This is a genomic window from Mesorhizobium sp. B1-1-7 (genome assembly GCF_006442705.1).
Taxonomy (GTDB): domain Bacteria; phylum Pseudomonadota; class Alphaproteobacteria; order Rhizobiales; family Rhizobiaceae; genus Mesorhizobium; species Mesorhizobium opportunistum.
Window position 1 is genome coordinate 74,531 of the sequence record NZ_VFWQ01000010.1, and the last position, 113,168, is coordinate 187,698.

At 63.7% G+C, this 113,168-nt stretch carries 108 protein-coding genes, 1 tRNA gene and 1 riboswitch (2 of these 110 running past the window's edge); of the genes, 43 read left to right on the forward strand and 66 right to left on the reverse strand.

All coding sequences use genetic code 11. The annotated features are described in order from the left end of the window. The 5 genes from FJ978_RS18355 to FJ978_RS18375 form a co-directional block, all read right to left on the reverse strand. Positions 1-576: the 5' portion of a phosphodiesterase gene (locus tag FJ978_RS18355; protein WP_013892827.1), read on the reverse strand. It extends 255 nt beyond the left edge of the window; only the first 576 of its 831 coding nucleotides appear in the window; the start codon lies at positions 574-576; its stop codon lies beyond the left edge, outside the window. A 62-nt stretch (positions 577-638) separates the two neighbouring features. Continuing rightward, positions 639-1,739, reverse strand: a complete 1,101-nt coding sequence (gene ugpC / locus FJ978_RS18360) for a sn-glycerol-3-phosphate ABC transporter ATP-binding protein UgpC (RefSeq protein ID WP_013892826.1) — start codon at positions 1,737-1,739, stop codon at positions 639-641. A 32-nt stretch (positions 1,740-1,771) separates the two neighbouring features. Beyond that, positions 1,772-2,686: an ABC transporter permease subunit gene (locus FJ978_RS18365; protein WP_140573191.1), complete on the reverse strand. Its 915-nt coding sequence runs from the start codon at positions 2,684-2,686 to the stop codon at positions 1,772-1,774. A 7-nt stretch (positions 2,687-2,693) separates the two neighbouring features. Then, the gene (locus FJ978_RS18370) at positions 2,694-3,578 is read right to left on the reverse strand and encodes a sugar ABC transporter permease (protein ID WP_013892824.1); all 885 of its coding nucleotides are present in this window, start codon (positions 3,576-3,578) and stop codon (positions 2,694-2,696) included. A gap of 141 nt (positions 3,579-3,719) precedes the next feature. Next, complete coding sequence (locus FJ978_RS18375) at positions 3,720-5,072, reverse strand: extracellular solute-binding protein (protein ID WP_013892823.1); 1,353 nt, start codon at positions 5,070-5,072, stop codon at positions 3,720-3,722. A 245-nt stretch (positions 5,073-5,317) separates the two neighbouring features. On the opposite strand from FJ978_RS18375, the gene FJ978_RS18380 reads away from it, so the two are divergent. Further along, positions 5,318-6,352 (forward strand): endonuclease/exonuclease/phosphatase family protein, encoded by a 1,035-nt coding sequence (locus FJ978_RS18380; RefSeq protein WP_140573192.1) that lies wholly within the window; start codon positions 5,318-5,320, stop codon positions 6,350-6,352. A 148-nt stretch (positions 6,353-6,500) separates the two neighbouring features. Next, positions 6,501-8,951, forward strand: coding sequence for an EAL domain-containing protein (locus FJ978_RS18385; RefSeq protein ID WP_140573193.1), 2,451 nt, complete (start codon positions 6,501-6,503; stop codon positions 8,949-8,951). Between the two features lie 30 nt (positions 8,952-8,981). Here the strand turns inward: FJ978_RS18385 and FJ978_RS18390 are convergent, their stop codons facing one another. Then, the gene (locus tag FJ978_RS18390) at positions 8,982-9,662 is read right to left on the reverse strand and encodes a TlpA disulfide reductase family protein (RefSeq protein WP_140573194.1); all 681 of its coding nucleotides are present in this window, start codon (positions 9,660-9,662) and stop codon (positions 8,982-8,984) included. A 37-nt stretch (positions 9,663-9,699) separates the two neighbouring features. Here FJ978_RS18390 and argH point away from each other — a divergent pair, with 37 nt between their 5' ends. From argH to lysA, 3 genes are all read left to right on the forward strand, one after another. After that, a complete protein-coding gene (gene argH, locus FJ978_RS18395; protein WP_140573195.1) occupies positions 9,700-11,100 on the forward strand; it encodes an argininosuccinate lyase in 1,401 nt (466 codons plus the stop codon). 140 nt (positions 11,101-11,240) lie between these two features. Beyond that, on the forward strand, positions 11,241-11,447 hold the full coding sequence (locus FJ978_RS18400) for a hypothetical protein (protein WP_013892818.1): 207 nt from the start codon (positions 11,241-11,243) through the stop codon (positions 11,445-11,447). 67 nt (positions 11,448-11,514) lie between these two features. Next, positions 11,515-12,783, forward strand: coding sequence for a diaminopimelate decarboxylase (lysA, locus tag FJ978_RS18405; RefSeq protein WP_140573196.1), 1,269 nt, complete (start codon positions 11,515-11,517; stop codon positions 12,781-12,783). Positions 12,784-12,803: 20 nt separating this feature from the next. Here the strand turns inward: lysA and FJ978_RS18410 are convergent, their stop codons facing one another. Then, a complete protein-coding gene (locus FJ978_RS18410) occupies positions 12,804-13,106 on the reverse strand; it encodes a metalloregulator ArsR/SmtB family transcription factor (protein ID WP_023763885.1) in 303 nt (100 codons plus the stop codon). A 50-nt stretch (positions 13,107-13,156) separates the two neighbouring features. Between FJ978_RS18410 and FJ978_RS18415 the strand changes: the two genes are divergently transcribed. Further along, positions 13,157-14,098 (forward strand): threonine/serine dehydratase, encoded by a 942-nt coding sequence (locus FJ978_RS18415; protein WP_140573197.1) that lies wholly within the window; start codon positions 13,157-13,159, stop codon positions 14,096-14,098. Positions 14,099-14,214: 116 nt separating this feature from the next. Continuing rightward, positions 14,215-16,818 (forward strand): TIGR02302 family protein, encoded by a 2,604-nt coding sequence (locus FJ978_RS18420; protein ID WP_140573198.1) that lies wholly within the window; start codon positions 14,215-14,217, stop codon positions 16,816-16,818. 24 nt (positions 16,819-16,842) lie between these two features. Here the strand turns inward: FJ978_RS18420 and FJ978_RS18425 are convergent, their stop codons facing one another. Then, complete coding sequence (locus FJ978_RS18425; RefSeq protein ID WP_140573199.1) at positions 16,843-17,721, reverse strand: LysR family transcriptional regulator; 879 nt, start codon at positions 17,719-17,721, stop codon at positions 16,843-16,845. A 222-nt stretch (positions 17,722-17,943) separates the two neighbouring features. On the opposite strand from FJ978_RS18425, the gene FJ978_RS18430 reads away from it, so the two are divergent. Beyond that, positions 17,944-18,891: a DMT family transporter gene (locus tag FJ978_RS18430; protein WP_140573200.1), complete on the forward strand. Its 948-nt coding sequence runs from the start codon at positions 17,944-17,946 to the stop codon at positions 18,889-18,891. Here FJ978_RS18430 and FJ978_RS18435 read toward each other — a convergent pair whose 3' ends face one another. The 3 genes from FJ978_RS18435 to FJ978_RS18445 all read right to left on the reverse strand — a co-directional run bounded on the left by FJ978_RS18435 (position 18,892) and on the right by FJ978_RS18445 (position 20,587). Then, positions 18,892-19,263, reverse strand: coding sequence for a response regulator (locus tag FJ978_RS18435; RefSeq protein WP_023763880.1), 372 nt, complete (start codon positions 19,261-19,263; stop codon positions 18,892-18,894). A 119-nt stretch (positions 19,264-19,382) separates the two neighbouring features. Beyond that, positions 19,383-19,925, reverse strand: a complete 543-nt coding sequence (gene hpt, locus FJ978_RS18440) for a hypoxanthine phosphoribosyltransferase (RefSeq protein ID WP_013892810.1) — start codon at positions 19,923-19,925, stop codon at positions 19,383-19,385. Positions 19,926-19,948: 23 nt separating this feature from the next. Continuing rightward, positions 19,949-20,587 (reverse strand): hypothetical protein, encoded by a 639-nt coding sequence (locus FJ978_RS18445; RefSeq protein WP_140573201.1) that lies wholly within the window; start codon positions 20,585-20,587, stop codon positions 19,949-19,951. 192 nt (positions 20,588-20,779) lie between these two features. Between FJ978_RS18445 and ftsE the strand changes: the two genes are divergently transcribed. The 3 genes from ftsE to FJ978_RS18460 all read left to right on the forward strand — a co-directional run bounded on the left by ftsE (position 20,780) and on the right by FJ978_RS18460 (position 23,271). Continuing rightward, positions 20,780-21,439, forward strand: a complete 660-nt coding sequence (ftsE, locus tag FJ978_RS18450) for a cell division ATP-binding protein FtsE (RefSeq protein WP_010911739.1) — start codon at positions 20,780-20,782, stop codon at positions 21,437-21,439. After that, the gene (locus tag FJ978_RS18455) at positions 21,432-22,424 is read left to right on the forward strand and encodes an ABC transporter permease (protein ID WP_140573202.1); all 993 of its coding nucleotides are present in this window, start codon (positions 21,432-21,434) and stop codon (positions 22,422-22,424) included. Before ftsE ends, FJ978_RS18455 begins: the two co-directional genes overlap by 8 nt. Before the next feature lie 121 nt (positions 22,425-22,545). Beyond that, entirely contained in the window at positions 22,546-23,271 is a 726-nt protein-coding gene (locus FJ978_RS18460) for a YdcF family protein (protein WP_140573203.1), read from the forward strand. 7 nt (positions 23,272-23,278) lie between these two features. Here FJ978_RS18460 and FJ978_RS18465 read toward each other — a convergent pair whose 3' ends face one another. The 3 genes from FJ978_RS18465 to FJ978_RS18475 are packed head-to-tail and all read right to left on the reverse strand — an operon-like array spanning position 23,279 to position 25,039. After that, entirely contained in the window at positions 23,279-23,911 is a 633-nt protein-coding gene (locus tag FJ978_RS18465; protein WP_140573204.1) for a pyridoxamine 5'-phosphate oxidase family protein, read from the reverse strand. 45 nt (positions 23,912-23,956) lie between these two features. Next, positions 23,957-24,427 (reverse strand): DUF1348 family protein, encoded by a 471-nt coding sequence (locus FJ978_RS18470; RefSeq protein ID WP_140573205.1) that lies wholly within the window; start codon positions 24,425-24,427, stop codon positions 23,957-23,959. Between the two features lie 60 nt (positions 24,428-24,487). Then, complete coding sequence (locus tag FJ978_RS18475; protein ID WP_013892804.1) at positions 24,488-25,039, reverse strand: peroxidase-related enzyme; 552 nt, start codon at positions 25,037-25,039, stop codon at positions 24,488-24,490. A gap of 98 nt (positions 25,040-25,137) precedes the next feature. On the opposite strand from FJ978_RS18475, the gene FJ978_RS18480 reads away from it, so the two are divergent. Further along, on the forward strand, positions 25,138-26,043 hold the full coding sequence (locus FJ978_RS18480) for a LysR family transcriptional regulator (protein WP_140573206.1): 906 nt from the start codon (positions 25,138-25,140) through the stop codon (positions 26,041-26,043). Positions 26,044-26,120: 77 nt separating this feature from the next. Continuing rightward, entirely contained in the window at positions 26,121-26,909 is a 789-nt protein-coding gene (locus FJ978_RS18485; protein ID WP_013892802.1) for a 1-acyl-sn-glycerol-3-phosphate acyltransferase, read from the forward strand. 17 nt (positions 26,910-26,926) lie between these two features. Here FJ978_RS18485 and FJ978_RS18490 read toward each other — a convergent pair whose 3' ends face one another. The 3 genes from FJ978_RS18490 to FJ978_RS18500 all read right to left on the reverse strand — a co-directional run bounded on the left by FJ978_RS18490 (position 26,927) and on the right by FJ978_RS18500 (position 29,230). After that, the gene (locus tag FJ978_RS18490) at positions 26,927-27,553 is read right to left on the reverse strand and encodes a LysE family translocator (protein ID WP_140573207.1); all 627 of its coding nucleotides are present in this window, start codon (positions 27,551-27,553) and stop codon (positions 26,927-26,929) included. Between the two features lie 90 nt (positions 27,554-27,643). Next, entirely contained in the window at positions 27,644-28,591 is a 948-nt protein-coding gene (locus tag FJ978_RS18495; protein ID WP_140573208.1) for an aldo/keto reductase, read from the reverse strand. 117 nt (positions 28,592-28,708) lie between these two features. After that, a complete protein-coding gene (locus FJ978_RS18500) occupies positions 28,709-29,230 on the reverse strand; it encodes a gamma-glutamylcyclotransferase (protein WP_140573209.1) in 522 nt (173 codons plus the stop codon). A 155-nt stretch (positions 29,231-29,385) separates the two neighbouring features. On the opposite strand from FJ978_RS18500, the gene FJ978_RS18505 reads away from it, so the two are divergent. Then, on the forward strand, positions 29,386-30,384 hold the full coding sequence (locus tag FJ978_RS18505; protein ID WP_140573210.1) for a DUF2125 domain-containing protein: 999 nt from the start codon (positions 29,386-29,388) through the stop codon (positions 30,382-30,384). Positions 30,385-30,394: 10 nt separating this feature from the next. Next, positions 30,395-31,324 carry a sugar kinase gene (locus FJ978_RS18510; protein WP_140573211.1) on the forward strand — a complete coding sequence of 310 codons (930 nt, stop codon included), beginning with the start codon at positions 30,395-30,397 and terminating at the stop codon, positions 31,322-31,324. On the opposite strand, the gene FJ978_RS18515 is transcribed toward FJ978_RS18510, so the two are convergent. Together FJ978_RS18515 and hisC are read right to left on the reverse strand one after the other, a co-directional pair. After that, positions 31,321-32,256: a prephenate/arogenate dehydrogenase family protein gene (locus FJ978_RS18515; protein WP_181176899.1), complete on the reverse strand. Its 936-nt coding sequence runs from the start codon at positions 32,254-32,256 to the stop codon at positions 31,321-31,323. The genes FJ978_RS18510 and FJ978_RS18515 overlap by 4 nt on opposite strands. 39 nt (positions 32,257-32,295) lie before the next feature. Then, entirely contained in the window at positions 32,296-33,405 is a 1,110-nt protein-coding gene (hisC, locus tag FJ978_RS18520; protein WP_140573212.1) for a histidinol-phosphate transaminase, read from the reverse strand. A gap of 195 nt (positions 33,406-33,600) precedes the next feature. Then, a riboswitch (SAM riboswitch) is annotated at positions 33,601-33,678 on the forward strand. 120 nt (positions 33,679-33,798) lie between these two features. On the opposite strand from hisC, the gene FJ978_RS18525 reads away from it, so the two are divergent. Both FJ978_RS18525 and metW read left to right on the forward strand, forming a co-directional pair. Beyond that, positions 33,799-34,968 carry a homoserine O-acetyltransferase gene (locus FJ978_RS18525; RefSeq protein ID WP_140573213.1) on the forward strand — a complete coding sequence of 390 codons (1,170 nt, stop codon included), beginning with the start codon at positions 33,799-33,801 and terminating at the stop codon, positions 34,966-34,968. Between the two features lie 172 nt (positions 34,969-35,140). Beyond that, positions 35,141-35,755, forward strand: coding sequence for a methionine biosynthesis protein MetW (gene metW / locus FJ978_RS18530; RefSeq protein WP_041164566.1), 615 nt, complete (start codon positions 35,141-35,143; stop codon positions 35,753-35,755). Positions 35,756-35,767: 12 nt separating this feature from the next. Here metW and FJ978_RS18535 read toward each other — a convergent pair whose 3' ends face one another. Beyond that, positions 35,768-36,088, reverse strand: coding sequence for a DUF1330 domain-containing protein (locus tag FJ978_RS18535; RefSeq protein WP_140573214.1), 321 nt, complete (start codon positions 36,086-36,088; stop codon positions 35,768-35,770). A 460-nt stretch (positions 36,089-36,548) separates the two neighbouring features. Between FJ978_RS18535 and FJ978_RS18540 the strand changes: the two genes are divergently transcribed. Next, the gene (locus FJ978_RS18540; protein ID WP_140573215.1) at positions 36,549-37,463 is read left to right on the forward strand and encodes a glycosyltransferase family 2 protein; all 915 of its coding nucleotides are present in this window, start codon (positions 36,549-36,551) and stop codon (positions 37,461-37,463) included. A 29-nt stretch (positions 37,464-37,492) separates the two neighbouring features. On the opposite strand, the gene FJ978_RS18545 is transcribed toward FJ978_RS18540, so the two are convergent. The 3 genes from FJ978_RS18545 to FJ978_RS18555 form a co-directional block, all read right to left on the reverse strand. Continuing rightward, positions 37,493-38,296 (reverse strand): DUF1194 domain-containing protein, encoded by an 804-nt coding sequence (locus tag FJ978_RS18545; protein ID WP_140573216.1) that lies wholly within the window; start codon positions 38,294-38,296, stop codon positions 37,493-37,495. Positions 38,297-38,381: 85 nt separating this feature from the next. Beyond that, entirely contained in the window at positions 38,382-40,202 is a 1,821-nt protein-coding gene (locus FJ978_RS18550; protein ID WP_140573217.1) for an ABC transporter ATP-binding protein/permease, read from the reverse strand. 137 nt (positions 40,203-40,339) lie between these two features. Further along, the gene (locus FJ978_RS18555) at positions 40,340-41,119 is read right to left on the reverse strand and encodes a methyltransferase domain-containing protein (protein ID WP_140573218.1); all 780 of its coding nucleotides are present in this window, start codon (positions 41,117-41,119) and stop codon (positions 40,340-40,342) included. A gap of 229 nt (positions 41,120-41,348) precedes the next feature. Here FJ978_RS18555 and gloB point away from each other — a divergent pair, with 229 nt between their 5' ends. Together gloB and FJ978_RS18565 are read left to right on the forward strand one after the other, a co-directional pair. Further along, positions 41,349-42,116: a hydroxyacylglutathione hydrolase gene (gene gloB, locus FJ978_RS18560; RefSeq protein ID WP_140573219.1), complete on the forward strand. Its 768-nt coding sequence runs from the start codon at positions 41,349-41,351 to the stop codon at positions 42,114-42,116. A 13-nt stretch (positions 42,117-42,129) separates the two neighbouring features. Next, entirely contained in the window at positions 42,130-42,570 is a 441-nt protein-coding gene (locus FJ978_RS18565; protein WP_140573220.1) for a cupin domain-containing protein, read from the forward strand. Here the strand turns inward: FJ978_RS18565 and FJ978_RS18570 are convergent. Genes FJ978_RS18570 through FJ978_RS18580 form a run of 3 tightly spaced genes read right to left on the reverse strand, consistent with a single transcriptional unit; the run spans position 42,545 to position 45,030 of the window. Continuing rightward, the gene (locus FJ978_RS18570; protein WP_140573221.1) at positions 42,545-43,219 is read right to left on the reverse strand and encodes a lysoplasmalogenase; all 675 of its coding nucleotides are present in this window, start codon (positions 43,217-43,219) and stop codon (positions 42,545-42,547) included. The genes FJ978_RS18565 and FJ978_RS18570 overlap by 26 nt on opposite strands. After that, on the reverse strand, positions 43,216-44,193 hold the full coding sequence (locus FJ978_RS18575) for an EamA family transporter (RefSeq protein WP_140573222.1): 978 nt from the start codon (positions 44,191-44,193) through the stop codon (positions 43,216-43,218). Before FJ978_RS18575 ends, FJ978_RS18570 begins: the two co-directional genes overlap by 4 nt. A gap of 48 nt (positions 44,194-44,241) precedes the next feature. Beyond that, positions 44,242-45,030: a DUF3108 domain-containing protein gene (locus FJ978_RS18580; protein WP_140573223.1), complete on the reverse strand. Its 789-nt coding sequence runs from the start codon at positions 45,028-45,030 to the stop codon at positions 44,242-44,244. A gap of 259 nt (positions 45,031-45,289) precedes the next feature. Here FJ978_RS18580 and rpmB point away from each other — a divergent pair, with 259 nt between their 5' ends. From rpmB to FJ978_RS18595, 3 genes are all read left to right on the forward strand, one after another. After that, the gene (gene rpmB / locus FJ978_RS18585) at positions 45,290-45,586 is read left to right on the forward strand and encodes a 50S ribosomal protein L28 (RefSeq protein WP_010911765.1); all 297 of its coding nucleotides are present in this window, start codon (positions 45,290-45,292) and stop codon (positions 45,584-45,586) included. Between the two features lie 205 nt (positions 45,587-45,791). Continuing rightward, positions 45,792-46,472, forward strand: coding sequence for a queuosine precursor transporter (locus FJ978_RS18590; protein WP_140573224.1), 681 nt, complete (start codon positions 45,792-45,794; stop codon positions 46,470-46,472). 59 nt (positions 46,473-46,531) lie between these two features. Continuing rightward, positions 46,532-47,209 (forward strand): hypothetical protein, encoded by a 678-nt coding sequence (locus FJ978_RS18595; protein ID WP_140573225.1) that lies wholly within the window; start codon positions 46,532-46,534, stop codon positions 47,207-47,209. A gap of 232 nt (positions 47,210-47,441) precedes the next feature. On the opposite strand, the gene FJ978_RS18600 is transcribed toward FJ978_RS18595, so the two are convergent. The 4 genes from FJ978_RS18600 to FJ978_RS18615 form a co-directional block, all read right to left on the reverse strand. Next, positions 47,442-48,470, reverse strand: a complete 1,029-nt coding sequence (locus tag FJ978_RS18600) for an esterase-like activity of phytase family protein (protein WP_140573226.1) — start codon at positions 48,468-48,470, stop codon at positions 47,442-47,444. Then, on the reverse strand, positions 48,467-50,365 hold the full coding sequence (gene cobT / locus FJ978_RS18605; protein WP_140573227.1) for a cobaltochelatase subunit CobT: 1,899 nt from the start codon (positions 50,363-50,365) through the stop codon (positions 48,467-48,469). The genes FJ978_RS18600 and cobT overlap by 4 nt, the downstream gene beginning before the upstream one ends. An 11-nt stretch (positions 50,366-50,376) precedes the next feature. Beyond that, positions 50,377-51,363 carry a cobaltochelatase subunit CobS gene (cobS, locus tag FJ978_RS18610; protein WP_023763848.1) on the reverse strand — a complete coding sequence of 329 codons (987 nt, stop codon included), beginning with the start codon at positions 51,361-51,363 and terminating at the stop codon, positions 50,377-50,379. 123 nt (positions 51,364-51,486) lie between these two features. Then, positions 51,487-52,116: a J domain-containing protein gene (locus FJ978_RS18615; protein ID WP_013892777.1), complete on the reverse strand. Its 630-nt coding sequence runs from the start codon at positions 52,114-52,116 to the stop codon at positions 51,487-51,489. Positions 52,117-52,297: 181 nt separating this feature from the next. Between FJ978_RS18615 and FJ978_RS18620 the strand changes: the two genes are divergently transcribed. Beyond that, positions 52,298-52,600, forward strand: coding sequence for a BolA family transcriptional regulator (locus FJ978_RS18620; RefSeq protein WP_013892776.1), 303 nt, complete (start codon positions 52,298-52,300; stop codon positions 52,598-52,600). A gap of 24 nt (positions 52,601-52,624) precedes the next feature. Here FJ978_RS18620 and FJ978_RS18625 read toward each other — a convergent pair whose 3' ends face one another. Next, on the reverse strand, positions 52,625-54,178 hold the full coding sequence (locus FJ978_RS18625) for an acetolactate synthase large subunit (RefSeq protein ID WP_140573228.1): 1,554 nt from the start codon (positions 54,176-54,178) through the stop codon (positions 52,625-52,627). Between the two features lie 108 nt (positions 54,179-54,286). Next, positions 54,287-55,093 carry an alpha/beta hydrolase gene (locus FJ978_RS18630; protein WP_140573229.1) on the reverse strand — a complete coding sequence of 269 codons (807 nt, stop codon included), beginning with the start codon at positions 55,091-55,093 and terminating at the stop codon, positions 54,287-54,289. Positions 55,094-55,549: 456 nt separating this feature from the next. Here FJ978_RS18630 and FJ978_RS18635 point away from each other — a divergent pair, with 456 nt between their 5' ends. Genes FJ978_RS18635 through FJ978_RS18645 form a run of 3 tightly spaced genes read left to right on the forward strand, consistent with a single transcriptional unit; the run spans position 55,550 to position 60,384 of the window. Beyond that, the gene (locus FJ978_RS18635) at positions 55,550-57,499 is read left to right on the forward strand and encodes a PrkA family serine protein kinase (protein ID WP_013892773.1); all 1,950 of its coding nucleotides are present in this window, start codon (positions 55,550-55,552) and stop codon (positions 57,497-57,499) included. Positions 57,500-57,518: 19 nt separating this feature from the next. Then, positions 57,519-58,829 carry a YeaH/YhbH family protein gene (locus FJ978_RS18640; protein WP_140573230.1) on the forward strand — a complete coding sequence of 437 codons (1,311 nt, stop codon included), beginning with the start codon at positions 57,519-57,521 and terminating at the stop codon, positions 58,827-58,829. 10 nt (positions 58,830-58,839) lie between these two features. Then, the gene (locus tag FJ978_RS18645; protein WP_140573345.1) at positions 58,840-60,384 is read left to right on the forward strand and encodes a SpoVR family protein; all 1,545 of its coding nucleotides are present in this window, start codon (positions 58,840-58,842) and stop codon (positions 60,382-60,384) included. A 32-nt stretch (positions 60,385-60,416) separates the two neighbouring features. On the opposite strand, the gene FJ978_RS18650 is transcribed toward FJ978_RS18645, so the two are convergent. Genes FJ978_RS18650 through FJ978_RS18660 form a run of 3 tightly spaced genes read right to left on the reverse strand, consistent with a single transcriptional unit; the run spans position 60,417 to position 63,059 of the window. Next, positions 60,417-61,313 (reverse strand): HlyC/CorC family transporter, encoded by an 897-nt coding sequence (locus tag FJ978_RS18650; RefSeq protein ID WP_140573231.1) that lies wholly within the window; start codon positions 61,311-61,313, stop codon positions 60,417-60,419. 1 nt (position 61,314) lies between these two features. Then, entirely contained in the window at positions 61,315-62,451 is a 1,137-nt protein-coding gene (gene aroB, locus FJ978_RS18655; protein WP_140573232.1) for a 3-dehydroquinate synthase, read from the reverse strand. Continuing rightward, positions 62,448-63,059 carry a shikimate kinase gene (locus FJ978_RS18660; protein ID WP_140573233.1) on the reverse strand — a complete coding sequence of 204 codons (612 nt, stop codon included), beginning with the start codon at positions 63,057-63,059 and terminating at the stop codon, positions 62,448-62,450. The genes aroB and FJ978_RS18660 overlap by 4 nt, the downstream gene beginning before the upstream one ends. 217 nt (positions 63,060-63,276) lie before the next feature. Between FJ978_RS18660 and FJ978_RS18665 the strand changes: the two genes are divergently transcribed. The 5 genes from FJ978_RS18665 to FJ978_RS18685 all read left to right on the forward strand — a co-directional run bounded on the left by FJ978_RS18665 (position 63,277) and on the right by FJ978_RS18685 (position 67,256). Further along, positions 63,277-63,429 (forward strand): histidine kinase, encoded by a 153-nt coding sequence (locus FJ978_RS18665; RefSeq protein ID WP_140573346.1) that lies wholly within the window; start codon positions 63,277-63,279, stop codon positions 63,427-63,429. 26 nt (positions 63,430-63,455) lie between these two features. Further along, on the forward strand, positions 63,456-64,373 hold the full coding sequence (locus FJ978_RS18670; RefSeq protein WP_140573234.1) for a site-specific tyrosine recombinase XerD: 918 nt from the start codon (positions 63,456-63,458) through the stop codon (positions 64,371-64,373). Between the two features lie 98 nt (positions 64,374-64,471). Continuing rightward, entirely contained in the window at positions 64,472-65,422 is a 951-nt protein-coding gene (locus FJ978_RS18675; protein ID WP_013892765.1) for an acetyl-CoA carboxylase carboxyltransferase subunit alpha, read from the forward strand. Positions 65,423-65,704: 282 nt separating this feature from the next. Next, positions 65,705-67,003, forward strand: coding sequence for a murein L,D-transpeptidase family protein (locus tag FJ978_RS18680; protein ID WP_013892764.1), 1,299 nt, complete (start codon positions 65,705-65,707; stop codon positions 67,001-67,003). A 10-nt stretch (positions 67,004-67,013) separates the two neighbouring features. Beyond that, positions 67,014-67,256, forward strand: a complete 243-nt coding sequence (locus FJ978_RS18685; protein WP_140573235.1) for a sulfurtransferase TusA family protein — start codon at positions 67,014-67,016, stop codon at positions 67,254-67,256. Positions 67,257-67,259: 3 nt separating this feature from the next. Here the strand turns inward: FJ978_RS18685 and FJ978_RS18690 are convergent, their stop codons facing one another. Together FJ978_RS18690 and FJ978_RS18695 are read right to left on the reverse strand one after the other, a co-directional pair. Next, positions 67,260-68,378, reverse strand: a complete 1,119-nt coding sequence (locus FJ978_RS18690; protein ID WP_140573236.1) for a GTP-binding protein — start codon at positions 68,376-68,378, stop codon at positions 67,260-67,262. 5 nt (positions 68,379-68,383) lie between these two features. Further along, a complete protein-coding gene (locus FJ978_RS18695) occupies positions 68,384-69,547 on the reverse strand; it encodes a D-alanyl-D-alanine carboxypeptidase family protein (RefSeq protein WP_140573237.1) in 1,164 nt (387 codons plus the stop codon). Positions 69,548-69,762: 215 nt separating this feature from the next. Between FJ978_RS18695 and FJ978_RS18700 the strand changes: the two genes are divergently transcribed. The 3 genes from FJ978_RS18700 (at position 69,763) to FJ978_RS18710 (ending at position 72,493) form a co-directional block, all read left to right on the forward strand. Next, positions 69,763-70,926, forward strand: coding sequence for a M20 aminoacylase family protein (locus tag FJ978_RS18700; RefSeq protein ID WP_140573238.1), 1,164 nt, complete (start codon positions 69,763-69,765; stop codon positions 70,924-70,926). A gap of 118 nt (positions 70,927-71,044) precedes the next feature. Next, a tRNA-Arg gene (locus FJ978_RS18705) sits at positions 71,045-71,121 on the forward strand. A gap of 298 nt (positions 71,122-71,419) precedes the next feature. Beyond that, complete coding sequence (locus tag FJ978_RS18710) at positions 71,420-72,493, forward strand: ABC transporter ATP-binding protein (RefSeq protein WP_140573239.1); 1,074 nt, start codon at positions 71,420-71,422, stop codon at positions 72,491-72,493. A 64-nt stretch (positions 72,494-72,557) separates the two neighbouring features. Here the strand turns inward: FJ978_RS18710 and FJ978_RS18715 are convergent, their stop codons facing one another. The 5 genes from FJ978_RS18715 to FJ978_RS18735 all read right to left on the reverse strand — a co-directional run bounded on the left by FJ978_RS18715 (position 72,558) and on the right by FJ978_RS18735 (position 78,264). Beyond that, the gene (locus FJ978_RS18715; protein WP_140573240.1) at positions 72,558-73,400 is read right to left on the reverse strand and encodes a carbohydrate ABC transporter permease; all 843 of its coding nucleotides are present in this window, start codon (positions 73,398-73,400) and stop codon (positions 72,558-72,560) included. Further along, positions 73,397-74,281, reverse strand: a complete 885-nt coding sequence (locus FJ978_RS18720) for a sugar ABC transporter permease (protein ID WP_013892756.1) — start codon at positions 74,279-74,281, stop codon at positions 73,397-73,399. Before FJ978_RS18720 ends, FJ978_RS18715 begins: the two co-directional genes overlap by 4 nt. A 60-nt stretch (positions 74,282-74,341) precedes the next feature. Beyond that, positions 74,342-75,616, reverse strand: coding sequence for an extracellular solute-binding protein (locus FJ978_RS18725; RefSeq protein WP_140573241.1), 1,275 nt, complete (start codon positions 75,614-75,616; stop codon positions 74,342-74,344). Between the two features lie 114 nt (positions 75,617-75,730). After that, positions 75,731-77,236, reverse strand: coding sequence for an alpha-N-arabinofuranosidase (locus FJ978_RS18730; protein ID WP_140573242.1), 1,506 nt, complete (start codon positions 77,234-77,236; stop codon positions 75,731-75,733). Between the two features lie 101 nt (positions 77,237-77,337). Continuing rightward, the gene (locus FJ978_RS18735; protein ID WP_140573243.1) at positions 77,338-78,264 is read right to left on the reverse strand and encodes a transcriptional regulator; all 927 of its coding nucleotides are present in this window, start codon (positions 78,262-78,264) and stop codon (positions 77,338-77,340) included. 488 nt (positions 78,265-78,752) lie between these two features. On the opposite strand from FJ978_RS18735, the gene FJ978_RS33245 reads away from it, so the two are divergent. Further along, the gene (locus tag FJ978_RS33245; RefSeq protein WP_246678164.1) at positions 78,753-80,768 is read left to right on the forward strand and encodes a hypothetical protein; all 2,016 of its coding nucleotides are present in this window, start codon (positions 78,753-78,755) and stop codon (positions 80,766-80,768) included. 1,071 nt (positions 80,769-81,839) lie between these two features. Here the strand turns inward: FJ978_RS33245 and FJ978_RS18750 are convergent. From FJ978_RS18750 to FJ978_RS18785, 8 genes are all read right to left on the reverse strand, one after another. Further along, a complete protein-coding gene (locus FJ978_RS18750) occupies positions 81,840-82,304 on the reverse strand; it encodes a DUF2231 domain-containing protein (RefSeq protein ID WP_140573244.1) in 465 nt (154 codons plus the stop codon). Positions 82,305-82,513: 209 nt separating this feature from the next. Further along, positions 82,514-82,867, reverse strand: coding sequence for a cupin domain-containing protein (locus tag FJ978_RS18755; protein WP_023763827.1), 354 nt, complete (start codon positions 82,865-82,867; stop codon positions 82,514-82,516). A gap of 127 nt (positions 82,868-82,994) precedes the next feature. Further along, the gene (locus FJ978_RS18760; protein ID WP_140573245.1) at positions 82,995-83,888 is read right to left on the reverse strand and encodes a sugar phosphate isomerase/epimerase; all 894 of its coding nucleotides are present in this window, start codon (positions 83,886-83,888) and stop codon (positions 82,995-82,997) included. Between the two features lie 69 nt (positions 83,889-83,957). Further along, positions 83,958-84,896 carry an ABC transporter substrate-binding protein gene (locus FJ978_RS18765; protein ID WP_013892746.1) on the reverse strand — a complete coding sequence of 313 codons (939 nt, stop codon included), beginning with the start codon at positions 84,894-84,896 and terminating at the stop codon, positions 83,958-83,960. A 78-nt stretch (positions 84,897-84,974) separates the two neighbouring features. Further along, positions 84,975-85,985, reverse strand: a complete 1,011-nt coding sequence (locus tag FJ978_RS18770) for a ribose ABC transporter permease (RefSeq protein WP_140573246.1) — start codon at positions 85,983-85,985, stop codon at positions 84,975-84,977. Next, positions 85,982-87,526, reverse strand: coding sequence for a sugar ABC transporter ATP-binding protein (locus FJ978_RS18775; RefSeq protein WP_140573247.1), 1,545 nt, complete (start codon positions 87,524-87,526; stop codon positions 85,982-85,984). The genes FJ978_RS18770 and FJ978_RS18775 overlap by 4 nt, the downstream gene beginning before the upstream one ends. Continuing rightward, complete coding sequence (locus tag FJ978_RS18780) at positions 87,523-88,902, reverse strand: FGGY-family carbohydrate kinase (RefSeq protein ID WP_140573248.1); 1,380 nt, start codon at positions 88,900-88,902, stop codon at positions 87,523-87,525. The genes FJ978_RS18775 and FJ978_RS18780 overlap by 4 nt, the downstream gene beginning before the upstream one ends. Beyond that, complete coding sequence (locus FJ978_RS18785) at positions 88,899-89,681, reverse strand: DeoR/GlpR family DNA-binding transcription regulator (protein ID WP_013892742.1); 783 nt, start codon at positions 89,679-89,681, stop codon at positions 88,899-88,901. The genes FJ978_RS18780 and FJ978_RS18785 overlap by 4 nt, the downstream gene beginning before the upstream one ends. A 180-nt stretch (positions 89,682-89,861) precedes the next feature. On the opposite strand from FJ978_RS18785, the gene FJ978_RS18790 reads away from it, so the two are divergent. Genes FJ978_RS18790 through FJ978_RS18800 form a run of 3 tightly spaced genes read left to right on the forward strand, consistent with a single transcriptional unit; the run spans position 89,862 to position 93,040 of the window. Then, positions 89,862-90,905 (forward strand): class II aldolase/adducin family protein, encoded by a 1,044-nt coding sequence (locus FJ978_RS18790; RefSeq protein ID WP_140573249.1) that lies wholly within the window; start codon positions 89,862-89,864, stop codon positions 90,903-90,905. 12 nt (positions 90,906-90,917) lie between these two features. After that, positions 90,918-92,192 carry an FGGY-family carbohydrate kinase gene (locus FJ978_RS18795; RefSeq protein ID WP_140573250.1) on the forward strand — a complete coding sequence of 425 codons (1,275 nt, stop codon included), beginning with the start codon at positions 90,918-90,920 and terminating at the stop codon, positions 92,190-92,192. Then, positions 92,189-93,040: a TIGR01459 family HAD-type hydrolase gene (locus tag FJ978_RS18800; protein WP_013892739.1), complete on the forward strand. Its 852-nt coding sequence runs from the start codon at positions 92,189-92,191 to the stop codon at positions 93,038-93,040. Before FJ978_RS18795 ends, FJ978_RS18800 begins: the two co-directional genes overlap by 4 nt. Here FJ978_RS18800 and FJ978_RS18805 read toward each other — a convergent pair. After that, positions 93,027-94,052, reverse strand: a complete 1,026-nt coding sequence (locus FJ978_RS18805) for a sugar-binding transcriptional regulator (RefSeq protein WP_140573251.1) — start codon at positions 94,050-94,052, stop codon at positions 93,027-93,029. The genes FJ978_RS18800 and FJ978_RS18805 overlap by 14 nt on opposite strands. A gap of 156 nt (positions 94,053-94,208) precedes the next feature. Between FJ978_RS18805 and FJ978_RS18810 the strand changes: the two genes are divergently transcribed. Then, positions 94,209-95,009 (forward strand): hypothetical protein, encoded by an 801-nt coding sequence (locus tag FJ978_RS18810; protein ID WP_023763816.1) that lies wholly within the window; start codon positions 94,209-94,211, stop codon positions 95,007-95,009. 9 nt (positions 95,010-95,018) lie between these two features. On the opposite strand, the gene ptsP is transcribed toward FJ978_RS18810, so the two are convergent. The 5 genes from ptsP to FJ978_RS18835 form a co-directional block, all read right to left on the reverse strand. Beyond that, positions 95,019-96,986, reverse strand: coding sequence for a phosphoenolpyruvate--protein phosphotransferase (ptsP, locus tag FJ978_RS18815; RefSeq protein ID WP_140573252.1), 1,968 nt, complete (start codon positions 96,984-96,986; stop codon positions 95,019-95,021). A gap of 57 nt (positions 96,987-97,043) precedes the next feature. Next, complete coding sequence (locus tag FJ978_RS18820; protein ID WP_140573253.1) at positions 97,044-97,424, reverse strand: PTS glucitol/sorbitol transporter subunit IIA; 381 nt, start codon at positions 97,422-97,424, stop codon at positions 97,044-97,046. A 132-nt stretch (positions 97,425-97,556) separates the two neighbouring features. After that, on the reverse strand, positions 97,557-98,561 hold the full coding sequence (locus FJ978_RS18825; RefSeq protein WP_140573254.1) for a PTS glucitol/sorbitol transporter subunit IIB: 1,005 nt from the start codon (positions 98,559-98,561) through the stop codon (positions 97,557-97,559). 15 nt (positions 98,562-98,576) lie between these two features. Beyond that, on the reverse strand, positions 98,577-99,338 hold the full coding sequence (locus tag FJ978_RS18830; protein ID WP_140573255.1) for a PTS glucitol/sorbitol transporter subunit IIC: 762 nt from the start codon (positions 99,336-99,338) through the stop codon (positions 98,577-98,579). A 52-nt stretch (positions 99,339-99,390) separates the two neighbouring features. Beyond that, entirely contained in the window at positions 99,391-99,828 is a 438-nt protein-coding gene (locus FJ978_RS18835; protein WP_013892732.1) for a transcriptional regulator GutM, read from the reverse strand. Positions 99,829-100,020: 192 nt separating this feature from the next. Between FJ978_RS18835 and FJ978_RS18840 the strand changes: the two genes are divergently transcribed. Further along, positions 100,021-100,662 (forward strand): hypothetical protein, encoded by a 642-nt coding sequence (locus FJ978_RS18840; RefSeq protein ID WP_023763811.1) that lies wholly within the window; start codon positions 100,021-100,023, stop codon positions 100,660-100,662. A gap of 80 nt (positions 100,663-100,742) precedes the next feature. Next, positions 100,743-101,417: an HAD family phosphatase gene (locus tag FJ978_RS18845; protein WP_140573256.1), complete on the forward strand. Its 675-nt coding sequence runs from the start codon at positions 100,743-100,745 to the stop codon at positions 101,415-101,417. Between the two features lie 19 nt (positions 101,418-101,436). Here the strand turns inward: FJ978_RS18845 and FJ978_RS18850 are convergent, their stop codons facing one another. The 6 genes from FJ978_RS18850 to FJ978_RS18875 form a co-directional block, all read right to left on the reverse strand. Then, positions 101,437-102,570, reverse strand: a complete 1,134-nt coding sequence (locus FJ978_RS18850) for a DUF930 domain-containing protein (RefSeq protein ID WP_140573257.1) — start codon at positions 102,568-102,570, stop codon at positions 101,437-101,439. 152 nt (positions 102,571-102,722) lie between these two features. Then, positions 102,723-103,481: a 5'/3'-nucleotidase SurE gene (locus FJ978_RS18855; RefSeq protein ID WP_140573258.1), complete on the reverse strand. Its 759-nt coding sequence runs from the start codon at positions 103,479-103,481 to the stop codon at positions 102,723-102,725. A 55-nt stretch (positions 103,482-103,536) separates the two neighbouring features. Next, entirely contained in the window at positions 103,537-104,712 is a 1,176-nt protein-coding gene (locus tag FJ978_RS18860; protein WP_140573259.1) for an MBL fold metallo-hydrolase, read from the reverse strand. Beyond that, complete coding sequence (locus FJ978_RS18865; RefSeq protein WP_140573260.1) at positions 104,712-105,785, reverse strand: ABC transporter ATP-binding protein; 1,074 nt, start codon at positions 105,783-105,785, stop codon at positions 104,712-104,714. The genes FJ978_RS18860 and FJ978_RS18865 overlap by 1 nt, the downstream gene beginning before the upstream one ends. After that, the gene (locus FJ978_RS18870; protein ID WP_140573261.1) at positions 105,773-107,476 is read right to left on the reverse strand and encodes an iron ABC transporter permease; all 1,704 of its coding nucleotides are present in this window, start codon (positions 107,474-107,476) and stop codon (positions 105,773-105,775) included. The genes FJ978_RS18865 and FJ978_RS18870 overlap by 13 nt, the downstream gene beginning before the upstream one ends. Positions 107,477-107,564: 88 nt before the next feature. Then, a complete protein-coding gene (locus FJ978_RS18875) occupies positions 107,565-108,551 on the reverse strand; it encodes an ABC transporter substrate-binding protein (protein ID WP_140573262.1) in 987 nt (328 codons plus the stop codon). A gap of 263 nt (positions 108,552-108,814) precedes the next feature. Between FJ978_RS18875 and FJ978_RS18880 the strand changes: the two genes are divergently transcribed. Next, positions 108,815-109,786: a sugar-binding transcriptional regulator gene (locus FJ978_RS18880; protein WP_140573263.1), complete on the forward strand. Its 972-nt coding sequence runs from the start codon at positions 108,815-108,817 to the stop codon at positions 109,784-109,786. A 17-nt stretch (positions 109,787-109,803) separates the two neighbouring features. Here FJ978_RS18880 and FJ978_RS18885 read toward each other — a convergent pair whose 3' ends face one another. The 4 genes from FJ978_RS18885 to FJ978_RS18900 form a co-directional block, all read right to left on the reverse strand. After that, positions 109,804-110,172 carry a hypothetical protein gene (locus FJ978_RS18885; RefSeq protein ID WP_013892722.1) on the reverse strand — a complete coding sequence of 123 codons (369 nt, stop codon included), beginning with the start codon at positions 110,170-110,172 and terminating at the stop codon, positions 109,804-109,806. Between the two features lie 110 nt (positions 110,173-110,282). Continuing rightward, positions 110,283-111,686 carry a pyruvate dehydrogenase complex dihydrolipoamide acetyltransferase gene (locus FJ978_RS18890; RefSeq protein ID WP_140573264.1) on the reverse strand — a complete coding sequence of 468 codons (1,404 nt, stop codon included), beginning with the start codon at positions 111,684-111,686 and terminating at the stop codon, positions 110,283-110,285. A gap of 3 nt (positions 111,687-111,689) precedes the next feature. Beyond that, positions 111,690-112,688 carry an alpha-ketoacid dehydrogenase subunit beta gene (locus FJ978_RS18895; protein WP_140573265.1) on the reverse strand — a complete coding sequence of 333 codons (999 nt, stop codon included), beginning with the start codon at positions 112,686-112,688 and terminating at the stop codon, positions 111,690-111,692. Next, positions 112,688-113,168, reverse strand: the final stretch of a protein-coding gene (locus tag FJ978_RS18900) for a thiamine pyrophosphate-dependent dehydrogenase E1 component subunit alpha (protein ID WP_140573266.1). Its footprint extends 548 nt past the window's final position; only the last 481 of its 1,029 coding nucleotides appear in the window; the start codon falls outside the window, past its right edge; its stop codon occupies positions 112,688-112,690. The genes FJ978_RS18895 and FJ978_RS18900 overlap by 1 nt, the downstream gene beginning before the upstream one ends.

The window sequence follows — 113,168 nt, forward strand, 5'->3', positions numbered from 1 at the left end:
GACATGGCCGAAGAAGATGTGGCGGACATTGCCATGGTCCCGCAGCAGTCCCAGCAGCCGCCCGGGTTGTTCGAGCGCCAGCGGGTCGAGCTGCGGCAGGCCGAGCGCGACCGGCGGATGGTGCAGGAAAATGTAAGCGGGCCTGCCTGCCGATTGTTCGAGCCGGGCTTCCAGCCAGGCAAGCCGCGTTCCGCATAGTTCGCCTTCGACGCGCCCTTCCGCCAGGCAGTCGAGGAACAGCAAGACTTCCTCCCCGCTGTCATGGACCGACTGCACGAAGCCGTTCTCGTCGACCGGAATTTCCGGAAACGCCGCGACGAGATTGACCCTTCTGTCATGGTTGCCCGGCAGCAGCCGCCAGGGCACCGACAGCGTGCTCAGGGCGGTCCTGAGATCGGCATAGCTTTCCGGCGCGCCGGTCTCGGTCAGGTCGCCGGTAAAGACGCAAAGTGCCGCATCGGCGTGATGCGCATTGATGTGCGCGATGCATGAGGCCAGCCGCTGATGCAGGTCCGCGCCGAAGCGGCGCTCGCCTTGCCGGCCAAGATGCACATCCGTGACCTGAATGATTTTCATGATGCTTTCCTGGAGGTGCCGAAGGCCGAGGTCTGTCTCCGGCGATGATAGAGGCTTCGGGATCAGAGCGCCGGTTCGGGAACGGAAGCCTTGAAGACATCGAGGCGGGTTCCCGTCCCCGACGAGAAGAAATGCATGTCATTGGGCGAAAGCATCAGGCCGACGGCACTGCCGGGCTCGGGGTGCACGGCCTCCGACGTCATCACCGAAAACGGCGCGCCGTCGAGATCGACATAGATGACACGCCCGGCGCCCAGCTCCTCGACTAGGTCGACTGTGGCCTTGAGGGAACTCGCCGTGCCCGGCGCCACCAGCCGGACGGCTTCCGGCCGGATGCCCATCGCCACCTTGGTGCCGACCGGCAGGCCGGCGCGGGCCATGGTCAGGCGCCGGCTGCCGTCGAGCAGCGACAACCCGTCGAGTTCGACCGTGCCTTCGAGCATATTCATTGCCGGCGCGCCGACGAAGGTGGCGACGAAGCGGCTGGCTGGACGGGTGTAGATCTCGCCTGGGGTGCCGACCTGCTCGACCCGTCCGCCATTCATCACCACCAGCCGGTCGGCGAGCGTCATCGCCTCGACCTGGTCATGGGTGACGAAAACGGAGGTCGCGTTCAGCCGGCGGTGCAGCTTGCGGATTTCCGAGCGCATCTGCACGCGCAGCTTGGCATCGAGATTGGACAATGGTTCGTCGAACAGGAACACTTTCGGTTCGCGGATCATGGCGCGGCCCATGGCGACGCGCTGCCGCTGGCCGCCGGAAAGCGCCATCGGCTTGCGGTCGAGCAGCTGTTCGAGTTCCAGCGTGCGCGCGACCGCCTGGATGCGCTGGGTACGCTCGGCGGCGGGAACGCCGGCGACCTTGAGCGAATAGCCGATGTTCTGCGCCACGCTCATATGCGGATAGAGCGCGTAGTTCTGAAACACCATGGCGCAGCCGCGCTCGCGCGGCTCCAGTCTGTTGACCACCGTGCCGTCGATCGCGATCTCGCCAGCGGAGATATCCTCCAGCCCGGCGATCATGCGCAGCAGTGTGGACTTGCCGCAGCCCGACGGCCCGAGGATGACGACGAATTCGCCCGACCTGATGTCGAGGTCGACGCCATGCACGACCTGCATCTTGGCGTAGCTCTTTTTCACGTCGCGAATGGTGATGGAGGCCATTGGCTGTCCTTTCCAGGTCACTTTCGTCCAGGTCACTTTTCGGTGGCGATCAGGCCGCGCACGAACCAGCGCTGCATGAGCACCACGACGACCAGCGGCGGCAGCATGATGATCAGCGTTCCAGCCATGGCGATATGCCATTCCGGGGCGCCGCCGACATTGGGGATGAGCTGCTTGAGCTCGGTCACCGCCATTGCATGCGACTGGTCGGTGGTGATGAGCAACGGCCACAGATACTGGTTCCACGCCCACAGGAACATGATGGTGCCAAGTGCGGCCATGTTGTTGCGCGACAGCGGCAGCAGGATATCGATGAAGAAACGCAGCGCCCCGGCGCCGTCCATGCGCGCGGCCTCGGTCAATTCATCCGGCACGGTGAGGAAGAACTGCCGGTAGAGGAATGTGCCGGTGGCGGTGGCGACCAGCGGCAGGATCAGGCCGGGATACGTATTGAGCAGCCCGAAGTTGAGCGAGACCTGCACGCCCGACACCTTCTCGATCAGCCAGCTAATACCGGTTACGTCAAGAATGGCCTGATAGGGCGACAGCACATTGGCGACGACCGCGTATGTCGGCACGATGCGCACCTCCAGCGGCAGCATCAGTGTCACGAAGATCAGCCAGAAGATGAAGGTGCGCCCTGGATAGCGGAAATAGACGATCGAGAAGGCGGTGAGTGCCGAGATGATCACTTTGCCTGATGCCACGCCGGCTGCGACGATGAAGCTGTTCAGAAGTTTAGGGCCGAGATCCGCCGTCGTCCACGCCGTCTTGATGTTAACCCAGAAGTCGCTGCCCGGCAGCAGCGACATCGGGACGTCGTTGACGTCCTTGAGGTTGTGCGACGCAGCGATGGCCACGATCACGAACGGCGCGACACAAAAGACGAAGCCGACGAACAGGATCAAGTGCGTGAAGAAATTGAGGATCGGGGTGCGCTCGACCATCGCTATATCACCTGTAATGCACGCGCCGCTCGATGAAGCGGAACTGGAAGATGGTGAGCACGATGATGAGCAGCATCAGGATGATGCTCTGCGCGGCGGCGCCTGAAAAATCGAGGCCTTTGAAGCCGTCGGAATAGATCTTGTAGACCATCAGATTGGTGGCGTTCGCCGGTCCGCCCGACGTCATGATGTCGACAATGCCGAAGGAATCCTGGAAGCTTTCGGTGATGTTGATGACCAGCAGGAAGAAGATCGTCGGCGTGATCAGCGGGAACTGGATATCCCAGAACCGCCTGATGACACCGGAGCCGTCCATCGCCGCCGCCTCGATCAGCGAACGCGGGATGGCCTGGAACGCGGCCAGGAAGAAAATGAAGTTGTAGCCGACATATTTCCAGGAGAAGGCGACGATGATCGACGCCATGGCATCGGCACCATCGAGACCGGGGTCCCAGAAGCCGGGCCAGACCCGGTTGACGACGGCCATGAAGCCGGCTTCCGGCGCCAGGATGAAGCGGAACGCCAGCGCCAGCGCCGGTGCGGCGATGCCATAGGGCCAGATCAGCACCACGCGGTAAAGACGCGAGCCGGCGAGCTGCCGGTCGGTCAAGGCAGCGAGCACCAGCGCGATGAACATCGCAAGACCGGTGCTGATCCCGGCAAAGACCAGGCTGGCGGTGATCGAGTTCCAATAGTCGGCGTTGGACAGGATCGAGCGGAAATTGTCGAGCCCGACCCAGATATTGCCGCCGCCCCAGGGCTGCTGCAGCGTCAGCGACCAGTATACGGCCTGGCCGGCCGGCCAGTAGAAGAACGTGAAGATCAGCAGAAGTTGCGGCACCGCGAAAAGGATGCCGATTGTCCACCTGCTGAAGGTAACGCGTTTTTCCATCGGTCCGCCGGCGCCGCTTGACAGCTAGCTCTAAGCAAAGGTGAGATTAATAACGAAATGGCCGCCCGTCGACCCAGGCATGATCCCGAAACGGGAGGTCATGCCTGGAAGCGTCCGCGGGCGGCCATGAGTCTGTCGTGATCAGGGCAAGGTCTTGCCCGGATAGGTCTGCTGGAAGCGGTCGAGGATGGCGTCGCCATTCTTGACCAGCGTGTCGAGACCTTCCTGGACACTGACCTTGTTGGCGAAGATCGCTTGCATCTGCGTGCCGAACTCGGCGCGGATCTGGGTGAAGTTGCCCAATCGCACACCGCGGGTGATCTCGGTCGGCTCGGAGGCGGTCAGGCTGGCGATCGCGACTTCACGGCCTTTGTAGGGCGCCTTGTCGTAGAACCCCTGGCCCTTCATGTAATCGAAGCCCGACTTGGTCACCGGGATGTAGCCGGTGTTGGTCGACCAGAACAGCGCCGTCTTCGGATCGTGGATGAAGTTGAGGAACGCCGCCGCGCCCTTGTATTCCGCATCCGACTTGCCCGAGAGAACCCACAGCGAAGCGCCGCCGACGAGTGAATTCTTGCGCTCGGTGCCGGCATAGACCGGCAGTTCGGCGACATCCCAGTTCATACCTTCCTTCTGGGTCCTGCCGACGGTGCCGTGGTCGCCGACCGAGGTCAGGATGACCTGGCAGGTGCCGGAAGCGAAGGCCTGGACCATGTCCTGCCCAAGATCCTTGGACTTGATCTTGATCAGGCCGGCATCATACCACTTCTTGAGATCGGTGACGTATTGGACGAACTTGGTCTTGTTGACTTCGAGACGGGCGTCGAGGCCGTCATAGCCGTTGTTCTTGGTGGCGATCGGCTGGTTATGGATCGCCGAGAACTGCTCCATTAACTGCCAGCTTTCGTTGGCCGAGATATTGATCGCCATCGGGCATTCATAGCCGGCGTCCTTCATGGCCTGAAGGTCGGCGCCGACGTCTTCCCAAGTCTTCGGCGCTTCGGTCTTGCCGATCTTGGCGAAGGCGTCCTTGTTCCAGTACATCAGCGCGGTCGAGGAATTGAACGGGAAGGACAGCATCTCGCCCTTCGACGTTGCGTAGTAGCGCGCGATGCCGGGAAAATAGTCCGCGTAGTCGATCTTGTAGCCATTCTCTTCCATCAGCTTGTCGGCGGGCTTGTAGGCGCCCGACAGCATCATGGTGGCGGTGCCGACATCATAGACCTGGACGACGGTGGGCTGTTTGCCGGCGCGGAAGGCGGCGATGGTGTTCTGCAGCGTGGCGTCGTAATTGCCCTGGCTGGTGCAGACGACTTCATAGTCCTTCTGCGATTCGTTGAAGTTCTTGCACATCGTATCGACGACGCGGGCGAGGTCGCCCGAAAGGCCGAACCAGAAGTCGAACTTCACCGGCTCCGCGAAGGCAGGAACCGCCAGCGCGCTGCCGAGCGCGCCAGCGGCAAGGGCAGCGAGGCCCCGCTTGATGATGGTCATGATTTCTTCCCTCTTGAATGGCTGTTGACAAGGGTCTTGCGCAAATCCTTGCCCGCTCTCTTAGAGAAGGTATGTGACAGTTCTGTTGTGGCCTCTCGGGCCTGTGGACAGCCAGTCTTTCCTCCCCCTCGGCGTTGCCCCGGCATGAAAACGTCACACCGGCGCCCTAGGTAGCTAGGGCGGCTGTCGAGGACGTAAAGACCATCAAAGGCCGTCATGATTAACCGGCTAAAGGGATGATGAAAATGCTGGTGCGGAAGCTGACGCATGTACCCGTCGCCGATAGGCAGGCGATGCGCGACGGCCCCCGCGACAGCGCCACGCATTTGCGGCATGCCGCCGCCATTCCCGCCCTCGGCCAGATCGAGATCGGCGGCACTGCGTCGCGCGGGGACTCCGGCGATGCCTTGAAGGTGGTGGCCTGGAACGTCGAGCGGCTCCGTCATGTCGATGCCATCGCCGCAACGCTCGCCGGACAGGCTCCGGACGTCGTGCTGCTGTCCGAGGTCGACAACGGCATGGCGCGCTCCGGCAATGGCCATCCTCTTGGCGTCCTTGCGGAGCGGCTCGGGCATGCCTTCGCCTTCGGCGTCGAGTTCGTCGAGCTTGGCGGCGGCAACGAGGGCGAGCGTGCGGCAACCGGCGAGGTCGCCAATGCCGAAGGCTTTCATGGCAATGCCCTAACCAGCGCGTTTCCGCTGCTGCGCCCCTTCCTGGTGCGCCTCGACGCCGCCGGCGGCTGGTTCCGGCCCGAGCACGACCAGCCGCGCATCGGCGGGCGCATGGCGATCGGTGGCCAGGTGCGGATCGGCAACCGCAAGGTGACGGTCGTCTCGGTGCATCTGGAAAACCGCACCGATCCCGCCGGCAGGGCCATCCAGACGCGCCATCTCCTCGACGCTATCGACAAATATGATCCGGAAGCGCCGGTGCTGCTCGGCGGCGACTTCAACACACTGACCGCTAGCCATGAGGAACGCCATGACGACCCGCGAGCGTGGATGGCGCGGCTCGCGGCCGAACCCGGGCGCCTTATCCATGTCGAGCGTCACGAACCGCTGTTCGCGGTCCTTGCCGGGCGCGGCTATGATTGGCAGGCCGCCAACAATCTCGACCTGCCGACCCAGCGACGGGAGGCCGGGACGCCGGTCGGCCGCATCGACTGGTTCTTCACGCGCGGCCTCGAGGCCAGCGCCCCTGCCGTTCTCCCCGCGGTGCTGCCGGGCGGCGGCCCGAGCTCGGATCATGAAGCCCTGGCGGTGACCGTTCGCCTGAAATAGCTGGCTTCGGCCAGAATATCCCGTTGCCGCGGCGCGGCTACGCCAAAGAGGCACGCTGTGGTTGCAGGCGTCTTCATAGATCCTTCAACGGCCAAGCATTAATCACTCATATCTCCGGTTTTATTTCCAAGGGGTTGGGGGAAATAAGATGTTGACGGTCTATAATTGTATCGTGAACCAGCACGATCTGAGACTGGTCGCACTCGCCGCGCTGATCTGCGGCATTTCCTGCTTCTCCGCCGTCAACCTACTCCACCACATCAGCCGCTCGACCGACCGGAATCGTCTGGTCTGGCTGATGATCGCGGCGACCTCGACCGGCTTCGGTATCTGGGCAACGCATTTCATCGCCATGCTTGCCTTCACGCCGGGCATACCGAGCGCCTACGATCCGGAGCTCTCTGTGCTCTCGCTCGCTGCCTCGGTCGCACTGACGGCGGCCGGCATGTGGATCGCCACCTTGCGGGACGAGTTCGACCATCATCTCGTCGGCGGCGCTATCCTGGGCGGCGGCATTGCAGCCATGCATTACATCGGCATGGCGGCATTCGAGGTCCAGGGCCGGATAGAATGGAACCTGTTGCTTGTCGCCGCTTCCCTGCTCTCCGGCGTGGCGCTCGCGGCGCTGGCGCTGCGTACCGTTCTGCGCCGCCCCTCTCTGTCGGCAACATCCGTCGGCGCGCTGCTGCTGACGCTGGCGATCTGCATCTTGCATTTCATCGGCATGGGCGCGGTCTCGATCTTTCCCGATTCCTCGATCGTCATATCCGAATACACGATCGAGCCGACCTCGCAGGCTTTCGCGGCCGCTGCCGCCACGCTGGTGATCCTGGTGTTGTCGGCATCGGCGCTGTGGATCGATCTGCGCTTTCGCCGCCAGAAGCTCGAGGTCGACCGCATGCACGGCCTGGCCAACGCCGCCGTGGAAGGCCTGATCGTCTGCGACGGCAACCGCATCGTCAGCGCCAATGACAGCATGGGCAAGCTGACCGGCACGCTGGCCGCAATGCTGAACGGCACGGAGCTGGACGGCCTCTTCGACGAACACACCGTATCCGGCGCGGCCAGCCTGGAGGGCCAGCCGCGGGAGGCGGAGTTGAAAAGCCGCGACGGAACGCGAATTCCCGTCGAGCTGATCGCCCGCAGCATCGATTATTGCGGCAAGCCCCACAATGTCATTGCCGTCCGCGACATCCGCGAACGCAAAAAGGCGGAGCAGGAGATCCTTCGCCTCGCCCATTTCGACCCCTTGACGGGACTTGCCAATCGCCGCTCCTTTTCCGGCCGTCTCGACGCGGAAATCGCGTCCATGAACTGCATCGGGAACACCGGCGCAGGCGTCAAGGGCAGGCATCTTGCGCTCCTGCTGCTCGACCTCGACCGCTTCAAGGAGGTGAACGACCTTTATGGACACGGCGCCGGCGATGCGATGCTGCAGAGGGTGGCAAGCTGCGCTGCCGGCGTTCTGCGTCACGGGCAAATGCTGGCGCGCCTCGGCGGCGACGAATTCGCCATCATCGCCCCCAACCTGCCCGACCCGCAGGCGGCGGGCCGCATCGCGGGCGCAGTGCTCGCCGCCATGCGCGAGGAAAACCGGGCAGCCGTCGGCGGCGGTCTGGTCTCGGCCAGCATCGGCATAGCGATCTATCCACTCGATGCCGATGACCAGACCAGCCTGATCAGCCATGCCGACACGGCACTCTATCGCGCCAAGACCGAAGGCAGGGACACCTATCGCTATTTCGAGGCGTCGATGGGTGCCGAGGCCCGCGACAAGCGTGTGATGGAGCACGAATTGCGCCAGGCCGTGGCGCGTGGCGAATTCTATCTCGTCTATCAGCCGCAGAAGGAGATCAGCAGCGGCAGGATGGTTGGCTTCGAAGCCCTGATCCGCTGGCGCCATCCCGAGCGTGGCGAGGTCTCACCCGCCATATTCATCCCGGTGGCCGAGGACAGCGGCGCCATCGGGCAGATCGGCGACTGGGTGCTCGAGGCTGCCTGCGAGGAGGCCGTCCGCTGGGAAAACCCGCTCATGGTCGCCGTCAACGTCTCCGCCGTACAGCTCCACAATCCCAATTTCAGCCGCAAGGTCCATGAGACCTTGCTGAAGACAGGTCTTGCAGCGACAAGGCTGGAACTCGAGATCACCGAAACCGCACTGGTGAAGGACATGCCGCGCGCCCTGGCAACCCTGCGGCAGGTCAAGGCGCTTGGCGTGCGCGTGGCCATGGACGATTTCGGAACCGGCTATTCCTCCCTCTCCAACCTGCGCGCCTTCCCCTTCGATAAGATCAAGATCGATTCTTCCTTCATCAAGGCGGTGGACACCAACGGCCAGGTCGCGGCGATCGTGCGCGCCGTGCTGGGACTGGGGCGCGGCCTTGGCCTGCCGGTCCTGGCGGAGGGCGTCGAGACGCTTGGCGAGTTGAAGTTCCTGGACGCCGAGGCCTGTGAGATCGGCCAGGGCTATTATCTCGGCAAACCGGCGCCGATCGAGGCATTCGACGACCTGACCGGCCTCGGCAAGCGCGCGTCGCTGCGCGCCGACCGCCAGGGTGGCAGCCTCGTATTGCCTAGGCCAAACGTGCGGACAGCCTAAAGCGACCGCCCGAAGCCGCTCGGTTTGGCGTCACGATCCGAGTGCCGTCTCGACCAGCCGTTTGGCATCAGGACCGGACCACTCGGCCGGCCCGTTCATATGGGCGATCAGGCAGCCTTCGCGGTCGATCAGCATGGTGACGGGAAGGCCGAGCGCCAGGCCGCGCGTCTTGAGGTCGTTGAACAGCGCCATCGTCGAATCGCGATAGTAGCCGAGCGTCTCGACACCTGTGTCCTTGAGGAATTTCTTCGGCTTCACATCGTCGCCTGTATCGACATTGACGGCGACCACCTGAAAGGCATCGCTGCCTTTTTCCTTCTGCAGGGCATCGAGCGCCGGCATTTCGGCACGGCAAGGCGCGCACCATGTCGCCCACAGATTGAGCAGCACCGTCTTGCCGGCATGGTCGGCGATCGTCATCGGCTTGCCGTCCGGCCCGTTGAAGGCGAGGCGCTTCATGGATTGCGGCGGATCGGCCGGCAACAGTGCCGCAACCTCGCCGGTGGCAGCGGCGGCGATCTTCTTGGCGCGGTCGCTCTTGGCGGCGCAGGCGACGTCGTCCTTGCCGTCGTCGGCGGCCACTTGCGGTCCGGCGTTGTTGCCAGACCGGCTCTCGCTGACATATACCGCGACCGCGCCGGCCAGCACTCCCGCCACCAGGGCGGCGAGGATCAGGCGCGGGGCCGGGAAAAATCTGTTTCCGTCTGCCATTTTCTCAAAACTGCTCCGAAGCACGGGTTTTATAGCGATGAGCGACAAGAAGACCAGCAACCAGATGTGGGGCGGACGATTTGCCTCGGGTCCGGCCGCGATCATGGAAGCGATCAACGCGTCGATCTCGTTCGACCGCAAACTCTATGCGCAGGACATCAGAGGCTCGATCGCCCATAGCGAGATGCTGGCGCAAACGGGCATTATTTCGGCGGCCGATCAAGAAAAAATCGCTCACGGCCTGAACACGATCCTGAAAGAGATCGAGGCCGGCAGCTTCGAGTTTTCGACCCGGTTGGAAGACATCCACATGAACATCGAGGCTCGCCTCGCCGACCTCATCGGTCCGGCGGCTGGCCGGCTGCACACCGCCCGCTCGCGCAACGACCAGGTGGCAGTCGACCTGCGGCTCTGGGTCAAGGACGAGTGCTTTCGCGTCGCCGAAGCATTGAAGGGCCTGATTGGGGCGCTGCTGGAACGAGCCGAGGAACACGCGGCGACAGTGATGCCGGGCTTTACCCATATGCAGGCGGCGCAGCCGGTGACCTTCGGCCACCACTGCATGGCCTATGTCGAGATGTTCGGGCGCGATCTGTCGCGCGTGCGCGACGCCATCGAACGGATGGACGAGAGCCCGCTGGGTGCTGCCGCCCTGGCCGGCACCAGCTTCCCGATCGACCGCCACCAGACCGCCAGGGCGCTCGGCTTTCGCGAGCCGATGCGCAATTCGCTGGACAGCGTTTCGGACCGCGATTTCGCCCTGGAGTTCCTGGCGATGGCGGCGATCTGCGCCACGCATCTGTCGCGGCTCGCCGAGGAGATCATCATCTGGTCGACGCCGCAGTTCGGCTTCGTCAGGCTGTCGGACTCGTTTTCCACCGGCTCCTCGATCATGCCGCAGAAGAAGAACCCCGACGCCGCCGAACTGGTGCGCGGCAAGACGGGCCGCGTCAACGGCCATCTGGTCGGCCTGCTGACGGTAATGAAAGGCATGCCTTTGACCTATGGCAAGGACATGCAGGAAGACAAGGAATCGGTCTTCGATGCCGCTGAGACGCTCGACCTGATGCTGGCCGCGATGACCGGCATGGTCTCCGACATGACAGTCAACGCCGTGGCGATGAAGAAAGCCGCCGGTTCCGGGCACGCCACCGCCACCGACCTTGCCGACTGGCTGGTGCGCACGCTCGGCCTGCCGTTCCGCGAGGCGCATCACGTCACCGGCCGCGCGGTGGCACTGGCAGAGGAGAAGAAGGTCGGGCTGGAGAAGCTTTCGCTGGAGGATCTGCAGTCGATCAACCCCGGCATCACCTCGGATATTTTCTCCGTGCTGGCGGTGCAGAACTCGGTCAAGAGCCGCACCAGTTTGGGCGGCACGGCGCCGTCGGAGGTGAGGAAGCAGATCCGCGCCTGGAAAAAGCGCATCGCAAAGGCGTAATACCCGGATATTGCGACCAGCAATATGCCGACATTGCGGCCAGCAATATCCGGATATTGCGAACAACAATATCCGGGGTGCAATGCGCCGAGAACTCGGCTAAAAGCGGCGGCTGGCAAACGTTTCGGACGGATGGATCGATGACCGGAAGCAGGATTTTGGTAACGCTGACGCTTCTGGTGGCGGTCGCCGCGGTGACGGCCTGCGGCCGCAGGGCTGGTCTCGATACGCCCTACGAGGCGGCCGTGCAGGCTCGCAAGGATGCCGAGAAGGCCAAGCAGCCTGTGCCGCCGGAGCCGGAAAAACCGGTCAAGGACAAGAAGTTCTTCCTCGACCCGCTGATCTAGAGCCGATGAGAGCGGGTTTGGTTCCAAACCTGATCTCACTGTGCCCCAACTTTCCGGAAACACTCTCGTGAACCATTTCGACTACCGCGACGGCGTGCTGCATGCCGAGGACGTGGCGATACTAGATATCGCCGCACAGGTCGGCACGCCGTTCTATTGCTATTCGACGGCCACGCTGACCAGGCACTACCGCGTGTTCGCCCAGGCCTTTGCCGGGCTCGACGCGCTGGTCTGCTATGCCATGAAGGCGAATTCCAACCAGGCGGTGCTGCGGACGCTGGCCAGGCTCGGCGCCGGCGCCGACGTGGTGTCGGAAGGCGAGTTGCGACGGGCACTGGCCGCCGGCATCCCGGCCGGCAAGATCCTGTTCTCCGGCGTCGGCAAGACGGCGCGCGAAATTGATTTTGCGCTCACCGCCGGCATCCTTTGCTTCAACGTCGAATCCGAGCCGGAACTCGAACTCCTGTCCTCCCGCGCCGTGGCTCTCGGCAAGGTGGCGCCGATCTCGTTGCGCATCAATCCCGATGTCGACGCCAGGACCCACAAGAAGATCTCCACCGGCAAGGCGGAGAACAAGTTCGGCATTCCGTGGCAACGGGCGCGTCAGGTCTATGCCCGCGCTGCCGAATTGCCGGGCATCAAGGTTACCGGCATCGACACCCACATCGGCAGCCAGATCACCGAATTGCAGCCCTTCGACGACGCTTTCGCGCTGCTTGTCGATCTGGTCGGGGCACTTCGCGCCGACGGCCACGCCATCGAGCATATCGATGTCGGTGGCGGCCTCGGCATTCCCTACCGTGTCGACAACAACCCGCCTCCGCTGCCCGATGCCTATGCCCAGATCGTCAGGAAGCATGTCACCAAGCTTGGGCTGAAGGTGATGTTCGAACCGGGCCGGCTGATCGTCGGGAATGCCGGCATCCTCGTCTCGGAGGTGATCTTCGTGAAGGAAGGCGACGCCAAGAATTTTCTGGTCGTCGATGCCGCCATGAACGACCTGATCCGGCCGACGCTCTACGATGCCTTCCACGACATCAGGCCGGTCGTCCAGCCGCCGGCCGACACGCCACGCATGATGGTCGATGTGGTCGGGCCGGTCTGCGAGACCGGCGATTATATCGGCCTCGACCGCGACCTGCCCAGGCTGAAGGCCGGCGATCTGGTGGCGGTTTCCACGGCCGGCGCCTATGGCGCGGTGCAGGCCGGCACCTACAACACGCGTCTTCTGGTGCCTGAGGTGCTGGTCGACGGCGACCGTTTCCACGTCGTGCGTCCGCGCCTGACCTATGACGACCTGATCGGGCTGGATTCGGTGCCCGATTGGCTGGCATAGAAGCCGCACAACCGGTTGAGCTATAGCCGGTTCTGGATGAGCGCCCTTGTGTCGGCGATCCTGTCCTCGTCACGCCGATAAAACGTCCATTGCTTGATGCGCTTGGTGCGCAGCAGGCCGGCATGGGTAAGCACGCGCATATGCTCGGAGAGCGTCGCTTGCGTAATGCCGAGCTTCTCCGCGATCAGCAACGCGCAAACGCCGTCCTCGACAAGGTCGCCGTCTGCCTGGGCCGGGAAATGCGCGCGCGGATCCTTCAACCAGTCGAGGATTTGCAGCCTGCGCTCGTTGGCAATCGCCTTGAAGATATCAACCTCTTGCATTTAGCTATTTTGCCAAGTTACTAATTACAGTCAATCCCGAGGAGATCGCCATGCCGCAAGGTAATACCGTCACACGCGAACGCATTGCCGCGATGGAGCCGCGCATTCGCCCTTATATCAGGCGCACGCCGGTGCTGTGCGTCGACATGGCCGACTTCGACCGGCCGCCGCTGGCGGTCGACCTCAAGCTCGAATGCCTGCAGCATTCCGGCTCGTTCAAGGCGCGCGGCGCCTTCACCAATCTCTTGGAGCGGCGGGTTACCGAGGCCGGCGTCGTCGCCGCGTCGGGCGGCAATCATGGCGCCGCCGTCGCCTACGCAGCCATGCGGCTTGGGCACAAGGCGACCATCTTCGTTCCCGAAGTCAGCCCACAGGCCAAGCTGGAGCGTATCCGCAGCTATGGCGCCGAACTGGTCGTCGGCGGCGCCCGTTATGCCGAAGCGCTGGCCGCCAGCGAACGTTTCGCCGAGGAAACCGGCGCTCTGCAGATCCACGCCTTCAATCAGGAGGAGACGCTGGTCGGCCAGGGCACGCTCGGGCTGGAGATCGAGAGCGACCTGCCCGAGATCGACACGCTGCTGGTCGCGGTCGGCGGCGGCGGCCTGATTGGCGGCATCGCCGCCTGGTATGCAGGCCGCATCCGCATCGTCGCCGTCGAACCGGAAGGCGCGCCGACGCTTCACCGCGCCTTCGAGGCGGGTCACCCCGTCGACGCGCCGGCGGAAGGCATCGCCGCCGATTCGCTGGCGCCAAAGCGCGTCGGCGAAATGATGTTCCCGATCGCCGAAGCCTTCGTCGAACGCTCCATCCTGGTCAGCGACGACGACATCATCGCCGCGCAGAAAGCGCTGTGGAACCGCGTTCGCATCATCTCCGAGCCGGGAGGTGCCGCCGCTTTCGCCGCGATGCTGTCAGGCCGCTACGTGCCGGCGTCGGGAGAACGCGTCGCCGTGCTGGTCTGTGGTGCCAACGCGAACCCCGCCAATTTTTGATTGCAACCATTTCGGCCGGCTTCACGTTTTTTCAAACTGCCTCGCCTTTGCCGTGTTTGCTGGTATTCTTGGAGTCGTGAGGCTTGGGCTATTTTGCCCGTCCCATGGAAGGGCCGATGACGCGACGACCCACCTTCAGCAACGACCGCGGCCTGGCCGGGCGCCTCGCCTTGAGCCGGCTGGCGACACGGGTCTCGATGATGGTCGAGCGTGGCTGGCCGCTGCTGCTCCCGCTCGTCATCGTCGCCACCCTGTTCCTCAGCGCCTCCTGGTTCGGCATTTTCTCCCGGCTGCCGGATATGATGCGCATCGGCCTTGTCGCCGCATTCGGAGTCGCCGGGCTCGCCGCCCTCTATCCGCTGCGCTTCTTCCGCGTGCCAGGTGCTGCCGAGGTCGATCGCCGTATCGAGGCAGCCAACAGCCTGCTGCACAGCCCCGTACTGACGCAGGCCGACCGGCCAAGCGGGCGGGAAAGCAGCTTCTCCGAGGCGCTCTGGCGCGAGCATCAGAAGCGCATGGCCGCAAAGCTCGACAGCCTCGGCGCCGATTTGCCGCGCACGCGCGTGCCGGAGCGCGATCCCTGGGGGCTGCGCGCCGTGGCGGCACTTCTGCTCGTCACCGCCTTTGCCTTCTCCTTCGGGCCGACGGGCGGCCGGCTAAGCGATGGGTTCATGGCCCATGGCACATACGACATCGTGCCGCCGCGCATCGACGCATGGGTGACGCCGCCGGCCTATACCGGCAAGCCGCCGATTTTCCTGACCGCCGACGCCAACCAGGCGATGCCGACGTTTCATGTCCCCGAAGGTAGCGAGGTCTCCTTGCGCGTCACCGGAGGCTCGGGCGAGGAAACGCTCGACTATGCCGACAAGGACGGCAACGCCCGCGCCATCGACCCGGCCAGCCAGCAGGCTGCCTCGGCCAAGCCGGCAGCGGATCCAGCGCCATCCTCCTCGCCTTCGAAGATACGCCAGTTCATCGGCAAGCTGACCGGCGACGGCACGCTGACACTGAAGTCGGGTGAGGATCAGCTCGGCCGCTGGGCCTTCGCCGTCGTGCCCGACAAGCCGCCGCAGATCCGCTTCGTCGGCGAGCCCAAACGCGCCGCCAACGGCGCCTTCGAGCTCAACTACCAGATCGACGACGACTACGGTGCCGCCAACGCCAAGGCGGTGTTCACGCTGGCCGACCCGCAGGCGCCGGGTGCACGCCCGCTCTACGGCCCACCCGAGATGCCGCTGACGCTGCCGCGCCGCGGCGGCAAGTCGAATGCGGCCAAGACCTCGAAGGACCTGACAGAGCACGTCTGGGCCGGCAGCGGCATCAAGCTGACGCTCGTCGCCACCGACGACGCCGGGCACACCGCGTCGAGCGAGACCAAGACGCTGGTGATGCCCGAACGGCCATTCGCCAACCCGCTGGCCCGGGCGGTGATCGAACAGCGCCGCCTGCTGGCGCTCGACGCCAATGCCAAGCCGCGCGTGCTCGACCTGATGGACGCCATCACGCTGCGGCCGGAAGACACGTTCGACAACATGTCCCACTACCTCGCCATCATGAGCGCGCGCAGCCGGCTGAAGCTGGCCGAAAGCGACGATCAGCTGCGCAGCGAGGTCGCCTATCTCTGGGAAATCGCGCTCGGCATCGAGGAGGGCAACCTCTCTGCCGCCGAAAAGCGGCTGCGCCAGGCGCAGCAGGCGTTGCAGGATGCCATCAAGAACGGCGCCAGCGACCAGGAAATCGAAAAGGCGATGAAGGAACTGCGCGAGGCGATGAACCAGTTCCTGCAGGAATTCGCCGAACGCGCCAAGCAGAACCCGAACGCGCCGCAGATGCAGCAGAATGGCCAGGAACTGCGCCAGAGCGACATCGACCGCATGATGGACCAGATCGAGAACCTGGCGAAGTCGGGCGATCGCGACAAGGCGCAGCAATTGCTGTCGCAGCTGCAGGACATGATGAACAACCTCCAGGCCGGCCGTCAGCAGCAGGGCGGCCAGCAGGACAGCGAGATGCGCCAGCAGATGGACAAGCTCGGCGAAATCCTGCGGCGTCAGCAGGAGATGATGAACGACACCTTCCGCATGGATCAGATGCAGCGCGGCGAGCGCCAGCGCGGACAGAACCGCGACGAGCAGCTTGGCCAGGGCGGCGGCGAGGACCAGGACAAGCCGGGCGTCGGCCAGGATCGCGATCCGCTCGCCAGGCAGAAGCCGATGACGCCACAGGAATTCGCCGATGCGCTGAAGCAGTTGCAGGAAGGCCAGGGCCAGCTGAAAAGCGATCTCGACAAGCTGAAGAAGGGCCTCGAAGGCATGGGCATGGAGCCCAATGAAGGATTTGGCGAGGCCGGCAAGTCCATGGGTAGCGCCGAGCAGGCGCTCGGCGAAGGCCAGGGCGACGAAGCCGTCGGCCACCAGGGCCGGGCGCTGGAGGCGCTGCGCAAGGGCGCCAAGGACATGATGAAACAGATGCAGGCCATGCAGGGCGACCAGGGCGGCAGCGAGCAAGGCGGACGCCAGCAGAATGCCGACCGCGACCCGCTCGGCCGGCCACGCGCCAGCAAGGGGCCGGATTTCGGCGATTCGGTGAAAGTGCCCGACGAGATCGATGTCCAGCGCGCGCGCCAGATCCTCGAAGCGATCCGCAAGCGGCTCGGCAATGCACTCAGTCCCGATGTCGAGCGCAGCTATCTCGAACGGCTGCTGGAGCTGAAATAGGACGGCCGGAGCAACCGGCTGCTTTTATGCAACGGCAGGCTGGGCTTGCCTGTTGACGAACGCTTCGCGGATCGCCTCTTGCATGCCGTCGATCGCCTCGCCCGACGCGTTCGGGTTGCGATGCATCACCACATTGGAGGAATCGATGTCGCCGAACCCGTCGGCCGACGTCAGCTCACGGCAGCCGTCCGGAATGTTGCTGCGCGAAATCGGCGCGATCGCCAGCCCCGAGGTGACGGCAAGCTTCAGGCCGCCATTGGTGTCACTGGTATAGGCGACGCGATAGGCAAGGCCACGCTGCTCCAGCGATTTGATGGCGAAATCCTTGCACCAGCCGGCCCGGTTGTAGAGCGCGATCGGCACCGGACGCTCCTCATGCATGTGATGCAGGGTCGATGTCACCCACACGGTCGGATCGTGCATCAGCACTTCGCCGCCGGAAGCATCCTGCCATTCGAACACCACGCATAGATCGAGTTCGCCGGCGGCGAGCGACGCCATCTGCGCCCAGGAATGGGCATAGCGCACGGTGACCTCGACCTGTGCGTGGCGCTTCGAAAACGCGCCGAGCGCCCGCGACAGGATAGCGTGGCCATACTCCTCCGGAATGCCGATGCGCACCGGCCCGCCGAGCGGCGCGGCCGCCATCGACGCTGCCGTTTCGTCGAGCAGCGAGACGATGCGGCGGGCATTCACGATGAGTTCGCCGCCGCGCCGCGTCAGTGCGACGCCGCGTGAACCGCGCTCGAACAGGCTGTCGCCGACCAGTCTTTCGAGCTTCTTCATCTGCATCGACACGGCCGACTGGGTGCGGCCGGCCAGTTCCGCCGCCTTGGTGAAATTGCCGGCATCGGCAATGGCCACGAAGGTGCGCAGGAGATCGCTGTCGAGGGTCGGCCGCATGGAATCCGCCATAAGAAAATTTGATTGCTGGTATCATTCCAATTCGTTTGCAACATGTCAAACGTCGGACGATAGTCGCCTCACCCATTGGATATGCGGCTGCCGAATCGGCCGCGGACCAATCGAGAGTCCTCACTCGTGCCCGCTGCCCGAAACGGTGGCGGGTTCTTTTTGATCTGCAGGCGGGGGCCTCCGGTCATACGCGCGGGAGCCTGAACGCGGATGCAAAATAGGATGGTGCGCGGCATCCTGAGCCTGTGCCTCGGTGTGCTGGTCTTCTCGCTGCAGGATCCGCTGGTCAAGGCCGTGTCGAGCGGCTACCCGGTGACCGAGGTGATGGCGATCCGTTCGATCGTCGCCTTGCCGATCCTGATCCTTCTTGTCCACGCCGATGTCGGCCTGCCGGCAATCCTGTCGCGACGGTTCGGCCTGCTGACGATACGCGCCTTCATCCAGTTCACCTCCTACACGATGTACTATCTGGCCATCGCCGCCCTGCCGCTGGCCGATGCCGTGGCGCTCTACTTCATGGCGCCGCTGTTCATCATGGCGCTGGCCGGGCCGTATCTTGGCGAGCGCGTCTCCTGGCGCACGCTGGCGACCGTGCTGATCGGGCTGCTTGGCGTCGTCGTGATGGTGCGTCCGGGCGCCGGCCTGTTCGACTGGGCGGCACTGCTGTCGCTGGGCTCGGCGGCGCTGTACGGCTTCTCGCAGTTGATGGCCCGCAAGATCGGCGATACCGAATCGTCCACCGTCATGGCTTTCTATCAGAACGGCGCCTACCTCATCGGTGCTGCCATGGTCGCCGGCAGTTTTCATCTTGCCGGCATCACCCACGCCGTCCATCCGAGCCTGGAGTTCCTGGTGCGGCCGTGGATATGGCCGACGCTGCCGGATTTCCTCAAGATGGCAGCCTGCGGTTTCGTCGCTTCGGCCGGCATGATCCTGTTGTCGCAGGGCTACCGGCTGGCGCCGGCCAACCGCGTCGCCACCTTCGAATACACCGGCATCCTGTGGTCGCCGCTGTGGGGTTTTCTGTTCTTCGCCGAAGTGCCGCGGTCGACGACCGTCATCGGTGCGGCCCTGATCATTGGCGCGGGCCTGCTGGCGCTCAACAGCGGATTGCGCAAGGGCCCGGCAACGGTGTTGGCTGCCACCGATCCAGCCTGATCAGGCGAAGCAGATCAGCGCCCGTTCGACCCGCGAGCGGATTTCAGCCAGCGTGAAGGGCTTTTGCACGACATCGAGGATGATGCCGTTCAACTCCTCGGCGCGCTCGCGCTGGTCGGCATAACCGGTCATCAGCAGGATCTTCATCGCCGGGAAAAGCGCGGCCGCCGCGATCGCCATCTCGATGCCGTCCATCTCCGGCATGCGGATGTCGGAGACCACGAGGTCGTAGCCGCCATTCGCGGCGCGGATCAGCGAAAGCCCTTGCGCGCCATCGGCGGCGATATCGATTGTGTGGCCGGCGCGTTCGAGCGCGCGGGCGGCGAGGGTGCGGACGGATTCATCGTCCTCGACGATCAGAAGCTTTGCCATGGCCGGCATATTTGGCGGCCAAACGTTGACTTTTCCTGAAAGCCCCGGCTGGCCGGCGGGCTAATTTTCTTGGACGCCGTTAAGGCCTTTTTCAGAATCGCCAGGACGAGGCAAAGGCTTTACGCGTCGCCTTTCACAACACCCACGAACGGCAATTCGCGGAAAGCATGTGCAACGTCCATGCCATAGCCGACGACGAAATAATCCGGGCAGTCGAAGCCGACATAGTCGGCGTTGAGCGCGGTCTGGCGGCGCATGCGCTTGTCGAGCAGCACGGCGATGGAACAGCTTTTCGCGCCACGCGACAGCATCAGGTCACGGGTGAAGCTCAGCGTCTTGCCCGATTCGAGGATGTCGTCGATCAACAGCACGTCGCGGCCGGTGACCTCATTGTCGATGTCGCGCAGCACCCTTACCTCGCCGCTGCTGGTGCCGGCGCCATAGCTGGAGATAAAGATGAACTCGACCTCGGGCGACAGGCCGACGTCGTGCATGGCGCGGATCAGATCGGCGGCGAAGATGAACGAGCCCTTCAGCACCGAGATCACCAGGAGATCGTGATAGTCGTGCTCGGCGATCTCCTTGGCCAGCTCAAGATTGCGCCGCGCAATCGCCGACGCCGAAAATAGGACCTCGATGTCCTTGTCGCGTACGATGGGCATTGCTCGTCTTCCTCGGTGATCGCCTACTGCGCAAAAGTGACCAAAACGGTCCTTACGCCGTTCTTAGGCACGTCGAGCCGGCTGGCAAAGCCAAATCTTTCTCCCGACGCCAGCGAATGGCCGGATGTCCCCAACGTATAGCGGGTTGTGCGCCCGTCATTGCCGGTCACCCGGATCTCGAGCGGCGGCAGCTGTGCCGGCTTCGCGCCGTCATTGGCGGCCTCCCCATCGACGAACAGTACGGGATTGGGTCCGGAGGCGTCGACGCGAGAGGTGACGCCCGAAATCGTCAGCGCCGATGTTTGCCCACCGGAGAGAAACGGCGCATGGCGCACCAACGCGTGCCCGCCGGAGACCCAGAAGGCGGCAAGGGCAGCGGCGATGCCGGCGATCCAGAAGATCGGCCCGCCGCGCGAGGCCGGCGGCCGCTCCGCCGGCGCCTCGGGCTTGCGCAGCATGTCCATGCCCTCGATGGGCGGCGTGACGATCGCACGCGGCGGCGGTGAAACGTTTTCGACCGGGGGCTGCGACATCACCACATAGTCGGCATCGACGATGTCGGCCGCAGGACCGCGCATGAACCGGTCCGCCGCGGCAATTGCCGGAGCATCGGTCATGATTTCGCCGGAAACCGGGCGCGCGGTTCGTTCGTCAGCCATCATGGCCCCAGCATTGCAGCACGTGTTCGCTTTTCGTTTCTTTTACGTAAACAAAAATGGTTAACGCTTCCCCACCGGAGCCCTTGTGACGAGCCGAAAGAACCCAGGAATTAACCGCCGGTTAACCATGCCGGCCGATGGTCTTTTCGCAGAACAGGCAGGTTCTGCGCTGCCCGGAAATTCAGGTCGTCGAAATTGATTCGCTTCGAAAATGTCGGCCTCCGCTATGGCATGGGTCCGGAAATCCTCCGCGACATTTCCCTGCATATACCGGAGCGCTCGTTCCAGTTCCTGAGCGGGCCGTCGGGCGCCGGGAAGACGACCTTGCTGCGCCTTCTGTTCATGTCGCTGAAGCCGACGCGCGGGTTGATCACCATCTTCGGCAAGGACCGCTCGCGCATCTCGCGCACCGAACTGCCGCATTTGCGGCGCCGTATCGGCGTGGTTTTCCAGGATTTTCGCCTGCTCGACCACATGACCACCTACGAGAACGTCGCGCTGCCGCTGCGCGTGCGCGGGCGCGAGGAAGCAAGCTACCGTACTGATGTCACCGAGCTGTTGAAATGGGTGGGGCTGGGCGAGCGCATGCATGTGCTGCCGCCGGTCCTGTCGGGCGGCGAGAAGCAGCGCGCCGCGATTGCGCGCGCTCTGATCGAACAGCCGGAGATCCTGCTCGCCGACGAGCCGACCGGCAATGTCGATCCGCCGCTGGCGCGGCGGCTGCTGCGGCTGTTCATCGAACTCAATCGTCTCGGCACCGCCGTGGTGATCGCGACCCACGATCTCGGCCTGATGGAACAGGTCGACGCACGCCGCATGATCCTGGCCGGTGGAAGGCTGGACATCTATGACTGATTTGTCCGTCGAACATCTCCACGAGCACGAGCAGGAAGCCGACACGGCCGAGGCAAGACCACGCGCCCAGCGCAAGATGGCGCCGATCGTGCCGGCGCAGAACATCGCCGGCCGCGCCCTGGTGCTGGTCATCGCCATCATGACCTTCCTGTCCTGCCTGACCTTCGGCGCGGTGACGCTGGTGCGTGATACGGCCTCGGTCTGGGAGAACCAGATCTCGCGTGAGGCGACGATCCAGGTCAAGCCGGCCGACGGCCTCGACATGGAGGCAGCGCTCACCCAGGCCTCGCAGATCGCCGGCGAGTTCCCCGGCGTGAAGTCGACGCGGATCATCGACCGCGAGGCGACCGCCAGGCTGCTGGAACCGTGGCTTGGTTCGGGCCTCAACATCGACGACCTTCCGGTACCGCGCCTGATCATCGTCACCATCGACGAGAACAGTCCGCCCGATTTCGCCGCCATGCGCGCCGCGATCACGCCGAAGCTGCCGAGCGCCTCGCTCGACGATCACCGCACCTGGGTCGACCGGCTGGTGGCCATGGCCCGCACCACGGTGACGATCGGCATCGCCGTCTTGGCGCTGATGCTGTCGGCGACGGTGCTGACGGTCGTGTTCGCGACCCGCGGCGCCATGGCCGGCAACGGTCACATCATCGAGGTGCTGCATTTCGTCGGCGCCGAGGCGGCCTTCATCGCGCGCGAGTTCCGTCGGCATTTCCTGGTCACCGGCATGAAGGGCGCGGCCGCCGGCGGGGCGGCCGCGGTGCTCGTCTTCATCGTCTTTTCCTGGTGGTCGTCGCGCAACATGGCGACGCCGCAGGCCGACCAGGCCACTGCCCTGTTCGGCAATTTCGCCATTGGCTCGGCCGGCTATTTCGGCGTCGTGCTGATGGTGCTGGTGATCGGCGCACTGACAGCGGCAACCTCCCATGCCACCGTTGTCGCCTATCTCAGCGACATCGACGTCCGCCAACCCGACGCATGAAAAGGGAGCGTGTCTTTGGTTCGAGGGCGCGGGTGGAAACGAGGCGGATCACGGATGGAGAAACCGCGTAACGCAAAGTGCGTCTTTTACCTACCAAAGGCCGCATTTCGGGATTAACGATATGGCCATGGACGTGCGGGATTCGACCGGGACGGCTGGGCAGATGCCAGTGGTGGTTGCTCGTTCGCGCGACCACGGCAAGGTTAGCCGTTTAAAGACGGCAATTCGGATCTCCGCGCTCTCCCTCCTCGTCCTCGCAACCTTGTTTGCCGGCGGCTTCGGCTGGTTCGCCAACAAGGTCAGCCATCTGACCACGCCTGCCAATCCGACCAAGGCCGATGCCATCATCGTTCTGACCGGTGGCCAGTCGCGCCTCGACGCGGCGATGGAATTGCTGGCATCCGGCAAGGGCGAGCGGCTTCTGATCAGCGGTGTGCACCCTTCCGCCAGCCGCCGCCAGCTCCAGGCCGCGACCGGCGGCGACAAGAAGCTGTTTTCCTGCTGCGTCGACATCGACCGCGCCGCGCTCGATACGATCGGCAACGCCGAGCAAAGCGCCAAATGGGTGACGAACCATGCCTATGGCACGGTGATCCTGGTCACCAACAACTATCACATGCCGCGCAGCCTGCTGGAAATGGGCCGGCTGCTGCATGGCGCAAGGCTCGAGCCCTATCCGGTGGTCAATTCCAATCTCGACAATGGCGGCTGGCTGACCAAGCCGCGGGCGTTGCGGGTGCTGTTTACCGAATACACCAAATATCTGCTGGCGCTGGCGCGCGGCATCGTGCCGGTGAAGCCGACCCCAGACGGCATAGCGCTGGCCGAAACCGCGGCTGGCGGCTGAACCGGTATCAGCCCTCGGCGGCAGCCCCTGAAATTTCCTTGAGACGCGCGATCTCCTGTTCGAGCTGTTGAATGCGCCGGTCCCGCTCTCCAAGTGCTGCCGCGACATCGGCCGCCTCGAAGCGCTGCGGAATGTGCTGCGGGCAATTGGCGTCCCAGGCCGAAACGGTGAACAGGATGACTTGCTCGGGCCGCGCCTTGTAATCGTGCGGCATCAGCCTCGCCATCAGCTCGGCATCGTTTTCCACGACGCGCGCCGTGCCCCAGATCTTGATGCGCTGGCGCAACATATAGTCGATCAGGAACAGGAAGGCCCTCGGATTGTCGGCAAGATTGCCCTGGGTGATGAATTGCCTGTTGCCGGAGAAATCCGCGAAGCCGATCGTCTTTTCGTCCAGCACCTTGAGAAAGCCGGCAGGCCCACCCCGGTGCTGGATATAGGGCTGGCCCTCGCCATTGGCCGTCGACAGGAAGACGCTGGTCTGCATCGATAGGAAAGCGGCAAGGTCGGGCGTGATGACGCCCTGCCAGCCGCCACGCTCCTCGACCCGCGCATAGGACTGGCGCGAGCCCTTGCGGGCCTGGATCGCCTTGACGGTCGGCGTGAAGGCGACATCGCTGGTGAAAGCATGTGCGTTCATCGAAACCTCCTTGATGTCTCCGGTCCAAACACTTGAGAGATGGTGCTAAAGCCCGAGCTCCGACAATGTCGGGTGGTCGTCCGGACGGCGGCCGAGCGGCCAATGGTATTTGCGGTCGGCCTCGCCGATCGGCAGGTCGTTGATGCTGGCGATGCGCAGGCGCATCAGCCCATGTTCGTCGAACTCCCAATTCTCGTTGCCGTAGCTGCGGAACCACGAACCTGAGTCATCGTGCCATTCATAGGCGAAGCGCACGGCGATGCGGTTGCCGTGGAAGGCCCAAACCTCCTTGATCAGCCGGTAGTCGAGTTCGCGGCTCCATTTGCGGGTCAGGAAAGCCTGGATGGCATCGCGGCCCTGCAGGAATTCGGCGCGGTTGCGCCAGCGGCTGTCGGTCGTATAGGCGAGCGCGACCCGTGCCGGATCGCGGGAGTTCCACGCATCCTCGGCCAAGCGCGCCTTCTGCGCTGCGGTCTCGGCGTTGAAGGGCGGAAGCGGCGGGCGGCTTTCAGACATGGGATTCCTCTGCGTCATGAAGAATGGGGACCCGGCTGACACCGCCGGCCCTGCCCTCATTCAGGCAGCATCGCGGGCGGAAACAACCGGAAAATCGATCGCGGTGCGGGCAACTTCGTTGATATAGTTGGTCCAGACGTTCAGGGCGACATGCTGAACAATCTCGATGATCTGCCCATCATCGTAGCCCGCCAGCCTTACAGCGGCGAGGTCTTCATCGCCGACATGTCCGCGGCTTTGCGCAACCTTGGCGGCAAAACGCACCGCCGCGGCCGCCTTGGGATCCGTGGAACCGCCATGGCGGTTGGCGATCATCTCGGCGTCGTCGAGCTTGGCGAGATTCTTGCCGAGATAGCTGTGCGCGGACAGACAATAACTGCAGCCATTGATCTCGGCGACCGCCAGCGCGATGCGCTCACGCGTCGGCGCCGGCAGCCGGCCCTTGGCCAGCGCACCCGACATGCCGAGATAACCTTCAAGCGCGGCTGGACTGTTGGCGACCATCCGAAACAGGTTCGGCACGACACCGAGCTGTTTTTCCACCGCCTGCAGCATGGGCTGCGCGGCTGCGGGAGCGGTGGCGATGGACGAAGGCGTGGCGATGCGGGGCATGGGAATTCCTCTGGATTTGCCCCTCCTATATGCATCCTTCCATCTTGCGGATGTAGATGCCATAACTGCAATTCATCCTTCCAATTTCTGGAAAAACTATGGATCGCCTCGAAGCCATGTCCCTTTTCGTCGCGGCGGCGGAGTCCGGCAGCCTTTCCGCTGCCGCGCGTCGTCTGGGCACTCCTCTAGCGACTGTCAGCCGCAAGGTCTCCGAGCTGGAACGGCATCTCAAGACACGCTTGTTGAACCGGTCGACACGGCGGCTGACGCTGACCGACGCGGGCCATGCCTATCTTGCCGCCTGCCGTCGTATCCTGGAGGACGTCGGAGACGCCGAGCGTACCGCCGGCGGCGAGTACAGCGCACCGACAGGTGGGCTGATCATCACCGCGCCGATCGTTTTCGGCCGCCTCCATGTCCTGCCGGTCGTCACCGCGTTCCTCGCCGCTTACCCGCAGGTGGATATCCGCCTGACGCTCGGCGACAGAATAGCCCAATTGGCCGAGGACCATATCGACCTCGCCATCCGCATCGGCCGGCTGCCGGACTCGCGCATGGTCGCGACCAGGGTCGGTTCGATCCGGCATGTCGTCTGCGCAAGTCCGGCGTATCTGGCCGAGCACGGGGCGCCGAAAACCCCGAAAGACCTTGAAACGCATAGCTGCATCACCTTCGAGGGCCTAGGCTCACTCGCCACATGGACCTTTGCGGTGGACAAGTCTGATGTTCCTGTCCCTGTCCGTTCCAGGCTCCGCGTCAACACCGCCGAGGCGGCGATCGATGCGGCGACCGCGGGGGTCGGGATGACGCGTGTGCTCTCCTACCAGATCGTCGCCGCTGTACGCTCAGGGGCACTGCAGCCCGTACTCGAGGATTTCGAACCTGAGCCGTGGCCGGTAAACCTGGTGCACGCCGGCCAGGGCCGGCTGCCGGTGAAACTGCGCGCCTTCCTGGACTTTGCCGGCCCGCGCCTCAGGGAACGTCTGGCGCAGGCGACCTGGTAGGATGAGCCGTATCGTACCGTTTCCTTTTTGCGCCTGCTTGGTGTAACCAACGCACACTTCCTCACCGGACCTCCCCCATGCTCTATGTCAGATCGCTGGCGTTCAACTTCGTCTTCTACGTCAATCTGATCGTCCAGATGATCCTCTGGACCCCCTACTATTTCCTGTCGCCGCGTCACCGCGCCTGGTTCGTGCCGAAATTCTGGTCGCGCACCTGCATGTGGCTCTACGACAAGATCGCCGGAACGAAGAACGACATCACCGGGCTGGAAAACCTGCCCGAGGGTTCCTTTATCCTGGCACCCAAGCACCAGTCGTTCTGGGACGCGATCGCCTTCTTCCCATTCCTCCAGGATCCACTCTACATTCTCAAGCGCGAGCTGACCTGGATCCCTTTCTTCGGCTGGTACATCCTGAAGATGCGCATGATCCCGGTCGATCGCGGCAGCCGCTCCAAGGCCCTGAAGGCGGTGGTCGCGGCGACCAGGGAGGAACTGGCGCGCAACCCGCGCCAGCTGATCATCTATCCCGAAGGCACGCGCCGCGCGCCGGGCGACGAGCCGGCCTACAAATACGGCATCGTCGAAATCTATGCGCAGCTTGGCGTTCCGGTGGTACCGGTTGCCCATGTCGCTGGCCTCTATTGGCCGCGCCGCAAGTTCCTGCGCTATCCCGGCACCATCAAGGCGCGCTTCCTGCCGCCGATCCCGCCTGGCCTGGGCAAGGACGAATTCATGGCGCGGCTGATCGGCGACACGGAAGCCGCCTGCGACCAGCTCCTCATCGAAGCGTCCCAAGCGCCGAATCCGCCGGCCTTGCCGCCGACAGCGGTGAAGCGGCTGCGGGAGCTCGGCGCGAAATCCTGAGCTTTGCTGCCAGGCAATCAGCCGAACACAGCCAGCACCGTGGTCAGCACCAGCGTCGCGGCGAAGACCAGATTGATGACCCGGGATGCCACCGGCCGGCGCAGAAAGCGCGCGAATGCCGCGCCCGCGAGCAGCCACACGGCATGGATGACAATGATCATCGCCGCCAGGACCGTCAGCTTCAACGATAGGCCAAGCTCAGCGGCGCCTTGCTTTGGAGCGGCGCCGGCAAACACGGCGGCGATCGCCACATAGGCTTTTGGATTGGCTATCGCCAGGAGAAACCCGGCCAGCCATGTCGGGCGCGACGTCTCGGCGGCATGGGCCGCCAGCGGCGGGGCGGTGGCGATCCTGAACGCGAGATAGAGGATATAGGCGGCGGACGCGACCGCCAGCACCGGCGCCAACCTTGGCATCGAGGTCAGCGCCGCCATCACCCCGGTCGCCACGACCAGCAGCACGGCGACGGTGCCAAGCACGATCCCGCAGGTGTAGCGCAGCGAGTGGCGCAGGCCGAAGGCGGCACCGACGGCGGTGACGCTTATCGTCGCCGGCCCCGGACTGCCCATGACGACAGTGGCGGCAAGCACCAGCGCGAGCAGCTGAGGCCAAAGCTCCGGCTGCGAAACAAGTGGTCCGGCCATCCGATCCTCTATCCTGCCCCGTGCGAAGGACGGTATGGCAGGCGATGCGGATCGTCTTGGACGTTCGTGCGCCGGTGGTTGCCGGAAGCTTCAGCCGCTCGCTTTGTCGAGTTCGGCCATGTCGTCCGCCGTCAGTTTCAGCGATACTGCCCTGATCAGGCTATCCATCTGGTCAGGCTTGGTCGCACTGGCGATCGGTGCGGTGATACCGGGCCGCGCGATCACCCAGGCAAGCGCCACTTCCGCCTGCTTGGCGGAATGCCTTGATGACACCGCGTCGAGTGCCGCAAGGATGCGCATGCCTCGCGCATTCAAATAGCTGCCGACATCCTCGCCGCGCTCGCTTTGGCCAAGATCTGCCTCACTGCGGTATTTGCCGCTCAGGAAACCCTTGGCCAGGCTGAAATAGGTGATGACGCCGATATCCTCGGCCACGCAGAGATCGTGCAGCGGGCCGTCGAAGGACGAGCGGTCGTAGAGATTGTATTCCGGCTGCAGCACTTCGTAGCGCGGCAGGCTGCGCAGGCTCGCCACGTCGAGAGCGGCGCGCAACTGGCCGGCGTCGAGGTTCGAGCAGCCGACATGCCGGACCTTGCCCTTGGCGAGCAGCTTTTCGTAGGCGCCTAGCGTTTCCTCATAGGGCGTGGCCGGATCTGGCCAGTGCGACAGATAGAGGTCGATGACTTCGGTCTGCAGTCGCTTCAGCGACGCATCGACGGCCTTCTCGATATAGGCGGCGGAAAGGTCCTTGTGGCCCTGCCCCATGTCAGAGCCGACCTTGGTTACCACGACGACCTTGTCGCGATTGCCGCGGTCTTTCATCCATTTGCCGATGATGGTTTCCGATTCGCCGCCCTTGTGACCGGGCACCCAGCGCGAATAGGCGTCCGCCGTATCGACCGCGTTCAGGCCAGCGCCGACGAAGCGGTCGAGCAGGTCGAACGAAGTCTTCTCGTCCGCGGTCCAGCCGAAGACATTGCCACCCAGAACCAGCGGCGCGATGGAAAGGTCAGTGCGACCGAGACGGCGTTTCTGCAAGACGGATCTCCGTGATTGGCAGGGCGGATGCCGCCCGTTGGCTGGGTTCGCAGCCTAACCTAGGTCTCGCGGCTTTGAGGTCAAAGGTCTGGCCGCCTTTTCCGCAGAGCCAGCGCTTCACAAAGGCGCTATCTCCCGCGCCACCTCTTCTAGCCAGTGATCGCGAATGCTGAGTGCTTCCAGGTGCTTCAGCGTGCTGAGGACATAATCCTCGTTGTCGCCGGACTGGCCGGCCGCGCCCCGCACCACCGCTGCCGCATCCGCCGCGCCGAGCGCGCCGGCATATTGCTCATGCTTGCGGTCGACGACATAGGCCACCGCTTCGACTGTCCCGCCACCATCGAGGCGGACCTTCAGCGTCCGCTCGAGATAGACGCTGGTGACGAGCTCACGCTCACGCAGATAGGCAATGACCTCGTCGCGCAGCTCGCCAGGGACGCGGAACGCCAGGCCGACGCAGGAACCGCCATGGTCGAGGCCGAGTACCAGTCCGGGCCGCTGGCGCGTGCCGCGATGCACGAAGGAATAGACACAAAGCGAGCGCCGGTAGCCGTGCAGGTGGGCGCGTCGTGTCTCGACATGCGCGAAACCGGGCCGCCAGATCAGCGAACCATAGCCAAACACCCAAAAATCGCCCATATCGCCGCGCCTGATTGCAAAAAGAATGACAATGCCGCACCGGAAACCGGTGTTTTTTCCGTCCGTCCCCGTCTACCTATTCGTCAATATCTACCTGGTGTTGTCGGAATCGAAGGTCCGTCCACGATACCCATTGCGTTAATGAGAGCCAAAGCATGACGTCAAGTGACGAACGCCAACCAAAATCCCGCCGCGGCCTGTTCTGGCTTGTGGCGTTTATCGTTGTGCTGTTCGCCATCTACAGCGCCGGCTGGTTCTATCTGGCCAACAGGGTCAGGACCGAGGCCGACAAGGCGGTTGCCACGCTCAACAAGAGCGGCATCGAGGCCGGTTGCGCCAATCTCCAGGTCAGCGGCTATCCCCTGAACTTCACGGTCTCCTGCGACAATCTCGCCTACGAGGACGATGCCAAGAACATTGCCGCCTCCGCCGGCTCCTTCAATGCCGTCGCCCAGATCGTCCAGCCCTTGTCGCCGGTCGCCAGTCTGCGCGGTCCGCTCAGGACTTCCGTCCCGGGCATGATGCCGCTGTGGATCGACTGGGACAACCTGCAGGCCAATGTCAAATTGTGGTATCCGCTGCCGCACCGCATATCGCTGCAGGCCGAAGGCCTGTCGGGCCAGACCGATCCGGCCGACGACACCGACCCTGTCGAACTGTTCAGCGCCGGCAAGGCATCAGGCCAATTGCAGCCGAATGGCGGGGATCTCGACTATGCCGGCAGCTTTGGCGATCTGGAGATCGACGCCGACGCGATCGGTGGCCGCGTGCTGCCGGCGCTCGATGCAAGCGGCGACGTCACGCTGAACAACGGCGTTGCGCTGGTCGGCACGCAGGTGAAAAGCCTGCGCGGCCAGAGCATCGAGATCCGCAACCTCGATTTGTCGTCGGGGACAGCGCGCGTCACCCTTTCCGGGCCGCTGTCGGTCGATGCCGAAGGCCTGGTCAATGCCGATCTGATGATCAGGATCAAGGATCCCAAGGCCGTGGCAACCATTCTGGCCGGCGCCATACCCGAGCAGAAGAACGCGATCGAACAGGGTTTCGCCGCACTCGCCATGCTCGGCAGCGAACCGTCGATGCCGCTGAAGGTCGTCAAGGGCAAGGCCTCCCTCGGCTTCATTCCGCTGGGCAAGCTCAAGCCTCTCAATTAAGCATTTCGGCATGGACAGACCGGCAAAGCTTCTGAGCGTCGGCGCGCTGACGCTCGATACCATTCTTCGGGTCGACACCCTCCCCGCGCATCAAGGAAAATTCATCGCATCCGACGGCGTCCAGATCGCCTCCGGCATGGCCACGAGCGCTGCCTGCGCCGCGCATCGCCTCGGCGCGGAAGTGTCGCTGTGGGCGAGCGCCGGCGACGATCACGTCGGCGATCAGCTGATTGCCGGGATCGAGGCGGAGGGCGTCGATTGCACCCATGTCCGCCGCGTCAGCGGCGCCCGTTCGGCGCTGGCTTCGATCCTGGTCGACGCGCATGGCGAGCGCATCATCGTGCCGTTCTACGACAGCAAGGCCCAGGCCGATCCCGAAGCGTTGCCGGTCGCCGACCTCTCCGCCTTCGATGCCGTGCTGGCCGACGTGCGCTGGCCGGGCGCGGCGGCACTTGCCCTGAAGGCCGCCCGCGCCGCCGGCCGTCCGGCCATCCTCGATGCCGATACAGCGCCGCTGGCGGTACTGGAGCAGTTGTTGCCGCTGGCCTCGCACATCGTCGCCTCCGAGCCGGCGGTCCGCATCATTTGCGGCCAGGCGCTGGATCTGGAGACCGCTTGCGCCGACCTTGCCTCCCGCACCGATGCCTTTGTCGCGGTGACCGCCGGTGCGTCCGGAACATGGTGGTCCGATCGTGCGAGCAGAGGCATCCGCCATGTCGAGACGCCGAGAATAAAGGCGGTCGACACGCTGGCCGCCGGCGATGTCTTTCACGGCGCCTTTGCCGTCGGGCTGGCGGAAGCCATGCCAGCCGAGCAGGCCTTGCGCTTTGCCAGTGCCGCCGCCGCGCTCAAATGCCTGCGCTTCGGCGGCAGGCTCGGCGCGCCAAACCGGGCCGAGACACTGGCGATGGTCGCCGCGACCTGGCCTGAACAGGCTTAGCTTTTTGCGGGATGCTCGACCGCCTGGCGGCCGAAATCGGGCGCGTCGATATCCTGGCCGGCCTCGATGATCGAGCGGCGCACGGCGCGCGTGCGGGTGAACAGGTCGAAGAGCTTGTCGCCGTCGCCCCAGCGGATCGCCCGCTGCAGGAACGCCAAATCTTCCGAGAACCGCGCCAGCATTTCGAGAATGGCGTCCTTGTTGTGCAGGCAGACGTCCCGCCACATGGTCGGGTCGGAGGCGGCGAGGCGCGTGAAGTCGCGAAAACCGGAGGCGGAATATTTGATTACTTCCGTCTTGGTCACCGATTCCAGATCGTCGGCGGTACCGACGATGTTGTAGGCGATGATGTGCGGCAAATGCGAGACGATGGCCAGCGTCATGTCGTGATGCTGGGGGTCCATCGTGTCGATGTTGGCGCCGCAGCGGCGCCAGAATTCCGATAGCTTCTCCATTGCGTCCGGATCGGTATCCGGCAGCGGCGTGAAGATGCACCAGCGATTGTCGAACAGGTCGGCAAACCCGGCGTCCGGCCCCGATTTTTCGGTACCGGCCAGCGGGTGTCCGGGAATGAAGTGGACGCCATCAGGCACATGCGGCTGCATCTGCGCGATGACAGAGGCCTTGGTCGAGCCGACATCGGTGAGGATCGCCCCCTTCTTCAGCGCCGGCGCGATTTCCTGCGCCACCGTGCCGGACGAGCCGACTGGCACCGAAACGATGACCAGGTCGGCATCACGCACCGCTTCCTTCGCATCCGTGGTGTAGGAGGAGCCGAGCCCAAGCTCTTCAGCTCGCGCCAGCGTCGCGGCGCTGCGGGTCGAGATGGCGACATGGCTGGCAAGACCCTCGCGGCGAATGACACGGGCCAGCGACGAGCCGATCAGGCCGATGCCGACCAGCGCGATCTTTTCAAACATCGGTGATGTCATGGTGTTTCCAGCTCTGGGCGTTCCAGCTTTTCAGGCGTTCTAGCTTTTCAGGAATGTCGTAAGCGCGGCGACAACGCCGCGATTGGCCTCTTCGGTGCCGACGGTCATGCGCAGCGCGTTGGGAAAGCCGTAGCCGGAAACGCGCCGCAAAATATAGCCGCGCGCCGTCAGGTAGTCGTCGGCCGCCGCCGCGGAATGCTTCTGGTCGTCGGGAAAATGGATGAGGATGAAATTGCCGACGCTGGGCGTCACCCGCAGCCCAAGTCCGGTCATCTCCTGGCTCAGCCAGGCGAGCCAGGTCTCGTTATGCGCCACGCTGCGCTCGACATGGGCACGGTCTCGGATCGCCGCGATGCCGGCCTCGATCGCAGTCGCATTGACGTTGAAAGGGCCGCGCACGCGGTTGATCGCATCGACGATGTGCATCGGCCCGTACATCCAGCCGAGCCGCGCCCCGCCGAGGCCGATCTTGGAGAAGGTGCGCGTCATCACCACGTTCTCGGTGCTGCCGACCAGCTCGATGCCCGCCTCGTAGTCGTTGCGCCGGACATATTCGGCATAGGCCGCGTCGAGCACCAGAAGCACATTGCGCGGCAGGCCGGCATGCAGCCGGCGCACCTCCTGGAACGGCACATAGGTGCCGGTCGGATTGTTCGGATTGGCGAGGAACACGATCTTCGTGCGCGGCGTAATTGCGGCCAGTATCGCATCGATGTCGGCGCGCTCGTCGGTCTCCTTGACCGCGATCGGCACGGCACCTGCCGACTGGATGTAGATTTTGTAGACCATGAAGGCGTGTTCGGTGAACAGGGCCTCATCGCCCGGCGCGAGGTAGGTCTGCGCCAGCAGGCCAAGGATCTCGTCGGAACCGTTGGAGCAGATGATGTTCTGCGGGTTGAGGCCATGCACCTCGGCGATCGCCTCGCGCAGCCGCCTCGCCGTGCCATCGGGGTAGACGTCGAGCTTTCCCGCAACCTCCCGCGCGGCCTCGATCGCCTTCGGCGACGGACCGAGCGGGTTCTCGTTCGACGACAGCTTGTAGACCTTGGCGACCCCGGCCGGCGCCGTGCTCTTGCCGGGCACGTAGGCGTCTATGTCCATAATGCCCGCGCGCGGCGTTGGACGTGCCCGATCCGGTGTCTGGTTCATTTTTTGCAAAATCCGTCGAAACCGCCTCCACCCGGAAGCCGCTGCGGAAATACAAGCCATGGCCCGCAATGTCGAGAGGCGCCATTGGTGCCGGCGGCCGGTCCAGCAACCGGCTCAACTGCCGGCCCAGTGACCGGCCCAGGACCGGCCCGGGATCGGCATTGACGGCGAGCCAGGCGAGTTCTAGAAGGACAGCGACAGTTCCGTGGTGATTTGGCCGGTCGGCTTGCAGCCACGTTAAACAATTCGCTAAAGGGCCGTTTGCGTGACGTAACCGGCTTTGCGAAGGCAATGCCGGTTTTTTGTTGTCCGCGGCCGGCCGGACGAACGCATCGGCGGCGCGGAGATCGGCAGCGATTTCCGCGAAAAGCACGGTGCAACAAGAGAGAATTGATGGCCGCTCTGCGCGCAGGAAAGACCAACAACGAGTTCGACAATCCGTCGAGCCCGCTGTTGCGTTTCGGGTCCGACAAGCCGCTCAAGCTCGACGCCGGCACGCTGCTGTCGCCGTTCCAGATCGCTTACCAGACCTATGGCACGCTGAATGATGCCCGCTCCAACGCCATCCTCGTCTGCCATGCGCTGACCGGCGACCAGCATGTCGCCAGCACCAATCCGGTGACCGGCAAGCCGGGCTGGTGGGAAGTCCTGATCGGCCCGGGCCGGATCATCGACACCAACCGTTTCTTCGTCATCTGCTCCAACGTCATCGGCGGCTGCCTAGGTTCGACCGGCCCGGCATCGACCAACCCAGCCACCGGCAAGCCCTACGGGCTCGATCTGCCCATCATCACCATCCGCGACATGGTGCGCGCGCAGCAGATGCTGATCGACCATTTCGGCATCGAGAAGCTATTCTGCGTGCTCGGCGGCTCGATGGGCGGCATGCAGGTGCTGGAATGGGCATCGAGCTATCCCGAGCGCGTCTTCTCGGCGCTGCCGATCGCCACTGGCGCGCGCCATTCCTCGCAGAACATCGCCTTCCACGAGGTCGGCCGGCAAGCCGTCATGGCCGACCCGGACTGGCATGGCGGCAAATATTTCGAGCACGGCAAGCGTCCGGAAAAGGGCCTGGCGGTGGCGCGCATGGCCGCCCACATCACCTATCTGTCGGAAGCCGCCCTGCACCGGAAATTCGGCCGCAACCTACAGGATCGCGAAGCACTGACCTTTGGCTTCGACGCAGACTTCCAGATCGAGAGCTATCTGCGACACCAGGGCATGACCTTCGTCGACCGCTTCGACGCCAATTCCTATCTCTACATGACGCGGTCGATGGACTATTTCGACCTCGCCGCCGACCATGGCGGCCGGTTGGCGGACGCCTTTGCCGGCACCAAGACCCGGTTCTGCCTGGTGTCCTTCACCAGCGACTGGCTGTTTCCGACCGAAGAAAGCCGCTCGATCGTGCATGCGCTCAACGCCGCCGGCGCCTCGGTATCCTTCGTCGAGATCGAGACCGATCGCGGCCACGACGCCTTCCTGCTCGACGAACCGGAACTGTTCGCCGCCATCAACGGCTTCATCGGCTCGGCGGCAAGGGCGAGAGGGCTCAGCGCATGACCCCGAAAAGTTGCAGACTTTCCGGATCGAGATCATGTGCCAGGCGTCAGCGCATGACCCCGAAAAGTTGCAGACTTTTCGGATCGGGATCATGTGCCAGGCGTCAGCGCATGACCCCGAACAGTTGTAGACTGTTCGGATCGGGGTCATGCGCCAGGCAAGGGGCGACATCATGAGCGTCAACGGCAACCAGCGCGTCGACCTCGAGGTCGTCGCCAACCTGATCCCGCCGCAGTCGCGGGTGCTCGACGTCGGTTCGGGCGACGGTTCGCTGCTCGAACTGCTGCAGGACACCAAGCAGGTCGACGGCCGCGGTCTTGAACTGTCGCAGCGTGGCGTCAACGAATGCGTGGCGCGCGGCCTCTCGGTCATCCAGGGCGATGCCGACAAGGATCTCGAATTCTATCCCGACAAGGGTTTTGACTTCGTCGTCCTGTCGCAGACCTTGCAGGCCACCCGCAACCCGAAGCTGGTGCTCGACGAATTGCTCCGGATCGGCAACCGGGCGATCGTGTCCTTCCCCAATTTCGGCCACTGGCGTGTGCGGCTATCGCTGTTCGTCAAGGGCCGCATGCCGGTGACCTCGGACCTGCCCTATTCCTGGTACGACACGCCCAACATCCACTTCTGCACCATCCGCGACTTCGTCAATCTGTGCGAAGAGCTCGGCGCGACGGTGGAAAAGGCAACCGCGCTCGATGCCAACGGTCAGAAGATCGGCCTGTCGATGCCGTGGTGGTTCTGGAACTTCTTCGGCCAGCAGGCGGTGTTCCTGCTGAAACGATAAGGCACCACGCATCTAGTCCAGGACGTCGGTGGCCTTGTGCGGATGTTCGACACCGTCGACGAAGACGACGTCGGATTGCGAATTGTCGGTCCGCAGGGCGAGGATCGCCTGATAGGCCGGCGAATTGTACCAGCCGCGCACATGCTCCCTGTCGGGGAATTCGATGACGATGAGGTGACCCTGCCAGTCGTTCTCTATCACCTCGACATCGCCGCCATGGACCAGGAATCGGCCACCGAAGGGCTCCAGCGTGGCATCGATCTTGTGCAGATATTCGACAATCTGCGGACCCATTGTGGCTTGGCGCATATGAGCAACGGCGTAGGCGGTCATGATCTTACTCCCTTCGGATCGAAGCCGATCAGCAGGCCTCGCTAGAGCATGATGCCGAAAAGTGTGAAGCGGCCTTCGGATCATGCTCCGTCTCTAGGACAATCTGCCCAAGCTCCCGCGGCGATGCGATTACGTCTGACGTAAAGGAATGCATGCAATTCCGCTCCGGGTTTGGCCATCTTCGCAAGATTGATTCCCGGGAAGACTGATTCGCGGAAGACTGATTCACGGGAAGACTGGGGGCGACGGTGTTGCATTTGAACCGCGCGCCGCACCAATTCGTCGTCTCGCGCGCGATTGTACCGTTGCACGACGCGTGACAGGGGCCGCTGTTTTTTATAGCTTCACGCCGAACACGACCGAGGAGTCACGGAGGGGGAAGCCCGATCCATTCGACCATCCTGAAGATCGAAAGACCGGACAGGAAGCGCACATTTGCGCTGGAAGCGGCTGACGCGCCATGACCGCGAAAACGGAGCGCTCTCCCCTCATCACGGTCATCACGCCGACCCACAATCGACGCGACAAAGTGTTGCGCGCCGTCGAAAGCGTGCTTTCCCAGAGCATGCCTAGGCTTGAGCATATCGTCGTCGACGACGGCTCCACCGATGGTACGGAGGCGGCGCTGGCCCGTATTCGCGATCCTCGGCTGATCTATGTCGGCGCGAAATGGCGGGGCGCCAACGCCGCCAGGAATGCTGGCATCGAGCGGGCGCGGGCGCCGGTGGTGACCTTCCTTGATTCGGACGACGTCTACTTGCCGCATCGGGTCGAACGGACCTTGAAATGGTTTGATGACAATCCGGCGCTTCAGGTGCTGCTCTCTTCATACGTTTCCCTGAAGGGAAACCGAGCCACCAACAGCGTCAACCGGACTGCTTTTCTGAGCCCATCAATGCTGGAGCGAGCGGTGGTGGCACAGACGGCCTTCGTCGCCGGCTCTGCGATAACGGCCCGTCGCGACGCCTTGCTGGCGATCGGCGGCTACGACAGCGACATCACCCGGATGCAGGATCGGGAATTGTTGCTGCGCCTGGCAAGACGCTTCGGCGCGCAATTGTCCAAGGATATCGACTGGACGAAACATAGTTCGCAGAATTCGATTTCTGGCCGCAGGGCGGGTTACGTCGAAGCCTATGCGGACCTGATGGGCAAACACCCGCATATCGCCCGCTGCTACCCTCACGTCCCGCCGTTCATGATCACGCGGCAGATCATCGCCGATCTTCTCAAAGGTCGGATACCTGAGGCCTTCGCAGGCTACATGGCTAACCGCTCGTCGGAAGCGCTTGGCTATTCATTGCCGGAACTGATCAATGGCTACGTCCATGGCCGGCGTTGGCGTCGCGATCTCTACGATGAAGTTCGCGACTAATTTGCTGCGGCGCCGGCGCGGCCGACGATCTACCGGTCGAGTTCCGGGAAATACGGATCAGACAGGAACCGCCTGTCCCGCTCGCCTTGCAGGCAGTCGATCGGTGCATCCGTCTCGATGGGGGTGACCTTGGCCTTGTCCTGAATGCCGCTCACTTCGAGGATCAGCTTGCGCCGGATCGCCGTCGAGAACTCCGCGGACGCATAAATCGGCAGCACGAAGGAACCAGGCCCGCCGGTCACGCACTGCGCATAATACCGGTCGAGATGGCTGAAGGTCGGCGACGGCTTGATCAGGATCGGCAGACCGTTGATGATTATGCCTTTGGCAACGGCCGCATCGCGCGTGGCGGTGACCGGCGGCCCGATATTGTTGGGACCGTCGCCCGATATGTCGATGACGCTGCGTTCGCCGGCGAAATCCGTCCTGTCGAACAGCCCGGCTCCGAAGGCAAGCGCGGTCGAAATCGAGGTGCCGCGAAAACTCCGGAACGGGCGCGCCGCGACCTTGTCGGCAAAGCGGTTGGCGCTCTCGGCGCCGTCGATGACCTGCCAGCCGATGACCGCGTCATCGCGCACCGTGCCGGCCCATTCGAAATAGGCAATCGCGATACGGCCTGTATTGCCGGAACGGACAGCCTGGATGAAGTCGGGATGCCGCAGCGCTTCGACATAGCCGGCGCGTTGCAGGGCGAACTCCGTCTCATCCATCGACAAGGAGATGTCGACCGCCAGCACCAGCTCGACGTCGACGGCCGATGCCTCCGGTGGCGAGCCGACGGGAGTTGCCTGGGCGCAGGCAAGGCAAGCAAGCAGGCGCAGTGCATCAAGCATGGCCAATGCCAGGTTGTTTCTGCAGGAAATCTTCCATTGCGATCACGGCAAAATAAGGTTTTGCGCTCGCAACCGGAGAAAACGCCTATTTTTTGCGATGAGCCGCTACCGGCGGCGGTTCGATCGCGCCGGCCCTGACATGGACAGGCTTCAGCGCCGGCGCGTCGGGATCCTTGACGATCGTCAAGCCGCGCGGAAAGAATTGGTTGTTGTGCTGGCCGCGCCCGATGTTGATGATCGCGGCTCCCTTCAGGTGCTTTTCCAGCATTGCCAGCACCCGCCGCAGCGACGGACCGTCGAATGCGTCCATCGCTTCGTCGATGATCACCCATTTCGGCTGCCGCAAGGCGAGCCTGGCGACGCCCAGCAAGCGCTGTTCGTCATCGCCCAGCTCATGGTCCCAGCGCCCGACACGGTCGAGCGACCCCGACAGCCGTTCAAGACCGACCTCGGCCAATACAGCCGAAATCTCGGCATCACTCGCCGGCGCATGCCCGTTCGCGTGGTTGAGCACCTCGCGCAACGTGCCGGCCGGCAAGTACGGGACACGCGGCACGAAGATGAGGGTTTCTCCAGCCGGCAGGCCGATCTTTCCGCTGCCCCAGGGCCAAAGCCCGGCAATGGCGCGGAAGAACAGCGTCTTGCCGGCACCTGGTTCGCCGGTGATCATGACGCGCTCGCCGGGGCGGATTTCGACATGCTGGTCGGAGAGTTTGGTGCAGCCTTCCGGCGAGGCCACTTGGAGCTTCTCGAACGTCAGGCTGCCATTGGCATTTTGATCGAAGGCGATACGCTTTTCGGTGTCGTGCAGCACATCGGTTTCATAGAGCGCGATGCGGAAGTCGGCGACGCGCATCAGCGTGGCGCGCCAGTCGGCGATGCTGCCGATGTTGTTGATGAACCATCGCAACGAAGAATGGACCTGGTTGAAGGCACCGACCGCCATCATCAGCCCGCCAAAGCTGATATCGCCCGAGAAATAGACCGGTGAGGCAACCAGGATCGGCGCCACCACCGTGATCCAGCCATAGGTGTCGGTCACCCAGGACAGGTTGATCTGGGCGGTATAGATGCGCCGCATGGCGCCCAGCACCGTGCCGAGGTCGAGTTCGAGCCGTCGCCTGGCATCGGCTTCGCCATGGTAAAGCGCGATGGCATCGACATTCTCGTTGACGCGCACCATCGAGGACCGCAGCTCCGCCTCTCGTGTGTAGCGGTCGCTGTTGAGGCGGATCAGCGGCCGTCCGACCAGCCAGCTCAGCCAGGAAGCGGTGCCGGCATAGAGGAAGGCCGCCCAGACCATGTAGCCCGGTATGGCCAGCGACCAGCCGTTGACGTGAAAGACGAAGCCCGACGACAATTGCCACAGCACACCGACGAAGGACACCAGCAGGATCAGCGACTGTAAGAGACCGACGCCGAGATCGGTCGACAGGTCCGAGAGATGCGCGGCATCCTGCTGCATGCGCTGGTCGGGATTGACGCCGATGGCGCCGGCATTGGCGAGCCTGAAGGCGCGCGCCGGCCGCATCCACTGGTCGATCAGGTCCAGCGTCAGCGCCTCGCGCAGCTTCAGCCGGATCATCTGGTTGAGCCAGGTCTGGCCGATATTGAGCACCAGCAGTCCGCCGGCGATCATCGCAAAGACGACGAGCTGATGCACGAAGGCGGCCATGTCGCGGCGCGCGAGCGCGTCGTAGAAGGGCTGGTTCCAGCGGTTGAGCAGGACCTGGCCGATCGACGTCGCGATGATGACGGCCATGATGCCGACAGACGTCCACAGCAACCATTTGCGAACCGGCGACCCCACCAGCGCCAGTCTGATCGTCGCCACCTGGTCGCGCAGGCTGCTGGCTTCGACGGCAACGAGCTGGACCGTGGCGCCCTTTTCCGGTTGATCAGCCATATCGGAGGTTCCTAACGTTCAGAAGCGGTGCTGAAACCGGATGAAGAGAACAAGCGGCATTCGCATATCAATCTGGCTGCGAATTCACCACGACAGATAGGTTGGGAAATGCCGCACGATGCAAATTTCCGCCGTGATCACGAAGGTTTCACCTGAGAGGGCGATGCAGTGGCCTCGGCCCGGCGGCCGAGCCGTGTCGCGCCATGCGGCGACAGCACCGGCACGAAGACGCGGCGAGACGCGCGCTGCGCCACCGGCACGCCTTGATAGAGCCGTTTCTGCGCCTCGACGACGATGACGCCGGAAAAGATCGGCCATAGCCGCCGGCCGGCGCGCTCCAGCACATTGTGGAAGCGCATCATGAAGCGCCGCCGTGACGGCGGGAAGAACAGCGCATCCGACCAGGCCGCCGGCGTGAAATTCGCCTCGCGCAACAGTTCCGTGAGCTGCCCGCGCGAGAACGGCCGTCCATTGCCGAACGGCGTATGCTCGAAACGCGCCCAGACACCGCGCCGGTTCGGCACGACGATGACGACGCGCCCCGCGGGCGACAGCACCCGCCAGATCTCGTTCAGCGTCTCGCGCGGATTCTCGACATGTTCGAGCGAATGGACGAGCAGCATGCGGTCGATGCAGGAATCGACCAGCGGCAGTTCCTCGTCGAAAACCAGGGCCGTCGCCGTCGGCCCTGTCGTCGGCCAGACGACGGCGCCCTGCGTCGCCGGCATGAAGGCAAAGACCCGCTCGGCATCGGAGCCGAACCGCTCCAGCCAGGGCAATGTGTAGCCGAGGCCGACCAGCCGCTCATTCGGGACAGTGGCCCATATCGACGACAGCGCCATGGTGATCGAGTGCTCGGCGAACCGGCCGAGCGTTGTCGAATAGAAGGAGCGAAGATCGACGATGTCGGAATGCATGTCAGGGATGTAGCCGTGATATCGGCCGGATTCAACAAAGGCCCGAGGCGACCGCCACATCCCTGGAGTGACACTTGTCATCTCCGGGAGTGATACCCGTCATCTCCGGGAGTGACACTTGTCATCTCCGGGAGTGACAGTTGTCATCCCCGGGAGTGACAGTTGTCATCCCCGGGATGACATCCGCACGCTGGCGCCCTATGTCTGCGGCGACAGATGGAGAGATGCAATGCCGGTCGAAATCGAACAGTTCATGTGCCGCAGCGACAATTTCGGCGTGCTGGTGCATGACCCCGAAAGCGGCCAGACCGCGATCATCGATGCGCCCGAGGAAGCGCCGATCCTGGCCGCGGTCAAGCGCACCGGCTGGACGCCGACGATGATCCTGACCACGCACCACCACATGGATCACGTCGAGGCCAATCTGGCGTTGAAGGAACGCTTCAAGCTGCGCATCGTCGGCCCGGAAGCGGAAAAGGCCAAGATCCCCGGCATCGACGAAACCGTCGAAGAGGGCTCGGTCCTGCATCTCGGCGAGGAACGCATCGAGGTGATCGCGACCCCCGGCCACACCGCCGGCCATGTCTCCTATCACCTGCCGGCATCGAAAGTTGCGTTCACCGCCGACACCCTGTTCGCTCTGGGCTGCGGTCGGCTGTTCGAGTGCAAGCCGCCGGTGATGTATGGCTCGCTGAAGAAGCTTGCGGCACTTCCCGCCGCCACGGTCATCTACTGCGGCCACGAATACACCCTCGCCAACGCGCGTTTCGCGCTGACCGTCGACCCGACCAACTCGGCATTGAGGGAGCGCGCCGCCAGGATCGAGGCACTGCGGGCCGACAACAAGCCGACCCTGCCGACGACGATCGGCGAGGAACTGTCGACCAATCCCTTCCTGCGCTGGCACGATCCGGCAATCCGCAAGCATCTGGGCATGGAAAAGGCCGGGGATGCCGAGGTGTTCGCCGAGATCCGCAAGCGCAAGGACAACTTCTGAGCGCCGCGCTAGCATGACCAGCTCCGCGGAAATCATCGCAACGCTCGGCCTGAAACCGCATCCGGAAGGCGGCTGGTACGCCGAGACCTTTCGCGACGACGCCGGCGGCGCGCGCGGCCATTCGACCGCCATATATTTCCTGCTGGAACAGCACCAGGTCTCGGCTTGGCACCGGGTCAAGGACGCCGCCGAGGTCTGGCATTTTTATGCCGGCGCGCCGCTGGCATTGTCGATGTGGGAAGAAGGCAGTGCCGTCGTCGAGCAGGTGCTCGGCATCGAACTCACGGCGGGTGAACGGCCGCAGATCGTCGTGCCGGCGGGCTGCTGGCAATCGGCGCGCAGCCTGGGCGAATGGACGCTGGTCGGCTGCACCGTGGCGCCAGGGTTCGATTTCGCCGCCTTCGAACTGGCCGCGCCGGGCTGGCAGCCTATCCCAGCAGGAAGCCCAACGTGATCGCGAGCTGGGCGGCGTAGTACAGCACCCACACCGCCAAGCGCATCCAGGCGCGATGCGGCGAGATGGCGGCGACCAGGAATTTCTCGGTGGCGAGCAAAGCATCCGATGCCATGAACAGCACGGCGCCGCCGATTACCCAGGCGCTGCTCGTCGTCAGCGCCGACAGGCCCATCGCCAGGATCGCCACGACATAGATAACGATCGGAATGCGCAGGCCTGGGCCGACCCGGCGCCATAACGCCGCCAGCATGACGATCACGAATACCGCCATCGCCAGCGCGATCGCGCCGCGCCAGGATTCGGCGCCGAGAACGCCCAATCCGTCGCCACTGCGCAAGAACAACGCGACATAGACGATGTGGGCGATGAGAAAGCTCGCCAGCCCGCCCAGAAACGCCTTCTCGCCGTCGCGCGACAGGAAGGCGTCGCCGACGGCGCTCAGCGCAAGGGCAGCTGCCAGCAGCAGCGGGCCGCCTTGCAGCGCCGAAAGCACGGCGAGCATTGCCACGGCGAGCGTCTTTGCCGCCGAGCGGGCGAGCGACGGTGGCATGCCGAGCGTGAAGGCGTAGATGACCGCCGCCACCAGCGAAAAGATCAGCGTCGCATTGGCATTGGCGTCGATGCCGCCGGCAAACGGCATCGTCATGCCCGGGCTCCGGTTTCGGATGCCCCGGCTCCGGTTTCGGACGCCCCGGCTCCGGTTTCGGATGCCCGGGCTCCGGTTTCGGATGCCTCGGCCTCGCTTTGGGCTGCTGCCGGCTTGCGCAGGAACAGCGATTTTGCCGCCAAGGCAGCGCCGCCGGTGATGAGCACGCAAGCGGCCAGGATGCGCAGCGACGGTTCGGCGACACCCGCCGCGACCAGCACCAGCGTCGACAGTAGCGGCGCCGCATAGCTCGCGGCGCCCAGCACCTGGATGTTGCCGCGCTTGACGCCGATGTCCCAGGCGTAGAAGGCCGCGCCCACCGGCATCAAGCCAAGGCCGAGCACGGCGAGCCACTGGCCGGCACCGTCAGGCAGCACCGTTTGTTCCAGCAGCAGATGGCAGGCAAACGACAGCAACGCCGTCGCCGCGCAGAACCAGGTGACGATCGAGGTCGGCACCGACGGAAAACGCCGCGACAGAAGCGAATAGGACGACCACAAGACGGCGCAGACGGCGGCCATGGCATAGCCGAAGACGTAGCGCGCGTCGAAGGCCAGCCCGCCGCCCTTGGTGACGATCAGCACCGTGCCGGCAAGGCCAAGCAGCGCGCCGACGACATGGTTCCACGCCAGTTTTTCGCCCGGCATCAGCGCCGAACCGAGCACGATCAGCAGCGGCCAGAGATAGGCGATCAGGCTCGCCTCGACGGCAGGCGCGTTACGCAGCGCGGTGAAGTAGAAGAAATGGTAGCCGAACAGGCCGGCAATGCCGATCAGCCAGACCTGCGGCGGTATTTTCTGGCTTTTATCCGCGGCCGGCATGAAAAGGCGCGCGACAAGCCCGACCCCGGTGCCGATCGAGAAAGTGATCGCCGACAACAGGAACGGCGGCACCTTGCCGGACGCGTCGGTGAGCAACGCTAAAAGCGCCCACATGGCGACCGCCGAAAAGCCGATCAGTGTTGCGCGCGCCATTCCGTCTCCAGTGGCGCGCCCCATTCTGTCGCCAGTGGCGGGCCTGGTCTATTGCACTGCCTCGAAACGCCCGGCGCTGATGGTCAAGGTGCCGATCTGCGTGCCGACCGTGGCATGGATCGGCGCATATACTCCGGTTTGGCCGAGCGGCGCAAACGTCACCATCATGCGGCTTTTGTTCTTGAGATAGTTGAGCGCCTTGCGGCCCTTGCGATAGCCCGCCACGGGCTCGAAGCCCATCCGGCAAGTGACGGTGTCGCCCTTGTAGCCCGGCACCGAGATCATGCCTTTCGAATCGTAGGTCAGCGTCAGATCGGCGCGCATCTCGCCATCGTAGAACTTGACCTTGCGGCCGCAGACCTGGTCGAGGCTGTCGGCATGGATGACGGTCGCCGCCATCGGATCGAGCACCCCTGCCAGGTCGCCGGCGCCGATCGGCACCCAGGCCTTCGGGTCGCGCTTGCCCGGCGCCGGGACGACCTGCGTCGAGGTCACCGTGCCATTGGCGAAGCGGATGTCGATCGCCGACGCCTTCTTGCCCGAGGTATAGTCGGCGCGGAACGCCTGCGGCACCATCTTCTGGCCCGAAATCGTGCCCTTGGACGAGATCGTGCCGCGCGTATCGTCGAACAGTTTGGCCAGGCCAGCGGCCGAAACGCTACCTTCGATCGCGTAGGCGCCATTCTCGTAGTGGCTCGCGAAGGTCGATCTCGCGATCGAGAGACCAAGGAACGACACGGTATATTCGCCCTTGAAGGACTGCGGCGAGGCCGCCGATGCGGCGGAGGGCACGGCGATGGCAAGCACGGCAACAAATGCGTGAGACGAACGAGGCATGGCGGGATCGGATCCTTGATTTTCGGCCGGAGGCGGGCAACTCCGGTCTGGCATGTCCCTATGAGACCGCTTATAGGGTGAATTCCGGCCTTAATATGAAATGCCGGGCGCTTCCGTGGGGAAGCCGGAGCTTGACGCCCCGGTGAAATGCAACTATGGAACGCCAACTTTTTCCATAAGGCCGCCTGACCAGAACCGCGCGCCACCCGGCGTGGGCACAAAGGTTTGGCAGGTCCCGAGAGAACTGAAGGTTAGAACCATGTCCCGCACCTGCGAACTCACTGCCAAGGCAGTCCAGACCGGCAACAATGTGAGCCACGCCAACAACAAGACAAAGCGTCGCTTCCTGCCGAACCTCGTCAATGTGACGTTGATCTCGGAAGCGCTGAACCAGAACGTGCGCCTGCGCATCTCGGCCAACGCGCTGCGTTCGGTCGAACATCGCGGTGGTCTCGATGCTTTCCTGGCCAAGGCCGACGTCAAGGAACTGTCGCAGCGCGCGCGCCTGCTGAAGAAGCAGATCGCCAAGAAGCTGGCCGAGCAGGTCGCTGCCTGACATCGTTTAAAGGCGGGGGACTACCGCCCTGGCCAACTCCTTGTTGGTCTCTGGCCAACCTCTTGTTGGTCTCTCGCCAAGCTCTTGTTGGCCTCCGGGGCATCGGATAGAAGCCGCAAGGTTTGACAATCCGATGCTCGAATACGAAGCGAGCATCATCCGATCGGTATAATGCTCCGCTGGTTCCATTACCCAGGATAAAAAAATGACTTCATTCTCGCGGTATTTGCCCTTCGTGGCCGCCATGGCGCTTGTCGTCGTGGCCTCGAACATTCTCGTGCAGTTCCCGATGCAGGGCCAAATCGGCAGCCTGTCGCTGGCCGACCTTTTGACCTGGGGCGCTTTCACCTACCCCTTCTCTTTCCTGGTCACCGACCTCGCCAACCGCCGCTATGGACCCGCCGTGGCGCGCCGGATCGTCTTTGTCGGCTTCATGACGGCGGTGGTCTGCTCGATCCTCGTTCCGCCCTTCCTGTTTCGTCATGGCCTGATCGAATTCGAGACCGCCGCCGACCGGCTGGTGCGCATCGCGGCGGCTTCCGGGGCGGCATTCCTCTCCGCGCAATTGCTCGACGTCACCATGTTCAACCGTTTGCGCCGGCAGAGCTGGTGGCGGGCGCCTATCGTCGGCACGCTGGTCGGATCGGTGTTCGACACGATGGTCTTCTTTACCGTGGCATTTTCGGCCGCTTTCGCCTTCGCCGGCCCCAATGACGGTTTTGCGCTCGAAACGGCGCCGCTGATGGGTGTTTTCCATGTCGACGCCATGCGCTGGGTGTCCTGGGCGCTCGGCGACCTCTCGGTGAAGCTGATCATCGCCGTTGTCGCGCTCATCCCCTACCGGCTGTTCGCCGCCCGCTGGAGCCAGCCGGCGGTCGCGGCTTAGACCATGATCCCGAAAAGTGGCCTCCGGTTTTCCGGAAAGATCGTGGTCAGACGAAGCCCATGATCCCCTGGGTCCAGCTCGATTCGGCAAAGACCGGGGATGGCGCGCAGGAGCTTCGCCTCAAGCGGCGCGGTTCCGAATTCTCGATCATGCTCGGCACCAATGAGCTGATGAACAGCCGCCTCAGCGGCTCCGAGGAAGCGCTGGCCAGGCTTTCCTGCCGGAAGATTGCCAGCCATCGCCAACCGAAGGTCCTCATTGGCGGGCTTGGCATGGGTTTTACCCTGCGCGCCGCTCTCGCCGAATTGGGCAGTGACGCCGGCATCGTCGTCGCGGAACTGGTGCCGGCGGTGGTCGCCTGGGCACGTGGCCCGATGACGGAAGTGTTTGGCGGCTGTCTCGACGATTCCCGGGTCGAGGTCCGGGAGACCGATGTCGGAGAGCTGATACGATCGCAGCCCTCCCGCTGGGACGCCATCCTGCTCGATGTAGACAATGGTCCCGAAGGCATCGTCCACAAGGGCAACGATGCGCTCTACAGCCTGGCGGGCCTCAAGGCCACACGCACGGCGCTGAAGCCTGGCGGCGTGCTGGCGGTGTGGTCGCAAGGCCCGGACAGCGGCTTCACGCGACGGCTGAAGCAGGCCGGCTTCGCGGTCGAAGAGGTAAACACGCGCGCCAACGGCAAGCGCGGCGCGCGCCACGTCATCTGGATCGCCACCAACGGCTCGCGATGAGCAGTCGACCCCCACTCCGTCGCTGCTTCGCAGCGCCACCTCTCCCCCGATCGACGGGGTAGAGGAAGGGCGCGAGCTTATGCTAGGAGGCACCTTTCCTCTCCCTCCGGAGGGGGGAGAGGTGGCGCTGCGAAGCAGCGACGGAGTGGGGGAAGGCGCCCGACGTGGGGGAAGGCGCCCGACCAAAATCGAATTCCACCGAAGATCGAACCCGCCGTTGAAACCGTCAACGTCAATCCTGGTGCAGAATAAATTCCAGATAGAGGTTGCGCTGCAGGATCGAGTGGTTGTCGTCGGAGACCAGCGACACCATCAGCGCGCCGTCATCGCGGGGCCAGACGTCGAGTCCTTCCATATTGTCGATCTGGTAGCCCATGTCGGCTTCCAGCAGCACCGGTCCGTCGGCGACGGCGCCCTTCTCGACACTCTCGCCATAGATACGCCGCAGCCGCATCTTGAGGCCGCCTGCCATCGAGAAGCTGCGCTCCAGGAGCAGCAGGTCGCCATCCGGCAGGAACGCACCGTCGGTGATGTCGAAATCACCGTTGCGCTTGACGGTGAACACGCCCTTGTGCGGCCCTTCGATGATGGCGGCATAGATGTTGCCTGATTTGTCGAGGCTCTTCTCCGACACCACCACCAGGCCGCCCTCATGCTGGCCATTGGCATTGGCATGGGTGACGGTCTCGAAACCGCGATTCTGGCGCAACTCCCAGGCTGGAATGAGGAAATCCAGCTGCTTGAACGGCGCCTTCATGTCACTCGGGTCGATCTTGAACTGGGCGACGCGATGGTTGCGTTCGAAGCCGACGGTGGCGATGCCGTCCTTGACGTCGAGCCCTTCGGCGTCGACCATCCATTTCTCGTCGATCGGCTGGCCGTTTTCATCGACCATCTGCTGCATGCGGAAATTCTGGATACCGGCCGGCCGCTTGTCGGCGTCACGAACCACTGTCCCGAAGAACCAGAAGCCGGTGTCGGCCACCCCGATGAAATCGCCGCCCGCCTTCACGAAACGGAAGGCCGACAACGCACCGAAATCGCGCGTCGGCGAGGTCATCTCCAGGCCGCCGACGAATTCGAGCGGCCCGAACTGCTTGTCGGCGCGACCGATATGAAACTGGGTGATCGGGCGGGCCGAGATCTCGACCGGCTCGACAGAGCTGGACCGGACCGGACCGGCCGGCGCCGAAGCCACGCCGGCGAGCAGGGCGATGGCAGCGAAAAGCGTCCGTCGAAAACCGCCCCGCGAAAGGATCATCCGGCGCGCCGCATGCCGCCACGCCGCGTGTCGCGCGCGCTTTCCTCGGCAAACAGCGAGGCCAATTGCTCGGTCATGGCGCCGGCCAGTTCCTCGGCATCGACGATGGTGACGGCGCGCCGATAATAGCGCGTGACGTCATGGCCGATGCCGATGGCCAAGAGTTCGACCGGCGAGCGCGTCTCGATCAGTTCGATGACGGCGCGCAGATGGCGTTCCAGATAGTTGCCCGGATTGACCGACAGCGTCGAATCGTCGACCGGCGCGCCGTCCGAGATCATCATCAGGATCTTGCGCTGCTCCGGCCGGGCGATCAGGCGGTTGTGCGCCCACAGCAGCGCCTCGCCGTCGATGTTTTCCTTGAGCAGGCCTTCGCGCATCATCAGGCCGAGATTGCGCCGTGCCCGCCGCCACGGATGGTCGGCGGATTTGTAGATGATGTGGCGCAAATCGTTGAGGCGGCCGGGGTTCGGCGGCTTGCCGTCCTTCAGCCACTTCTCGCGCGCCTGCCCGCCCTTCCACGCCCGCGTGGTGAAGCCGAGAATCTCGACCGAGACGCCGCAGCGTTCCAGCGTGCGCGCCAGGATGTCGGCGCAGGTGGCGGCGACAGTGATCGGCCGGCCGCGCATCGAGCCGGAATTATCGAGCACCAGCGTCACCACCGTGTCGCGGAATTTGGTGTCACGCTCCTGCTTGAAGGACAGCGGCTGCATCGGGTCGATGACGACGCGCACCAGGCGCGCCGGGTCTAGGTAACCCTCTTCCAGGTCGAAATCCCAGGACCGGTTCTGCTGCGCCATCAGGCGGCGCTGCAGCCGGTTGGCGAGCCGCCCGACGACGCCGGACAGATTGGCAAGCTGCTTGTCGAGGAAGGCGCGCAGCCGGTCGAGCTCTTCTTCTTCGCAAAGCTCCTCGGCCCCGACCGTCTCGTCGAAAGCGGTGGTGAAGACCTTGTAGTCGATTTCCTTCGGCAGGTTGGTGAAGGGATTGTCGTTGCGGCGCGCCTCGCCGGGCGTCTCGGCATCGGCATCGTCATCGTCGGAGAGATCGTCGGCGGTGGCGTCGGACGCTTCCGTCTCCGACGACTGCTCATCGTCGGCCGAAGCCTCGGCGTCCTCTGACTGCGACTGCTCGGAGCCGGAATCCTCTTCGCCGCCCTCCTCGCTCTGCTCCTCGCCTTGCGGCTGGTTGTCGTCATTGTCCTCGGAGTCTTCCGTCTCCTGGTCGTCGCCGAGTTCCTCGGCCATCTCCATGGAGGCGAGCATCTCGCGCACGACGCGGGCGAAGGCCTGCTGGTCGTCGAGCTTGGCCGAAAGCCCGTCGAGATCGGCCTTGGCCTTTTCCTCGACCCAGGGGCGCCAGAGCTCGACCAGCCGCTCGCCGCTCTTCGGGATCGACCTTCCGGTCAGCTTCTCGCGCACCATCAGCGCCAGCGCTTCCTCGATCGGCGCGTCGGCCTTGTCCTTGACGTCGACCAGATTGGCCTTGACGTATTTGTCCTCCAGCATCGAGCCGATATTGTCGGCGACGCCTTGCATGGCGCGGCTGCCGATCGCCTCGACACGGGCCTGCTCGACCGCGTCATAGATGGCGCGGGCCGCCTTGCCTTCCGGCGCCAGCTTGGTGTGGATGCGCTGATCGTGGCAGGCGCGCTTCAGCGCCATGGAATCGCCGAGGCCGCGGGTAATCGCAATGTCGGTCTTCGATGCCTTCTTCGGCAGTTCGGGCAGTCTCGCGCGGCTGCCGGCGAGCGCCGGCCTATCCTTGGCGAAGCCGACTTCCATTTCCTTGTCGCCGGCAATGGCGCGCATGCAGACGGTGACGGCGCGCTTGAAGCTATCGGCTTCAGACCCCGTCTTCGACTTGTTGCGCGTGTTGTCGCCCGGACCCGCCATCGAGACTCTGCTTAGCCCAGCACCACGTTGGCCGCGCTCTCCGGCAGGTCCTCGCCGAAGGCACGCTGGTAGAACTCGGCCACTACCGAGCGTTCCAGTTCGTCGCACTTGTTGAGGAAGGTCAGCCGGAACGCCATGCCTATATTGCCGAAGATCTCGGCATTCTCGGCCCAGGTGATGACGGTACGCGGGCTCATCACCGTCGACAGATCGCCGTTGATGAAGGCTGAGCGCGTCATGTCGGCGACGCGCACCATCTTGTTGACGATGTCCTTGCCTTTGCCGTCGCGATAGTGCTTGGCCTTGGCCAGCACGATGTTCACTTCATTGTCATGCGGCAGATAGTTCAGCGTGGTGACGATCGACCAGCGGTCCATCTGCGCCTGGTTGATCTGCTGCGTGCCGTGATAGAGGCCGGTGGTGTCGCCGAGACCCACCGTGTTGGCGGTCGAGAACAGCCGGAACGCCGGATGCGGACGGATGACCCGGCTCTGGTCGAGCAGCGTCAGGCGGCCCGACGATTCCAGCACGCGCTGGATGACGAACATCACGTCCGGACGGCCGGCGTCATATTCGTCGAAGCACAGCGCGACATTGTGCTGATAGGCCCAAGGCAGGATGCCGTCGCGGAATTCGGTGATCTGCAACCCGTCCTTGACGACGATGGCGTCCTTGCCGACGAGATCGATGCGGCTGACATGGCTGTCGAGGTTGACGCGCACGCAGGGCCAGTTGAGCCGGGCGGCGACCTGTTCGATATGGGTCGACTTGCCGGTGCCGTGATAGCCCGAGACCATGACGCGGCGGTTGTAGGCGAAGCCGGCAAGGATCGCCAAGGTGGTCGCCTTGTCGAACAGATAGTCCGGATCGATATCCGGCACATGTTCGCTGGTTACCGAATAGGCCGGCACCACCATCTTGGAGTCGAAGCCGAATTTGTCCTTCACCGAGACCGTCGTGTCGGGCAGGTTGGCGATGTCGCGATCGACCTTGTTCATATCTCTCAACGTCTCCACGGGCGAAACGTCCCGTTTCGCCGGCAATCGATTTTGTTCGGGGGCGGTCTTAAAGCCTTTTCCACCCTTATGAAAGTTGGAAAACGACACAAACCATTGGGTCGCTCAGCACAGGCCCGCCTGCTTGAGCACGCGATAGGCCTGCAGCACATCGCGGAACCGGTCTTCCGAACCTCTGTCGCCACCATTCGCATCCGGATGGTGGCGCTTCACCAGTTCCTTATAGCGCGCCTTGATATCCTTGCCAGTCGCCTTTGTATCAAGGCCAAGCGTTTCCAGCGCCTTGGCCTCAAGCGGCTTGGCCTTGCGCTCGCGCGCCTCACGCGGATCCTTCGGCCCCTTGAACAGATCGAACGGGTCGCGCATGCGGTTGTAGTAGCCGGCGCGGCCGGAGCGCATCTGCGCCATATCGGGCGACGAACGTGTCGAGGCGCCGTTGACGCCCATCTTCCAGGTCGGCCGGTGGCCGGTCATCGCTTCCTTCTGGAAGCGTGCGACCTCGGTGTCCGGCACGCCGGAGAAGTAGTTGAAGCCCTTGTTGTACTCGCGCACATGGTCGAAGCAGAAGCGGAAATACTCGCCCTCCTTCATCCGCCCGACCGGCGCGCGATGGGTGCCCGCCTCCTTGCAGCCGTCCCACTGGCAAATCGGCGAATGCGACTTCAGCTCCGCGTCCTTGTCGGGGCGGACGCGAATCTTCTCGAAATATTTGGGGTACGGCTTCATCTGACCCATTTATGGGGCGTTCGCAGATGCGAAACAAGAATTGACATTTTCGCGATCATCGCCCTAACCGCTGAATCGCGGCATAAAGCAGGCGAATGGCGGATTTTGTTGCGCGGTAGCGGCCCCCGTATGAACCGGTTTGCGGTTTTCACGCTGGCGCGCCGGCCATATGTGGTGAACGGAGACGACTATGTCCATACAGGCGACCATGGAAGACAAGATCAACAAGGCATTTTCGCCGGAGCGGCTGGTGATCATCAACGAAAGCCATCTTCATGCCGGCCACCATCATCACGGCTCCGACCATCACGGCGTCTATGACGGCACCGGCGAGACGCATTTTCGCGTCCGTGTCGTCGCGTCCGCCTTTGCCGGCATGAACCGCATCGACCGCCACCGCGCCGTCAACGAACTGCTCGCCGACGAATTGAAGGCCGGCGTGCACGCGCTGGCGATCGAACCGGCGGCTCCCGGCGAAAAGACCCGCTGGTAGGCCAGCCAGCCCTGTCACGGGCGCTCAGAGCACCGCTTCGATCAGGAACGGCCCCCGCCGCGACAAGGCACTGTCCAGAAGCGCATCGAACCGTTCGCAGGTCTCGGCGCGCGCGGCCTCCACGCCCATGCCTTTTGCCAGCGAGACCCAGTCCAGCGGCGGATGGTCGAGGTCGAGCATGCGCCTGGCGTTCTCGCCGATCGCCCCGACGCCGACATTCTTCATCTCGCCATGCAGGATGGCGTAGGTGCGGTTGGAAAAGACGATCGTCACCACATCGAGATTTTCCCGGGCCTGGGTCCACAGCCCCTGCACCGTGTACATGCCGCTGCCGTCTGCCTCCAGATTGATCACCTTGCGGTCGGGACAGGCGACTGCCGCCCCGGTCGCCATCGGGATGCCGCCGCCGATCGATCCGCCCGTACCCATCATGTAGTCGTGCGGCGCCGCATATGCCGACAGCGCGAAAAAGCGCCGCGCCGAGGTGACCGCTTCGTCGCAGATGATCGCATTGTCCGGCAGCTTGCGCGCCACCGACAGCGCGATGGCATCTTCGGTCAACTTGCCATTCGGCGTTGCCTCGTCCGGGAAAGCGGCCGCGAACGCCGTCTGCTGCGATGGCTTGACGCCGAGTTCCTCGCGAAGCGCTTCCAGCGCCGCATGGAGATCGTCGCCATGGGCGGCGAGCGTCAGCACCTGACAGTCTTCGCGGACCAGCCGTCCGGGTTTTCCCGGATAGGCGAAGAAGGCGACCGGCTCCTTGCCGCCGACCAGCACCAGGACGTCGATGTCCCTGAGCAGCGCCGTCGCGGCATCGACCGGATAGGGGATACGGGTCGGCGCCACGCGCCCGCGTCCGCGCTGCATCCGCGCGGTCAGGACCTCGCTGAACAGACGGACACCGCCTGCGGTGGAAATCTGGCCGGCAATGTCGAGCGCATCGGCGCGCGCGGCGCGCCCGCGCACGATCATGCCGACCCGCCCCGGAGCGGCACGGATCGCCGCGGCGATCTTGCGTACGGCGTCCATGTCGGCGGCTCGCGTCGGCGCCAGCTTCACCTTGCCGACCGGGACCGCGCCGACTTCACCCCAGGCGGCATCCGCCGGCAGGATCAGCGTCGCGACGCCCGGCGGCGTCAGCGAGGCGCGAAAGGCGGCTTCGGCTGCCGGCGCGACATCCTCAGGACCTTTGACGCGGCCGACCCAGTTCGACATCGGCGCCGCGAGGCCCTCGATATCGCTGGTGAGTGGTGCGTCGAGCGGCAAATGATAGGAGGCATGGTCGCCGACGATGTTGATCATCGGGCTCAAGGCGCGCCGGGCGTTGTGCATGTTGGCCAGGCCATTGGCCAGACCAGGCCCCGTATGCAGCAAAGTCGCGGCGGGACGGTCGGTCATGCGCGCATAGCCGTCGGCGGCACCGGTCACCACGCCCTCGAAAAGGCCGAGCACGCAACGCATTCGCGGTTTGCGGTCAAGCGCGGCGACGAAATGCATTTCGGACGTGCCAGGGTTGGCGAAACAGACCGTCACGTCATTGGCCAAAAGCACATCGCACAGGACATCGGCGCCATTCATGCAATTTTCTCCCCATCACGAAGCCAATAGCACTCGCCGATGGCCGCACGGCAATATCCCGCCGCCGCTTTTGGTCTGATCCAGTGCCGCTGACGCCTACGCTCCCCTTCAGCCGACCGTCGACTTCAGGAACGCCAGCGCGGCCGCCGTCAGCGCGTCGCCGTCTTCGCCGAAATCGCGATTGATCGACATGTGCGTATAGGCGCTGCCGTCGAACAGCGTGACCTTGGTACCGGTGGCGCGCAAGCGCTCGGCAAAGGCTTTCGACTCCTCGCCGCGACCCTCGGCGCGGGAATAGGCGATGAAGGTCGGCGGATGCTTGCCTCCGTCGACATGGCTCGCCGGCGACAATGCCGCCCATTGCGATGGATCGGAAAACACCCGGGCATAGGCCCGCACCATGCCGCCATTTTTCTCAAGCCTGGCGAGATCATAGGCCCTGGTATCGTCGAGAAGCAGCCCGGCGACGCCTGGCAGCCCGCCGCGCATTCCCGTCAGCGCAATCAGATGGCAGCCGGCCGAATGCCCCATGCCGACGATGCGCCTGGGATCGCCGCCATGCCCGGCAATATTGGCCCTGACATAGGCATAGGCCTTTTCGACATCGCTGGCCTGGGTGGCGACATCCACCTGCGGCAGCATGCGATAGTCGATGGAAACGAAGCAGAACCCATTGGCGAGCAGGAAAGCCGGCTTTGCACCCACCTGGCTGCGTTTGCCGAACTGCCAGGCCCCGCCATGGACGAAAAACACCACTGGCAGGTTTTTCGGGCCATCGGGAGCATAGATGTCAAGCTTGGCAGGCCCATAGTCGACGGTTTTTGGCGCGGGCTGGCGCAGGCGCAATGCCGCCGATGCTCCCAATGGCAACAGCGCCGTCACCGCGGCCAGAATGAGGCTTCGTCGATCGATCATCATGGTCTCCCGACCGTATCGGCCAAAGAGTGCCCGCAGGCGCCACGAGCGTCCAGTCAACGATTGGTAATACCAGAGGTACGGCTTGGCGATCGACCATCGATCCAAACTACGAGAATGACATTCGATTATCTTGGGACTCACCGCTGTCGACGAGGCCGGATCGACTGATCTTCGTCGAACTCGCATCGGGCCGTAGCTCTCGCCGTATCAGCCCGCTTCAAATGCACGGCTCTTTTTTGTTCAGTTCACGAAATCATATCTGCCCCTTGACGATCTCATCGCGCCATCACCACCTTCAGTATTGGATAAGCATTCCGGCCACACGGGGTGGCGTCCCAGGTTTCACTGCCAAATGCACGTTCTCTCCTTCATGTGAAGGGAACCACAATGCGCTCCGGCAGTTGAATATGATGAGCTAGCTGACAGCCAGAACGGCTCTGAGGGCAAAGCATCATGCGTGAGAATCAGTCCGACGTCTTCGATCTGTTTTCGGAGATTTATGCGAACGCGGCCCAGGAAGAAATCAGCCTCCAGCAGTATCTCCTTGCTTGCCGAGAGGACAAGTCGATGTATGCCTCGGCGCCTGAACGGATGGTCGAGGCAATCGGCGAACCAAACCTGGTCGACACCAGCAAGGATGAACGGCTCGGCCGCATTTTTTCGAACCGCACCGTCAAGGTCTATCCATCCTTCTCCGAGTTCTACGGGATGGAGGACACGATCGAGCGCATCGCCGGATATTTCCGCTATGCCTCCCAGGGGCTCGAGGAGCGCAAGCAGATCCTCTACCTCCTCGGCCCCGTCGGCGGCGGCAAATCCTCCCTTGCCGAACGGCTGAAGAAACTGATGGAGGAACGGCCGATCTACACGCTGAAGGCCGGCAGCCAGATCAGTCCGATTTTCGAATCGCCGCTTGGCCTTTTCCATCCCGACCGCATGGGAGACCTGCTGGAGGATAAATACGGGATAGCCCGGCGCCGTCTGAACGGACTTATCTCGCCCTGGGCGGCCAAGCGGCTCGACGAACTGTCGGGCGATATTTCCAAGTTCAGTGTCGTCAAGCTGATGCCGTCGCGGCTGCGCCAGATCGGCATTGCCAAGACAGAGCCCGGCGACGAGAACAACCAGGACGTCTCGGCCTTGGTCGGCAAGGTCGATATCAGGCAATTGGAAAATTTCAGCCAGTCCGATCCGGACGCCTATTCCTACAGCGGCGGCCTGAACCGGACCACGCAAGGCCTGCTCGAATTCGTCGAGATGTTCAAGGCGCCCATCAAGGTCCTGCACCCGCTGCTCACGGCGACCCAGGAAGGCAGCTACAACGGCACTGAGAATTTCGGCGCCTTCCCCTATCAAGGCATCATCATTGCCCATTCCAACGAATCGGAATGGCAGCAGTTCAAGAACAACAAAAACAACGAGGCCTTTCTGGACCGCATCCTCGTGGTCAAGGTGCCATATTGCCTGCGGATCACCGAAGAGAGGCATATTTACGAGAAATTGCTGCGCGAGAGCGAACTGGCCGGCAGCCCCTGCGCACCTGAAGTGCTGGACATTCTCAGCCGGTTCACCGTCTCGACTCGCCTTGCCGAGCACGACAATTCGCCGCTCTATACCAAGATGCGCGCCTATGACGGTGAAAACCTCAAGGAGGTCGATCCCAGGGCCAAGTCCGTTCAGGAGTATCGCGACGCAGCCGGCGTCGACGAGGGCATGACCGGCGTAAGCACGCGCTTCGCCTTCAAAATCCTGTCGCAGACGTTCAACTACGACACCAACGAGGTCGCGGCGGACCCGGTGCACCTGATGTACATCCTGGAAGAGGCGATCAAGCGCGAGCAGTTCCCGAAGGAAACGGAAGCCGCCTATCTCGAATTCATCAAGTCGGAGCTCGCGACCCGCTATGCCGAGTTCATCGGCCACGAAATCCAGAAGGCCTATCTGGAGTCATATAGCGAATATGGCCAGAACCTTTTCGACCGCTACATCGCCTATGCCGACGCATGGATCGAGGATCAGGACTACAAGGACCCCGATACCGGCCAGATCCTCGACCGCGAGATCCTGGACAAGGAACTGTCGCAGGTCGAAAAGCCGGCCGGCATCGCCAATCCCAAGGATTTTCGCAACGAAGTGGTCAAATTCACATTGCGCGCCCGGGCGCGCAACCATGGCCGCAATCCGTCATGGACCAGCTATGAAAAGCTGCGTGAAGTGATCGAGAAGCGGATGTTCGGACAGGTTGAAGACCTTCTGCCCGTGATCAGTTTCGGCTCCAAACAGGACAGCGTCACGGAAAAACGCCACAATGAATTCGTGCAGCGCATGGTGCAACGTGGTTACACCGAGCGGCAGGTGCGCCGGCTTGTCGACTGGTACATGCGTGTGAACAAGGCGGGTTGAGGCAGGCCCGGATGCTTCCATGCCGATCTTTATCGACAGACGCCTGAATCCGAAGGACAAAAGCCTGGGCAACCGCCAGCGGTTTCTGAAGCGCGCGCGGGAGGAACTCAAGCGAAACATCCGCGACCAGGTCCGCGCCGGCCGCATCGCCGAGGTTGACCGGGAGCATGCCGTGCCCATGCCCCGGAAAGGCACCAGCGAGCCGGTCTTCAGCGATGCCAGGGACAGCGGCCGGCGCCAGCACATCTTGCCTGGCAACAGAACTTACATTTCCGGAGATCTGATCCCCAAGCCAGGTCTGGGAGGCCTGGGCTCTTCGTCTCCGGGAAATAGCGAATCCGAAGACGATTTTCGTTTCATGTTGTCACGCGAGGAGGTTCTCGATCTTTTCTTCGAGGATCTTGAACTGCCCGATCTGGTCAAGCTCAATCTCAAGCAGATATTGACGTTCAAGCCGAAGCGGGCGGGCTTCAGCGCCAGCGGCTCGCCGACCAACATCAATGTCGGCCGCACGATGCGCAACAGCCATGGTCGCCGCATTGCGCTCCGGCGTCCCAAACAGGCGCAATTGGATGAGATCGCCCGCCAGCTTGCACTGCTCGAAGCGCAACCCCCGAACGCGGCAAGGCGCGAACGCATCGCTGCCCTGCGCGAAGAACTCGATTTGATGGAGCGTCGTCGCCGGCGAATTTCCTATGTCGACCCGGTCGACATCCGCTTCAACCGCTTCGACCCCCAGCCGCAGCCCAATGCCAGCGCCGTCATGTTTTGCCTGATGGATGTGTCGGGATCGATGGGGGAGCGCGAAAAGGATCTGGCCAAACGCTTCTTCGTGCTGCTCCACCTATTCCTGACGCGGCGTTATGAGCGGACGGACATCGTTTTCATTCGTCACACCCACGAGGCCCAGGAAGTCGACGAGCAGACGTTCTTCTACCATACCCAGAGCGGCGGCACGGTCGTTTCCACGGCGCTCGAGGAAATGCACCGCATCATTGAACAGCGCTATCCCCCGACGGAATGGAACATCTATGCCGCCCAGGCCTCCGACGGCGACAATTTCGCCACCGATTCCGAACGCTGCATCGAGCTGCTCGGCGGCAAACTGATGCGGTTGTGCCAGTATTTCGCCTATGTGGAGATCATCGACGAGCGCGAAAGCCATATTTTTGGGTCGACCGAAAATGGCACCTCGCTTTGGCGCGCCTACAGCGCCATCGAGCAGAAATGGCCGAATTTCCAGATGCGGCGCATCGCATCCCCAGCGGATATCTACCCCGTCTTTCGCGAGCTCTTCGCCAGGCAGCCGGCGATGCGTGCGAGCGCGTGAGGTATGTCGGATGGCTAGCCAAGCCGGTAAATCCAGGTTGCTTTTCTCAGGGTCCGACTGGGACTTCAAGACACTGTCGCGAGCCTATGACGAGATCGAGGCAATCGCGATCGATCAGCTTCACCTCGACACCTACCCGGTGCAGATGGAGGTTATTTCCTCGCAGCAGATGCTCGACGCCTACTCCTCGGTCGGCATGCCGCTGATGTACCGGCATTGGTCGTTCGGTAAGCATTTCCTCTACAACGAGCTTCTTTACCGCAAAGGTGGGCGCGGGCTGGCTTATGAGCTGGTCATCAATTCCGATCCCTGCATCGTCTACCTGATGGAAGAAAACACCATGGCCCTGCAAGCCTTGGTGACGGCCCATGCCGCACTCGGACACAACCATTTCTTCAAGAACAATCACCTTTTCCGCCAGTGGACGGACGCAGGCGGGATTCTGAGCTATCTGGACTTCGCGAAAGGCTACATCACCCGGTGCGAGGAGCGTTACGGTCTCGCCGCCGTGGAAGCGGTTCTCGATTCGGCTCACGCGCTGATGGAGCAAGGCGTGTTCCGATACCACCGGCCGCCGAAACTCTCGTCGGAACAGCAACGCGAAGGCCTTCGCGAACGTCTCGAATACGAGGAGCGCTCCTACAATGATCTGTGGCGGACTCTGCCTCCGGTGCAGGACGCCGACAAGGCCGAAGCCGGGGAAGAAGTCTTGGCTGAACGGAAAAAATCGCTGAGCCTGCCCGAGGAGAACCTGCTCTATTTCCTGGAAAAGAACAGCCTCGTCCTGGAACCTTGGCAACGCGAGATCCTCCGCATTGTCCGGGTCATCGCACAGTATTTTTACCCGCAGCGGCAAACCCAGGTCATGAATGAGGGGTGCGCCACTTTCGTCCATTATACCTTGATGAACATGTTGTTCGACCGTGGCCGGATCAATGAAGGCACCATGCTCGAAATCCTGCGCAACCACTCGAACGTGATCTTCCAGCCTTCCTTCGACGACCCGCGGTTTTCCGGCATCAACCCCTATGCCCTCGGCCTTGACATGATGCAGGACATCCAGCGCATCTCGACCGAGCCGACGGCGGAAGACCGCGACTGGTTTCCCGACATTGCCGGCCGCGGCGACTGGCTCGAAACCTTGCTCGACGCCTGGGCCAATCACCGGGACGAATCCTTTATTCGCCAATATCTCAGTCCGACCCTGATCCGGAAATGGCGACTCTTCGTGCTGGCCGACGGCTCCGACCGACCGCACTACGAAGTCGCATCGATCCACGACGAGCGGGGCTACAGCAAGATACGGGCCGCGCTGGCCCAAAACTATGATTGGGGCGCAAACCGGCCCGACATCCAGATCGTGGACGTGGACTTGCTCGGCGACCGGCATTTGCGACTTCAGCACAAGGTGAAGGACGGCATCCTGCTCGACAATGAGAGCCGCGACGCAACACTTCGCCACATCCGAAGCCTTTGGGGCTATGAGGTCAGCCTGGCGTCGGTCGATGCGGAAACAGACGCAACGCTTAGCGAACGCTGGACCAAGGACTGCTGAGCGCCGGACGGATCCGTTTCAGCGCGACGCGCTTAAGCGTCGGCGGCCGGCCTGATCCTCAACCGGGCAATCCGGTTCTTGTCGCGTTTCATCACGGTGAAGCGCTTGCCGTGGAAGGTGAAAGCCTGTTTTTCCTCGGGGATCGACTGCGTCTCGTGAATGACGAGGCCGGCAATGGTGGTCGCCTCCTCGTCGGGCAGGTTCCAGTCGAGCGCCCGGTTCAGGTCGCGAATCGGCACCGTGCCCTCGACGACGACGGAACCGTCGGCTTCCTGCTTGACGCCATGGATGTCGACATCATGCTCGTCGGCGATCTCGCCGACGATCTCCTCGATGATATCCTCCAGCGTCACCAGCCCTTCGACCTCGCCATATTCGTCAACGACGACGGCAAAATGCGCCTTGCGGCGCAGGAAGGCGTTGAGCTGTTCCTGCAACGTCGTGGTGTCCGGCACAAACCAGGGTTTCGAGGCGATCTTCATCACGTCGATCTTGGAAAAGTCGTTGCCGACTTCGTTCAACGCGCGCAGCAGGTCCTTGGCGTGCAGCACCCCGACGATGTTGTCGAGCGAGCCCTTCCACAACGGCATGCGCGTGTGCGGGCTCTGCAGGATCTCGCGCACCACCGCTTCCGGCGCATTGTCGGCATTGACCGAGCGCATGTTGGTGCGGTGCACCATGACATCGGAGACTTCGAGCTCCTCGAGATCGAACAGGCCGCCAATGCGATCACGATCCTCGCGCACCACCTGACCGTCGCGGCGGAAATCGTCGACCGCACCGCGCAACTCGTCCTGGCTCGAGCGCTGCGGCTCGATGCGCGACAGCTCGTAGCCGAACATGGCAAGCAGGCGCGTGCGCACGGCAACGATCAGCAGGATGAGGATTGCAAGGACGGCGACGACGCCCCAGCCCGTCTCGTTACTCATCTCAGCCGGCTTTCCCGTTGGCCGGGTGGTTCTCCCGGAGGAACGACAGCACTTCCGAAGCCGGCACGTCCTTGGCGATGAAGGCCTGGCCGACGCCGCGCGTCAGGATGAAGGTCAGCGCGCCGCGCGACACCTTCTTGTCCTGGGTGATGAAGGCCAGCAGTGCCTCGGCGTCGGGCAGATCGCCAGGAATGTCGGCCATGCGCCACGGCAGCCCAACGGCGCGCAGATGGGTCTCGACGCGCGCCGCGTCGTCGGGGCTGGCCAGATTGAGGCGCGAGGAGAACCGGTGCGCCAGCGCCATGCCGATGGCGACCCCCTCGCCATGGACGAGGCGGGCGCCGTCATACTGCGTGGCGGCTTCCAGCGCGTGGCCGAACGTGTGGCCGAGATTGAGCAGCGCCCGGTCGCCGGTCTCGAACTCGTCGCGGGCGACGACGTCGGCCTTGGCGCGGCAGGCCTCGGCAATCGCCTGCGCCCTCTCCGGGCCGCCGGCGAACACCTGCCTCCAGTTTTCTTCCAGCCAGGCGAAGAATTGCGGCCGGTCGATCAGCCCGTATTTGGCGAGCTCGGCATAGCCGGCGCGGAATTCGCGGATCGGCAGCGTGTCGAGCACTTCGGTGTCGGCCAGCACCAGCTTCGGCTGATGGAAAACACCGACGAGGTTCTTGCCGCGTGGACTGTTGATGCCGGTCTTGCCGCCGACGGAGGAATCGACCTGGGCCAGCAGCGAGGTCGGGATCTGCACGAAATTCATGCCGCGCCGCACGATGCCGGCGGCAAAGCCGGCAAGGTCGCCGATGACGCCGCCGCCCAAGGCGATGACGATGTCGCCGCGCTCCAGCCTGGCGGCCAGCACGCCGTCGACCACCTCTTCGAGATGGACAAAACTCTTGGTCTTCTCGCCGGGCGGCAATGTGATGACGGCGGGCTGGATGCCGCCCTTTTCGAGCCCGGTCTTCAGCGCCTCGAGATGCACCGCCGCGACATTGGCGTCGGTGATGACGGCCGCGCGCGTGCCCGGCAGCCGGCGCGAGATCTCCTCACCCGCGCGGGACAGCAACCCTGAGCCGATGAGTATGTCGTAGGCCCGGTCGCCAAGCCCGACTTCGACGGTGACAGGCTGATCCACGCTCACGATTCGACCTCGCCTGTCGCGGCATTTTCCTCGATGCCGAAATGCCGGCAGAGCGCCTCCAGCACCTCGGCGGCGATGATTTCCTTGCGGTCGTCGCGGGTCGGCACGGTGACATCAGCGGTTGCGTAGACCGGATAGCGCTCGCCCATCAGCCGCTCCAGCACGGCACGGGGATCGGCGCTCTTCAACAGCGGCCGGTTCTGCTTCTTGGAGACGCGTTCCATCAAGAGGTCGAGCTCGGCCTTCAGCCACACCGACACGCCATGCGTGGCGACGGCCTCGCGCATCTGTGCGTTCATGAAGGCGCCGCCGCCCGTGGAGAGCACCTGGGGGCCATTTTCCAGCACGCGCAGGATGACACGCTGTTCCAGCGCCCTGAACTCGGTTTCGCCATAGCGCTCGAACAGCTCCGGCACGGTCATGCGCGAGACGCTTTCGATCTCCTGGTCGCTGTCGATGAAGGGCAGCGAAAGCATCGTCGCCACCTTGCGGCCGATCGCCGTCTTGCCGGCGCCCATCAGCCCGACAAAGACGATGGACCGGCTGCCCAGCCGGTTAACCAGCGCGGCGCTGGTCTCGCCTGGAGGATTTGCGTGTAGCGCGTTCATGACACCATGACGGTTCTGGGGCCCTCTTTGCCGGCGTATCGACATGAAAAGCCCGTTTGCGTCAAGCATGCCGAGTAGAGGCAAGCCTATATCGGCCAAGGAATGCCTGCATCAGAAGTTGCTAACAAGCCTCCGCTTCGTCCTTGAATTGGCCGGATTGGCGTCCCATAAGGGCACAGGGTTTGGAAACGCAGAACAAGAAGACGGGCGAAGATTGATGCCGACACTGTTTCGCTTTGTCGTGACCGTCGCGATTCTGGCCGGCATTGCCTATGGTACGATGTTCGCGCTGGTGATGTTCGTCGAACCGAAAAAAGCGGAGATGAGCGTGCGCATCCCGTTGGAAAAGCTGAATCCCAAAAAGAACTGAATCCCAAGAAGAACTGATCCTCAAGGATGAACAGCGCCGCCCGCATCGAGGCTTTCCTGGAAATGATGAGCGCCGAGCGTGGTGCTGCCGAGAACACGCTTTCCTCCTATCGCCGCGATCTCGAAGACGCTTCGAACGGGATCGATGGCGGGCTTGCCGGTGCGGCGGCCGCCGACATCCGCGCCTATCTCGACGACATCGCCGTCCGCGGCTTCGCGCCGACGTCACAGGCGCGCAAATTGTCTGCGATCCGTCAGTTCTTCAAGTTTCTCTACGCCGAGGGCCTGCGCGGCGACGACCCGACCGGCACGCTGGACAGCCCGAAAAAGGGACGGCCGCTGCCCAAGACGATGTCCGAGGCCGACACCGGCAGGCTGATCGACCGCGCCGCCACCGAAGCCGGCGACGCCGGGCTCGGCCATGCTGACAGGCTGGCGGCCCTGCGCCTGCATGCGCTGGTCGAGGTGCTGTACGCCACGGGTCTGCGCGTTTCCGAACTGGTCGGCCTGCCGGTGACGGTGGCGCAGCGCGACGACCGCTTCTTCATGGTGCGCGGCAAGGGCGACAAGGAACGCATGGTGCCGCTGTCGGCCAAGGCGCGCGCGGCGATGCGAACCTGGCTTGCCGCCCGGGCCGGAGTGCCCGCCTTCGCAGAAAGCCCGTTCCTGTTTCCGGCCGCCTCCGACAGCGGCTATCTTTCCCGCCAGGTCTTTGCCCGCGATCTGAAAGGGCTGGCGGCGCGGGCCGGCATCGCCTCGGCCAAGATTTCACCACACGTGCTGCGCCATGCCTTTGCCAGCCATCTCCTGCAGAACGGCGCCGATCTCAGGGCCGTGCAGCAGTTGCTTGGCCATGCCGACATATCGACGACACAGATTTACACCCATGTGCTGGAGGAGCGGCTGGTGCGGCTGGTCAACGATCATCATCCGCTTGCCGACTAGGCCTCATATCGCTATGTGAGGACGACATTTCACCGCCCGGGGCCTTGGATTAAACGGTTCCGCAGTCATTGCCTTCCGACGTATCGGTCCGCTCACGCATGTACAATTACCTCGATTTCGAAAAGCCGGTGCAGGATCTTGAGCTCAAGATCCTCGAGCTGAAGAAGCTTGCCGAGAATGGCGAGGCGGTCGATGTCGCCGACGAGATCACCAGGCTGGAGAAGCGGTCGCGCGACGCGCTGCGCGATCTCTACAAGGCGCTGACGCCTTGGCAGAAAGTGCAGGTGGCGCGCCACTCCGACAGGCCGCACTGCGTCGACTACATCAAGGGCCTGTTCAGCGATTTCACGCCGCTCGCCGGCGACCGCAATTTCGGTGAGGACCAGGCGATCGTCGGCGGTTTCGCCCGCTTCCGCGGCGAGCCCATCGCGATCATCGGCCAGGAGAAGGGTTCGGATACGACCAGCCGGCTGAAGCACAATTTCGGTTCGGTGCGCCCTGAAGGCTATCGCAAGGCGGTGCGGCTGATGGAGCTTGCCGACCGCTTCAAGATCCCGCTCCTGACCCTGGTCGACACGGCGGGTGCCTATCCCGGCGTCGGCGCCGAGGAGCGGGGCCAGGCGGAAGCCATCGCCCGCTCTACCTCGGCCTGCCTTGCGCTCAAGGTGCCGTCGATTTCGGTGGTCATCGGCGAAGGCGGTTCTGGCGGCGCCATCGCGATCGCCACCGCCAACCGTGTCTACATGCTCGAACACGCCATCTATTCGGTGATTTCGCCGGAGGGCGCGGCCTCGATCCTGTGGCGCGACACCACCCGCTCCAAGGACGCGGCGACCAACATGAAGATCACCGCGCAGGATCTTTTGGAATTGAAGATCATCGACGCCATCATCCCCGAGCCGATGGGCGGCGCCCAGCGCGCGCCCGAGACGGTGATTGCCGCGACCGGCGACCTCATTGCCAAGACGATGAAGGACTTTGCCGGCGCCAACACCGATTTCCGCGAGCAGCGCCGCGAGAAATACCTGGCGATGGGGCGCAGCCTCTGACCCGCTGACGTCGGAACGAGGTCATCGGAAGCGGCTTGCCCACCGCAATGTGGCGTCAATGAGCAATTTCGCCACAAAAATGCCGCCGCATTCGGGTCAATGAAGTTGCAACGAAGGGTTGGGAAGTTGCCACGAAGGCTCGGGAAATTGCCGCGAAGGGGTTGACCGACGCTTGCGGTAAGGAATTTTCAAGGTTAACGGGCTTACGGTCCGTCGGTGTTCAGCATGTGGGCTCGGCCGTTTCGAAGCCATTGGCCCGAGGGAAAAGACATAGCCGTATCCATGTTTGCCAAGCTCGCCCGTACCGGAGTCCTCGTCGCCTCGATCGCTATCGCCGGCTGCAATGATTCGTCGATGAAGGACTTTGCCCCGGAGGCCAACAAGCCGCTGCCGGACAAGATCCTGGCCGACATGAAGGCCAAGGGCATGGTGCGCACCTCCTCGGTGATGGCACGTATCTTCAAGGAAGAAGGCAAGCTCGAAATCTGGAAGGCCAAGACCAACGGCCGTTACGACATGGTCGCCAGCTACGACATCTGCAAATGGTCGGGCAAGCTCGGTCCGAAATACACCGAGGGCGATCGCCAGGCGCCGGAAGGCTTCTACACGGTTCGCCCGTCGCAGATGAACCCGCGCTCGAACTACCATCTGTCCTTCAACATCGGCTTTCCCAACGCCTATGACCGTGCCAACGGCCGCACCGGCCAGAACCTGATGGTGCACGGCGCCTGCTCGTCCTCGGGCTGCTATTCGATGACCGACGCGCAGATCGAGCAGATCTATGCCTTCGGCCGCGACGCCTTCCAGGGCGGGCAGACCGAGTTTCAGGTCGAGGCCTTTCCGTTCCGCATGACCGCCGCCAACATGGCGCGCTATCGCAACGACCCGAACTACGAGTTCTGGAAGATGCTGAAGGTCGGCTACGACAATTTCGAGATCACCAAGGTGCCGCCGAAGGTCGACGTCTGCGAAAAGCGCTACGTCTTCAACCAGGTCGCCCCCGACGGCCAGACATTCGATCCGACCGGACCGTGCCCGGCGACCACGCAGCCGGATTCGCTGAAGAGCGCCTACAACGCCTATCAGAGCACCTATGACGCGGCGTTCACCGGCGCGCTCAAGGCCAGCGTGCCGCCGCCCAGGCCGACCATCGCCGGCATCAAGGAAGCCAGCATCGTCTCCGACTGGTCGAAGCGCCGGGCGCGCGGCGAGCGCGTGCCGATCGACCCGCCTTCGCTCAATTCCAATGGCACGGTGACCGAGACGACGCGCATGGGCCGCATCGATTCGCCGACCGGCCGCAAGATGGCTGCACTCGACGCCGAGAAAGCCGCCAAGCAGAAGGCCGAGGAGCAGAGGCTGGCTGCGATAGAGGCTGCCAAGCAGGCCAAGGAAGCCGCCAAGGCACAGGCGCTCGCCGAGAAGGAAGCGGCCAAGGCCGCCAAGGAGGCGCCTGCCGCCACCGCCACCATAGCCGCCCCGACCGAGGCCGCGCCGGAAGCCGAAACGCAGGCCGCCAATGCCGATGAGAGCCGGGTTACCAAGCTCAAGAACAAGCTGCTCGGCATGTTCGGCGGCTGAGGTTCTATCCTTGGCCGGACGCACCGCGATCTATGATCTCAAGGGGCTGAATTGTCCCCTACCCGTGCTTAAAGCGAAAAAACGTCTTGCCGGCATGCCGCCGGGCAGCAGGCTTTGGCTCGAGACCACCGATCCGCTCGCCGTCATCGACATTCCCGCTTTCTGTTCCGACGCCGGCCATCAGTTGATCGAAACGGCGGCTGTCGTGGGCGGCCACCGTTTTCTGGTCGAACGCGGCGCGCAGGGATCATAGCGTTTACCGCCCGGCAATCGCCAGCGGATTGTTTTCCAGCGCCGAGCGGTCGGGCGTGTCGATCGAGGGCCGGTTGGTGAAGGCGGCGAACAGCCGGCGCACATAGTCTTCCGGCATGTCGAGCGTGATCAGCACCAGCCGCGTGCCACGTTGGCTGTCCGGCCAGGAGGGCAACTGCACCGGCGGATGCAGGATCTTCTGCACGCCATGCACGACCAGCGGCCGCGACGGATCTTCCTGCAATTCGATGACGCCCTTCATGCGCAAGAGGTGTTCGCCATGCGTCGAGCGCAGAAGGTCGAGAAACATTTCGATGGCCGAAAACGGCACCGGACCATCATGCACCAGTGAATAGGAGCGCACGCGCTGGTCGTGCCGGTGACCATGATCGTGCCCTTCATGGTGATCGTGCCCGTCATGGTGATGGTCATGATGGTGGTGATCGTGCGCCGCTTCCTCGCCGAGCCAGCGCCGCACGTCCGCGGATTTGGTGGCTGGATTGTAGAGGCCGCAGTCGAACAGCGCCGCCACGCCCGTCCCCGTATCGCCGGCATCGAGCAGTTCGGCACCCGGATTGATCTGCCGCAGGCGCGCCCGCAGCATTTCGAGTTCTACGGGGCCGGTAACCAGGTCGGCCTTGCTCAGCACGATGCGGTCGGCGACCGCGACCTGCTTGACCGCCTCGACATGGGCATCGAGCGTGGCGTCGCCATTGACCGCATCGACCAGCGTGATGACGCCGTCGAGCCGGAAAGCCTGGACCAGCGCCGGATGCGCCATGATCGATTGCAGCACGGGCGCCGGATCGGCGAGACCAGTGGTCTCGACGATGACGCGGGCAAGGCGTGCGATGCGCCCGGTCTGCAGCCGGTCGACCAGGTCGGCCAGCGTATCGACCAGTTCGCCGCGCACCGTGCAGCACAGGCAGCCATCGGAAAGCTGGATGATGCCGTCGGAGGCCTGCTCGACAAGCAGATGGTCGATCGCCACCTCGCCGAACTCGTTGATGATAACCGCCGTGTCGGCCAGCGCCGGATCCTTCAGCAGCCGGTTGAGCAGGGTCGTCTTGCCGGCGCCGAGGAAGCCGGTCAGCACCGAGACGGGTATCGGGAAGCTCGCCATTGCGGTCAGTTCGCGGTCTTGGCGGGCCGGTCACCTTGCGCGTCGGCGCCTGCTACCTTGGGACCGGTGCCCGCGGGCTGGGGTTTGTCCGGCCGCCAGGTCGGGATCGGCACGTCGGCATATTCCTGGCCGCCCTGGTCGAGCATCGCCTTCGGCGCCGGGCCGGTGGCGCCGCCAAGACCGACGGCAACCAGCGTCGGCACATGGTCGAGCTTTACCTGGTAGGGCGATTTCGGCACGTCCTTGGCCAAGGCGGGCGGCGCTTCGGATTGCTCCTCGGGCGTCTTCTTCCTGCAGACCTCGTCATGCATGTCGTTGGGCGAGACCGTATCGCCGTAGGGCGCCAGCGTGGCGACGGTGGCCGAGCCGGCGGCGGGCGCGCCAAAACCTTGGTCGAGCAGTCTGGCCGCGGCCTCGGCACGGCTGACCGCCGACCTCTCGCCAAGCACCACCGCCACCAGCGAGCGCCCGTTGCGCGTCGCCGAACCGATCATGTTGAAGCCGGAAGGGCAGACAAAGCCGGTCTTCATGCCGTCGGCGCCGGGATAGCGGCCGATCAAGAGATTGTAGTTCGGGATCGCCTTCTTGCCGACCGCGAGCCCCTCGATCGAGAACCATGGCGCATATTGCGGAAATTCCCGGCGTATCGCCATCACCAGCACGGCAAGGTCGCGCGCCGTGGTGTACTGGTCCGGCGAATAAAGGCCGTTCGGATTGACGAAATGGGTGCCGTTCATGCCGAGCCGGACTGCTTCGGCGTTCATTCGTTCGGCAAAGGCCGCTTGCGAGCCGCCGATATTCTCACCGACCGCCATGGCGATGTCGTTGGCCGATTTGACCAGCATCATCTTCAGCGCATTGTCGAGCCGCATCACCGAACCCGGCTTGAAGCCCATCTTGCTTGGCGGCTCCGCGGCCGAGTGTTTCGTCACCTTGATCGGCGAATCGAGCTGGACTTCGCCGGCCGCGATCGCCCGGAAGGTCACGTAGGCGGTCATCAGCTTGCTCAGCGAGGCCGGGTACCAGCGCTTGAAGGCATCCTGATGCTGCAGGATCTGCCCGCTCTTGAGGTCGAAGACAACCACCGGATTGGCCAGCGTCGGCCCAGCCAGGACCGACAGCATGGTTGCGCCAGCCGAGAATAGTTTGAGGAAATGCCTGTGCCGCATGATCAAATCCGAAATCGCCTCTTGCCGTAGTCGCCCCTGGCTCCGTAAGATTTCGTTACGTGACCGGCAGCATAACGAGTCCGCCCCTCAAAAACGGACCGCATCGTTGCGGTGTTATTTACCCTATGTGACGCCAACATGGCAAAAGTGCCTGACGATCACAATTGAAAGGCAGCGGGCCAGCCCGCCTGCTCCAACAGCGAGATGGAACCACCATGCCAATCCTGAACCGAGCCGCCGAGATGCAGGACGAAGTCGCCGGCTGGCGCCAACACCTGCACCAGACGCCAGAACTGAACTTCGACGTCTTCAAGACCGCCGCCTTCGTGACCGAGAAGCTGAAGGAGTTCGGCTGCGACGACGTGGTGACCGGCCTCGGCAAGACCGGCGTCGTTGGCATCATTCGTGGCCGCCAGGGCGACGGCGCCACCATCGGCCTGCGCGCCGACATGGATGCGCTGCCGCTCAACGAGATCACCGGCAAGCCTTACGCTTCGACCGTTCCCGGCAAGATGCACGCCTGCGGTCATGACGGCCACACGGCGATGCTTCTGGGCGCGGCGAAATATCTCGCCGAAACACGCAATTTCGCGGGCTCCGTGGCGGTGATCTTCCAGCCGGCCGAGGAAGGCGGCGGCGGCGGCAACGAGATGGTCAAGGACGGCATGATGGAGCGCTTCGACATCTCCAAGGTGTTCGGCATGCACAACATGCCGGGCCTGCCTGTCGGCCAGTTCGCGATCCGGCCGGGCCCGATCATGGCGGCGACGGCCGAATTCACCATCACCGTGAAGGGCCGCGGCGGCCACGCCGCCATGCCGCACGGCACGATCGACCCGATCGTCATCACCAGCCACCTGGTCGGCGCGCTGCAGACCATCGCTTCGCGCAGCACCGATCCGGTCGAGGCGGTGGTGGTGTCGGTGACCAAGTTCCATGCCGGCGATGCCTACAACATCATTCCGGAATCGGCCGAGATCGCCGGCACGGTGCGCACCTTGCGCAAGGAAATCGCCAAGAAATCCGAAGAGCGCATCCGCACCATCTGCGAAGGGCTGGCGATCGCCTTCGGCGCCAAGATCGAGGTCGACTACCAGGCCAATTACCCAGTGACCTTCAACCACGCGGAAGAGACGGTGTTCGCCAGCGACATCGCGGCCAACGTCGCCGGCGACGCCCATGTCCACCGCGGCATCCAGCCGGTGATGGGCGGCGAGGACTTCTCCTACATGCTGGAAGCCCGCCCCGGAGCCTTCATCTTCATCGGCAATGGCGACACCGCCGGCCTCCACAACCCGGCCTATGATTTCAACGACGAGGCCATCCCGCACGGCATGAGCTACTGGGTGAAACTGGCCGAAACCGCGCTGGCCGCCTGAGGCGCGCGGTGACGAACGATGACAAGAGGCCGCCGAATTGCCTTCGGCCGGCCTCTTTAATTGCCTTCGGCCAGCCTCTTGGCGAAACGATCCGAAGCGGCTATGTGTCGGGCCGCGTGGTCCCGTAGCTCAGTAGGATAGAGCGGCAGATTCCTAATCTGTAGGTCACAGGTTCGATTCCTGTCGGGATCACCATGCATTTCAAGGATTTAGCGAGAAATCTGCCGCATTTTCCTGAGAAATTTTGAGAGACTTAGTACGGCAAATTTCGCTGACTTTTATGATTTGGATGGACGCCGTCTTTTTCAAGAGAACAATCCGTCTGCCTGTGGGTCGTGTTTGGGGCCTGCAGATGGTCGGCTTTTTGGCAAGGTAGCTTGGAAAGCAGCTGTTCCGGGGACCAGAGATAAGGGCGCTCATTGTGCCATAGCCCCCCACGTTCCTTGACATCGGGTATTTATCCGAAATTATGGAGGAAACAAGGATCGCAAGCATGACGGGAATCGCGCTGTCGGGCGTATCAAAGCACTTTGGCGCAGTCGAAGTGATCCGCGGCGTCAGCCTGGACATTGAACCAGGAGAGCTGGTCGTGTTTCTCGGTCCGTCCGGTTCTGGCAAGACGACGCTGTTGCGGATGATCGCCGGCCTCGAAAGCATTGACGAGGGCACGCTGACGATCGACGGGGTGCGCTCGGAGAACCTGGCGCCGGGCAGGCGCAACGTTGCGATGGTCTTCCAGAACTATGCGCTTTATCCACATATGACAGTCGCGGAGAACATGGCCTTTGGGCTGAGGAACATTCGTGTCGCGCCGGATGTCATACGCCAGCGGATCGCTGAGGCTGCGCGCATCCTGGAGATCGAAGCGCTGCTCAATCGGCGGCCGTCGCAGCTCTCCGGCGGGCAGCGCCAGCGCGTGGCCATCGGGCGGGCAATCGTCAAGGAGCCCAAGGCATTCCTGTTCGACGAGCCGCTCTCCAATCTGGACGCGGCGCTTCGGGCCCGTACGCGCGTCGAGCTTGCCGAGCTGCATCAACGTTTGAAGTCGACGATGATCTACGTCACCCACGACCAGGTGGAAGCGATGACCCTCGCCGACCGTATTGTGATCCTCAACGACTGCCGGATAGAGCAGATGGGAAGACCCGACGAGGTCTATGCACGTCCGGCATCGCGCTTCGTCGCGACCTTCGTCGGATCTCCGGCGATGAACATTCTGCCCGTTACGGTTTCGGGCTCAGGCGACAGGCTCAATGCGCGCTTGACGGATGGATCGCTCGTCGAACTTCCTGGCGCGCCGTCCAACATGGATTGGCGCGAACTGGGAGTGCGGCCGGAATCGCTGACTGTCGTCTCCGACGGCGAAGATACATCCGCCACGGCCACCGTTGTCGAGCGCCTTGGCGAGCGAACGCTCGTCTATGCGCGGCTCGCCGATGGGACGCAGGTTACGGCACAAGATCGCGGGCTCTCGAGCGTCAAGCCGGGCGACACCGTTCGGCTGAAGTTCGACATCTCCGCCCTGCATCTCTTCGCCGCGGACGGATCGACCTGGCACGCACGCTGACCCGGCCTGAATTCGCCGAGCAGGGTCATGCCCTCTGGCATTGCGGTTCGCTTGCGGGCCGAGGCTACCCCTTGATACCTGCCGAGAGCGTTATCGCTTCGGTTACCCGGCGCTGGAAGAAGAGGTAGGCCAGTGCCACCGGTAGGCCGGCCAGCACAGCTGCCGACAGCTGGCGCGCGTAGTAGACGCCGAAGGCGTCATTGACCTGCGTGATGCCGACGGTGATCGTCATCATCTCGGTGCGGGTCACAGAGAGGAACGGCCACAAAAACGCGTTCCACGTCCAGATGAAACAGACGATCGACAGCGCCGTCGTTACCCCCCAGTTCATGGGCACGTAGATTTTGAACAGGATCCCGAATTCAGACGCATTGTCCATGACCGCGGCCTCGCGGAAGTCCTTCGGGACCTGATCGAAGAACTGCTTGTAGACGATGATGATGACGGGGTGGATAAGCTGCGGCAACATGATTCCGGCCCAGGTGTTGAGCAGGCCAAGGTTGGCGACCAGCACGAAATGATTGATGATCAGCGCCGAAATTGGGACCATGAAGGAGGCGAGTATCAACCACCATAGCGCGATCCGCCCCGGGAACCGCAACTGCGAGATCGCGTAGCCGCACAGCATCGAGATGAAGATGGTGATGGCCGTTACGCCGACCGCGACCGCCACCGAATTGACGTACCAGGTGCCGATCTGCGTGGTGGTCAGGGCGTCAATATAGTTCTCCAGCGTCGGCGTCTCGGGCCAGAGTTCGATGTAGGGCCGGACGACTTCGTCGTCCGGTTTGAGCGATGAGATCACGCCCCAATAGAGCGGAAACGCCCACAGGATGGCCCAGGCGAGCGTCGTTGCCGTAATTACCCCGCCCCAAAAATTCCAGCGCCGCGCAGCCATGGCGTTCATCGGCGCCGCCTTTCGGCGAACCGGAGCAGCTGGAATTGCAGGACCGAGACGACGACCACAAGCACGAAGAGGGTGACGGCGACAGCCGCCGCCCTGCCTCCCTGGTTCTGCTGGAAAGCCTTCTGGAAGACGTAGTAGACGAGCACCATATTGTCGTTCGGCCGGCCGCCGATCGAGAACAGATAGACCTGATCGAAGATCTTGAGCTGCAGGATGAGCTGGATGGTCAATACCAGCGAGGTGATCGGCCAAAGCAGTGGCCAGGTGATACGCCGAAACGTGGTCCATCGCGTCGAGTTGTCGAGCGCGGCGGCTTCGTAGATCTCCGCTGGTATGGACCGCAGTCCGGCGAGGAAGAGGAGGATCGAGAAGCCCGCGGTCCACCAGATCGTCACCCCGGCCACCGCCGGCAAGAACCAGGCGCGCGACTTAAAGACCGGTACTCGCGCGATTCCCAGCCAGTCCAGCACATGCATCGCGATCCCGAACTGGAAATTCAATGTCCAGTCCCAGATCAGATAGACCACGGATACCGGTAGGATGTAGGGCAGGAAGAACAACGCCAGCACACCCGCCTGGAACCGGCCCTTGAGGCGTGACACGCCAAGCGCGATCAAAAGGGCGACGAGTGTTCCCGGGACGACCGTCATCAGCACGAAGTAAGCAGTGTTCCAGACCGCGCGCCGGAACATCGGGTCATTGTCGAGCCGCAGGTAGTTGTCGAGACCAACCCACTGACCCGCACCGATCAGCGGCGCATCGGTGAAGGAGATGCGGAACATCTGAACCGTCGGATAGACGAACGCCAGCAAGTAGATCGCCAGGAAGGGAGCGACCAGCACCAGCGCGACAAGACGTTCAGTGCGGGAGTTGCGAAGCATGGCTCTTCCTCAAACATGGCTGGGACCAACCTGGGCAGGGCGGTCCCAGCCTTTGAGACCCTACATGCTGTTCAGCTCTTCCTTGATGGATTTCACCGCCTCGCCCGGGTCCATCTCTCCGTTGAGGGTTGGCACGAAATAATTGGACATGATGTCGAAGATCGGCCCGGCGACGCCAGCTTTGGTCGACTTCGGATCGAAGATCATATTGGCCGTCAGCGTCGAGTAGGTCGCATTTGGCTCCATTGCCTTGTATTCCGCCGTCTCGGTGACTGGCTTGTATGCCGGGATGTGGCCTGCCGTGGCCCAGAACAGCGAGTGCTTGTCCATCCATGAGATCACCTCGAGAACGGCGGCACGCTTTTCCGGGCTGATCTCCTTGCCCTTGTTCTTCGGGATCGCGAACGAGTGGCTGTCCGCGTATGTGCATGGCTTGTCGAAGATCACCGGGATCTCGACGGCGCCCCAGTCGAACAGCTTGCCTTGCTTGGCGAGGTCGGTCATCGTGGGAACTTCCCAGACGCCGTTGATCATCATGGCGGCCTTGCCCGAGGTGAACAGGGCAACGGTTGCCGGATAGTCCGTATAGGTCGACTGCAGCCCAGCCTTCGTCCACCCTTGCAGAACCGCTAACGCTTTCGCCAGCTTTTCAGCATTGTCGCCAGCGAGGAACTCCTTGCCCGTCAGAAGCTCGCCGCCTTGCTGGCACACCAGCGAATAAATGGTGCGGTACATGAAGTTGCCATCGGCGGTGACGCTGCCCAACGGGAACTCGACGCCGGCATCCTTCAACTTCTGTAATGTCGCGGTGAATTCCTCTTTGTTGCTCATGCCCACCGGACGGCCGTCGTCGCCGAGCACGCCTGCCTTCTTCAAGAGGACGCGATTGTAGTACAGGACAATTGGATGGGTATCGAGCGGCACTGCGTATTGCTTGCCGTCGACCGTCACGGCGTCCATCGTCGTCTGGGCGAAGTCCGAGGCCGAGAGGCCCATCTTGCTCATGTCCTCGGCGGTGATTTCTTCGAGAATCTCCTGGCTCACCGCCAAGGGGATGCGGCTGGCGTGATAGGTCATGACGTCTGGCGCCTCACCGACCGCGGCCGAGGTCTGCACCTTCGCGTAGAAGGGCGTGCCCCACTCCAGCGTCGTGGCGTCGATCTTGATCTTTCCGGCGTGGGCGGTGTTGAAGTCGGTGATCATCTGCTTCATGCGCACACCGTCACCCCCGCCGAGGAAATCCCACCATATGACGGTTTCTTCGGCCTGGGCCGCGACGGCCCAAAATCCTCCGGCCGCAACCACCGCTATGGCCATCATCCTGCGAAAGTTCATCTCAGCTTCCTCCCGAGTACGGCGGTTAGATCCGCCTTGAACATTTCAATGCTACACCAAACCAAACCGCCTGCAACGGATTTTGCGGTATATATCCGGTAGTCGGATATCTTCTCAGAGTGTCAGACGCACCATCGAGTAGGAGTGCGGCGGCAACTTCAGCATCATTCCCTTGCTGCTGAGCGCTGCCCCGTTACCTTTGGCCGGTGCTACATTGTCCGGCTCGTCCTTCGTGTTGCAGGCCTCGAGATCGTCATGACGGATGATCGTATGCTCGATGGACTTGGCGGCGAACCGCTCGAGGGCGACGTCGGCCTCTATCGTCTCGGACCCATGCCGGTTGATTGCGAAGAAGGTCAGCGTGCCGGCGTTCGAATCGTGCACGCCTGCAATGTCGAGCCATGGCACCTTGTCGGCCGCGGCCGCGTCATAGGTGGGCACCTCGACCGCGAGCTGCAGCGCGGTGCCGCGGCCGTGCTTGGAGGCCAGCATGAAAGGCCAGTAGATCGTCTGCCGCCAGGCGCCGCCGCCGGGCTCGGTCATGATCGGCGCGATAACGTTCACCAGCTGCGCAATGCAGGCGATACGAACAATATCCGATCGGCGGATGAAGGTATTGATGATGCAGCCGACCTGGAGCACGTCCTCGAAATTGTAGATGTCTTCCAAAAGCCTGGGCGCTTCCGGCCAGTCCCAGGCGCGCATACGCTCGGCGTCTCGCTTGCGCTGATGGTACCAGACGTTCCACTCGTCGAAGGAGATCTTCACGTCCCGCTTCGAGCGGGTCTTGGCCTTCACGTAGTCGATGATGCCCGCGACCGTGCCAATGTAGCGGTCGAGCTTGGCTGGGAGAGCGAGATATTCGGCCGTATTCTTCTCGTAATTCTCGAAATACATGTGGAGAGAGATGTAGTCGACCTGCTCGTAAGTCGCCTCCAACACGGTTGCTTCCCATTGGGGATAAGTCGGCATATTGGAATGCGACGAGCCGCAGACGACCAGTTCAACCGTGGGGTCGAGGCCGCGCAGCGCCTTGGCGGTCTCGTTTGCGAGATGGCCGTATTCGCTCGCCGACTTGTGGCCGACCTGCCAGGGACCGTCCATTTCGTTGCCAAGGCACCAGAGGCGGCAGTTCCAGGGCTGCGTGCGTCCGTTCTTGGCCCTGAGGTCGGACCAGTAGCTGCCGCCCGGGTGGTTGACGTATTCAACGAAGGCCCGCGCCTCGTCGAGGCCTCGGGAACCGAGATTGACCGCAAGCATCATCTCGGTGCCGGCTTTTTCGGCCCAGTCGGCGAATTCGTGGATTCCAACCAGGTTCGGCTCCGTGGTGCGCCACGCAAGATCGAGCCGCCGCGGGCGGTTCTCCTTGGGGCCTATGCCGTCTTCCCAATTGTAGGCGGACACGAAGTTGCCACCCGGGTAACGGCAGATCGGAGTGTCGAGCGCACGCACCAACTCGATCACGTCCTTGCGCATCCCCTCTGCGTCCGCTTGCGGATGTCCGGGCTCGTAGATGCCCGTATAGACCGCCCGGCCAAGATGCTCGAGAAACGAGCCGTAAAGACGTTTGTCGATATCCGCGACGGCGTAGGCCGCGTTCGCCGTGACTCTGGCCTTCATGATCCCTCCCACTGCGGATTATCAATCCGATTTTCCGGTTTATATCCGGGGCGTGGGTCAGTTAAGGGCGGAGTTCGTCCGCCCGTCAAGGGTCTATGCTCTCAGGCCTTTAGCAGGCGCAGAACGATGTCGTTGCTGTAATTGCCGAAGCCGCTGCCGAAGATGTTTATGCCGCCGGGGTGACGTGCATCTTCTTTCACGCCGATTCGTATCCGGATCGAGCGGTGTCGCTCGAGTTCCAGATCAGCCAGCGAGCATCTGGAAACCTTGTCATTACCGCGATAGGTGCCGTTGTTCGTGACGCGCCAGTGGACGAGGTCGCCATACTGCGATCCGGCTAGTTTCCACCAGCCGGGAGTATGCTTGCCGCGCTTGTCGCCATAGTCGGCCGGCGCCGTCCAGGTATCGATCTCGTGTCCGTTGATCGCGACCGTGATGTCCGATGGCCAATCCTTCGATGTGCCCGGCACCTCGGACGAAAGCTCCATCGCCAGTTCCAACCCGCCGACTTTGGCATTGGCAAGCGTCGCGTTGTTGGGAAACTGGTATTCGACGAAGCCGCGCGTGAACCACAGCAGCCCGGCCCGCATACGGTCAGGATCGAGGAAGGTATTGGGCACATCGAGCAGCCCGATGACGCCGTCCCTTGAACACAGGCCGCAGGGAGCGGAGACTTCGCATCTCGTATAGAGTCCAAGCGGCATCGCCACTTCTATGACGCTGAGATCCTGCGCCGGAGTGCGGTCCTTGAAGACGACAACCAGTTCGGAGAAGGTCGAATAGCATACCTTCTGGCTTCCCTTGCGCGCCTTTTGTGATTTCGTCTCGATCAAACCGACATCGACAAGTACCTGGATGTTTGCCGAAATTGTCGATTGTGGAAGACCCAGGTCTTCGGCCACCTGATTGACGTTTTTCGGCCCCTTGCGGTGCAGCAGATCGAGAATTCGAACCCGGACCTCGCTCGCAAGGCTCTTCAACAAGTCGAGCCGCTCAAGCGGATCGACAACCATGATTTCATTCGACATATGGCCCGCGCTCGTCACACGGGTTACGTATCAGCAGATCAGATACAAATAAAGCCGGTGGCGGTTATAAATTGAACTGCCTGGAAGCTCTCGATCGAGATTTCCAGCGTCAGCCGGTCTGGGCCTCGACATCTCCATTAACAGCGGAAGATGACGAACGGGAACTGGCGGCTCAGCAAGCTACGCTATTGCCGCCGGACACCTCTCACTCCACTCGATTGTTCAAACAGCATATGATGGTTGACCGTGGTGCGCTGTGACCTAGTTTATTGTTCATGATGGACGGTCCAGAGCCGGGAAATGGCGATTGTCCGCACCGGCGAACCCTCGCAAGGCTGATATGCAGAGGTGCAAATCGGCATTTCAGGGCCCTGCATGCGTCCTTGGTCGACGATGTATCGGCACGCGACCGGCGCCCCGCCATCCGCAACAATTAGCATAGCGCCGGGAGGAGCCCAAGAAAGCGACACTTCGAGAGCGGTAAGGTCTTGGTCAAGGCGAATGACCAGACATCGCTTTGCGAACTTGACAATACACCCCAGACCGCACGGGACACCCCAGACCGCACGGGCACGGCAATGCCAAATTATCTTGCCGAAATTCACGCGAACGACGTAAATCTGGCCATTCTGGGCGCAGTGGTGACGCTCGTGTCGGTGGGCGTCTTTCTTGTGCTCTGGCGTATCTTTGCCGCGGTGCGACGGCGCCGCCTTGCACCGCCTGACGAAGGCAGATCCGGTCCCCCCGACGAAGCTTCTTGGGAATGGGAAAGCCCGACCGGCCTTGTCGCCGAGCCTGTTCCTTCCAAGGTCGCCAACCCCTTGGATACCGTCGACCTGGATGTTCGGGCTCAAAATGCCAACTACTCCCGGTTCGGAGTGCGAATCGAGCATTTCGACATGACGTCCGAGCTTCGCGGGAGCTCGTCGGTGGTCGAGACCGGTGCTCCTGCACCGAACAAAGTTCGGCCTGGCCGGCTTGCAGCGTCCATCAGCGCGATCAAGGAACGTGGGAAGCGGATTTGCGGGTCGGCATGGGATCAATTGCGCCATAAGGCTTCACCGCGAAAAATTGCTCCATTGGCCTATGCCGCGGATCCCGGTTTGAATTTCACGGCTCAGATGGGAGAACCCGACGGGGCCATGGCGCCTGCCTCAGCCCCTGTGGTTCGCAGGCCGATCGGTCTTGTACTCCGCTTGGGCCTCGCCGTCATTTGTCTGGCCGCGCCGATTGGTTATGCGACGACGAGACAAACCTCGGTCGAAAGCGCCCCCGCCATTTCGCAAGCCCAAAGCCAGACCAATCGAGATCTTTCGCACCCCTTGGAGCTTCCGGCGAATGTCGAATTGCTCGGCCCGGATCTCACGGCTAAACAGGCGCAAGCCGGGACAGATCGTGGTCAGGCAGCCGCTGCGAGACAATTGGCCGACCAGGAACACCGGGCGGCGGAAGGCGAGCGTGCCAGGAGCGCCGCCCTGCAGGGAGCACTCCTCGAGTCGAGCAAGCAGATCGACACGCTGAGGGCAAGCATGGCAGCCGTCAATGCACGCGAGGAACGATTGCGCAACGAACTCGCGGCAGTCCGAACGCTTGACGCGCTGGGGCGCATTGCGGGAGATGCCCGCACGCTGGTCGGCGAGGCCACCAGCTATGTCTTCAAGGAGATGCCCGCTGCTCGTCTCGCGCAGCAGCAAGCGCAGAGGCAGGCGCGCGATCTATCGCAAGCGCGGGCGCAAATTGAACAGCTTGAGACCGGGGCCGCCAAGGATCGCGCCGCGGCCAGGGCTTCACTGGCGCAGGCGAGCGGCATGCTCGACGACGAGCGCCGGAGGTCGGAACAGCTTCGTGGCGATCTCGCCGAAGCGAAACTGGCCAATGCCGCACTCTCGAAGCGTGCGGATGCGGCTGAGCAGGAGCTGACCGGCGCGGTCAAGGCGAGACAACAAGTGGAGCAGACCGCAGCTGACGCGGAGCGGGCGCTGGCACGGGAACGCGCTGCAGCAGCATCGGCCGGTGAGGAGCTGAAACAGGCTCGCATCGAGCGCGAGGCGGCTGAACAGGAGCGCACCAGAGCAGTCTCAGCGAAAGAGCGTGCCGAGCAGACCACGACCGAGACGGCACAGGCTCTGGCACGGGAACGTGCTACAGCCGTCTTGAATCGTCAGGATCTCGACAAGGCTCGCATCGAACGCGCGGCCACCCAAGCTCTTTTGCTGCGTGTCGCCAAGCTGCAGGAGGCTCTGGACGAGCAACGCGAAGCCACTGTTTCTCTTGCCCGCGACTTGACCGCCGCGCGCGCGGACAATGACAGGCTCAGGACTGAGCGTCGCAGCGCGCAGATCGAGCCGCCTGCGAAGCCACGTTCTGCCCGCGCGGCAGCTACCGGCCAGGTGAAGGCCGTCAGCCAGAAGACTGGCAAGGTACGCAACCCTTCACGGGTGACACGGGTGCGTTCTATCACTCTTCCCTATTCGCTCTTGCCGACATACGCGACATCGCAGTGATTTCCGGCCGAGCGGTCCCTTCTGTGGCCATGATCTTTGAATGCCCGCACCCCTTCGCAGTACGCGCGAGGCCTGTTGCCATTTCGGGCAAAGGATGAATGCCACGCCCTATCGGCGAGGAATTCTGCGCGATGCGCTATGTCAGCCCGATCACGCTGCCTGTCGCATTCAATTCGCATTTGACCGGCGCCTGCCGCGTTTCCACGCTGCCCTGCCGTAGATAGTCGATGCTGACCTCAACGGGAGCCGAGATCGTATCCTGACTCAACTGACGTACGAGACCCGCGCTGCTGACGCGCACGCTGGTCGCGCCAAACCGGGCGGCTGCCGACTCGATGGCATCGTGGCAGGCCCGAACGACTTCATCCGGGACGCCCGGCAGCGGCTCGATTCGGCTGACCGTTGATAGAGTGTTGCTGTCGCTGGGAGGCTGGAGAGCAGCCGGGAGGTCGAGCGACTGTCCGCCTCTCGCGGACGCGACAGCGGTGGCAGTGGCCGCCCCAGGGGCCGTCGTCGTGCCGGTTGTGCTGGTCTCATCGTCCGCTGGCGAACCGGAGCCGCCGGGATTGTTGCTAGTCCCTTTCTGTGAGCTGCCGTTTTGGCCGCCAGCGCCATGCCCTCCGCCGCCACTATGGCCACCAGAGCCATGGCCGCCGCCCTGCCCCCCGCCGTGCTGACCGCCGGTTGCAGCTCCTGCGCAAACCACCGCGATCGAGCAAGCTATGACGAAATACGCACAAGCGAATCCACGCGATTGACGCAAGACGACCTCCATGGATGCGCAACCGTCCTTCCGCGGCGTGCAGTCAGAACGGCGCGAACCGCCGCTGCCCGAGCAACCTCGCGATTGCCGCGCCCCCGAAAGAACTAGGGGATGAATCCGGTGTATCAAGGATACTTAGCTGGTAGGGATCGATGAGATCGCTTGGCTGGCGAGTGCCATATCGCTGATGTCAAGGCCGCCTGGATAACGCCGCAGACGCCTTCACGACTCATTAGCCGAGTGGCCCGGCCGATGCCCCGGCGAAGGAAAATGCACAGATCAGCGATCACGCTTACCGCGGCTCAGGGTCAGCGCACCTCCTCCGAGCCATCGGCGACACCCACGCGGTGTCGGTAGACCATTTCCCAGCCCTTCCAACCTGTAAACAGGAGGATGAGAACCACGATCAACGACAGGATCACGCCGGTGGGCACCACCGCCGCCTCGCCGTGGGCGTATCGCGAGTACCAGTTGTAGAGTTCGATCAGGACGACGACCACATTGCCGCCAGCGTGGAGCCATGCATCACGCAAATTGCGGATCTGAACATCGCCCAAGACATCTGTCAGGCCGGCAAGCGCGGCCAAGGCGGCCATTATCAGGCCCGCCCCAAGCAGCCAAAGGCTAGCGGTGACCCATCCCGGATTGCCTGTTCGCCAAAAGATCAGGTCGCAAACGAAGGTGGCGACAAAAAAGGCGATCGGGAACGGAATAAGCATCGGGTGGATGGGATGGCCGGCAACACGTGCCGTGCTTTGTGGGTTGCGGCTCATGGTAGTGCCTCCAAAAGGCAGCGCGCACCCCTTCGCGGCCTGCAGTGCATTCCTGAAAGACAGCGTACGAGCAAACGCTGGCACCAGATGAATGTTCCACAAGCCGGACGGCAGAGCCCCGCAGAGGCACGAAAGGCGTTCGCTTGAGCATTCGCCCGCCATGGCGAACCATGGCGGGACTTTCATGCGGCCAGACGGGTCACCCCGCCTCAGGCAACCCTGACCACAAAATGCTTGGTCACTGGCTCGATGATCTTCCAGGTGCCCTTGAAATCGGCTTCCACCACGAAGGCGTCGCCGGGACCCACTTCGACCGGCGTGCCGCCGTCGGGGGTGATGATGATGCGGCCGGCAATCATGTGCACGAACTCATAGTCGGTATAAGTCGCGTGATAGGTGCCGGGCGTCGCCCGCCACGTGCCCGACATCACCTTGCCGTCCTCGGTCGTGTGTTGGACGGCGGTCTGCATGGTCGGCCTGCCCTCGACCACGATCCAGCCGGCGAGATCGCCGGCCTCCGCGTGTTCGACCGGGCCGAATTTGAAGATCGTCTGGTCTGTCATGTCAGGGCTCCGTCTGGTCAATTGTGCTGGCGTGATCTGCCTGCACGGTGGGATATCCGATGCACCCGCAACGGGCAATGCCACCGCAAGCGGCTGACATCCCGGACAGTCGCCTCGACGAACGAAACTATGGCTTGTGCGTGGCCGAGACGAGTTCCGCCTTGCGCCGCGCCGTCTCCAGTCCAAGGCCGATGAAGGCGCGCGCGTGCTTGGCGAGCGCCATGTTGTCCGTCCACAGATTGCGCCAGATGGCGGTCTTCTTCGACAGGTTCTCGTCGACGATCTCCGAGGAGAAGGATTCGAAGCTGAGATCGTCGGCATAACCGATGGCCGTCAGCGCATCGAAGATCGCCGCGAAGTCGATATTGCCGGTGCCAAGGAAGCCGCGATGGCTTTCGCCGATATGGACATAGCCGATCTTGGCTGCCGCGTGGCGAATGGCGAGCCCGACATCGGCCTCCTCGATGTTCATGTGGAACGTGTCGAGATGCAGGAAGATGTTGTCCGAGCCGGTGTCCTCGATGAAGGCGAGCCCCTGCGCCGCGGTGTTGAGCAGGTTGCTTTCGAAGCGGTTGACGATTTCGAGATTGAGCGTGACCCCGGCGGCCTTGGCCGTCTCGGCAACCTTGGCCAGCGCCGCCGCGCTGCGGTTCCATTGATCGCGTGTCGGCGCCTCGACCTGCAAGCCGTGGCTGGTCGACAGGATGCCGGCGACCTTGCGGCCGCCAAGGTCGCGCGTCAGCGCGATGGTTTGGTTGAGGATTTCGACGCCGCGCGCCGCGACCGCCTTGTCGGCGCTCGATATGTCGCCGTCGGCGGGCAGTCCGATGCTGATCGCCACCCCGAGCCCGAGATCGGCGATGCGTTTGGCAAGCCCGCCAATGTCGACATCGGCCGGGTCGAGATAGGAAAATTCGATCAGATCGAAGCCGGCCTCCCTGGTGTTGGCCAGCGTGCGTTCGAGCTCGCCTTGCGCCGAGCTTGCCGACCAGACGAAAGAATGGATTCCGATGCGCGACATGATCGTCTCCGGATTGCAGCGAAAAGGATGAGCGCGGCCGGAATCAACCGGCCGCGCTTGTTGAAATGATCAGCGGGCCGCGGTCCAGCCCTTGTAGTCCTTGAGGTTCTCGGCGGTGATCAGCTTGGGATCGAGCAGCACGGTGGCCTCCGCAGGCTTCTTGCCGGCCAACAGCTCGGCTGCCATGGTCAGCGACTGGCCGGCCATCACATAGGGATCCTGCGAGGCTGAGGCCTTGATCATCGACTTGCCGGAAGCGAGCTCCTTTTCGATATCGGGCGCGCCGTCGACCGCGGTGATGATGAATTCCGAACGGTTGAGCTGCTTGGCGGCAAGCTGCGCGCCGATCGCCGTCGGATCGTTGATGGCGAACACCGCGTCGATCTTGTCGAAGCGGGTGAGCAGCGACTGGAATACCTTCAGGCCGCCGTCGCGCGAACCTTCGGCGTTCTGGTCGTCCGAAAGGATCTTGATGTCGGGATGCTGCGAGAGCACGTTCTTGCAGCCCTTCACCCGCTCCAGGATCGACGACGACGCCGGGCCGTTGAGGATGACGTAGTCGCCCTTGCCGCCGGTGTTGTCGACCAGATACTGGCAGGCCTCCTCGCCGGCCTTGACGTTGTTGGTCATCACGGTGACATCCGCGCCCGGCGCCGAAACATCGAACGCGGCAACGATGATGCCGGCGGCCTGCGCCTTCTTCACCGCCGGTGCGATCGCCTTGGCGTCGACGGCATTGAGCATGATCACGTCGACGCCGGCGGCGATGAAGGAATCGACCTGCGAAACCTGCTTGTTGAGGTCGTAGTCGGCCGATACCGACGTCACCTCGACCTTGGGGTTGATCTTCTTGGCCGCGTCCTCGATGCCCTTGATGGTGGCGACGAAGAAGGGATTGCCGAGCAGGCCGACAGAGATGCCGACCTTGTTGAGATCCTTGGCCGATGCCGGCGCGATGGCGACGGCCGCGAATGCGGCGCCGCAGAGCAGTTTGGCGATGGTCTTCATTACGCTTACTTCCTCCGATTGCCCGCGCCTCTCACGGTGCGTTACACAAGCCGGCATTTGCGCCGGCGACCAGGTCACTCACGTTCTTGCCCCTGCCTGGAGCCTGTAGCGGTCGAGGGCGACCGCCACGATGATGACCAATCCCTTGATAATGTACTGCCAGATGTCCGAGACCCCGGCCAAGATGAGCCCGTTGGAGAGCACCGCGATGATCAGGCCGCCGATCAGCGTGCCCCAGATCGAGCCGACGCCACCGACAAAACTGGTGCCGCCCAAAATCACGGCGGCGATGGCGTCGAGCTCGTAGGACTGCCCGAGCTGCAAACCATTGGCGGCGTAGAGCCGTGCCGCCGACATGGCGCCGCCGAGGCCGGCGAGCAGGCCCGAAACGCCATAGACGAAGAGCAGCACCAGCGGCACCTTGATGCCGGTCAGCCGCGCCGCCTCGGCATTGCCGCCGACGGCGTAGATCCAGGTGCCGAGCACCGTGCGCTTGAGCACCAGCCAGGACAGCACCACCACCGCCAGCGCGATGACGACCAGCCAGGGAATGCCGAACAGCGACCCATTGCCGATGAAGTCGAACGGCAGGTCGGAGTTGAAAACTGTCGTGTCCTGCCCGAGCAGGCGGGCAACGCCGCGCACCGCCGTCAGCGAGCCGAGCGTGACGATGAAGGGCGGCAGCTTGATGTAGGCGACGAGCAGCCCGTTGATGAGGCCGAAGCCGAGGCCGACGAGAATGGCTGCCGGTACGCCGAGCAGGCCCCAGTCCGGCACCAGCGACACCAGCACCGCCACCATCGCCGAGGCGGCGAGGATGGAGCCGACCGACAGGTCGATGCCGCCGGTCAGGATGACGAAGGTCATGCCGGCGGCGAGCACGATGTTGATCGACGATTGCTGCGTGACGATCAACAAGTTGGTCTGGGTGAGGAACCGGGGATTGATGAACTGGAAGCCGCCCGCCAGCAGCACCAGCACCGGCAGCATGCCAAGCGCGGCGAAAACGGTGCGCAGCCGCCGGCTCCTGACCGCCGCCTGGTCCACTGCCGCCGTCCCGGTCGTCTTGTCGGTCGTTCTGTCGATCATTCCTGGGCCGCTCCCGTCGCAAGTTCCATGATCGCTTCCTGACGAAGCGGCTCGCCCCCGGATGCCGTCACCTCGCCCGATATGACGCCGTCGCGCATCACCAGTACGCGGTCGGCGACGCCGATCACCTCGGGCAATTCGCTGGAGATCATCAGGATGGCGATGCCCTGGTTGGCGAGATTGTCGATCAGCCGGTAGATCTCCGACTTGGCGCCGACATCGACGCCACGAGTCGGCTCGTCGAGGATGACGACCTTCGGCTCGGTCTCCAGCAGCCGGGCGAGCAGCACCTTCTGCTGGTTGCCGCCCGACAGCGAGCCGGCATTGGCCTGCGCCGAGCGGGTGCGGATCGATAGGTCGGCAATGGCCTTTGCCGCGCGACGATCGGCTGCGGTGAAGTCGCGGAATCCGCCCGCCCGTGCGTCCCTGGCCAGCACGCCCATGCTGATATTGTCGGAGATCGACATGTCGAGGAACAGGCCGAGTTCCTTGCGGTCCTCGGTGAGGTAGGCGATGCCGGCCTCGAGCGCGTCGCGCGGCGAGCCGATGGAGATCGGTTTGCCGTCGAGTTCAACCGTACCGGCGCTGCGCTGGTCGGCGCCGAAGATCAGCCGGGCGAGTTCGGTGCGGCCGGAGCCGACGAGACCGGCCAGGGCCAGCACCTCGCCCTTGTGGAGGTCGAACGAACAGTTCTTCAGCAGGCGCCCGTCGGACATGCCGCGCACCGAGAGCGCGATCGCGCGCTTTTCGTCCGGCGGGCGATGGTCCTTCTTGTAGAAAGCCGAGAGGTCGCGGCCGACCATCATCGACACCAGCCGCGAGGCGTTGAGGTCGGCGCGCTCCAGCGTGCCGACATAGCCGCTGTCGCGCAGCACGCTGACGCGATCGGCGAGCTGGTAGACCTCTTCCATGCGATGGCTGATGTAGATGATGGCGATGCCTTGCGCCTTCAGCGTCGCGATCACCTCGAACAGGCGGTCGGTCTCCCGCGAGGTCAGCGACGTCGTCGGCTCGTCCATGACGATAATGCGCGCATTGGTCGACAAAGCGCGGGCGATCTCGACCAGCTGGCGCTCGCCGAGCGACAGGCTGGAGACCAGGACGCGCGCCGAGAAGGAGACGCCGAGCCGGCCGACGATCTCGCTGGCGCGCCGGTTGCACTGCTCACGGTCGACGATGCCGAAACGCCGCGGCTCGTTGCCGAGGAAGATGTTCTGCGCCACTGTCAGGTTGGGCGCCAGCGACAGCTCCTGATAGATCACCGCGATGCCGGCAGCGCGCGCCTTGATCGGATCGCCGGTCGCGGCGGGCACGCCATCGATCAGGATCTCGCCGCCCGGATCCGGCCGATAGGCGCCCGACAGCACCTTCATCAGCGTCGACTTGCCAGCGCCGTTCTCGCCCATCAGCGCGTGCAACTCGCCGGCATGGACGCTGAGCGAGACATCGTGCAAGGCGCGGATCGCACCGAAGGTCTTGGAGATGTGGCGCATCTCCAGCACAGGCTGACGTGTCGTTTCGGGCTTGGCTGTCGCGGTCATCGCGCGCCTCCTACCGCTTTGCCCGCCGTGCCGCGGCCGGCGACGAGATCGCGCCAGTCGTCGCGGTAGCCGGCAAGGCCGGTGAAGCGCGCCGCTGTCACCGGTCCCGGTACCTCGGCGGCGAATTCACGCCCGACACTCTCGAAGGCGAGCGCTGCCGCACCCGTGGCGCTGCCCTCCAGCGAGGCGCCCTGCATGAAGGCTTGGCCGGGACGCAGTTGCGCCAGCAGTCCGGCAAGCAGTCCGCCAACGTTCAGCCCGCCATCGACGATGACAGTGTTTTGCGAATGGATCAGGTCGAGGCAGAGATCGACCATCAGTGCGACATAGAGCAGTGCCACGGCCGCGCGCTCCCCGGCATCGGGCATGCGCCCAAGCAGCCGGCCGGGACGATCCGGCATCGGCCCGCCCGGCGCGAAGCTCGGCAGCGCCATGATGCCTGCGCCGATTGCCTGCTGGATCGAGCCATTCGGGATCGCGCCTTGCCAGCCATCGCTGATGGCGGCGAATTCGCGCCCGCCCATGAAGCGGATGGTCGGCACCGGGCCGCCGTCGACATCGACATTGACCAGCATGTCGCGATCCTGGTCGAGTGCGTCGAGCGGGCAGTCGGGATTGAGCACGACGACCCAGGTGCCGGTCGACACCACGGTCAGTGGGCCAAGTTCCTGCCGGCGATAGGCGTGGAGTGCAGCATTGGAGTCATGGACGCCGTTGTGGACGGCGACCGGCCGCGCCGCGCCGCCCAGACGCTGCTCGCCGATGACGGCGCCGGCACGCGCGAACGCCGGCATCCGGCCGCGCCAGCCTTCGGTATCCACCAGCGAAGAGAAATCACGCTTGCGCGGCGCCCACAAATGCGAATGGCAGCCGAGATAGGACACTTCGCAAACCGGCCTGCCGCCGAGACGCCAACTCCAGTATTGCGGATAGCCGAGGATCGATGTCGCCGCCGCGAATGCGTCGGGATCGACCTCCTGCAGCCACAGCATATGGCGGCCATAGTTGAAACCGAGCGGCAGGCGCGGCGAGAACGTCTCGGCGAAATCGGGAATGCGAGGATCGATCCGAGCGGCGATCTCGGCCGGCGGCTCCTGCTCGTAGTCGAGAATTGGATGCGTCAGCGCCTCATCGTCCACCAGGGCAAAGGTGCAGCCATGGCCGGATACCATCACCCCTTCGACACCATGGTTGTCGACCGCGTCAGTGACGGCACTGAGCGCCCAATCGTGGAGGTCGGCCTCGTCGAGCACGCTGAAGCCGTTCTGGCGCGTCCATTTCGGCTGGGTCCGGCGCTCATCGAGGATGCGTCCGTCCTGGCCGAAGACGAACAGCTTCGAATTGGTCTTGCCGAAGTCGAGCACCGCCAGTTTCATGGGACGGCTCCCAAGGTGGAAGCAATCCGCACCATGACGCCTGCGTCCTCCAGCATGCGTGCATCGGTATCGGAGAGGCCATCATCGGTGATCAGCGTGCCGATGCGCGACAGCGGCAGCGAGACATTGCGTGCGTGGATGGAAAGCTTGCGGCTGTCGGCCAGCACCACGATCTGGTCGGCGCACAGGCTGAGATCGACGATCGAGCGCACCAGCAGCGGGTGCGACTCCAATAGCCCTTCCTGATTGAGGCCTTGCGCGCCGAGAAAGAATTTCGAGGCGTAGAAGGGGGTGGCCTGGGTCGGCGAATGGATGATGCCGGGCTCGCGATGCAGCTCGCCGCCGGCAACCGTCAGGCTGCAATGGCCGTGATCGCTGAGATAGGCCGCGAGCGGCATCGAATTGGTGTAGAGCCGGATGTTGCGCTCGGCGAGCTTGACGCCGAGATGGAAACAGGTCGAGCCGCCATGGACGATGACCGCGTCGCCGTCGCGCACCATGGTCGCGGCAACGGCCGCGATCTGCCGCTTGGCCTCGACGGCGAGGTCACGGTTCTCGTCATAGGGCCGGGCATAGGCAACGCCCGCATGGGAAGCGCCGTCGAGCGCCGAGATGCCGCCATAGACCTTCCGCGCCTCCCCGGCTTCGTCGATCCTGTCGATATCGCGCCTGACCGTCGCCGCCGAAACGCCGAGCCGCTCCTGCAGCTCGCGCACCGAGGCGAACGGGCGGTCCCGCAGCAGTTCGACGATCTGACGCTGGCGGCCGAAGTCGCTCAACACTTTCCTCCCGAAAAGCCATTTTCCCGCGGCATTTGGTGCAACTTACTCAACATTAGTCGGATTGCAAGCTGTTTTGAGGATAGTAGATCACTGTTGACGTAGATCACTCATATCTGCGATATCTCCGCCAAATGTCGGTCCCGGCGACGGGATTTCGTGCAGGGAGAAGAAGGCGCCATGGCAAACCAGGCTGATGCACAGGAACTGGCTGCCTTGCGGGCGCTTTCGGCCGGCATCGGGCTGAACCCGCACATGACCCAGGCGGCGGGCGGCAACACCTCGCTGAAGGCCGGCGGCACGCTGTGGATCAAGGCTTCGGGCACATGGCTGAAGGATGCGCTCAGCGACGACATCATGGTGCCGGTGGCGATGGCGCCGCTGCTCAAGGCGGTCGAAGAGCGCAACCCGGCCGCCGACAAGCCGCAGGCCTTTGCCGTCGATGAACTCAATCCGCGCGGCCTGCGCCCATCGATCGAGACTACGGTGCACGCCTTGATGCCGCAGCGCGTGGTTCTGCATGTCCACTGCGTAGACACGATTTCGCTTGCCGTGCAGGCCAATGGCGAGGCCGAGGTCGCCAGGCGGCTGGGCGGCATCGAATGGGCCTATGTCCCCTATTTCCGTCCAGGTCTGCCGCTCGCCCGCGGCATTGCCGAGAAGCTGCGGCCCGGTGTCGATGTGCTGATCCTTGGCAATCACGGGCTGGTCGTCGCCGCCGAAACCGTGGCCGAGGCTGACCTTCTGCTGCGCCGCGTCCGGTCGCTGCTGGCGCGGCCGGCACGCGTTACCGCCGCGCCAGACATCGTGGCCCTGACAACGCTTGCCGGCGACAGCGTCTACCGATTGCCGGCGGATATCGAGGCGCATGCGGTCGCGCTCGATCCGGAAAGCCGCCGCATGGCCGAGGCCGGCAGCCTCTATCCGGACCATGTCATCTTCCTCGGCCGGGGCTCGGTCGTGGCCAAGCCAGGCGAGGACGCGGCCGGCGTCGTCGCGCGGCTCGGCGCCGTGCCCGTGGCGATCCTGTTTCCCGGCGCCGGCGTCCTGATGCGCGGCGACGCCAGCGCCGGCGCCGACGCCATGCAGCGTTGCCTCGCCGACGTGACGGCACGCGTCGACGTCGCGGCGCGGCTGAACTATCTCACCGCCGCCGAAAACGACGAACTGGTCAACTGGGACGCCGAGCAGTATCGCCAGAAGCTCAACGCGGCCGGCAGCTAGCAAAGGACTGAGATGACGCCCCTTGTCATCGGCATCGACATCGGCACATCGGGCGCGCGCGCCGTCGCCATGCGTCCGGACTTTTCCATTGCCGGCCAGTCCGCTGTCCGCCTCGACACGTTCAGCCAGGATCCACGCGCGCCCTCGGCGTGGTGGCAAACGGTCCAGGCGGCGCTGACGGAGCTGCTTTCAGGCATCGACCGCGCCACGGTTCGCGCCATCGCCATCGACGGCACGTCGGGCACGCTGCTGCCGGTCGACGTCGCCGGGCGGCCGCTGGCGGAACCGCTGATGTACAACGACAAGGTCGCCGACGACGGTATCCTGGCCGCGATCGCGCGCGAGGCACCGGAGGCTAGCGCCGCCCACGGGGCGACGTCGGGCCTCGCCAAGGCTTTGCTGTTCCAGCATCTGCCCGGCATCGCGGCGGTGCAGCACCAGGCCGACTGGATTGCCGCAAACCTGTCCGGCCGCTTCGATGTCAGCGACGAGAACAACGCGCTGAAGACGGGCTATGACGTCGAGGCCCGGCGCTGGCCGGACTGGATCGCGGCCACCGGCATGCACATGGACTTGCTGCCGCGCGTGGTCGAGCCCGGCGATATCACCGGCACCCTCACCCCAGCCATGGCGGATCTGTTCGGCCTGCCGCGCGACGTGGCCGTGGTTGCCGGCACCACCGACGGCTGCGCCTCGTTCCTGGCGACCGGCGCCACGGCCATCGGCGACGGCGTCACCGCACTGGGATCCTCGCTGACCATCAAGATCCTGTCCGACCGGCCGATCTCGGCGCCGCGCTTCGGCATCTACAGCCATCGCCTCGGCGACACCTGGCTGGCAGGCGGCGCCTCGAATTCCGGCGGCAAGGTACTGGCTCAGTATTTTCCGCTCGCGCGGATCATCGAACTCAGCGCGGCGATCGACCCTGCGACCGAGACTGGCCTCGATTATTATCCGCTGAGCACGGCGGGCGAACGGTTCCCGATCGCCGATCCAGCATTGCCGCCGCGCCTCACCCCTAGGCCGGCAGACGACGCCGACTATCTCAAGGCGATGTTGGAGGGCATGGCCGCGATCGAGGCGCTCGGCTACAGCAGGCTGGCAGAGCTTGGCGCACCTGCGCTGACATCGGTCAGGAGCGTCGGCGGCGGTGCGGCAAATCCGGCATGGACGGCGATCCGGCAGCGCAAGCTCGGCGTCGATTTCCTGCCCACGCTCTCCGACGAGGCTGCAGCCGGCACCGCCAGGCTGGCGCTGAAGGGCGCGGCCAAGGCAGGGCTGGCATGAGCGCGAAAAGGATCGAACGTCTCGACGGCATCGCGCCGCTGGCTGAGCGTTATCAGGTTTTCCTGCTCGACCAGTTCGGCGTGCTGCATGACGGCCAGGCCCCTTATCCCGGCGCGGTGGCGGCATTGTCGGCGCTGAAGCACGCCGGCAAGACGGTGGTGCTGATTTCCAATTCCGGCAAGCGTGCCAGGCCCAACGAGGAGCGCCTGCTCAAGCTCGGCTTCGTCGCCGGAAGCTGGGACCATTTTGTGTCCTCCGGCGAGGTGGCATGGCGCTCCTTCAATGACATGGCGGCATCGGGAAGGCTGCGGCCCGGGACAAAATGCCTGCTGATCAGCCGCGACAACGACCGCACGGCGATCGACGGCCTGCCCTTTGTGCTGACCGAGGCCGGCGAAGACGCCGAACTGGTGCTGATCTCGGCCAGCGAGGGTGACCGTTACGACCTCGACCATTACCGCAGGCTGCTGGCCGCGGCAGCGGCACGGCAGGTGCCATGCTTCTGCACCAATCCCGACAGGATCATGCTGACAGCGGTCGGACCCCGCTTCGGCGCCGGGGAACTCGCCGATCTCTATGAAAGCCTTGGCGGCAGCGTCACCCGCATCGGCAAGCCCTATCCGGCGATTTTCGACGCCGCGCTGGCGCTGGCCGGCGCGCCGAACCGTGACAGCGTGGTTTGCGTCGGCGACAGCGTCGAGCACGACATAGCGGGCGGAAATGGCGCCGGCGTCGCCACGGCGCTGGTGCTGAGCGGAATCCTGGCCGACACATCGGATCTTGCCGCCGTTTTCGACGAACAGCAGGCCTGGCCGGACTACATCACGGCTTCCTTCAGCTTCCGCTGACCACATCGAGCATGCGCCTTGCGCTTTCCTCGTCGGTGATCAGGATCGTCGGCGCGATCAGGTTCATGGCGCCGAGCAGCGCCGCTGTCTTCTCCTCGCCGCCGGAAGTGAGGATGCGGATCGGCGCCTTGCGCAGGCGATCGACATCCACCGACATCACATGGCTATTGACGGGATGGTCGACCAGGTCGCCGTTGCGGTCATAGAAATGGAATAGAAGGTCGCCGACCGCGCCACGCGCAAGCAGGGCCTCCCGGTCCGCTTCCTTGAGAAAGCCGCCGCGCGAGAAGGTGGTGGCCGAAGCGATGCCGCCAACGCTCAGCAGGACGGCATCGAGCGCGTCGGCCATTTCGAAAATCTCCTGCAGGCCGCAGCGCTCGACCAGCGCGATCTTGGTCTCGACGCTGTCGACGACGGCCGGTGTCGGCATCAGATAGCCGTCACCCTGGAAGATCTGGGCGAAGCGCCAGGCGAACTCGGCCGGGTTGACCCGGCGCGCGACGCCAACACCGCCAAGCAGCGATATCACGCTGAAATCGGTCAGCGACTTGGCGCTGATGAACGGCAAAGTGTGGAACAGCGTTACACCCCAGCCGACACCGACCCGCATGCCCGATTTCATCGCATCGGACAGGAACATGCCGGTCTTGGCGGCGATTGCCGGGATCGGATCGGCATTGGCCGCCGTCAGCGGCGCCACGAGCGCCTGCTGCAGGCCGAAGGTCCTTTCGAGCGCACGCTCCAGCCGCACGATCTCCAGGAGCTCGCTCTCGATGGTGATCTTCACCTCGTTGCGCGCGCGGGCCTCCGCCAGCATGCGCACGATGGTGACGCGGCCGACGCCGAGCACGTCGGCGATCTCGTTCTGCGTCATCTGCTCGACGAAATACATCCAGGCGGCGCGGATCCTGAGGCGATCCGTCCGGCTCTCGCTGGCGACCTGCTCGGTCGCTCCGGCTCCGATCCGCCCCTCGTCGACCCGCCCCTCTCCGGTTTGTCGTCGCCTGCCCAAATCATTCCTCCCCCGCAGCGATGGACCAGCACGCCATTGCCGATTCTGCGTGCCGTTTTAGTATCGCCTATTGATCTGCCAATCGATAGGAACAATGTAGTGTTGGTGGCTGGCTGCTGCTGACGGCCCTCCACGGCACTTTCGAGGCGACCCGCGATGCTCCGACAAATCTCCGAAGATGTCCGCGTCAACCTGAAGGACCGGTTGCGGGAAGTCCGCGACATCATCCGCCAGAGCCGCCATGACGGCACCGGCGACGCCAGCCTGCTGCACGAAGCCACCAGTCACTTGCCGCCATTTCCGGGCAAAGGCATCGAAGGCCTGCTCAGCCACGCCGCGAGTGCCGTCGACGAAGCCCTGTCGATCGCCGAATCCTTTGTCCCGCACGAGCGCCCGATCAAGGTCGACGGAACGACCGTAAAGGGCCTCGGCACCTATTTCCCGGCCGGAAACGAGGACCGGCAGTTGAGCGCGGAGCGCCTGTTCCGGCGCGACATGTACTATCTGACCAAGGCGGTGCTTGCCGGGCTGAAGATCGACAATGCCCGTATCCATGAAGCCGATTTCGCCGCCGTTCATGCCACGATGCGCAAGCGGCATGGCGATCTGCTGGCCGCGCTGACCGCGCCCGGTGCCGGCCTGCAGGCGATCGCGGCCACCTGTTCGGCGCTGCTGGTTGAGTGCCTCGCCCAGCGTCCGGTCCGCTTTGGCGAAACCGCCCCGGAAACGACGGCGGCGGGTGACCGGGCACTCGACATAAGCTGTCTGGCACCGGTCGTCTTGGCTTGCGGCCTGGCGACGACCGGCCGCGACGGCGCGCCGGAGCCCGACATGCTGGAGATCGCGATCCTGGCGGCCGATATACGTCACGACCGCATCGCTCAGGCCTGCGGCAGGGCGAGCCCGGTCAATGAACTGACGCCTGTCTTCGCCACCCTGCTTGCGCATTTGCCGTAGCTCAGGGATTTAGTCCCCGGCGATGGCCATGATCGTTTTCTTGGCGCGCTGGATCGAGGCCGGGCTCATCGAAAGTTCGGTCAGCCCCATCTCGAGGAAGGTGGGGATGAGATCCGGCCGCCCGGCCGCCTCACCGCACATGCCGACCATGATGCCGGCGGCGACGCCGGCCTTGGCCGTCAGCTCGATCGCCGACATGACGGCCGGATTGGTGACGTCGTTGAGCTTGGCCACCGTCGGGTTCAGCCTGTCGGCGGCCATGATGTACTGGGTGAGATCGTTGGTGCCGATCGAGAAGAAGGCCACTTCTTTTGCCAGCGCCGGCGCGATCAGCACGGCGGCCGGGGTCTCGATCATCACGCCGAGGCCGAACGTTGCGTAAGGTGCGCCTTCGGCCTTCAGCTCGGCGGCGCATTCATCGACCAGTGCGCGGGTGCGCGTGACTTCGGAAATATCGGACACCATCGGCAGCATCACCTTGACGTTGCCGTGCACGGCTGCCCGGAGCAGCGCCCTGAGCTGGCGCTTGAAGATATCGGGCCGGTCGAGGCACATGCGGATGCCGCGCCAGCCGAGGAAAGGATTCTCCTCGTCGGGGAATTCGATGCCGGCAATCGGCTTGTCGCCGCCGATGTCGAGCGTGCGCACGATGACCGGGTAGGGTGCGAAGGCCTTGGCCAGCGCCGCATAGGTCTCGGCCTGCATGTCCTCCGAGGGGAGATGCATATGGCGCATGAACAGAAGCTCGGTGCGGAACAGGCCGACGCCCATGGCGCCGGCTTCCTGCGCCGCCTCGATCTCTTCCAGCGAGCCGATATTGGCCGCGACCTCGATAACCCTGCCGTCGGCGCGCTTCGGCGTCACCGTCTTGAAGACGCTAAGCCCTGCACGCTCCTTTGCCGCCGCTTCGACGCGGCCGGCGAAATCGGCGCGCACCGCCGCATTGGGGTCGACGATCACCTGGCCGCTGTTGCCATCGAGCGCCACCTCTTGCGCGGCACGCAGGGCATTGACCTGGTTGCCGAGGCCCAGCACCGCCGGAATGCCGTGCGAGCGGGCGATGATGGCGATGTGCGAGGTGGCGCCGCCATGGCCGCAAACCACCCCGCCGATGCGTTTCAGCGGCGCGCGCGCCAGATCCCAGGCGCCGATGTCGTCGGCGATGAGAATGGCGCCTTCGGGAATGTTTTCGAGGCTGACGTCGTCTTGGCCCAGCAGCACCAGGCAAATCTGCCGCCCGACGGCATGGACATCGTCGGCCCGGGCATTGAGATAATGATCGTCGACGGCGCTGAAATCGGCGGCGATGGTAGAGGCGGCGGTAATGACGGCCGAAACCGCGTCATTGCCGCCCCTGATGGCCTTTTCGGCCTCACCGGTCAGGCTGTCGTCGGCGGCGATATCCCTGAGCGCGGCGACGATGCCGCGATCTCCGGCCGACAGGGTGTCCTGCGCCAACGCCCGGTCCATGCGCGCCTGGACGGCTGCAATGGCGGCGCGGAACCTGTCGATCTCGCCGGCGATCTCGTCGGCCTGCAACATGCGGCCCTGCCCGGCAATGTCGGGCGGGAAATGCGCGAAGGCCGGCCCGATGGCGACCCCTTCGCTCGCAGCGACACCGCGCAAGCTGTTTGCTTCGCTGGATGCGGCCGGCGCCGGTTGAAGCGCCGGTGCAGATGCGGCATCATTCGCCGGGGTCTGCGGTTCTTCATCGTCGAGACCGGCCTTGGGGTTTTCCAGATAGCCGATCAGCGCCTCGATGGCCTCGATGGCGTCGGCGCCATTCGCCCGCACCGTGACTTCCTGGTTTTCCTTGACGGCCAGCAGCATCAGCTTGACGGAGCTCTTGGCGCTGACCGCCTTGCCGTCTTTGACCAGCTCGACATCGGATTCGAAACCCTTGGCGAGCTTGACGAACCGCGTGGCGGGACGGGCGTGCAAACCTTCATGCACTCTGACGATGGTCGAGCGTTCCATGGCAAATACTCTGCTTTTCCCAGCGCCATGACCAGACGGGCAGCGGCGCGAATGCTTTCAGGCGGCGATGGTGATGATCGCGTCTGTCTTCAGGGCGGCCACAAGCGCCTGTGTATCGACCTGCGATGCACAGATCTCGCCCGGCCTCTCGGCCTCGCTGGCGCCGTTGAAGGAGATGACGACATGGCCCATCTCGAGGACCTTGCTCCATGCGCTGGAGCCGACCGCGGTTATGGTCGCGGAAACGTCGCCAAGGGTGATCGACGCGCCCTTTTGCGGCGCGCCGTCGCTAGGTCCGTGCTCGGTCTTGTGGAGCACGGAAACCTCGGCCAGCTCCGGCGGCGAGCCATCCGCGAACAGGATGACCACGCCCCCTTCGGCAAGATCCGCCACTTCGGGGCCGATTTCAGTGACCCGTGTTCTCAACAGAACCGTCATATGGCGAACCTCATTTTTCAATTCTTCTGAGAGTGGCTCATCGTTTTATGGAAACGGCGAGCCACTCTATGTCTTTTGTTTTGAAGCAATTCCGGACGGAAAACCGTGGAACACTTCCCCGGAATTTGCCTTTTAAAACACGATCAGGCTGACGATCCAGGCGATCAGCACCGAGACCGGACCCATGATCTGGCGGCTGATGAGCACCGCCGGCACACCGATTTCGATCGTCTTCGGCTTGGCTTCGCCCAGCGCCAGGCCGACCGGAACGAAGTCGCAGCCCACCTGGGTGTTGTAGGCAAACAGCGCCGGCAGGGCCATCGCCGGCGAAATCGTACCATTGGCGATCTGCGGACCGATGATGGCGACGCCGATGACCTGCGCGATGACCGCGCCTGGCCCGAGGATGGGCGACAGGAACGGCAGGCCGCAGATCGCCGAGATGATCAGCAGGCCGACGATGTTGTTGGCCAACGGTCCCATCGGCTGGGCCAGCACGTCACCGATGCCGGTGTACAGGATCAGGCCGATGAGCATGGTCACGAAGGCCATGAACGGCAGCACATTGCGGACGACCTGGTCGATGGTGCGGCGGCCGGAATTGAAGAAGATGCCGACCACCCGACCCATGACGCGGCCGATCGAGCTGATCAGGCCGATAAGCCCGCCTTCGCTCGGCAGCGGCTGTGGTGCCGCGGCTGTATTGTTATTGTTCGAACTCATCGATGCTGCTCCCCCCGCAGTGGTGACCGCTTCGGATCCGTCCGCCATTGTGACGTTGGCCGGCTTCACGCCCGAAACGTAGATGTCTTCCGTGATGAACTGGGCGAGCGGCCCAGCCTGGCCGACCGGCGTCAGGTTGACGGTCGGGATGCGCTTGCGCGGATAGACGCCGCAGCGAGCGGTCCCGCCGCAGTCGACGACGACGACCGCCATCTCGCCTTCCACCGGCGGCGCCTTGAAGCCGTCGACGGCCGTGGCGCCGGTCATGTCGGCGATAAGTTGGGCCACGGGATGAATGCCGCCGCCGGTGACGGAGACGACCTTGTCGCGCTGCGCTGTCGGCTCGATGACGAGCGGGCCGCCCCAGCCTGTGTTGCCCCTGGAGATGCGTACGGCTTTGTATGTCTTGGCCATGATGTCCTCCCGCCCTTACAGCTCGACGCCCTGGCGGCGTGCCATGATGGCGGTGATGCGCTCGGTCAGCATGCCCTTGAGCAGGATGACGACGAGGCCGACGATGGCGTACCAGATCGCCACCTTGACGTGGTAACCGGCAACGACCGCACCCTTCTTTTCCAGCTCCAGAAGCGCGACGAGAATGCCGCCCCAGACGAAATATTCGCCGGGATTGATGTGCGGGAACAGGCCAAGCGGCGGATGCACGTAGGACACGGCCGCGTCATAGAAGGCCGGCTTGTGCTTTTCTTCCAGGAACGATCCGAACGTATAGGCCATCGGATTGGTGAGGAAGAACACCGCCAGCAGCGGCAGCAGCGTGTAGCGCGTCAGCGCGATACGGCCGGCGCCGCGCGCCAGGCCATGCACGCGTTCTTCGCCGACCAGCTCGGTGACGGCGTAGAAGGCGGTCATCAGCACCACCAGCGTCGGGATGATGCCGGTGACGAAGCCGGCGAACACTTCGCCGCCCTTCTGGAAGATGCCGATAAAGTATTTGCCGATGGCGGTCAGCCAGCCGAGCTGCTCTTCCTGCTGGACCTCTTTCAGCTTTTCCTTGAACTGATCGACTGTGATCGGTCCGCTGTCCGCCTGTGCGAGGACAACGAGATGGTCGGAGGCATGCTCGATGGCGAGCTTGCCATGCAAAGCAGCATCCGAGACCATGGTACCTGCGACATGCAGATTGTGCACGGCCATGTCGGCATGCTGCGCCAACAACGAAAATACAGACATTTCTCCTCCTTATGCCGCCCGCCGGTTTATCCCAGTCGGTGCGCGGCGTGCTTTAGGCCCTTGCTACGTTCAAACCGGATAGGCCCGGCTTCTTCCCCGGCTCCGACCGTGCTTTGTCGATCTGCTCGATCGCGCGCTTCACGGCCTCGGCCACACCGGGTTCCCCCTCCCCCATGATTGCAGGGTTGGACCGGAGTCGATCGAGGGCAACGCCCTCGAATTCTTGAAATCTCTTGAATTTGGTGAAGACGGAACGGCCGCTCATCACCATCACGCGGCGCACGACCAAGTCAGGCGTCACCACGACCAGCGCGATGGTGCCCTTGGCCAGCCGGCCGCGAAAATTGCCGGCTCCGACAAAGCCATCCTTGTACTGGTCGGTGACACCGCGGAAGACATCCGAATAGTGCCGCATCTGCAGCCAGACGCCGAGCGACTGCAGCGCCCACACAATAACCAGCAGAAGCAGTCCCCACTGCCAAATCGCCATTCGGTTCTCCTCCCGAAGTCTCAGTTGAAGCGCACCTTGGACCGGCGCGCGACAACAGCAAAGTGAGAACATTTGTTTCCACGAATGTCAATATGTATGATATTGACCCTGGTCACGGTCATCCACAGGGCCGTCGGCCGATTTCGGCGGCGGCACGGCTGTGCTAGCCTGTGACGAAACGGGATGCGTGAAATGGAACTGCCCTTCAGGGACGAACTGGCCCTCATGCCCGACCTGCGCCACCGGTTGCGGCAGCTGCGCTGGTTCCGCGCCACCTTCCGCGGCAGCGCCAAGGTGGTCTCGGACACGTTCGGCGTGCGTTTCGAGATCGACGAGGCGAAGCTGACCCGGGCTTTTCTCGACTGGGTCGAGATCATGGAAGAGCAGAAGCGCTTCGCCGCGGTCGACCGCGCCGACTTCATCGTCTTCGCCGCCGGCCTCGTGCTGCGCGAATTGATCAAGCAGGCGCCGGCCAGGGAAATCTCGGGCCTCGCGCAGCTCATCGAGACGGACCAGAATGCCGGCACGCTGGAAATCATCCGCTTCTGGCCGGAAGGCTTCCTCTACACCAACTACTGCGTCTCGGTCATTTCGGCGATCTACGAGCAGGAATTCGGCACGGCACCCAGCATCGACAAATGTGCCGACGATCTGCGTACCTGGTGGTCCTATCGCGAGAACGTCACCGAGATGCCGGCCTACGCGGTGGCTTTCCTCGACCGCTTCCTCGGCGCCGAACCGAACTGGATCACGCCCGACCGCGCGCAGTCCCGGCAAGCCATGCAACGGGCGCTCGGATCCGCCCGCGCCAGCGACGCACTGCGCCAGCTTTGACCCCACCACAAACATCGCGCTATTGAACATTTGACTTTTTGCCGATAGCGATGTGCGAAATCGAGTCCGGAGAGAAGCGCGTGGCGCGACCAAGGCCCATCATTTTCGATTGCGACGGCGTCCTCGTCGACAGTGAGCCGCTGGCCGCCAGGGCCTATGAGCGCGTCTATGAAAAGCACGGCATGCCGGGCGTCCATGGCGGCATCATCGCCCAGTGCGTCGGCATGAAGCAGTCCGACATCATCATCCGAATCAAAGAGTTAACCGGCCACCAGTTTCCCGCTTCGGCGGCCAGCGACATCTGGGCCGAGACCAAGATCCTGTTCTCCGAGGAATTGAAGCCGACACCAGGAATTGCCGCGTTCTTGGAAACGCTCGAGGGCGACCGCTGCGTTGCCTCGTCATCGTCGGTCGAGCGCATCAACCACAGCCTTGCCGTCACTGGTCTGGCAGGGTTTTTCGGCGACGCGATCTACAGTTCCTCGATGGTCAAGAACGGCAAGCCCGCGCCGGACATCTTCCTGTTCGCCGCCGCCAGGATGGGCGCCAATCCAGCCGATTGCATCGTCATCGAGGATTCGCCCTTCGGCATCCAGGGCGCGGTCGCCGCCGGCATGACGGCGATCGGCTACACCGGCGGCGGCCATACCTATGCCGAGCATGGCGCGCGGCTGATGGCGGCCGGCGCCGATTTCGTCTGCGCCGACTGGCAAGAAGTTAGCCGGCAATTGTCTGGGCTCGGCGTGCCCGCCTAATTCAGTGGTTAGAACAATTCTAAAGAGGCCGCGGCCATTGGCTGCGTGGGATCACGGCGCCGACACGGAAGTTGAACGACAAAACCCTCGTCGCCTCGGTGTCGACCTCGCACCGGAAGCTCAACTGGTACCAAGTGGTCATCGTGCTGAAGGCCGCCTCCGGTCGGCTGAGAACATTGCCTGCCTTAAGCGGAATGGTTGGCAGCCATTTGGGAGAATAGTCGGCCTGCTGCAATTCCTGGTTCAGTACGTTGGCGCAAAGGTTGGCAATGCGCTGATCGCGCGGCACGTTCTCCATGGAGCTTGTGGCGAACGCATTGCCGGTTGCCCCCTGCGAGTAAAGCTTTCTAACGCCCGGAAGGCCGGAATAGACCGGCGATCCCGCAACCTCGTTGTTCGTCGAACCCGACTTGCCTGCATTCCCGCCTGGGGCCTTCAAGGCTCTTGCGGATTTGAACTTCATAGGCTTTGAAGGTTTGGGCTTTGCCTTTTCGGCCGAGGCTGGAGGCGCCGGCTTACCACCGGTCTCAGGCGCCAATGGCTCTAGTGTCCCAACCGCTTGCTTTTCGGCGGGTTGCGGTGCGACCTCCGGCGGCTGTTTGTCAGTATCCTCGGCCGCCTGCTTCTCCTCGCTTTGCGCGGACCTTTCAACCGGCGCAACGGTCGCCGGCTTCTCGTCAGGCTTGCTGGGCTCCGCCTTCTGCTGTGACGTTGCAGCCGGAGCGGGCTGGGTCGGCGCGGGTGCTACAGGCGGCTTCGCCGCCTCATCCTTGGCCGGCGACGGCGTGTTGGGCTTGGCGCTGCTACCGTCGAGCGATTTCTCCGGCCCGGTATCTTTCTGGCCGTACTGGAAAACGCGCTTCAGAACCTGTTCGTTTGGTGGTTTCGGCGGTTCCGGAGGCGGCTTCTGTTCAGGCGGTTTTTCAGCCTTCTTTTCAGGTGTCGGCTCCGGCGGCTTTGGGGCAGGTTTCGGCTTAGGCGTCTCGGGCGGCGGCACGATCGCGACATTGACGGGCTGTTCCTGCTGATCCGGTTGCTGCTCGGATCTCGGCAGGCCAAAGAACAAGAACCCTGCGATCAAGGCATGCAGGATCAGCGATGCGGCCAAGGCCCATCGCCAACTGCGAAACCATTCTCGTATCTTGCCGTTCATTGCGCCCGATGTGGAATGAAATAACGGCGGCTTCAAGCATAAGCATTGGATTGACGCGATTTAGCCGCTGACAGGTTGGTGATCCACGGTCGCGGGCCGGAGAGACCAAAGTGCTGGCACGGTTCAAGCGGCTCGACGATCCAGACCTCGGATCAGCCAGCTTGCCGCTGGCTCGGGATCCCGTCCAGAAACCGTTCGTCCAGCGGCGTTTCGCCAAACCAGTACAGCCGATTGATGCTGACGAAGCCGGCATCGATCGCAGCGTTCTCGTCGCCCGGCTCGCTTGCATGGGCACGACCGCGCGGCACGGTGATGACGGTGCGATCGCCATCGCTTTCCAGGATTTCGGCCGTCCGGCCGATCTTGTCGCGGCCTATGCGTGGCTGACGAATCTCGGCCGGCAGCGCCGTCGGCAGGTTGACGCTCAGCCAATGCCCCTCGCTTGCCCAATCGGCGCGCGATTGCCACAATGAAGCAATCAACGTGCCGAGCCACTGGTCGTCGCCATCGGTAAAATCAGGATTCTTCACACGCGAAAAGCCGATCGCCGGGACGCCCCAGAAGGTCGCTTCCCGCGCAATGCCGAGCGTGCCTGAATAGGCGAGGTCTTCGGCGACGTTGCGGCCGTCATTGACGCCCGACAGCACGAGGTCTGGCTTCTTCTCATCGGCAAATAGCCACGTCATCGCGCTCACCACGCAATCGGCCGGCGTGCCGGAGCAGGAGTACCAGTTCGGCTTGACGCGCCGCATCGTCAAAGGTCTCGCGATCGTCAGCGAAGACCCGGCGGCGGTGCGCTTGCCATCGGGCGCCACCACCCAGACATCGTCGCTCAGACCAATGACCGCGTTGACGAGACGGGCAAGTCCCGGCGCTTCGATGCCGTCATCATTGCAGATCAGGATTCTCATTGTTTACTCCCCAGAGCATGGTGCCGAAAAGTGTGAAGCGGCTTTTCGGACGACATCATGCTCGATCTCCTTGACTTAGAGCCGGCACCGCGATGCGCTGGCCGGTACGGCATTGCGTGCGCAGCGACGGGATGTGGGTTTTCAGGTCATTCAGAAGATCGGTCGTGCAGGAATGACCGAGCGCGTCGGGCCGTCCCGCCTTCTCCCAGATACCGACATTGCCCGACAGCGTCGGATGGGTGGGCATGCGCACCCAGTCGGCACGGCCGGCCTTGTGCAGGAGATCGCCCGGTGAACCGGCGGGCAGATGTCCGGTAACCAGCACCGGCAACCCGGCCTGTTCGGCGCGCGGCAGAAGGCGCGACGACGGACCGGCCGCACCCATGCCGTCATCCGCGAGCAGCGGCAAGGCCGGCAAAGGATCGGCATCGGTCCAGTCGGCGGCGCTTGCCAAGCGGGCACGCAGCAGTTCGGAAACGCCTGGCAGCAAGGCCGCCGTGGCGCCGATCTGCGCTTCCAGCGATAAGCGCATGCCGGCGTGAACGGCAAACGGCCCCGGCAAGGCCGCGATCAGCTCCAGCGATCGTCCCGACAGCGGCGTCGGCAGCAGGCACCCATCTGAATGCCTTGCCACCCACTGCGAGATTTCGCGCGCCCGCGCCGCTCCCGGCACAGGGTCGGCGCCGTAGGAGGCATCGAAGACCAGAAGATCGCAGTGCGGGATCGTATCCATGACGAAGACGCTACTGTCCGGCACCACGTCGGCCGAATAGGCGACACGGCTTTTCCCGTCATCGACGGCGAACCAGACGCCGCCTACGACATGCCCCGACCGTCCCGTCCTGATCGCCAAATTGCCGCTTTTCAGCGTGTCGCCGGGTTCGAAGATTTCGATACGATCGTCTGGAATTGGAAAACGCTTGAAGTCCGCGGGATCGGCATAGGCGGCAAGTGTCGCCGGCGCCTCGTCGCGGGTCTCGGCCGTCACGAAGATCGGGCCGGCATAGCCGCGCGACAGCAGCCAGCTCAGCGCACCGACATGATCCTCATGCGCATGCGAAACGAAGACCGCGTCGATGTCGGCGACCGACCCGTCGAGCGCCGGATAGTATTCCGCCCCCGAGGCACCAACCTTGATGCCGATATCGAGCAGGATGCGATCGCGGCCGCTGCTGACGGCGAGGCTGGTGCGGCCCTTTTCGCCAAAGCCGCCAAGCAAGTCCAGCATCATCACGATGCTGCCCCCGGGATCAGCCAACCGGACTTTATGCGCAGCCGTGCCTGGGCTCCGCTCTCCAGGATCACCGGATCGGGCTGTTCGAAATGCAAGGTGAGATCGGGACCGGCGGAAGGCGTGAATTCGATGCGCGCGGCACCACCCTGGTAGATCACCCGCTTGACGAGGCCGTCAAAGCCGGGTCCGTCAGGCGAAACGCCGAGATCGGCCGAGCGGCAGCATATCTTTGCGCCGGCGCGTGGCTGCTCACCGGCCCGGCAGCGAACGACCAACTCGGCTCCGAGAACCCTGACCTTGCAGTGACCGGCATCTTCGGCGCTCAGCACATCGGCAGGGAGCAAAATTCCATGCGAAATGAAGGAGGCCACCATCTCATTTGCCGGCTCATGATAGAGCTCGCGCGGCGTCGCCAGCTGCGCAAGGCGCCCATGATCCATCACCGCGATGCGGTCGGCCAGCGCCATCGCCTCGGCCTGGTCGTGGGTGATGTAGACGATGGTCGTGCCCGTGCGCTTGTGGAAGGCGGCGAACTCGTCTTCCATCGAGGCTCTCAGATGCACGTCGAGATTGGCGAGCGGCTCGTCGAACAGCACCAGCGACGGCGCGGCGACCAGACAACGCGCCAAGGCAACGCGCTGACGCTGCCCGCCGGAGAGATTGGCGGGCCTGCGCTCGCCCAAGCCCTGCAGGTTGACCAGGGTGAGTGCATCCTCGACCTTCCGGCGCGCCGCCGCTTTGTCGAGCTTCGCCACCTTCAGCGAATAGCCGATGTTTTCGGCGACCGTCATATGGGGCCACAGCGCGTAGTTCTGGAAGACGATGCCGACGCGCCGCTTTTCCGGCGCGACGCTGCCGCCCTTGGCCGACACGATTTCGCTGCCGATGCGGATCTCGCCTGACGTTACCTTCTCGAATCCGGCGACGAGCCGCAGCAGCGTGGTCTTGCCGCAGCCGGACGGCCCGAGCACCGCCAGGAACTCGCCGTCGGCGACGTCGATCGATACGTCCTTCAGGGCGTCGAAATCGGCGAAGCTCTTGGTCACATGGTCCAGGGTCAGTCGCGCCATGGCAGAACTCCGCTCGGAAGATGAGGGGCAAGCAGATTGGTCACCAGCATCAGCACGAAGGTAACCGCGACCGTGATGACGGACATCGCCGCCGCGTAGTTGGAATCGCCGCCCTGCTCGAAGGAAAACATCACCACGCCGATCGTCTCCGACCCGGACGACCACAGCAGCGCCGAGACGGTGAGTTCGCTGAGCGCCGTCATGAAGATCAGCAGTCCGCCGGCGATCGCCGCTGGTGCCACCAGCGGAAAGATGATGGTGCGCATGCGCGTGAACAGCCCGGCGCCCGCCACTTGCGCCGCTTCCTCTAGCGCCCGGTCGATCTGGTGATAGCCGCTGATGGTCGGCCGCAGAGCCAGCACCAGGAAGCGGGCAAGGTAAGCGTAGAGGATGATCCAGACCGTGTTGTAGAGCTGGATGCCGGTCAGCGGGATCGGTCGCAGGAAGAGCAGCAGCGAGGCGATCGCCAGCACCACGCCGGGCAAGGCATAAGGCAGTTCCACCGACAGATTGAGCAGCCGCACCCAGCGCTGCTTGCCCCAAGCGATCAGATAGCCGATCGGCACTGCGACGAGGACCGCGAAGAAGGCCGCCGCGATCGACAGCCAGAAACTGTTGAAGAAGGCGCGGCTCGCCGCATCGTGCTCGAACAGCACGAAGCGATAATTGTCGAGCGTCGCCGTCTTGGCGGTGAGCGCAATGCCGTAGCCGGGCACCAGCGAGGTCAGCACCAGCCCGAATAACGGCAGGAACAGGACCAGCACGATCAGCAGCCACATGCCGGCCTGGACGGCGGGGCGCCAGCGGCCAAGCTCGTAGGGTTCGGCCGGCAGCGACGTGGAGCTGATGCGGTAGTCGCGGCGGCGGCTCATGAGCTCCTGGGCGAGAATACCCGCCATGGCGATGACGCCGATCAGCACCGACAGGAACGCCGTTTCGCCAAGCACGGCGGGGCCGCCGCCGGCCAGCTTCTGGTAGATGAGCGTCGGCAGCACGAGATAGTTGGCGGGAATGCCGAGGAAGGCCGGGATGCCGAAATTGCCGACGCAGGAGACGAAGGCCAGTGCCGCCGCGGCCATGATCGACGGCGTCATCAGGGGCAGCACGATGGTGACCAGCACGGTGAACCAGCCGGCGCCGCCGGCGCGTGCCGCCTCGACCAGTTCGCGCGGCAGCTTGCGCAGGCCGGCACGCACCAGCAGGAAGACCAGCGGGCCATACTGCACGCCGAGCAGCAGGATGATGCCCGAGGTCGAATAGAGCGGGTTTTTGGTGCCGAGCGGCGGGGCCGCGCCGAACAGCTTGAGAAACGGACTGGCCGGGCCGAACAGTTGCAGCCAGGCCAGCGCCGTCACCTGCGGGGCGATCATCAACGGCATGAAGTAGCAAAGCACCAGCGCACCGCGGCCGCGTATGTCGGTCAGCGTGATCAGCACCGCAACCAGCGTTCCCGACAGCACCGCCAGCAGGGTGCCGCCTATGCCGATGACCAGCGTGTGCCAGGTGGCGATCCAGGTCGCCGGGCTTCTCAGCCCGGCCTCGATGGCCACGGTCGACATCGTGCCGCCAGGCGCCACGATCTCCTTGAGGAGCCGCAGCATCGGCAGCAGGGAAAGCAGCACGATGACGACGGCCACCGCCGCCGTCAGGGCCGTTTCCTGGCCCCGACTTTCCCTTATCCGTGTGGACATGATTGATTTTCCTGAGATCGATCCGCGATCGGCTTTGTTCGTACGGTTTGGGATGCCGCCGAGACGGCATCCCGAAGCGATTGCCGGCTCAGCCGCCGAACAGCTCGGAGAACTTCGCCTTGTCGGCGTCGGTCTTGGCGACGATCGCCTTGGTGTCGAACGGCATCACCTTGACCTTGACGCCTTCCGGCATCCAGTCGGGACGGCCGACCGAGGCACGCGCCGGCAGGTAGCCCATGGACAGCGCCAGCTTCTGGCCATCATCGGAAAGAATGAAGTCGACGAACTTCTTGGCGCCGTCCACATTCTTGGCGGTCTTCATGATGGCGACCGGTTCGGTCACTGCAGGCACGCCCTCGCTGGGGAACACGAACTCGACCGGCGAGCCTTTCTTCTTGGCATTCATCGCCATGAAGTCGACCAGGATGCCATAGGGCTTCTCGCCCGATGCCACCGACTTCAGCACCGCGCCATTGCCGCGCACGCTGACGGTGTTGTTGGTCTTCAGCTTCTGAAAGAAATCCCAGCCATAGTTGGCGTCACCGACGAAGCCCGAGAGCAGGTAGGCGGCGGCTCCCGAGTAGAGCGGGCTCGGCATGACCAGGCCATCGGCATAGGCGGGCTTGGCGAGATCGGCCCAATGCTCTGGCTTTTCGGCGGCAGCGGTGTTGTAGACGATGCCGGTGGTGATCAGCTTGCTGCCGAAATAGGTCTTGTCGGAATCATAGGTGTCGGCCTCGATGCCATCGAGCTTGGCCTCGGGATAGGGCATCAGCCGGCCGTCCTTTTTCAACAACTCCATCGAGACCGCGTCGGCGATCAAAAGCACGTCGGGCTGCGGGCTGCCGGCGGCGAACTCAGCCGCCATTTTGGTCAGGATGTCGCTGGTTCCGGAGCGATAGATGGTCACGTCGATGCCGGGCTGCGCCTTCTTGAAGGCGTCCACGGTCTTGGCCGCGTCGGCCTCGGGCTGCGATGTGTAGAGCGTCAGTGTTTCGGCGTTTGCCGCGCCGGCAAACAAAGTTGCCGCGAGCGCCAGCTGGCTGGCCAGCAGCTTGATGAAGTGCGTCTTCATGAGACCTCCTGTCTTGTCTGTGCATGACCGGTCCGGCCCCTGGCCGGCTCCCCGTCTCTTCCTCCCTGCACGGCGCATATGACTGGTGGATGACACAGCGCGTGAAACCCACAAAATATGTTCATATGTACAATGTCAATTACAAATGAACAGAGATGTGCAACAATCGGCATGCCGCAACCCGGCATCCGGTTGACATCCGGCCGGCGTTTCTCCGATGAGGACAACGCGGCCCGGCCATGGCTGATGAGGGACCAGAAGACATGCCCACGCAAAAACCCACACCGGCCCGCCTGCCGATGGTGTCGTCGGATCTCAACGTCAAGACAGCCTGGCTCTATTATGTTGAGGGCTTCACGCAGGAGCAGATCGCCGAGAAGCTCGATGTCTCCCGGGTGAAGGTCATGCGCACGCTGGCCGCCTGCACCGCCGAAGGCATCGTCGTCACCATGATCAACGCGCCGACCGCCGAGCAGGTGGCGCTCGAACGAGCGCTTGAGAAACGCTGGGGCCTCAACGCCGCGGTCGTCATTCCGACACCCTCGGCCCAGGACCATCTGGAAAAGGCGATCGGCCACGCCGTCGCCGCCTTTCTCGGCGAGCAGATGCAGGACGGCATGACGCTCGCCATCGGCGGCGGCGCGACGCTGCATGCCAGCCTGGGCTTTCTCGCCCGCCGGCAGTTGAAGCGCGCCTCGGTGGTGGCGCTGGTCGGCAGCCTGCCGCATTCGCAATGGATCAACCCGTCGATCGTCGCCGCCAAGGTCGCCGATGTCTTCGAGGTCGACAGCTATCAGATCACTGCGCCGGTGACGGTCGACGATCCCTCGCTTCGCGATCTCCTGTGGGCGCAACCAACCCTGCAGGATGTGCGGCAGCGCGCGGCCGCCGCCGACATCGCGTTGCTCACGGTCGGCGACATGTCGCCGGACGCCACCATCTTCCGGCACGGCATCGTGCCGTCGTCGCTGATCGTGTCGCTGAAGGCGAAAGGCGCGGTCGCCAACATGCTGTGCTACTTCGTCGATGCCGCGGGCCGGCTGGTCGACCACGAGGTCAATCGGCGCGTCATGGCCATCGATCTCGAAATGGTCGGCCAGGTGCCGAATGTCGTGCTGGCCGCCGGCGGAAAACGCAAGGTTGCCGCGATCCTCGCTGCGCTGAAGGCCGTCAGCACCAATGTGCTGATCACCGACAGCGACACGGCGACCGCGCTGCTGGCCAAAAGCGGCTAGGAGTGATCCTGTTCGAGCTAGATAAGTCCGCGTTCGCGCAAAAAATCCTCGACGCCGACATGGGTCATGGATTCGAACTCGGCGATCGCCTCGGCCACCCGCTTGCGCTGGGCGGCCAGCAGCGTGAACACCTGCTTCATCTCACCGGAAACGCCAAAACGGCTCCACCGCTCGGCGATATGCATGGGCAGGCCGATATCGGCGCAGAATGCATCCAGGCTGTCGTAGCCGAGGCTTGCGACAAGCTGCTTCGTCTCCTCCGCCGACATGCGCGGTTCGAAAGCATGGTCGTGCAGGCGCTGCGCCACCAGCTTGATGTCGGATGGCGAGGCGCCCATGACCTTGCCAAACAGGGTTTTGACATCAGATGGGTCGAATGCGGGCATGCTGGCCTCCCTGGATCGCGGTCCACAGAGAAGATGGGTCAAGGGTCGGCGCCTGACAAGTCATTTCCGCCGTAAGCCGGCGCACCATCCGACACCGGCTGGCAAGAGGCCTAGACCAGCATGCCCATCGGATTTTCGATCAGCCGCTTGAAGGCGACCAGCAGTTCGGCGCCCAGCGCTCCATCGACGGCGCGATGATCGGTCGACAGCGTCACCGACATCACGGTGGCGATTTTGATCTCGCCGTTCTTGACCATCGCCCGCTCCTCGCCGGCACCGACCGCCAGGATCGTCGCATGCGGCGGGTTGATGACGGCGGCAAAGTCCTTGATGCCGAACATGCCAAGATTGGAGACGGCGGTGGTGCCGCCCTGATACTCTTCCGGCTTCAGCTTGCGGCTGCGGGCGCGGCTTGCCAGATCCTTCATCTCGTTCGAGATGGTGGACAGCGTCTTTTCGTCCGCGCGCCGGATGATCGGCGTGATCAGGCCACCGGGGATCGAGACGGCAACCCCGACATCGGCATGCTTGTGCTTGACCATGGCGCTTTCGGTCCACGAGGCGTTGGCATCCGGCACCGCCTTCAGCGCCAGCGCCATCGCCTTGATCACCATGTCGTTGACCGACAGCTTGTAGGCCGGCGCCTCGCCCTTGTCGGTCTTCTTCACCGGCGCCGCCGCGTTGATCTGCGTACGCAATGCCAAGAGTGCATCGAGCTCGCAGTCGAGCGTCAGGTAGAAATGCGGGATGGTGGTCTTGGCCTCGACGAGGCGCCGCGCGATCGTCTTGCGCATGTTGTCGTGCGGGACGAGTTCGTAGGAGCCGGGTTCGAACAAACGCAGCACGTGACCCTCCCCCTTGAGGGGAGGGTGGCCGGCCGAAGGCCGGTCGGGTGGGGTCGGTTCGACCGGGCTCAACGCAGGAGCGGTGCCTCCTGAGACGACCCCCTCTGTCGGCTTCGCCGACATCTCCCCCTCGAGGGGGGAGGAAAGCGCGGCGTCTATGTCGGCTTTTACAACACGGCCATATGGGCCCGTGCCTGCGATATTGGAAAGTGCAATGCCTGCTTCCCGAGCCAAGCGCCGAGCCAAAGGCGTCGCGCGGGTTTTCCCCTCCCCCTCGAGGGGAGGGTGGCCGGCCGCAAGCCGGTCGGGTGGAGTCGGTTCGACCGGGTTCAACGCAGGAGCGGTGCCTCCTGAGACGCCCCCCTCTGTCGACTTCGCCGACATTTTCCTCTCGATGGGGGAGATTGGCGCCTTGTCTCCATACGCCTCCCCGTCAGCATAGATCCAGGCAACAGCCGCGCCCACCGCGATATCGACACCTTCTTTGCCGGTGACGTCGCGCAGCACGCCGCTGGCCGGTGCGTCGATCTCCATCGCCGCCTTGTCGGTCTCGATCTCGAACAGCACGTCGCCCTTCTTGACGTGCGCACCTTCCTCGGCGAACCAGCGCGAAATCTGTCCGGTCGCCATGTCCATGTCGACCTTGGGAAGAATGACTTCGGTCGGCATCTCTCAGCGAACCCCTTTCACGAGGTCGCGCGCGGCGGTGATGATGTCGGGAACCTGCGGCACGGTGGCCTTTTCCAGCTCCGGATTGTAGGGGATCGGCGTCTCTGCGCCGCCCAGCCGCACGATCGGCGCGTCGAGATAGTCGAACGCCTCGCTCTCGGCGATCATGGCGCTGACCTCGGCGCCGATGCCCAGCGTCTTGACCGCCTCGTAGACGCACATCAGCCGCGAGGTCTTCTTGACGCTGTCGATGACGGTCTGCTTGTCCATCGGTCGGATGGTCCTGAGGTCGACGACCTCGACATCGATGCCTTCGGCTTCCAGGGTGGCCGCGGCGTCGAGCGCCTTCTGCACCATGATCGAGGTGGCGACGATGGTGAGGTCGCAGCCCTCGCGGCGGATATCGGCCTTGCCGATCGGCACCGTGTAATAACCTTCGGGCACCGGCCCCTTCATCTTGTAGAGCAGCTTGTGCTCGAAGATCATCACCGGATCGGGATCGGCGACCGCCGCCAATAGCATGCCCTTGGCATCGTAGGGCGTTGCCGGCTGGATGACCTTGAGGCCGGGCACATGTCCGAGCCAGGCTTCGAGGCTCTGGCTGTGCTGCGCGGCCGCGCCGGTGCCGGAGCCGGCGGGAAAGCGCATCACCACGGGAACCGAAACCTCGCCGCCCAGCATGAAGCGCATCTTGGCCGCCTGGTTGACGATCTGCTCCATGGCGAGCGTCGCGAAATCGGAAAACTGGAATTCGAATATCGGCCGCATGCCGGTGAGGGCCGCACCGACCGCGACGCCCGCGCCGCCCAGTTCCGAAATCGGCGTGTCCATCACGCGGTCCGCGCCGTAGCGTTCGACCAGGTCGCCGGTCACCTGGAAGGCGCCGCCATAGACGCCGATATCCTCTCCCATCAGGAAGACGCGCTCGTCCATGTCCATGGCGATCGCCATGGCTTCCTGGATCGCCTGGGCGTAGCTCAGTTCACGCACCATCGCGTCCATCACGCCTGCTCCGTATAGACATACTTTCCGGTCTCGCTGATGTCCGGCGACGGACTTGCCTTGGCGAATTCGATGCCGTCGGCGATTTCCCGCGCCACCGCATCGCGGATGGCCTCGATGCCCTTGTCGTCGATGAAGCCGAATTCGCGCAGCTCGTTTTCGAACAGGGTGATCGGGTCGCGGTTCGACATCCAGTCCTCGATCTCCTCCTTGGTGCGATAGCGGTTGCGGTCGCTCTTGGAGTGGCCGCGATGGCGGTAGGTCTTGGATTCGATCAGCGTCGGCCCCTCGCCCGCCCGCGCACGCTCGATGGCCTTGTAGGAGGCCTCGGCCACCTCGGAGAAGATGTTGCCGTTGACGATGACGCCCGGCATCGAATAAGCGGCGGCGCGGTCGGCGATGTTCTTGACCGCGGTCGAGCGAGCCGTCGACGTCGACATGCCGTAGCCATTGTTCTCGCAGACGAAAATGACGGGCAGC

Coding starts and splice junctions, on each gene's coding strand:
- ugpC (WP_013892826.1), bottom strand. CDS start 1,739: ATGGCCTCCATCACCATTCGCGACGTGAAAAAGAGCTACGCCAAGATG.
- FJ978_RS18365 (WP_140573191.1), bottom strand. CDS start 2,686: ATGGTCGAGCGCACCCCGATCCTCAATTTCTTCACGCACTTGATCCTG.
- FJ978_RS18370 (WP_013892824.1), bottom strand. CDS start 3,578: ATGGAAAAACGCGTTACCTTCAGCAGGTGGACAATCGGCATCCTTTTC.
- FJ978_RS18375 (WP_013892823.1), bottom strand. CDS start 5,072: ATGACCATCATCAAGCGGGGCCTCGCTGCCCTTGCCGCTGGCGCGCTC.
- FJ978_RS18380 (WP_140573192.1), top strand. CDS start 5,318: ATGCTGGTGCGGAAGCTGACGCATGTACCCGTCGCCGATAGGCAGGCG.
- FJ978_RS18385 (WP_140573193.1), top strand. CDS start 6,501: ATGTTGACGGTCTATAATTGTATCGTGAACCAGCACGATCTGAGACTG.
- FJ978_RS18390 (WP_140573194.1), bottom strand. CDS start 9,662: ATGGCAGACGGAAACAGATTTTTCCCGGCCCCGCGCCTGATCCTCGCC.
- argH (WP_140573195.1), top strand. CDS start 9,700: ATGAGCGACAAGAAGACCAGCAACCAGATGTGGGGCGGACGATTTGCC.
- FJ978_RS18400 (WP_013892818.1), top strand. CDS start 11,241: ATGACCGGAAGCAGGATTTTGGTAACGCTGACGCTTCTGGTGGCGGTC.
- FJ978_RS18410 (WP_023763885.1), bottom strand. CDS start 13,106: ATGCAAGAGGTTGATATCTTCAAGGCGATTGCCAACGAGCGCAGGCTG.
- FJ978_RS18415 (WP_140573197.1), top strand. CDS start 13,157: ATGCCGCAAGGTAATACCGTCACACGCGAACGCATTGCCGCGATGGAG.
- FJ978_RS18420 (WP_140573198.1), top strand. CDS start 14,215: ATGACGCGACGACCCACCTTCAGCAACGACCGCGGCCTGGCCGGGCGC.
- FJ978_RS18425 (WP_140573199.1), bottom strand. CDS start 17,721: ATGCGGCCGACCCTCGACAGCGATCTCCTGCGCACCTTCGTGGCCATT.
- FJ978_RS18430 (WP_140573200.1), top strand. CDS start 17,944: ATGCAAAATAGGATGGTGCGCGGCATCCTGAGCCTGTGCCTCGGTGTG.
- FJ978_RS18435 (WP_023763880.1), bottom strand. CDS start 19,263: ATGGCAAAGCTTCTGATCGTCGAGGACGATGAATCCGTCCGCACCCTC.
- hpt (WP_013892810.1), bottom strand. CDS start 19,925: ATGCCCATCGTACGCGACAAGGACATCGAGGTCCTATTTTCGGCGTCG.
- FJ978_RS18445 (WP_140573201.1), bottom strand. CDS start 20,587: ATGATGGCTGACGAACGAACCGCGCGCCCGGTTTCCGGCGAAATCATG.
- FJ978_RS18455 (WP_140573202.1), top strand. CDS start 21,432: ATGACTGATTTGTCCGTCGAACATCTCCACGAGCACGAGCAGGAAGCC.
- FJ978_RS18460 (WP_140573203.1), top strand. CDS start 22,546: ATGGCCATGGACGTGCGGGATTCGACCGGGACGGCTGGGCAGATGCCA.
- FJ978_RS18465 (WP_140573204.1), bottom strand. CDS start 23,911: ATGAACGCACATGCTTTCACCAGCGATGTCGCCTTCACGCCGACCGTC.
- FJ978_RS18470 (WP_140573205.1), bottom strand. CDS start 24,427: ATGTCTGAAAGCCGCCCGCCGCTTCCGCCCTTCAACGCCGAGACCGCA.
- FJ978_RS18475 (WP_013892804.1), bottom strand. CDS start 25,039: ATGCCCCGCATCGCCACGCCTTCGTCCATCGCCACCGCTCCCGCAGCC.
- FJ978_RS18480 (WP_140573206.1), top strand. CDS start 25,138: ATGGATCGCCTCGAAGCCATGTCCCTTTTCGTCGCGGCGGCGGAGTCC.
- FJ978_RS18485 (WP_013892802.1), top strand. CDS start 26,121: ATGCTCTATGTCAGATCGCTGGCGTTCAACTTCGTCTTCTACGTCAAT.
- FJ978_RS18490 (WP_140573207.1), bottom strand. CDS start 27,553: ATGGCCGGACCACTTGTTTCGCAGCCGGAGCTTTGGCCTCAGCTGCTC.
- FJ978_RS18500 (WP_140573209.1), bottom strand. CDS start 29,230: ATGGGCGATTTTTGGGTGTTTGGCTATGGTTCGCTGATCTGGCGGCCC.
- FJ978_RS18505 (WP_140573210.1), top strand. CDS start 29,386: ATGACGTCAAGTGACGAACGCCAACCAAAATCCCGCCGCGGCCTGTTC.
- FJ978_RS18510 (WP_140573211.1), top strand. CDS start 30,395: ATGGACAGACCGGCAAAGCTTCTGAGCGTCGGCGCGCTGACGCTCGAT.
- FJ978_RS18515 (WP_181176899.1), bottom strand. CDS start 32,256: ATGACATCACCGATGTTTGAAAAGATCGCGCTGGTCGGCATCGGCCTG.
- hisC (WP_140573212.1), bottom strand. CDS start 33,405: ATGAACCAGACACCGGATCGGGCACGTCCAACGCCGCGCGCGGGCATT.
- FJ978_RS18525 (WP_140573213.1), top strand. CDS start 33,799: ATGGCCGCTCTGCGCGCAGGAAAGACCAACAACGAGTTCGACAATCCG.
- metW (WP_041164566.1), top strand. CDS start 35,141: ATGAGCGTCAACGGCAACCAGCGCGTCGACCTCGAGGTCGTCGCCAAC.
- FJ978_RS18535 (WP_140573214.1), bottom strand. CDS start 36,088: ATGACCGCCTACGCCGTTGCTCATATGCGCCAAGCCACAATGGGTCCG.
- FJ978_RS18540 (WP_140573215.1), top strand. CDS start 36,549: ATGACCGCGAAAACGGAGCGCTCTCCCCTCATCACGGTCATCACGCCG.
- FJ978_RS18545 (WP_140573216.1), bottom strand. CDS start 38,296: ATGCTTGATGCACTGCGCCTGCTTGCTTGCCTTGCCTGCGCCCAGGCA.
- FJ978_RS18550 (WP_140573217.1), bottom strand. CDS start 40,202: ATGGCTGATCAACCGGAAAAGGGCGCCACGGTCCAGCTCGTTGCCGTC.
- FJ978_RS18555 (WP_140573218.1), bottom strand. CDS start 41,119: ATGCATTCCGACATCGTCGATCTTCGCTCCTTCTATTCGACAACGCTC.
- gloB (WP_140573219.1), top strand. CDS start 41,349: ATGCCGGTCGAAATCGAACAGTTCATGTGCCGCAGCGACAATTTCGGC.
- FJ978_RS18565 (WP_140573220.1), top strand. CDS start 42,130: ATGACCAGCTCCGCGGAAATCATCGCAACGCTCGGCCTGAAACCGCAT.
- FJ978_RS18570 (WP_140573221.1), bottom strand. CDS start 43,219: ATGACGATGCCGTTTGCCGGCGGCATCGACGCCAATGCCAATGCGACG.
- FJ978_RS18575 (WP_140573222.1), bottom strand. CDS start 44,193: ATGGCGCGCGCAACACTGATCGGCTTTTCGGCGGTCGCCATGTGGGCG.
- FJ978_RS18580 (WP_140573223.1), bottom strand. CDS start 45,030: ATGCCTCGTTCGTCTCACGCATTTGTTGCCGTGCTTGCCATCGCCGTG.
- rpmB (WP_010911765.1), top strand. CDS start 45,290: ATGTCCCGCACCTGCGAACTCACTGCCAAGGCAGTCCAGACCGGCAAC.
- FJ978_RS18590 (WP_140573224.1), top strand. CDS start 45,792: ATGACTTCATTCTCGCGGTATTTGCCCTTCGTGGCCGCCATGGCGCTT.
- FJ978_RS18595 (WP_140573225.1), top strand. CDS start 46,532: ATGATCCCCTGGGTCCAGCTCGATTCGGCAAAGACCGGGGATGGCGCG.
- FJ978_RS18600 (WP_140573226.1), bottom strand. CDS start 48,470: ATGATCCTTTCGCGGGGCGGTTTTCGACGGACGCTTTTCGCTGCCATC.
- cobT (WP_140573227.1), bottom strand. CDS start 50,365: ATGGCGGGTCCGGGCGACAACACGCGCAACAAGTCGAAGACGGGGTCT.
- cobS (WP_023763848.1), bottom strand. CDS start 51,363: ATGAACAAGGTCGATCGCGACATCGCCAACCTGCCCGACACGACGGTC.
- FJ978_RS18615 (WP_013892777.1), bottom strand. CDS start 52,116: ATGGGTCAGATGAAGCCGTACCCCAAATATTTCGAGAAGATTCGCGTC.
- FJ978_RS18620 (WP_013892776.1), top strand. CDS start 52,298: ATGTCCATACAGGCGACCATGGAAGACAAGATCAACAAGGCATTTTCG.
- FJ978_RS18625 (WP_140573228.1), bottom strand. CDS start 54,178: ATGAATGGCGCCGATGTCCTGTGCGATGTGCTTTTGGCCAATGACGTG.
- FJ978_RS18630 (WP_140573229.1), bottom strand. CDS start 55,093: ATGATCGATCGACGAAGCCTCATTCTGGCCGCGGTGACGGCGCTGTTG.
- FJ978_RS18635 (WP_013892773.1), top strand. CDS start 55,550: ATGCGTGAGAATCAGTCCGACGTCTTCGATCTGTTTTCGGAGATTTAT.
- FJ978_RS18640 (WP_140573230.1), top strand. CDS start 57,519: ATGCCGATCTTTATCGACAGACGCCTGAATCCGAAGGACAAAAGCCTG.
- FJ978_RS18645 (WP_140573345.1), top strand. CDS start 58,840: ATGGCTAGCCAAGCCGGTAAATCCAGGTTGCTTTTCTCAGGGTCCGAC.
- FJ978_RS18650 (WP_140573231.1), bottom strand. CDS start 61,313: ATGAGTAACGAGACGGGCTGGGGCGTCGTCGCCGTCCTTGCAATCCTC.
- FJ978_RS18660 (WP_140573233.1), bottom strand. CDS start 63,059: ATGAACGCGCTACACGCAAATCCTCCAGGCGAGACCAGCGCCGCGCTG.
- FJ978_RS18665 (WP_140573346.1), top strand. CDS start 63,277: ATGCCGACACTGTTTCGCTTTGTCGTGACCGTCGCGATTCTGGCCGGC.
- FJ978_RS18670 (WP_140573234.1), top strand. CDS start 63,456: ATGAACAGCGCCGCCCGCATCGAGGCTTTCCTGGAAATGATGAGCGCC.
- FJ978_RS18675 (WP_013892765.1), top strand. CDS start 64,472: ATGTACAATTACCTCGATTTCGAAAAGCCGGTGCAGGATCTTGAGCTC.
- FJ978_RS18680 (WP_013892764.1), top strand. CDS start 65,705: ATGTTTGCCAAGCTCGCCCGTACCGGAGTCCTCGTCGCCTCGATCGCT.
- FJ978_RS18690 (WP_140573236.1), bottom strand. CDS start 68,378: ATGGCGAGCTTCCCGATACCCGTCTCGGTGCTGACCGGCTTCCTCGGC.
- FJ978_RS18695 (WP_140573237.1), bottom strand. CDS start 69,547: ATGCGGCACAGGCATTTCCTCAAACTATTCTCGGCTGGCGCAACCATG.
- FJ978_RS18700 (WP_140573238.1), top strand. CDS start 69,763: ATGCCAATCCTGAACCGAGCCGCCGAGATGCAGGACGAAGTCGCCGGC.
- FJ978_RS18710 (WP_140573239.1), top strand. CDS start 71,420: ATGACGGGAATCGCGCTGTCGGGCGTATCAAAGCACTTTGGCGCAGTC.
- FJ978_RS18715 (WP_140573240.1), bottom strand. CDS start 73,400: ATGAACGCCATGGCTGCGCGGCGCTGGAATTTTTGGGGCGGGGTAATT.
- FJ978_RS18720 (WP_013892756.1), bottom strand. CDS start 74,281: ATGCTTCGCAACTCCCGCACTGAACGTCTTGTCGCGCTGGTGCTGGTC.
- FJ978_RS18725 (WP_140573241.1), bottom strand. CDS start 75,616: ATGAACTTTCGCAGGATGATGGCCATAGCGGTGGTTGCGGCCGGAGGA.
- FJ978_RS18730 (WP_140573242.1), bottom strand. CDS start 77,236: ATGAAGGCCAGAGTCACGGCGAACGCGGCCTACGCCGTCGCGGATATC.
- FJ978_RS18735 (WP_140573243.1), bottom strand. CDS start 78,264: ATGTCGAATGAAATCATGGTTGTCGATCCGCTTGAGCGGCTCGACTTG.
- FJ978_RS18750 (WP_140573244.1), bottom strand. CDS start 82,304: ATGAGCCGCAACCCACAAAGCACGGCACGTGTTGCCGGCCATCCCATC.
- FJ978_RS18755 (WP_023763827.1), bottom strand. CDS start 82,867: ATGACAGACCAGACGATCTTCAAATTCGGCCCGGTCGAACACGCGGAG.
- FJ978_RS18760 (WP_140573245.1), bottom strand. CDS start 83,888: ATGTCGCGCATCGGAATCCATTCTTTCGTCTGGTCGGCAAGCTCGGCG.
- FJ978_RS18765 (WP_013892746.1), bottom strand. CDS start 84,896: ATGAAGACCATCGCCAAACTGCTCTGCGGCGCCGCATTCGCGGCCGTC.
- FJ978_RS18770 (WP_140573246.1), bottom strand. CDS start 85,985: ATGATCGACAGAACGACCGACAAGACGACCGGGACGGCGGCAGTGGAC.
- FJ978_RS18775 (WP_140573247.1), bottom strand. CDS start 87,526: ATGACCGCGACAGCCAAGCCCGAAACGACACGTCAGCCTGTGCTGGAG.
- FJ978_RS18780 (WP_140573248.1), bottom strand. CDS start 88,902: ATGAAACTGGCGGTGCTCGACTTCGGCAAGACCAATTCGAAGCTGTTC.
- FJ978_RS18790 (WP_140573249.1), top strand. CDS start 89,862: ATGGCAAACCAGGCTGATGCACAGGAACTGGCTGCCTTGCGGGCGCTT.
- FJ978_RS18795 (WP_140573250.1), top strand. CDS start 90,918: ATGACGCCCCTTGTCATCGGCATCGACATCGGCACATCGGGCGCGCGC.
- FJ978_RS18800 (WP_013892739.1), top strand. CDS start 92,189: ATGAGCGCGAAAAGGATCGAACGTCTCGACGGCATCGCGCCGCTGGCT.
- FJ978_RS18810 (WP_023763816.1), top strand. CDS start 94,209: ATGCTCCGACAAATCTCCGAAGATGTCCGCGTCAACCTGAAGGACCGG.
- ptsP (WP_140573252.1), bottom strand. CDS start 96,986: ATGGAACGCTCGACCATCGTCAGAGTGCATGAAGGTTTGCACGCCCGT.
- FJ978_RS18820 (WP_140573253.1), bottom strand. CDS start 97,424: ATGACGGTTCTGTTGAGAACACGGGTCACTGAAATCGGCCCCGAAGTG.
- FJ978_RS18825 (WP_140573254.1), bottom strand. CDS start 98,561: ATGGCCAAGACATACAAAGCCGTACGCATCTCCAGGGGCAACACAGGC.
- FJ978_RS18830 (WP_140573255.1), bottom strand. CDS start 99,338: ATGTCTGTATTTTCGTTGTTGGCGCAGCATGCCGACATGGCCGTGCAC.
- FJ978_RS18835 (WP_013892732.1), bottom strand. CDS start 99,828: ATGGCGATTTGGCAGTGGGGACTGCTTCTGCTGGTTATTGTGTGGGCG.
- FJ978_RS18840 (WP_023763811.1), top strand. CDS start 100,021: ATGGAACTGCCCTTCAGGGACGAACTGGCCCTCATGCCCGACCTGCGC.
- FJ978_RS18850 (WP_140573257.1), bottom strand. CDS start 102,570: ATGAACGGCAAGATACGAGAATGGTTTCGCAGTTGGCGATGGGCCTTG.
- FJ978_RS18855 (WP_140573258.1), bottom strand. CDS start 103,481: ATGAGAATCCTGATCTGCAATGATGACGGCATCGAAGCGCCGGGACTT.
- FJ978_RS18860 (WP_140573259.1), bottom strand. CDS start 104,712: ATGATGCTGGACTTGCTTGGCGGCTTTGGCGAAAAGGGCCGCACCAGC.
- FJ978_RS18865 (WP_140573260.1), bottom strand. CDS start 105,785: ATGGCGCGACTGACCCTGGACCATGTGACCAAGAGCTTCGCCGATTTC.
- FJ978_RS18870 (WP_140573261.1), bottom strand. CDS start 107,476: ATGTCCACACGGATAAGGGAAAGTCGGGGCCAGGAAACGGCCCTGACG.
- FJ978_RS18875 (WP_140573262.1), bottom strand. CDS start 108,551: ATGAAGACGCACTTCATCAAGCTGCTGGCCAGCCAGCTGGCGCTCGCG.
- FJ978_RS18880 (WP_140573263.1), top strand. CDS start 108,815: ATGCCCACGCAAAAACCCACACCGGCCCGCCTGCCGATGGTGTCGTCG.
- FJ978_RS18885 (WP_013892722.1), bottom strand. CDS start 110,172: ATGCCCGCATTCGACCCATCTGATGTCAAAACCCTGTTTGGCAAGGTC.
- FJ978_RS18890 (WP_140573264.1), bottom strand. CDS start 111,686: ATGCCGACCGAAGTCATTCTTCCCAAGGTCGACATGGACATGGCGACC.
- FJ978_RS18895 (WP_140573265.1), bottom strand. CDS start 112,688: ATGGACGCGATGGTGCGTGAACTGAGCTACGCCCAGGCGATCCAGGAA.